Raw genomic sequence first — 115,343 nt, 5'->3', positions numbered from 1 at the left:
AGCAACTGGCGCTGATGGATGAAGGGCCGCTTTGGTCGCAGTGATGGCTATACCATCATGCCGCCCTGGGTTGGCATCATGATGGGATGCCCGCCCGACTGGAAAATAAACAGCCCGATAAAGAAGCTGAAAACTGCAATAAAGATGCTGGCGAAAAACGCGGTCCAGAAGCCGGAGATCTTGAAGCCCGGCACAATGGCCGCGACCAGCATGATGACCAGCGCATTGATGACCAGCAGAAAAAGGCCGAAGGTGATGAGCGTAAGTGGCAGGGTCAGAACGATCAGCACCGGGCGCACGATTGCGTTGGCAAAGCCCAGCAGCAGGGCCGCAATGAACAGGGATTGCTTGTTGGAAAAGCTGATGCCGTTAAAGATTGCACTGGCAACCCACAGGGCGAGCGCGGTGATGGCCCAGTGAACAAGAAATTCGCTTAAATTGTTGAGCATGTCGTCGACGCCGGGTTGGTGTGGTATCCGCCGGTAATTATGAATGTCCCATGCGTTTTCCCCAAGTGATTTTGCCGTTCATGATTCTTTTGTGCAGCCCCGATGCGGCATTTATGCCCGCATGCAGAAACGTCTTGAAAAAAATATATGTTTGTGGTAGAAAGTAGACATTGCTGAGCAGGGAATTTCTGTTCAGGTAGCACCTAAAATTTATGGGCAAACCTATCGAAAGGTGGGGACGCAAAGTTTCCGGTCTAAGGGGCAGATGCTCTAGGATAGCGGGATTGCTGGGTGAGAATTAGTCGTGGCGCGTCGCGCTACGGTTTCAAGTCAATCTCCGCTTTTCCCTGGTTTTATCCCCATGAGGCCGTTTTAGCCTGGCGTCAACGCTGGACAAATTGCAGGCTGTTTCGCAATGATGTTTGCCCGCTCTGTCAGGAGACGGAATCATGAATGACGCCGCGCAAAAAAACATTGTGATGATGAGCCAGTTCGACCGGCCCCGTTCGATACCTGGCACATCCATGCCGGTGTTGAACGATTGCCGGGACATGGCTGTGTCGCGCTTGGCGCAGGCCTTGGCCCAGATGATGGACAAGGCGGTGGACGATCTCTTCGAGCTTTCCGAGCAGGCCACTCATTACGAGATGCGAAACCTGTATATCGAAGCCATGGGTATCGTTCGTGATCAGCGCGGCCTCGTTGAAGCGGGGTTCAAGCAGTCTTTCATTCAGGATTTCAACCAGGAAATTCGTCGCGATAAGCGCTCGCAGCAGGAGTTCGCGCTGAACACCCCGGAGCTGAGCCTGGTGGAGCCTGACGACCTCGAAGAATCGTTGGCGTCGAGCAATATTGCGAACAGTATCCATGGGGATTGCGCCGAGGAGTTGTTCGGCATTGAAAAGCGCATGGGTGTGCTGATGCACGACCCGGACTTGCTGCAATCGAACAATCCGCTAGGTCCGGAAGTGATTGGCAATGCCTTCATGAAATCCCTGAAGGCGCTTGATTGCCCTGTCAAGGTCAAGCTGCTGCTGGTGAATCTGTTCAACAAGCATATGCCGCGTCAGATAAAAGGGATTTACCAGCTTATCAACCAGTTTCTGGTTGATAAGGGTGTTCTGAGCAAGATTCGGGCAGGATTGAAAAAACAGCCTGCTGCAAGCGAACCTGCCGGAGCTGCTTCGGCTAACCATGATGTGCCCGCGCCATCCCCTTCTGGCGAAGGCGGATTGTTTGCCGCGCTGCAGCAGTTGCTTGCGCGCGGGATAGGGGGCGCAGGGTTCGCGGGCGGCTTCGGCAGCAGCGCTAATGCGGGCGTGGGTGATGCCTCGGCGATGCCTATGGCTGGCGGCGCGCAGCAAGCTGTATTGCCGGCGCAAAGTCTGGCCGTGGTGAGTTCGCTGACACAGCTGCAACATGGACAACTTGATGGTCTGGCCGGCGCTGGCGGCGCACTGGATGCAGCAGCATTGGCGAATGGCCGGGTCAATGTGCTGCGCGAAATCAAGGCCAGCCCGGTGGCCAGTACCATGGGGCATGTGGATGCCATGACCCTGGATATCGTGGCCATGCTGTTTGACTACATCCTGGATGACCGGCGTATTCCGGATGCAATGAAAGCGCTCATTGGCCGGTTGCAGATCCCGGTGCTCAAGGTGGCCATGCTGGACAAGGCATTTTTCTCGCAGAAATCCCACCCTGCCCGGAAACTGCTGGACCGGCTGGCGGAAGTCTCGATTGGCTGGGATGAAACCGAAGGGCATGAGGGTGGCTTTTACCAGGCGGTTGACGAGTTGATCCAGCGCATCCTGAACGAGTTTGATGACAAAGTCGGAATTTTTACCGAGGTTCTGGATAATCTGGAAAGCTATCTCGCCGAAGAGAAAAAAAGAACCGATGAACGGACCGGGCTGAGCGCTCAGGTCGTTCATCAGCGGGAGCAGAACGAACTCTCTCGGATCATGGCGCACGATGAAGTGCGGCGTCGTATTCATAAGCCGCATATGCCTGAAGTGATCCGGAATTTTTTGGCGGGTTGCTGGGAGTCCGTCCTTGCCGCTGCCTATACCCAAACCGGAGAAGACGGCGCTTCCTGGAATCAGGCCATTGCCACCATGGATGAACTGGTCTGGAGCGTTGAGCCCAAAATCGTGCCGGACGAACGCAAGAAGCTGATCGGTTTGTTGCCAAGCCTGCTTAAACGCTTGCAGGACGGCATGGTGCAGGCTGGCTTGCCGGATAATGAGCGCGACCAGTTTTTTGCGCGCCTGGTGAATTGCCACGCTGTTGTGGTCAAGGCCGGATTGAATGCCATTGAGCAGGAGGATGTGCATCAGGCGGGATTTGTGGAGCAGGAAATCGCAGCGGAGGAGGCGGCTGAAGCAGCACGCCATGACGCAGAACCGGCTGACTTCGCCGAAATCACCGTGCCGCAGGAGCACGCCGAGCCGACCCCCGCTTTCATGCAGGCACTGATTGCCGATACCGAAATCGAGGCCGGCTGGCAAACCTTCACGATTGGAGAGGCGAACTGGCAGGGTGAAGCAGCCGCATCCGATGACTACTCTGCCATGGTCAAGCGCCTCAAACGTGGCGCCTGGATCGAAATCGAACAGGATAATGGCGCTTCCACCCGCGTCAAGCTGGCCTGGGTCAGCCCTCTCAAGGGGCTTTTCCTGTTTACCAATCGACTGGGTGAAAGAGCAGTTTCCATTACGCCGGAAGGGCTGGCCGATAAATTCCGTAATGGAATGGCCCATGTGATTGATGATATTGCCCTGGTGGACAGCGCGGTGAATAACCTCATGGAGCGCCTCAAACAGACCCCGGTCGAGGCGGGTTAGCTCGTCGTTTACAATCCCTCCTGTTTGCTGCATGCTTTGACTGGAGGCTGTTGCCGCTGCGATGGCCTCCCAAAAGCCGCCAACAGCGAGAGTGCCCATGCTGGAAAAATATCTGAAGTTCTTCAAGACCGGCCGTGATGCCGGTGCCGAAAATCGTGATTCAGGCACGGAGAGCGCTTTGTCTGTCATCCCTGACGCGCCGAACAAACCTCACGGCAGTGATGCCACCGCTGTGCTGGATGCGCTCAGCCAGGGCCGGGACGGCCTGGCGGAGGGGAAGTGGCGTCTTTTCCTCGGCCGTCAGCCCATTCTCGATGCCTCAAGCCAGTTTATCGGTTACGAGCTAAAACTTCAGGATCCGAACTTTCCTCCCGACATCGGCGACGAAGCCGAGCTTCGCCGGGTGCAGGACGAATTGCTGGTGATCAGCGTGATTGATCTGGATTTCCAGAAGGTGCTGGGAAACGGCCTGGTCTTCATCCATGTTTCGCCCGGTATGCTGGATAACCCGATCATCGAATCCCTGCCGAAACAGAAGGTTGTGGTGGGCATACGCCTGGCAGGCGTGGCCAGTGAGCTGTTGTTGCAGCGTTGCCGTGAACTCGCCGCAATGGGTATTCCGCTGGCGCTTGAGGACTTCGAATATCAACCGGAATATGCCCCGTTTCTCGCCATTTGTTCCTGGGTGAAGGTGGATACAACCCGCTTCGATGCCCTGGCCCTCGGCCAGCAGATAAGCACAATCCTGAGCTCCGCCACGCCACGCCTTATTGCCCAGAACGTGGAGTCGGATGATGCATTCGAGGCCTATCGTGCGTTGGCTTTTGAGTATTTCCAGGGCGCTTATTTCTCCCGCCTGCAGCCTAATGCGCCACAGCGGCTCGATAATGACCGGATGCGTGTGATTGAAATGCTGAATCTGGTCATGAACCATGCGGAACTTTCCGAGTTGGAAGAGAAGGTCAAACGTGACCCGGGTCTATCCTACAAACTGCTCAATTTCATCAACTCGCCAGCCAATGGGCTACAGCAAAAAATCCGTTCCATCGGCCATGGGTTGACCCTGTTGGGCTATAACCAGTTGTACCGCTGGCTGACGCTGCTGCTGTTTACCAGCGGCAAGACAGACGGGCGCAGCAGGATATTGCTCAAGAATGCACTGGTCCGGGCGCGCTTTACCGAAACTTTGGGGCAAAACAAGTTTGAACCCGCCGAGCGCGGCGGTTTATTCATCACGGGCATTTTTTCCCTGCTGGATGCGCTGCTCAATGTGCCGATGGCACAGGCCCTGTCCCGCCTCAATCTGCCGGATCTGGTTGTCGGGGCCCTGCTGCACCGTACCGGCAGGTATGCGCCCTACCTGCAACTTGCCATCGCCTGCGAAAATTTTGATCAGGACGCGATTGCCCGCTACGCGGCAACATGCGGACTGACGGCAGACGAAGTCAATGTGACCCACGTCAAGGCCCTTATCTGGGGCGAGGAAGTGGATGCGTGAACTGATATGGAAATAAAAATGCTGCTGACTGACGCCAATCTGCTTGGCATGGCGGCAGGCACCTTGACCACCGTGGCATTTGTTCCGCAGGTACTCAAGACCTGGCGCTCAAAATCGGCCCGTGATGTTTCATACGGAATGTTCCTGATTTTCAGCAGCGGTGTGTTCCTGTGGCTGCTGTATGGGCTGGCCATCGGTGCCACGCCGATTGTGATCACCAATGCGGTGACGCTGGTGCTGGCGCTCGTCATGCTGGTACTCAAGCGCCTTTATCGCTAGGAAATCTGACGCACCTGAAAAGATGAATCCGGGTGACTTTCTGGCAGCGCATCAGGTTTTTCCCCCATGCCCTTTACAATCGCTGGCGGAGTGAAGGCGAGAAACGGGGGGGCAATAATGATAAAATCCGGGAAAATACAGACCGCTACAACGGCAATAGCTGTCCGTACAACTTGAACCGCCATACTTTCGCATCCCCTTGAAAAATCTACAGGAAAACATGATGAGCATCGTTGAAAAGGCGGTGAACAAATTACAAGCTGAGCAACAAAATATAATACGGGCAAATCCTGAAATACTTTCTTCGCCGCCCCGGCCAGAAAAATCAGGGTGGAAAAAACTACTGGCTGTGGGAGGGATAGGTTTTATCCTGGGAGCTGGAAGCAACGCAATTCTGCATAAGCCGGGCGAAAGCCTCTTTTTTTCTCCTCCGGCCCTGCAGGCAAAGGAATTAAAAGAATTAGCAAACTCCGCGCAAGTCCTTGGTGTTTCTCCCTCCCCGGATACTGGGAACATTGCGCGGCAACAGGCGATGAACTTTGTGGATGGGTGGGTCAAGGCCTGGTCAGAGAAAGACCTGGATCGTTATCTGTACGCCTACGCGCCAGAATTCGAGCCGCCAGCAGGTCTTACCCGCGCTGCCTGGGAAAAACAGCGCCGTAACCGGCTGGGCAAGTACCACAAAATCGAAATTAAACTCTCTGCCATGGCGGTCGTTGCGAAGGGGGATACTGCAACCGTCGAGTTCGTTCAGTCCTTCACGGCAGATAACTTTTCGGAAGCCGGCTTGCACAAGCGCCTCGAACTCAGGCGGCAGGGAGATAGGTGGATGATTGTGAAGGAAGTCAGCCAAGGCTAGGGAGCCACTGAACAAGCGGTCATTGCCCCAAGGGGATTCCGATCCACTACGAGCTGAAGCTCGTGTGGAGTCGTATACCCCACAAGGGGATTCCGATCCACTACGAGCTAAAGCTCGTGTGGAGTCGTATACAAGGAACGAAGTGACGAAGCAATCTCGTCTGTATTTGAAAAACAGGATTGCTTCGCTGCGCTCGCAAAGACCGTGCACACTTGTTCAGGCCTTCCATAAGGACATTATTCTCCTTGATCTGTAAGGCAGAGAAGGATTGCAAAGTTAATTTAAGTTAAATGTCATCAATAAACCAATGGGATACAGATGTAATGCAGGAGATAAAAATACTATTTGTTTGCATGGGCAACATCTGCCGGTCTCCCACGGCGGAGGGGGTGTTCCGCGATCTGGTTGCACGTTCTGGTTGGGATGGCTTGATACGCATCGATTCGGCGGGTACGCACGGCTACCATATTGGAAAATCGCCAGATAAGCGGGCAAGTGCCGCCGCTGCAAAGCGGGGTTATGACTTGAGCGCGTTACGAGGCCGTCAGGTGAGCGAGCAGGATTTTCTGGTTTTTGACTATATTCTGGCCATGGATCAGGACAATCTGGCGAATTTGAAACGCATCTGCCCGGCCGGGCATGAGCACAAAGTCACTCTGTTTCTGGAGCACAGCCGGAAATTCAGCGAGCGTGAAGTGCCTGATCCCTACTATGGCGGATCGCAGGGCTTCGAACAGGTGCTGGATATGGTTGAGGATGCCGCGCAAGGCTTGCTTGACACGCTGGTGGAGGCGCATTCGCTGCGCACCTGATTCAGGTTTTCTGGGCGTTCTGCCCGTAGCTTTTGAATTTCTCCAGTACCACGTCCATTTCCGCATCCGAGAGCAGCTTGGGCGTACCGATCTGCAAGGTGCGGCAATACTGCTCGCACAGGCTTTCCACTTCCACTGCCAGCGCCAGCGCGCGTTCCAGGCCGGTTTCCGCCACAAGAAGGCCGTGATTGGCCAGCAGGCAGGCCTTGCGTCCTTCCATGGCCGTGATGGCATGGCCTGACAGTTCCTGGGTGCCGAAGGTGGCGTAGGGCGCACAGCGGATGGTCTTTCCGCCAGCCGCCGCAATCATGTAGTGGAAGGGCGGAATGTCGCGGCCCAGGCAGGCCAGGGTGGTGGCGAAGGTGGAATGGGCGTGCAGCACGGCCCCAAATTCAGACCGCGCGACGTAAAGATCGCGGTGGAAACGCCATTCGCTCGAAGGCTTGCGCTGGCTATTAACGGGAAACTCGCGTCGCGAGCCTTCGTCCCCCTCTCCCTCTTGCGGGGGAGGGCAGGGGTGGGGGAAATGCGCATTGCCGGCGAAATCCATCCATACCATATCGTCCGGGGTTTGCTCCGTGGGCGCCATGCCGGAGGGGGTGATCAGAAATCCGGCGCCGCAGCGGACGCTGAGGTTGCCGGATGCGCCCCGGTTCAATCCCTCGTGTTGTGCCGCGATGGCCGTGTCGACCAGCGCGCGGCGCAGTTCGGCTTCATTCATCGTTTTTGTTCCGGATATAAAGTCAGCAGGCCTTCGCGTGATGCATTGCAGACGCCGCGTTCCGTGATCAGGCCGGTGACCAGCCGCGCAGGAGTGACGTCGAAGGCGTAATTGGCCGCAGGGCTGCCGTGCGGGGTGAGGGTGACGCTGACAATTTCGCCCTCTGCTGTCCTGCCGCGGATTTGGGTGACTTCTTCCGCTTCGCGCTGCTCGATAGGGATGTCGCGCACGCCATCTTCCAGCGTCCAGTCAATAGTGGGGCCGGGCAGGGCAACGTAGAACGGGATCTGGTTGTCGAATGCCGCCAGCGCCTTGAGATAGGTGCCAATCTTGTTGCACACGTCGCCGCAGGCAGTGGTGCGGTCGGTGCCAACGATCACCATGTCCACCATGCCGTGCTGCATCAGGTGGCCGCCGGTATTGTCGGCGATCACGGTATGCGGCACGCCGTGCTGCTTGAGTTCCCAGGCGGTGAGGCTGGCGCCCTGGTTGCGCGGGCGGGTTTCGTCCACCCACACGTGGAGGGGAATGCCAGCATCAAACGCCGTGTAGACGGGCGCCAGGGCAGTGCCCCAGTCCACTGTGGCGAGCCAGCCGGCATTGCAGTGGGTGAGAATATTGACCGGCCCCCCCTTGGCATCCAGCTTGTCGCGGATCAGCTTCAGGCCGTGTGCGCCGATGGCGCGATTGATGGCGACATCCTCGTCGCAGATTGCGGCGGCTTCCTGCCAGGCAGCATGGGCGCGGCTTTCGGGCGGCAAGGACAGGAGCAGGGCCTGCATGCGTCTCAGCGCCCAGCTCAGATTGATGGCGGTGGGACGGGTTGCGGCCAGGGTGGTGCAGGCCTCATCCAGCGCTGTATCGGACGTTCCGGAACTCATTGCCAGCGCCACCCCATAGGCCGCCGTGGCACCGATCAGCGGGGCGCCACGCACCAGCATGTTTCTGATCGCGATGGCGGCATCGTGCAGATTTTCCAGCCGCACCGTGACGAATTCGTGAGGCAGCCGGGTCTGGTCGATGATTTCAACGGCAACGCCGTCTTCAGCAGGCCAGATGGTGCGGTAGTGGGTGCCTTCGATGTTCATTGGTTTGGGTTCGGACTTGAAAGTAAGGCGTAATATTTGCAGGTTCCGGTGGTAAACGCAAAGATACCTGCTACCTCATAATTTTTACAGGGCCGTATTGTTGCGGTGGTTTATTGTAGTAACATATCTACATCAAAAAAAGGGGGGTGCAATATGACCATTACTACACTTTCCAGCAGAGAGTTCAATCAGGATGCCAGCCGTGCAAAGAAGGCGGCCAGGAGCGGTCCGGTCTTCATTACCGATCGTGGTCGGCCCGCTCATGTATTGCTGACCATCGAGGAATATCAGCAGATCACGGGCAATCGGGTGAGCATCGTTGAATTGCTGGCCATGCCGGAGGCAACAGAGATTGAATTTGAACCGCAGCGCTTGAGCGGCGATCTATATCGTCCGGCGGACTTGTCCTGATGTACCTGCTCGACACCAATATTGTTTCCGAATTGCGCAAGGCAAAGTCCGGCAAGGCTGACCAGAATGTCAGGGCATGGGCAGAAAGTGTTTCGGCTACAAGCCTTTTTTTGTCGGCCATTACCATCCTGGAACTGGAAACCGGCATTCTGCTGGTCGAGCGGCGTGACCCATCGCAAGGGGCAGTGCTTCGGGCTTGGCTGGACGGCCATGTACTGCCAGTGTTTTCCGGTCGCATACTTGCCATCGATACCGCAGTGGCGCAGCGCTGCGCGAGGCTGCACGTACCAGATCCGCGCTCTGACCGGGATGCCCTCATTGCAGCAACGGCCCTGGTTCACGGAATGACCGTTGTCACGCGCAACGTGGTCGACTTCGCGCCAACCGGGGTTGAGATATTCAATCCATGGAAAAGTTAGGTTCCGGGTGAATATGTCGGGTTAAAAACCGACCTGCAACTCATTGATTTTCCGATACCCAAACGGCTAATGAACTATCTGGGTTCATAGCACCTTTCTGACATTCTTGATGCCCTCGTCTTCCGGACTGGTTTCGATGCTGAAACCCAGGCGCGTCATGAGCTTGAGCATGCTGGTATTGTTTTTGAGGACTTCACCCTCGATGGTTTTCAGGCCCTTGGAGCGGGCGGCATCCATCAGCGCGGTCATCAGTTTCTGGCCGAGGCCCTTGCCGCGCATGGCATCGGCAACCACCAGCGCGAATTCGCAGCTTTCACCATCCGGGTTGATGGCGAAGCGGCACACGCCGAGTTCCAGCTCGCTGCCGTGTTCCTGTGTGACGGCGATGATCGCCATTTCGCGGCTGTAGTCGATCTGGGTGAATCGTGACAGCATCTCGGGCGACAGTTCCTGCACGCTGCGCATGAAGCGGAAATAGCGCGATTCCTCTGACAGGTCGTGGACGAATTTCTGCTCCAGCTCGGCGTCTTCCGGGCGGATGGGGCGAATGACGATGTTGGTGCCATCGGCCAGTTGCCAGTGGCTGATCAAATGCGTGGGATAGGGGTAAATTGCCATGTGGGCATAGCGGTCGGCGCTGGGCTGGCGGTATTCCACCACCACGCGCGCATCGGCTGCCAGTGCGCCGTGCTCGTCCACGATCAGCGGGTTGATGTCCATTTCCATCAGCAGGGGCAGTTCGCACACCATTTCCGACACGCGCAGCAATACGCTTTCGAGCGCCGCCATGTTGGCCGGGGGCATGTGGCGGAAGGCGCCCAGCATTTTGGCGACATGCGTGCCCTGGATCAGGTCCTTGACCAGGAAGGTATTGAGCGGCGGCAGGGTGACGGAACGGTCTCCCATGATTTCCACCATGGTTCCGCCGGCGCCGAAGGTGATCACCGGGCCGAATACCGGATCGTTGGTCACCCCGACCATGAGCTCGCGGCCATTGGGCTTGACGATCATGGGTTCGATCGAGATGCCGTCCATGTGCGCGTTGGGGCGGTTGTGCTGCACATTTTCCATGATTTCATGATAGGCGGTGCGCACTGCCTGGGCGTTGCCGAGATTGAGCAGCACGCCCCCGGCATCGGTCTTGTGGGTGATGTCGCGCGAATTGACTTTCATCGCCACCGGGAAGCCCAGTTGCTCCGCGATCAGCAGTGCCTCGTTGGGGCTGCGCGCGATCATGGTTTTTGCCACCGGGATGTGGAATGCAGAGAGCAGCGCTTTTGATTCCATCTCGTTGAGCACCTTGCGCCGCTCCAGCAGCGCGCCGTCGATTACCATGCGCGCACCCTCGACGTCCGGCTCCAGGTGGTGAGACAGCGGTCCCGGCATCTGCATCAGCAGTTTCTGGTTGCGATAGTAGTCCGACAGATAGGAGAACACCTCCACCGCCGGTTCCGGAGTGCGGAAACTGGGTTTTCTGGCGGCGGCAAAGGCAGCGCGCGCTTCCGCTACCTGGGAATCGCCCATCCAGCAGGCCAGCAGAGGCTTGCTGTACTGGTTGGCAAGCTCGATCACCGTATTGGCGGCTTCCAGCGGCTTGGTCATGGCCTGCGGGGTAAGAATGGCGAGCACGCCATCCACGTTATTGTCTTCCAGGCAGGCCTTGACGGCATGGTGGTAACGGTCGGCCTGGGCGTCGCCGATAATGTCCACCGGATTGGCATGAGGCCAGTTGGGCGGCAATACCTGGTTGAGTTGCTCGATGGTGGCGTCGGACAGGGTGGCGATGGTCAGCCCCAAGTCCGAGGCGCGGTCGGTTGCCATCACGCCCGGCCCGCCGCCGTTGGTGACGATGGCGAGGCGGTTGCCGATGGGACGGAAGCCAGAAGCCATCGCCTTGGCTGCGGCAAACAACTGGGTGATGGTCTGCACCCGCACCACACCGGCGCGGCTGACCGCGGCATCGAACACATCGTCCGAACCCACCAGCGAGGCGGTATGCGACATGGCGGCCTTGGAGCCTGCGGCGTGGCGCCCGACCTTGACCAGAATCACCGGCTTGATGCGGGCGGCGGCACGGATCGCGCTCATGAAGCTGCGCGCGTTGCGGATGCCCTCGATGTAAAGCAGGATGCTCTGGGTCTGGGCGTCGGAAACCAGATAATCGAGAATCTCGCCAAAATCCACGTCGGCCGAGGAGCCCATCGATACCACGCTGGAGAAGCCCACATCATTGCTCTGCGCCCAGTCCAGAATGGCGGTGCAGAGCGCGCCGGACTGTGACACGAAGGCCAGCTTTCCGCTATTGGCGCCGCCCTTGTTGAAGGTGGCGTTGAGGCCGATGGATGGCCGCATCACGCCAAGACAGTTCGGGCCGATCAGGCGGATGCCGTAGCGGTGAGCGTTATCCAGCACGGCTTTTTCCAGTACCTGCCCCTGAGGGCCGGTTTCGCCGAAGCCAGCGGTGATGATCACCGCTGCCTTGACGCCATGCTTGCCGCAAGCCTCGATAATGTCCGGTACGGTCTGTGGCGGCGTGGCGATGACCGCCAGTTCAACTGCTTGTCCGATGTCGGCAATCGAGGTGTAGGCCTTGCGGCCCTGAATTTCCGGGCTTTTCGGGTTGATCGGGTAAAGTCCGCCCTGGAAGCCGCTTTCGATCATGTTCTGGAACACGATCTGGCCGATCGAATCGACACGTTCGCTGGCGCCGAAGACCGCGACGGACTTTGGCGCGAAAAGGGGATTGAGGTAGTGTTGGCCCATGATTTTGCGATCCAAATAAGAGTGAGGTTATTATAGGAGCGGATTGTGACCATTGTGCCACAAAATATGACCCCAAGTCTTATATAAGACCTATAGACGAAAACCGGATGCACACCGCCTACATAACCCATCCCAGCTGTCTCAAGCACGATATGGGCAAGGATCACCCAGAATGTCCGGCACGTATCCAAGCCATCGAGGATCAGCTGATTGCATCGGGGCTGCTGCCGTTTCTCGATCACCAGGAGGCGCCGCTGGCGACGGATGAAATGCTGTCCCGGGTGCATCGTCCCGGCTACATTGCAAGCATTCGTGCCGCTGCGCCGGGTGCCGGCCTGGCATATCTCGACCCGGACACGGCGATGAACTCACATACGCTGGAAGCCGCGCTGCGAGCAGCCGGCGCGGTTGCTCTGGCGGTTGATATGGTGATGTCCGGGCGGGCGGAAAATGCCTTCTGCAATGTGCGTCCGCCTGGCCACCACGCTGGCGTCGCCAGTTCTGGCGGTTTCTGCATTTTTAACAATGTTGCGGTAGGGGTGGCTCATGCCCTGATGCAACATGGCCTGGAACGGGTGGCGATTGCCGATTTCGATGTGCACCACGGCAACGGAACGGAAGATATTTTTCACGACGACCCGCGCGTGATGCTGTGTTCGACTTTCCGCCATCCTTATTATCCCTATTCCGGATCTGACAGCGGCAACGATCACATCATCAACGTGCCCCTCCCCGCCGGGACAGCGGGAGACGCTTTTCGCGCAGCCGTGGTGGAGCAGTGGCTCCCCGCGCTGGAGCGTTTCAAGCCGCAGATGCTGTTCATTTCTGCCGGCTTCGATGCACACCGCGAAGATGACATGGGCGGTCTTGCCCTGAGGGAAGCGGATTACGTCTGGGTGACCGGGAAACTCAAGGAGGTCGCCGCTCGCCACGCCAACAGCCGCATCGTTTCGGCACTGGAGGGCGGCTATGCCCTGCATGCGCTCGGGCGCAGTGCGGCGGCGCATATCAAAGTACTGAGTGATTTGTAAACAGGGTGTGTCGATAATGAATGAAGCATGGAAAATACGCCAGGAAGCGGAACAACTGGTTTCCGCCGCAGAAGTGGATGAAGTGATGCAGCGTCTGGCCGGGGAGATTTCACATCAGCTGGCCGGCAAGCAACCGCTGCTACTCAGTGTGATGACCGGTGCGACGGTATTTGCAGGCCAGTTGCTGCCTTTGCTGGATTTTCCTCTGGATTTTGATTATGTGCAGGTGTCGCGCTACGGGGATGCCATCCGGGGCGGGCAAATGGTGTGGAAAGTTCCGCCTCCCTCGAATGTCAAGGGACGTGTGGTGCTGGTGCTGGATGATATTCTGGACGAGGGCGTTACGCTGGCGGAAATACGCCGCTGCGTGATGGAACTGGGTGCGGCGGAGTGCTATAGCGCTGTGTTTGTGAACAAGCTGATCGGCCGCCCCAAACCCATCCGGGCCGATTTTGTTGGCCTCGATGTGGCTGATCGCTACGTGTTCGGTTTCGGAATGGATGTTCGTGGCGCGTGGCGCAATCTGCCCGCGATTTATGCTTTGAAAGAGGTTCTATAATGCTGGGAATTATCGGGGGCAGCGGTCTGACGCAGATATCCGGTCTGGAGGAAGTTCGCCGCAAAGTGGTTAGGACGCCCTACGGCGAACCTTCCGGCGCACTGACATTCGGCGAGATCAATGGGCGGGAAGTGGTTTTTCTGGCGCGACACGGCTATGGTCATACCATTCCGCCGCATGAGGTGAATTACCGCGCCAATATGTGGGCGCTGCATGCCGAAGGCGCACAGGATGTGATTTCCATCGCCACCGTCGGCGGCATTCATGCCAACATGAAACCCGGCACCATCGCTGTTCCGGATCAGATCATCGACTATACCTGGGGGCGCAAAAGCACCTACCATGACTGTCAGGAAGCTTGCGGTTCAAAGCCGGTGGTGCATATCGATTTCACCTGGCCCTACTGTGAAGAAATTCGGCAACTGTGCATGCGTGCCTGCCGTCAGGCAGGGGAAGAGTTCGTTGACGGTGGCGTCTATGCCGCAGTTCAGGGGCCGCGTCTGGAAACGGCTGCGGAGATCAATCGCCTGGAGCGCGATGGCGCCACCATGGTGGGCATGACCGGGATGCCGGAAGCAGCATTGGCGAGAGAAATCGGCCTGTGCTACGCGGCGCTGACGGTTTCGGCCAATTACGCCGCCGGGCGCGGCTCAAGCGCGCATGCGATTGCCTATGATGCCGTGGATGTGATCCTCAAGCAGGCGATGCAGCGGGTACTGAAAATTCTCAATCAGGTTGTTTTGCTTCGTGACAGCTAGAGCCGTGCTCAGGATGGGCGATACGCGCCTGCTGGAGATTGCCCGGCCGGTGAAGGTGTTTGATACGCCCGAATTGCACGCGCTCGTTTCTGATATGCGGGATACCATGCAGGCGCTCAACGGTGCCGGTCTGGCTGCGCCGCAAATCGGTATTGGCTTGCAGGTGGTGATATTCGGGGTCGCCCGGAATCCGCGTTACCCGGATGCCGAAACAGTGCCGGATACCGTGCTGCTCAACCCGGAGCTGGAATATCCCGGCGATGAGATGGAGCCAGGCTGGGAAGGGTGCCTGTCGCTGCCAGGGATGCGGGGCAAGGTGCTTCGCCACAAGCACCTGCGCTACCGTGGTTTTGACCTCGCAGGCCAGCCCATAGACCGTACCGTCACCGGTTTTCATGCCCGGGTGGTGCAGCACGAATGCGATCATCTGAACGGCATCCTCTACCCGATGCGGATGAGCGACATGAGCCAGTTCGGTTTTACCGAAGTGCTGTTTCCGGATACGGCGACGATGGAAGAATAAGAAAAACCTGCCCATGCCCTGGGTGACGGCTACACCGAACTCCCTGCGCAAATGGGAGCATTCCCGCTGCCGGGCTGGCTTGATAGTCATGTGGCAATTGCAGGGGGAGGCTGTCAAGCCGTGCCCACACGGTTGCTCAGTATTCGCCGATGACTTTATCCAGGGCGGGTTTGATCAATACTCTGTCGCCGGTGCTCAAGGTGCTGACCGGCAGCTTAAGCCTGGCATTGTCGATAGCGAAAATTTCATCGGCGGAAAGCACGAACTGGCCTCTACCGGGTACCTGCTGCGCCTTTACCTGGCCAATGCAGCCTGCCTGATGGCTTCTGTCGCCCATTGGTTCAGGCTCTGGCCGTGAGCAGCGGCGGCGATGGCGGCGGCTTCGTGGGTGGCAGGGTCAACCCGCAGGGAGAACTTGCCCGAGAAGTGCTTGCGCGGCTCGATGCCGCGACGTTCGCATGCTTCCAGGAACACGCGCAGGGAAATTTCACCTTCATGCTTCAGCCCAGCCACGTCGGCAGCATAGAAGTCGGCCCCGCCATTCAAGCCCAAGAATTCACCCCGGAACATTTGAATATCGGGGTCAAAGGCGATGACCGCCTGATAGCCGTTAATTGTCATGGTATTCATGGTTTTACTCCGTTTTCTTCCAGCCATTTGCGAATTGCCGCGACAGCGCCCTTGTCCGTGTCCGGTGATGGGTGGGGGCGATGAAATACTCTCACCAGACCGAACAGAAACACCTCGACTCGCGAGCCTTCGCGTTCCTCAAATTCCGCACCAAGCTCCCGGAGTAGCGCCTCGATGTCAGCCCATCTTACATTTGCCGAGACAGGCCGGGCGAAGATGAGTTCCAGAGTGCGATGGTGTTTTCGTTTCATTCGATAATGGTATCAGAAAATGGTGCCTAAAAAACAGGGGTTCCGCGTCAACCCGGAAGCTGGTACTCATTTTCCTGCAACCTGGCTTGCGCTGCCGCGAGCCTTGCGATCGGCACGCGCGGGCCGGAACAGGACACATAGCTCAGGCCGATGTGATGGCAGAAGTGGATCGAGCCGGGATGGCCGCCATGCTCGCCGCAGATGCCCACCTTCAGATCCGGCCGGGTTTTGCGCCCGTTGTCCACCGCCATTTTCATCAATTGCCCGACGCCCTTGATGTCCAGTACTTCGAAGGGGTTGTCCTGCAAGATGCCGGTTTCGTTGTAGGCGGGCAGGAACTTGTTCTCGGCGTCTTCGCGGCTGAAGGAGAAGGTGGCCTGGGTCAGGTCGTTGGTGCCGAAGGAGAAGAATTCGGCGGTTTCCGCCATGCGCCCGGCGCGCAGACAGCCGCGCACCACTTCCATCATCGAACCGAACTTGAATTTCACGTTGATGCCGTGGGTCAGTTCGACGATTTTGTGGATGCGCTGTACATAACTGTGAATGCGCGTCAGTTCCTCCACGGTGGCGACCTGCGGCACCATGATTTCAGGATAGATTTCGATGCCTTCCCGCGCGCACAGGGCCGCTGCTTCCAGGATCGCCTGGATCTGCATCGAGTAGATTTCGGGGTAGGTGATGCCGAGGCGCACGCCACGGTGCCCCAGCATGGGGTTGACTTCCGCCAGGGCGCGTACTTTTTTGAGGATTTTTTCCTTCTTGCTGATCACATCCTCTTCCAGATGTGATGCCTTGAAAGTGGTCAGTCCACCCATCAACTGGGTCAGCCCATCGGCGTATTGCTGGTAGAGCTTGGGATTGAGCAGTTTCAGGGTTTCCGGCAGCTCTTCCAGGCCGTTGATGGTATCGCTCAGCTGGTGCAGGTGGGCGATTTCCAGTTCGAGCTGCGCGGCGCTGGGCAGGAATTCATGCATCGGCGGATCGAGCAGGCGGATGGTCACCGGCAAACCCTTCATGGCCTTGAAGATGCCCTTGAAGTCGGAACGCTGGATCGGCAGCAGGCGGTCGAGCGCGACCTGGCGCAGCTCCAGCGTTTCCGCCAGGATCATTTCCTGCACGATGGGCAGGCGGTCGGTGCCGTTGAACATCCGTTCGGTGCGGCACAGGCCGATGCCCATGGCGCCGAATTCACGCGCCTTGGCGGCGGATTCCGGGGTGTCGGCATTGGCCATGACTTTCAATCGCGCCACCTCGTCCGCCCAGCCCAGCAGGACGCCCATTTCCGGCGAGAATTCGGCTTCCACGGTGGGCACTTCGCCGGCATAGACATGGCCGCTGCCGCCGTCGATGGTGATGATGTCGCCCTCGTGCAGGGTGGTTTCGCCGATGATGGCGCTGCGCAGCACATCGTTGATCACGATCTGCTCGCAGCCGGAGACGCAGGGCTTGCCCATGCCGCGTGCCACCACGGCGGCGTGCGAGGTCTTGCCGCCGCGGCTGGTGAGGATGCCCTGGGCCTGAAAGAAGCCGTGGATGTCCTCCGGCTTGGTTTCCTCGCGCACCAGGATGATTTTCTCGCCAGCGCGGCCGCGAATCTCGGCTGTATCGGCGTCGAACACGATCTTGCCCGAAGCCGCGCCGGGAGAGGCGGGCAGGCCTTGCGCCAGCGATTTTCCCTTGAAGTTGGGCGACAATTGCGGCACCAGCAGCTGTTCCAGCACCTGGGGTTCGACGCGCAGCAGGGCGCGCTCCTTGCTGATCAGCCCCTCGTGAAACATTTCCACCGAACTGCGCACCATGGCGCGCGCGTTCATCTTGCCGTTGCGCGTTTGCAGGCAGTAAAGCACGCTTTTTTCGATGGTGAATTCGAAATCCTGCACTTCCTTGTAGTGCGATTCCAGCCGGTCGTGCAGCACGATCAGCTGGCGGTAAATCTCCGGCATCTCCTGTTCCATCTCGGCGATGGCCTTGGGGGTGCGGATGCCCGCCACCACGTCCTCGCCCTGGGCGTTGGTGAGGTATTCGCCGTAGATCAGGTTCTCGCCGGTGCCGGGGTTGCGGGTGAAGCCCACGCCGGTGGCGGAATCGTTGCCCATGTTGCCGAATACCATGGTGCAGATGTTGACGGCGGTGCCATTGGCCAGGTCTTTTGTGATTCTGAACTGCTTGCGGTAATCCACCGCGCGCTTGCCCATCCACGAGCGGAACACTGCGCCTACCGATATTTCCAGTTGTTCGAGGGGGTTTTGCGGAAAAGGCTTGCCGCTGTGGCGTTCAACGATGGCAAGAAACCCGGTTGCGAGTTCCTTCAGATGATCTGCAGCGAGATCGACATCCAGCGGTGCGCCGTATTTGCGCTTGACTGCCGCCATGGCCTGATCGAAATGTTCGTCGCCGATCCCCAGTGCGATCTTGCCGAACAGCTGGATGAAGCGGCGGTAGGCATCCCAGGCAAAGCGTTCGTTGCCGGTCTGCCTGATCAAGCCCGGCAGGGATGTTTCATTCAGACCAAGGTTGAGGATGGTGTCCATCATTCCCGGCATGGACATGGCTGAACCGGAGCGCACGGACACCAGCAGGGGGTTGTCGCTGCTGCCGAAACCTTTGCCGGTTTTTTGTTCCAGCGCCGCCATTTGAGTCTTGATGCCATCCATCAACCCGTCCGGCAACTGATTTTTTTCCAGATAGGCGAGACAGGCCTCGGTGCTGATGACAAAACCCGGCGGCACGTTCAGCCCGATCTGCGTCATTTCGCACAGATTGGCGCCTTTGCCGCCCAGCAGCATCCTGTTTTTACCGTCACCTTCTTCAAAGGCGTAAATAAATTTATTGCTGTCGGTCATGGCGTATTCCCCTAATTATTCTGGTGAATCTGAAAATCAACACTGCATCTGAATTCTGCGGCCAAATCTTGCCCTGTGACAAGCGTCAAGTGTACTGTTTTATGGCTGGAACAGCATGCTTCCCTACCTTGTTCAGAGGCTCCCGGCGGGCAAAACGAGCGCATAAATGGTTTAATCCGAAAGAAGTGATTTTTCGCGTAAAATACACACCTTTCGGGCATCTGCGCCGCGGCCTGCCTGCCTAATCTTTAAATTTGGCTTTCTGGAAATATGGTTCGTACCCGTTTTGCTCCCAGCCCCACTGGCTACCTTCACATCGGCGGTGCGCGCACCGCGCTTTTTTCCTGGGCCTATGCCCGCCTGCATAAAGGCACTTTCGTGCTGCGCATCGAGGACACTGACCTTGAACGCTCCACGCCGGAATCGGTACAGGCCATTCTGGATGGCATGAACTGGCTCGGTCTGGATTACGACGAAGGCCCGTTCTACCAGATGCAGCGCATGGACCGCTACAAAGAGGTGATCCAGCAGTTGCTGGATGAAGGCAATGCTTACTATTGCTATGCCAGCAAGGAAGAACTGGAAGCCATGCGCGAGGAGCAGGAAAAGCGCGGTGAAAAACCGCGTTATGACCGCCGCTGGCGCGATTCGAATGCCATCCCCCCGGCCGGAATTTCTCCCGTGGTGCGCTTCAAGACCCCGCTTGTTGGCGCAGTCGTCATTGAAGACCTGGTCAAGGGCCGGGTGGTGGTCGGCAACAGCGAGCTGGACGATCTCATCATTGCCCGTTCGGACGGCACGCCCACCTACAATTTCTGTGTCGTGGTGGACGACTGGGACATGCAGATCACCCATGTCATCCGCGGTGACGACCATCTCAACAATACGCCGCGCCAGATCAATATCCTCAAGGCGCTGGGCGCGCCCTTGCCGCTGTATGCCCATGTGCCGATGATCCTCGGCGCGGACGGCGAGCGGCTTTCCAAGCGTCACGGTGCGGTGTCGGTGATGCAGTACCAGGAAGACGGCTATCTGCCGGAAGCGCTGCTGAATTATCTCGCGCGCCTGGGCTGGGCCAGGGGCGACGAGGAAGTGTTCAGCATGGATCAGTTCGTCGAGTGGTTCGATCTGGGCAGTATTTCGAAATCGGCGGCCAAGTTCAACCCGGAAAAATTGCTGTGGCTGAATCAGCAGTACCTCAAGCAAACCGATGGGCAGCTACTGGCCGAGCTGGCCAGGCCTTTTGTTCAACGTGATTGCTGCGATCCTTCTACCGGCGGCCCTGATCTCGCCGTGGTAGCGGATCTGCTCAAGGAGCGGGTCAGCACCGTGGAAGAGCTGGCCGATGCCGCCGTGTATTTCTACCGTGCCCTGGATGCCGAGCCCGCCTTGCTGGAGCAGCATGTTCCCCGGGATATTCTGCCGGTCATGGCGGAGATGGCGGAGAAGTTCGCTGCCATTGAGTGGACCCGCGAGGCCATTCACGAGGTGATGAAATCGACGGTTGCCGCGCACGGCCTCAAGCTGCCCAAGGTGGCAATGCCGCTGCGCGTGCTGGTGACGGGCGAATCCCAGACGCCTTCCGTCGATGCGGTGCTGGCCCTGATCGGCAAGGACGAAGTGGTGGCGCGCCTGAAAAAACAGCTGGCCCGGGTGGCCGGTGGTTTCAATAACGAGACCTGAAATGCGAATCCTGCTTAGCAACGACGACGGTTATTTTGCGCCTGGCCTGGCTGTTCTGGCCGAGGTGCTGTCTTCCGTGGCGCAAATCACCGTGGTGGCACCGGAGCGCGACCGCAGCGGTGCGAGCAATTCGCTTACTCTCGACCGGCCCCTGATGCTGCGCCAGGCCAGCAGCGGCTTCCATTACGTCAACGGCACGCCGACCGACTGCGTGCATCTGGCGGTGACCGGAATGCTCGACCACCTGCCGGACATGGTGATTTCCGGCATCAATCACGGTGCCAACATGGGCGACGACACCATCTATTCCGGTACCGTGGCGGCTGCGACCGAAGGCTTTCTGCTCGGCGTCCCGGCCATCGCGGTGTCGCTGGTCAGCAGCCATCAGGGCAATTTTGCAACAGCCGCCAGGGTGGTGAAGGAAATGGTCGAGCGTTACCAGCGCCAGCCTTTGGCGCAACCCACGCTGCTCAACGTCAACGTGCCCGATGTGCCTTACGAGGCGCTGAAAGGGATCGAAATCACCCGCCTGGGCAAGCGCCACAAGGCCGAGCCGGTGGTGAAGGCGGAAAACCCGCGCGGCCAGACTGTTTATTGGGTGGGAGCGGCCGGCCTGGCCCAGGATGCCGGCCCGGGAACCGATTTCGAAGCCGTGTCGCGGCAAGCCGTTTCGGTGACACCGCTACAGATCGATTTGACCCATTACCAGCAGATCGATAGCTTGAAAGGGTGGCTGGCATGAATGTCCGGATCAGCGGCATCGGCATGACCTCGCAGCGCACGCGCCTGCGCATGGTGGACCGCCTGCGCAGCCAGGGCATCAAGGACGAAGTGGTGCTCTCCGTGATGGGCTCGATTCCACGCCACATTTTTATCGAGGAAGCCCTGTCCAGCCGGGCGTATGAAGACACCGCCCTGCCCATCGGCTTCGGCCAGACCATTTCCAATCCCTACACCGTGGCGCGCATGACCGAAATTCTGCGCAATGGCCAGGATCTGGGCAAGGTGCTGGAAATCGGCACCGGCTGCGGTTACCAGTCCGCGGTGCTGGCCAGGCTGGCACGGGAAGTTTTTACCGTTGAGCGGATTTCTCCGCTTTTGACCAAGGCGCGTAAAAATCTCCGGGAAGCGCATTGCAATAACGTGCGCGCGCGCCATGCCGATGGCGGCATCGGCATCGCCGAGGCAGCGCCGTTTGACGCCATAATCATGACCGCGGCATCCACCCATATCCCCTCTGCATTGCTGCAACAACTGGCAGTCGGCGGGCGCCTGGTGATGCCGGTTGGGACGGGCGAGCAGCAGCGCCTGCACCTGATCGAGCGCACGCCGAAAGAATATGCCGAAACCGTGCTTGAGGCGGTGAAGTTCGTGCCGCTGCTGGCTGGGGTGATGTGATGCAACGATTCACGCTGTTGTTGCCAGCGCTGCTGCTGGTATTAAGCGGCTGTGGCTCCACGCCTCACTATGCACCCGTTCAGGATCGTCCACAGGCGGGCAAGAGCAGCAGCGTCAAAACCCCGGCAAGAAGCCGTGAAGGCGACTGGCGGCCGCAAACGCACACGGTGCAGAAGGGCGATACGCTCTACGCCATTGCGCTCGAATATGGCCACGACTACAAGGAACTGGCCGAACTGAACGGCATTTCCTCTCCCTATGTGATCCGGATTGGCCAGCAGCTGCGCCTGAATCCGCAGACCCAGGCGCAAGCCCCGGTTCAGCAGGAGGGCGGGGTGGTGACTACTCCCCTGAAGCCGGTGGTTGCGGCGGTGGATGCCAGGGATGGGGTGCTCAAAACCCAGCCCAAGGCAGTGAAGATTCCCTATTCCGCGGAAGCCGAGGCTGCGCCCATCGTGGCGGTGGCACCCAAGCCGGAGCTTGTGACTGTCAAGTCGCCACCAGCAGAAGAGAAAGCCAGGCCATCTGAAGTCAAACCCGGCGAAGGCAAGCCAGTTCCGCCAGCCAGCGAGCCAGGAAAGTCCGCCGCGCCAGCTGGAGTGGACGATGAAGACCTGGATTGGTCCTGGCCGTCAAAAGGCAAGATTATTGCGTCCTTTAACGAAAGCGCCAGCCTCAAGGGACTGGATATCGCGGGCAAGGCAGGCCAGCCCGTACTGGCCTCGGCGCCTGGAAAGGTGGTGTATAGCGGCAGCGGCCTGCGTGGGTATGGCAAGCTGGTGATCATCAAGCACAACAAGACCTATCTCAGTGCTTACGCGCACAACAGCCAGATTCTGGTGAGGGAAGGGCAGAACGTGTTGAAAGGTCAGCGCATCGCCGAGATGGGTGATAGCGATGCGGATCAGGTAAAGCTGCACTTCGAGATCCGGCGCATGGGCAAGCCGGTGGATCCGCTCAAATATCTGCCAGAGGGAAGTGGTTAGCCTCTTTCCCGGTCAAGATCACCCACCCAGCTGAATGTCTCCAGCTGGGCTTCAGTCAGTGTTGCCAGTGGAATACCGGCCTTGGTCATGATTTCCGCGGCAGCGTCAAAATTCGCCACCTCGAGATGTTCTGTCAGACCGAGCAATTGCCCCAGTGCTCCATCGCGGCTCAGCAAGGCCTCCCTGACCTCACTGTTGAGGCTCAATTGCGACAGGATTTCCGGCATCGGGAGGTCGAGCAGGATATCCAGCAGGGACAGGATGCCAACCATGAAGGCGCGTTCGTGAAAATCCTTGTTTCCCGGGTGTTGTTCCCCGGCGAGTAGCTCCATCAGCCGGCCACGGCTGGCAGCCAGTTGCAGCAAGGGAGTGTTCCTGCTGCTGGCGTTACCCACGGTATAAATCAGAAGCTGTATCCAGCGCTGTAATTGGCGCCGTCCCAGCACCACCAGCGCCTGATTGAGCGAACCGACCGGGTTTCTCAGCCCCATGGCCACGGAGTTGACCAGGCGCAGCAGATTAAAGCTCAGGCCGGGCTGCTGCTTGAAAGTCTGCTCTATCTCGTGATTCTCGCCGTCACCCATAATCTGGCCCAGCAGGCGCAGCAATACCATCCGGGCGGGATCGGCTTTTTTGCCGCTGATGATCTCGGGGCGGGCAAAGTAATAGCCCTGAAAAAGCGTAAACCCAAGGTCGCGGCACAGCTTGAACTGCTCAACGCTTTCCAGCTTTTCCGCGATCAGTTTCAGAGGCCGATGCTTCAGTTGTCTGACGATGGCGGGCAGGTCTGACGATGTGCCGGCGAGCAGGTCAATCTTGACGTAATCCACCAGGCCCAGGAGCGGTTCAAAAGCTGGGTCATAAACAAAGTCATCCAGCGCCAGCCTGAAGCCCATGGCCTTGAGTTGGCGGCAGCGCTGGATCACGTCGCTCGTAGGGGAAATGGTCTCCAGCAACTCCAATACGATCTGGTCATGCGGCAGCAGTTCAAGCATGTCGCTCATGAGCAGTCCGGTGCTGACATTAATGAAGCCACGATGCCGGCCAATGATTCTTTCCGTGCCGAAATGGCCGAAGGTGTTGAGGATGACCGTCGCACTCGCGGCCATGTCATCGGTTACCGTGCATGCTCCGTGGTCTCCCGAGCGGAACAGCAATTCGTATGCGGCGATATTCTGGTGGATATCCAGAATGGGCTGGTGTGCCAGGAAAATATCCTGAGTTTCGCCCATGGCCGTGATGGGGGGGCTTTTACCCATGCAGGCAGACTGGTTTTCAAGGACTGGGTGGGGTAGCGGCAGGTTCATATCTTCATCAACAGTAAGCCATGTCAATGATATGGGTGAGACTGAATATTGAAAATCAGGGTGAAGCATGATTTGAGCTAGTGGTTTCCCTGATATTGCAGTAATGCTTATGGCGGGTTTGATTTTTCCTGTTCGATCCACTGTACCGCGAAGTGGGTCAGCTCGGAGGCGTTTTTGAGGCCCAGCTTGTCCTTGAGATGGGCACGGTGAGTTTCCACGGTTTTAACGCTGCGCTTCAGCTCGCGGCCAATATCGCTGGTGGAATAACCAAGGCCAATGAGGCGGAAAACTTCCAGTTCGCGGTCGCTCAGCAGATCAATTGCGGAAAGTCCGCCTTCCTCGCCGTTAATGACCCGTTGCAGAATTTTGCTTTGCATGCGTTCGCTGAGATAGATTTCACCGCGCAGAACCTGCCGTATCGCTGTCAGGACCTTTTCCGTGGCTTCCTGTTTCATGACATAGCCTTTTGCGCCTGAACGCAAGGCACGCTCGGCGTAAAGCGATTCGTCGTGCATGGAAATAATCAAAACCGGTGACTTGATATTGTGCTGCCTGAGCATCTTGATCAGCTCTATGCCGGAAATGCCGTCCAGGGAAATATCCACCAGCAGGATGTCCGGCACACATCGAGCCGTCATTTCAATCGCTTCCTGCGCGCTGCTGGCCTGACAGCAGGTGACCATATCCTCTTCCTGGTCGATCAGCTGGGAAATTCCCTGGCGCACGATGGGGTGGTCGTCGACAATAGCGACCTTGTGCCTGCTGGTTGTTCGTGGCTGCATGCGTTTTCCCTTTAGAGCGAGTTAGAGCGAGGCCCGGATTTGCGTTCCATTTCCGGGCGTACTTTCGATATCCAGGCTGGCGCCGATCAGGTTGGCCCGGTAGCGCATGATCTGGAGCCCCATGCCGGCATTCACAGAGAGGTGATCAGGCTGGAAGCCGGTGCCATTGTCCTGGATGATGAGTTCTATTCTACCCCGGTGCATGGACAGTTTAATTGAAACCTGTTTCGCGTGCCCATGGGTGATCGCGTTATTCGTCGCTTCCTGCGCGATGCGATAGAGGTGTTTTGCGGCTGTGCCGTCCTGCAAGGAAACGGGAGCGCCTGAACAAAATGTGCATTGTATCGAATACATTTTTTCGATATTGGCCGAGAGTTCTTCCAGTGCAGACATGAGTCCGTGCTCGGCGATTTCTACTGGCTGCAGGCCACGGGCCAGTTGCCTGGTTTCGGAGATGGACTGGTTGATCAGCGTGACGATCTTGGCGCTCTCGGTGGCTTCTTTCAGGTTCTGGGCGGCAAGTTTTTGTGTCAGCGCCTTGCTCATAAAGGCAATCCCGGTCAATTGCTGGCCGAGGCCGTCATGCAGTTCATGGCCTATGTGCTCGCGTTCGCGTTCGCTGATATCCATGATTTGCCGCTCCAGATGGCGTAGCTGATTTTCAGTCTCTTTGTTTTTTGTAATGTCAGTGGCAATTTCAAGCCGCACAATGCGGCCATCCACCCATTTGATCGCACTGTCCTGGATCAGGTACCAGCGCTGGTTGATGGTATTCTGAAATTCCCAGATGACGGGTTCACCCGGCGTGCCGTCGTTATTGAGCAGTTGGTCGTTGGTGCAGAAGGCGCAGGGACCAGTTTGGCCATTTTGCAGGGATTGCCAGCAAGTTTTTCCGGTTATATCGCCGAAGATATTCAATGCATATTTATTGAGAAACAGCAGTTCATGGGTTTCCATGTCGGCGACGTACACCAGGGCGTCCAGGCTGTCCAGGACGGTGGCAAGGATGGCCAGTCTTTCTTCCCGGGTATCCTGGGCTTCCTTGATCGCCATGGCCATGTTGTTGACGCCGCGTTCGAGAATGGCGAGCTCTCCAGTCGCTGGCGTCTGGATGCGGATATTCAGGTCTCCCATGCCGATTTTGGCAACGGCGCCTGCCAGAGCCTTGATCGGGTCTGTAACCTGGCGAGCCATGCGCAGGGCCAGCAGCGCAGCCAGGGTAAGCCCCGCCAGGGTGATCAGCAGACTGTTGAGCATGAGCTGGTTTTTTCTGGCAATGCTGGGCAAGCGCGATATTTCAATGATCACATGTCCCAGTATCTTGGCTTCATTTTTGGCCTCTGGGCCGGGGGGGCTTGCGTCCAGGTAAAGTTCTACTTCTGTCTGGCTCTGAAATATGGGGGCGGAGAATATCAGGGCATCCTCTTTTTGAACGAAGCCGAGACTGGTGAGGGTATCCCCACCCAGGGAGGGCGGGGCAAGATGGTGCCCGCTTGCGGCCAGGATGCGCCAATCCGCGTTGGTGATGGCCACGGCGGTGACATCTGCCTCCAGTAATGTGCTCTGGGTCAGGCGGGTAAGAATTTCGTGATTGCCGGAAAAAACGCCGAATTCACTGGCCGGTGAGAGCTGGCGCGTAATGGTGAGTCCGCGTTCGTGCAGAGCCTGTTCGATGTCGCGGAGACGAGTCGTGATGTCATAAATGGTCAGGCCGGCGGCAATGATCAGCGCTGGTGCCAGGGCCAGAAACAGAACGCGTCCTTTTATGCCCCAGTTTCTCAAGGTTTTCCCGCTACTTTTACCTGGGTGGCAAGATGTTTCATTACCCGGGACGCCATCTCCTGCAAAGGCGCCACTTCATCCACGCCTCCTGCGGCAATCGCTTCCTTGGGCATGCCGAACACCACACAAGAGGCCTCGTCCTGAGCGAAATTGTATGCGCCGGCGCGTTTCATTTCCAGCATGCCAATGGCGCCATCCTTGCCCATGCCGGTAAGAATCACCCCAATGGCATTTTTCCCCGCGCAGTTGGCTGCGGAGCGAAATAGAACGTCCACCGAGGGGCGATGGCGGTTTACCGGCGGCCCTTGATTGAGCTCGCAAACATAATTGGAGCCGCTGCGTTTTAGCAGCAGATGGGAGTGGCCGGGGGCGATGTAGGCGTGACCGGGCAGAATGCGGTCGCCATGCCGCGCTTCCTGGACTGAAATCCTGCACAGGCTGTCGAGGCGATTGGCAAAAGAAAGTGTGAAGGCCTCCGGCATATGCTGGGTAATCAGGATTCCAGGGCAGTCCGGGGGAAGCTTGGTCAGAAATTCCTTGATCGCTTCCGTCCCTCCAGTCGAGGCGCCCAGAATGATCAGTTTCACGGTCGATGCAATCGAATTGGCGAGTGACGGCAGCACTGCATCCGCGCTCAGCCGTGGGGTGGTGCCGGGGAGCGCGGAAGTCGCGCTTGCATGAATTTTCGCCCGTGCGGCTGCGCGGATTTTATCGGTGATGTTTTCCGGATATTCCTGCAGGCTGTGGCTGATCTCCCTCCCGGGCTTGGCCAGAAAATCCACTGCACCCAGTTCCAGTGCCCTGAAAGTGGTATCTGACCCGTGCTCGGTGAGCGATGAAATCATCACCACGGGCATCGGCTGCAAGCGCATCAGTTTTTCCAGGAAGTCGAGCCCGTTCATTTTGGGCGCTTCCACGTCCAGCGTGAGCACGTCCGGATTCAGCTTCCTGATTAATTCGCTGGCTGCCAGAAGGTCTGGCGCGGTACCGACAACTTCCATATCGGACTGGCGGTTGATGATTTCTTTGAGCTGGTTACGAATCGTGATGGAATGGTCCAGCACCAGGACTTTGATCTTTGTCATTTTTGTATCGGGTTTCGGCGTTATTCAAATGGCGGAAAAAATAACGCTTCGTGGCTTGGGGGCTCCTGATAATTGCATTTAACCATGATGTGCCCGCACTTTGTCAGCAACCTGGTACACCGTGTTGCCGGTGAGTTTGAAGTGCGCTGCGGCTTGGTGGAAGCTTTCAGAATGGCCGGCAAACAGGAGCCCATCGGGGCGCAGCAGCGGCACGAATTTCTGCAGAACCCGGAGTTGAGTCGGCTTGTCGAAATAGATCATCACATTGCGGCAGAAAATGGCATCAAAGGGTGGGCGTAGCGGCCAGTTGTCATGAAGCAGGTTTATCTGGCGGAAAGTGATCATGTCGCGCAACTCAGGCCGCACACTGGCGAAACCCTCCTGCGGGCCGACACCCTTGAGGAAAAAGCGTTTCACCGTGTCGGCGGGCAGCTTTTCCAGCCGCTCCATGGGATAGATGCCAGCCTTGCCTTTTTCCAGCACATTGGTGTCCAGGTCAGTGGCGATGATACGTACTGGTGGCGTGTAGGAATTGAACAGATCAACCATGGTCATGGCCATGGAGTAGGGCTCTTCTCCGGTCGAAGCGGCTGAGCACCACAGATTGATGGGGTGGTGGTCCTTGTGCTTGCGCACGTGCTCGGCCAGGATGGGGAAATGGTGGTGCTCACGGAAGAACGAGGTGAGATTGGTGGTCAGGGCGTTGGTGAATGCCTGCCACTCGGCGTGGTCATTGCTTTCCAGCAGGCGCAGGTAGTCGTGGAAAGTATTCAGGCCGGTGGCACGCAGGCGTCGTGCGAGCCTGCTGTAAACCATGTCCTTCTTGCTGGCATTGAGTGCAATACCCGCATGGCTGTAAATCAGCTTGCACACCACCTCGAAATCCTTGTCGGTGAAATGAAATTCTCGCTCTGTGTTTACCATGTGATTCAAGTCGCTTGGTTTAAATTTAATTTGGCGTGGGCAGTGAGCTCAGTGCTTGCGGCAGCCTGTTTATCGAAAGTGAATGGAATTGTTCGGGAATTTGTATTTAAATCAGGCTGCCAACGGCATGAAAGCATAGCAGATTAAAAAAATTCATGTAAATCCTCAGCCAGGATGAAAAAATAACGCAACTTGTAGCGTTGCCATTATGGAAGACCGTGCACACTTGTTCAGGTTTTTCCCAAGGCGCGAGCGTAAATGGAGGCTTCAAAATTCATGATTGACTGGACTCGAATAGACAGCGTGTTTCTGGATATGGACGGCACCTTGCTCGACCTGCATTTCGACAACCATTTCTGGCTGACGCATGTCCCCCGGTGTTACGCCGAGAAACATGGGCTGAGCCATGAAGCGGGGCAGGATGCGCTCACGCCGCGCTACCAGAACGTGGCGGGAACGATGAACTGGTATTGCGTCGATTACTGGAGCCGTGAATTGCAGCTGGATATTGCGCACCTCAAGGAGGAAGTCGCACACCTCATCGCGGTGCATCCGCATGTGGAAAGTTTCCTGCGGGCATTGCGCCAGACGAAAAAAAGAGTGGTGCTGGTGACCAATGCCCACCACAAAAGCCTGGCTCTGAAAATGGAACGAACCAGTCTGCGTGGTTATTTTGATGCAGTGATCTGCGCCCACGATTTGGGCCTTCCCAAGGAGCATCCGGATTTCTGGGAAAAGCTGCAGGCTGTTGAGCCATTCAAGCCCGAGGCGACCTTGCTGGTGGATGACAGCTTGCCGGTGCTGCGTTCGGCGCGGGGTTACGGTATCTCGCACCTGCTGGCGGTGTATCGACCCGATACGCGCCTGCCGGAAAAGGATGTCGGGGACTTTGCCGCGATCAGGGATTTTCGCGATATTCTTCCTTGAGCTGATAGCAGTCAGCAGTCAGCCGTCAGCCGTCAGCAGTCAGCCGTCAGCCGTCAGCCGTCAGCTGATAGCTGATAGCTGATAGCTGATAGCTAAATAACCAGCGCCGCCGCGACTTTCCTGCCTTCTCCCGCGAGAATATTGTAAGTGCGGCAGGCGGCAAAGGTATCCATGGTTTCCAATCCGATTCCCTGCTGCGCCAGCGCATGGATCAGGCGCGGCGATGGGAAGCGCAGCCTGGGTCCGGTGCCGAGCAGTAAAATTTCCAGTTCCAGCCCGGCAAGTACGCTGAAATGCTCTGCTGTCATGGCCTCCGGGGCAAGCGGTTGCCATTCGGTAATAAGTTGTCCGGGCAACACAATCAGGCTTTTTTCATGGCGAACACCGTTGACGGCAACGTAATCCGTGTCGTAAGCAGTAAAAAGATGGATATGGCTGATGGTCTGAAGATGCAGTTTCATTGCGGCTGTTCCAATTGCGGGGAGTGGCGTGGTCTTGTAAGATTATAACCTTTTTGCTGATAGCAGAATCAGCGCGACAAGGACCCGGATACCGTGCAGCCCGTACTCAAATCCAGCAAGCTCAATAATGTCTGCTACGACATCCGTGGCCCGGTGCTGGCTCGCGCGCGGCAGATGGAGGAAGATGGCCATCGCGTGATCAAGCTGAATATTGGCAACCCCGCGCAGTTCGGCTTCGAGACCCCGGAAGAGATTGTCCACGACGTCATCATCAACCTGCCCAATGCCTCCGGCTATACCGATTCCAAGGGTCTGTTCTCCGCGCGCAAGGCGGTGATGCACTACACCCAGCAGAAGAACATCCGCGATGTGCAGATCGAGGATATTTACATCGGCAACGGTGTGTCCGAGCTGATCGTGATGGCGATGCAGGCGCTGCTGAATAATGGCGACGAAGTGCTGCTGCCGATGCCGGATTATCCCCTGTGGACTGCTGCCGTGACCCTGGCCGGTGGCACGCCACGCCATTATGTGTGCGACGAGGCGGCTGGCTGGCTGCCCGATCTGGACGATATTCGTGGCAAGATCACGCCCAAGACCCGGGCCATCGTGCTGATCAACCCCAACAATCCGACTGGCGCCCTGTATCCCGTGGAGTTGTTGCAGGAGGTGGTCGAGATTGCACGCCAGCACCAGCTTATCGTCTATTCGGACGAGATTTACGACAAGGTGCTGTACGACGGGGCGCAGCATACCTCCATTGCTTCACTGGCTGATGACATATTGTTCATCACCTTCAACGGTTTGTCGAAAAATTACCGCGCCGCGGGTTACCGCGCCGGCTGGCTGGTGGTGTCCGGCGAGAAACGCCATGCCAGGGATTACATCGAGGGCCTCACCATGCTGGCCTCGATGCGCCTGTGCTCCAATGCGCCGGCGCAGTATGCCATCCAGACTGCTCTCGGCGGCTATCAGAGCATTGACGATCTGGTGGCGCCTACCGGCCGCCTGTGCCGCCAGCGCGATCTGGCCTGGGAGATGCTGACCGCGATTCCCGGTGTCACCTGCGTCAAGCCGCAGGGGGCGATGTATCTGTTCCCGCGCCTTGACCCGAAAATGTACCCGATCGACAACGATCAGGAATTCATCCTTGAGCTGCTGCTGGAAGAAAAGGTGCTGCTGGTGCAGGGCAGTGGCTTCAACTGGCCGACGCCAGACCATTTCCGCGTGGTGTTCCTGCCCAACGTGGACGATCTGCAGGAAGCCATCGGCCGCATTGCGCGCTTCCTTGGGCATTACCGCAAGCAGCATGGCTCTTAAGAGGTGAGGGGTTAGGGGTGAGGGGTGAGGAGAAAAACCGGGTTTGGTGCGTGCCTTTGATTTTCCTCCTCACCCCTCACTCCTAACCCCTCACAAGATTTATATTTTTGATTTAACCAGAGCTATATATGAAACCCATCAACGTAGGACTGTTAGGCCTTGGCACCGTCGGCGGCGGAACGCTTACCGTATTGCGCCGCAATGCCGGGGAAATTACCCGCCGCGCCGGGCGCGAGATTCGCGTCACCATGGCAGCGGTGCGCGATCTGGATAAAGCGCGCAAGTTCGCCGGCAATGAGCTGGCCATCACTACCAATCCCATGGACGTGGTGGACAACCCCGATATCGACATCGTGGTGGAACTGATCGGCGGCACTACCCTGGCCAGGGAACTGGTCATGAAGGCCATCGCCAATGGCAAGCACGTGGTGACTGCCAACAAGGCCCTGCTGGCGGTGCATGGCAACGAGATTTTCAAGGCGGCGCAGGACAAGGGCGTGATCGTGGCGTTCGAGGCTGCGGTCGCCGGCGGTATTCCAGTCATCAAGGCGCTGCGCGAGGGCCTCTCCGCCAACCGCATCGAATGGATCGCCGGCATCATCAACGGCACCACCAACTTCATCCTCTCGGAAATGCGCGACAAGGGCCTGGCCTTTGACACCGTGCTCAAGCAGGCGCAGGAACTCGGCTATGCCGAGGCCGACCCGACCTTCGATATCGAGGGCATCGACGCAGCCCACAAGCTGATGATCATGTCCGCCATCGGTTTTGGCATTCCGATGCAGTTCGACAAGGCCTACACCGAAGGCATCTCCAAACTCACCAGGGAAGATATTTCCTACGCCGAGCAACTGGGTTACCGCATCAAGTTGCTGGGTATCACCAAGCGTACCGACAAGGGCATTGAACTGCGCGTGCATCCCTGCCTGATCCCCGCCAACCGCCTGATCGCCAATGTCGAAGGCGTGATGAACGCGGTGCTGGTGAAGGGCGATGCCGTGGGCGCGACCATGTATTACGGCCGCGGTGCCGGTGCCGAGCCGACCGCTTCCGCCGTGGTGGCAGATCTGGTGGACGTGACCCGGATGTTGACCTCCGATCCGGAAAACCGCGTGCCGCATCTGGCCTTCCAGCCTGATGCCCTGTCCAACGCGCCGATTCTGCCGATCGAGGAAGTTCATACCTCCTACTACCTGCGCCTCAAGGCCTTTGACAAGCCGGGTGTGCTGGCCGACGTAACGCGTATCCTGGCCGATCTGGGTATCTCCATCGATGCCATGATCCAGAAGGAACCGAGGGAAGGGGAGGAACTGGTTGACGTGATCCTGCTTACCCACCTGACCGTGGAAAAAGCCATCAACCAGGCGATTGCCAAAATCGAGGCGCTGCCGACCATCGCCGACAAGGTGACGCGCATCCGGCTGGAAGAACTGAACGCTTGATTTATGTAGGGTGGGTTAGGCCGCAGGCCGTAACCCACCGTTGATGGCGGGTTACGCTGCGCTAACCCACCCTACGAGGCATGAAGACCATGAAATATTTGAGTACCCGCGGCGGCATGCCGCCCAAAACCTTCACCGAAATCCTGCTTGGCGGCCTCGCCACCGATGGCGGCCTGACCATTCCAGACGCCTACCCACGGCTGAGCAAGGATGAACTGGCAGCCATGCGCGGCATGAATTACCGTGACCTGGCATTCGAGGTGATTCGCCGCTTTGCCGACGATATCCCTGCTGCCGATCTCAGGGCGATTGTCGATAAAACCTACACTGCCGATATATTCCGCAGCGAAGACATTACGCCGGTCAAAACGCTGGAGCCGGGCCTGCACATTCTCGGCCTGTCCAACGGCCCGACGCTGGCCTTCAAGGACGTGGCGATGCAGTTGCTCGGCAACCTGTTCGAGTATGTGCTGGAACAGGAAAATGCCGAGATCAATATTCTCGGCGCGACCTCCGGCGACACCGGCAGTGCGGCGGAATACGCCATGCGCGGCAAGCACAGGGTGAAAGTATTCATGCTCTCGCCGCAGGGCAAGATGAGCCCGTTCCAGACCGCGCAAATGTTTTCGCTGCAGGACCCGAACATATTCAATATTGCCGTTAAAGGCGTGTTCGACGACTGCCAGGACATCGTCAAGGCCGTTTCCAACGATCTGGAATTCAAGGCCAGACACAAGATCGGCGCGGTGAATTCGATCAACTGGGCGCGCGTCACAGCCCAGGTGGTGTACTACTTCAAGGCTTATTTTGCGGTGACGCGGAGTAATGACGAGGAAGTGTCGTTCTCGGTACCCTCGGGCAATTTCGGCAATGTTTGCGCCGGTCACATCGCCAAGGAAATGGGCTTGCCGATCCGCAAGCTGATCGTCGCCACCAACGAAAATGACGTGCTGGACGAGTTTTTTCGCACCGGCGCATACCGCCCCCGCCCGGAAACACGCCACACCAGCAGCCCTTCCATGGACATTTCAAAAGCGTCCAATTTCGAGCGCTTTGTTTACGACCTGGTGGGTCGTGACCCGGCGGTGGTCAAGGAGCTTTGGCAGAAGGTGGATGGCGGCAGCAGTTTCGACCTTTCCGCTACCCCGTATTTTGCCCGGGTAAAGGACTTCGGCTTCACCTCCGGCGAGAGCAGTCATGCCAACCGCCTCGCAACCATTCGCCACATTTACCAGAAATATGGCGTGATGATCGACACCCATACCGCCGATGGCGTCAAGGTGGGCCTGGAACACCGTGAAGCGGGCATCCCGCTGGTGTGCCTGGAAACTGCCTTGCCGGCCAAATTTGAAGAAACCATACGCGAGGCGCTGGGGTGTGATCCCGAGCGTCCCGCCGAACTGGCAGACCTTGAAAAACGGCCACAGCGCTACGAAGTCATGGATTCAAGCGCCGATGCGGTAAAACGTTTTATCGTTGCCCATTGCGGCTAAATCGATCAGTTACTGATTGCCTCCGAGACCAGCGCAGCGCATTTCACCCCGCTGCGCACCGCGCTCTCGATGGTGGCGGGGTAATCACTCGCGGTATAGTCACCCGCAAGGTAGAAATTTTTCAGGCCTGTTTTCTGATCCGGACGCTCCGTCCCGACAGCGCACGCGAAAGTGGCGCGTTTTTCTACAATCACCTTGTGCCAGAGCGGTTCGGTCAACTCGAAAACCTGCTTCAACTCGGCGGCGATCCGGGCTGCCATCTGCTCTGCCGGGACGTGCTGCCAGTCGCCTTCTGTGCTGATGATTACCGCCAGCAAGCCGGGGGTGCCATGCGTCTGACCATGATCAAACACCCATTGTCCCCATCCGCCGCTCAAGCCCAGCATGGGTTGCGGTAGCTGTACCTGTTCCGGATATTGCAGGTAAATCGTGGCAATGGGCTGGTAGGAAAATTTCCGTATCAATCCGGCAGCCGGTGCAAGCCCGGGAAGTGCGGAAATCAGCGGCAGGGCGTGCCGGGGGGCCGTGGCGCAAATGACATGGCTGAACATTTCCGATCCGCCTGCCCAGTGCAGGGTGAAGCCCTGATTGACGGCATCAACCTGCCTGATGCGGAAACCGGTCAGGATTTTTCCACCCCGGTTACGGATATGGCTTGCTGCGGCATCAGGCAGCAATGCGGACAGGTTGACGCGCGGCAGCACCAGGTCGCTATCGCTGCGCGCATGGCTGAAGCTGTCGCGCAGCACATTCAGGAAAACCTGTGCTGACGCCTGATCCATGGGGGTGTTGAGAGCGGCCAGGCATAGCGGCTCCCACAGCAGGCGGCCGATATTGCCGTCCTGGCCGTGCCGGGCCAGCAGGCTGGCCACGCTGGTGTCCCGAGCCAGGCGAAAACCCATGAGCCTGAGTCTGAGCGCAAAGCGGATGGCGGAAGAGCGCTCGCTGAACGGTAGCCCCCGCGCATTCAGCAATCCCAGCAGCAGGTGAAACGGGGCAGGCAGGGCAGGAGCCCTGAGTGCGAACTGGCCGGGTACGGAAAGCGCCAGCGGCAGGCGCAGTACCGCATCTCGCACACCGACGCCGTCCATCAGGCTCAGCGTTTCGTGGTAGGCGCCGAGCAGAATGTGCTGGCCGTTATCCAGCCGGATGCCGTGATAATCGACACCACGTGCGCGTCCACCCAGCACTTTTCCAGCTTCGAACAGCGTTACCGGGATGCCGCATTCTGCAAGTTTTACCGCAGCGGCAATGCCGGCAAAGCCACAGCCGATGACGGCTGCCCGTCCTAACTCTTCAGCCATGTCCGCCAGGCGATCCAGAGCTTGCGTAGTGGAGGCAGGGAGGTTTTCTGCTTCAGGACGTGGCAGCCATCGGCTTCGATTTCATCCAGCAAGGTCTGGTAGATTGCTGCCATGATCAGCCCCGGCATCTGGGTCTTGCGGTCTTCCGCAGGCAGTTCAGCCATGGCCTGGCTATAATATTGCCTGGCGCGCTTGATCTGGAACGCCATCAGCCTGGTAAATTCTTCGGTTTCCCTGCTTTGCAGGATGTCGGCCTCGTTCACGCCAAATTGCTGCAATTCATCGAGTGGCAAATAGATGCGATTGCGGCGCGCATCCTCCCCCACGTCGCGGATGATATTGGTGAGCTGGAAAGCCAGGCCGAGATCGTGCGCATATTTTGTGGTCTGGCGGTTGCTGTAACCGAATATTGCCGCCGCCAGGAGTCCGACCACGCTTGCAACCCGGTAGCAATAGAGCTGCAAGGCCTTGAAGTCGGCATAGCGGTTGCTGTTCAAGTCCATTTCCATGCCGTCGATAATCTCGAAAAACTGCTCCATCGGGAGGTCATAGGCGCGAATGGCTGGCTGTAGCGCCTGGCCGACCAGGTGGTGGGGCTTGCCGGCAAAGGTGTGGGAGATTTCCTCGCGCCACCAGGCGAGCTTGGCGTGAGCAACCTGAGGCTCATGGCATTCGTCGACAACATCGTCAACTTCGCGGCAAAAGGCATATAGCGCGGTGATGGCCTGACGTTTCTGCTGCGGCAGGAAGCGGAAGCTGTTGTAAAAGCTGGAACCGCTGCTGGCAGCCTTTTCCTGGCAATACTGGTCGGGCGTCATGCTTATCTGGCCAGAACCGAGCGGTACAGCATGTAGGCCCAGTCACGGGTCTTGAGGACAGGGCGCTGGCTGAAAACATCGCCACGGGATTTGTGCAGTTTGCGCAGAATGGATTCTCCTCCCATGATGATCATGCGCATTTCAAGTCCGATCCGCCCCGGCAATATTTTTCCCAGCGGCGCGCCGGACTGGAGCAATTTGCGCGTGCGTTCGATCTGGAACAACATGAATGTGCTCCAGGCTCCGCCGCTGTCGGCACGGGCGATCTGATCTTCGCGGATGCGATATTTTTCCATTTCATCTTGCGGCAGGTAAATGCGGTCCTTGCGGTAGTCGATCTCCACATCCTGCAGGAAATTGATCAGTTGCAGGCTGGAACAGATTGCGTCTGAATAAGCCAGGTTACGGCGGTCCGTGGCACCATACAGATGCAGCAGCAGGCGGCCCACCGGATTGGCGGAGCGGCGGCAGTAATCCATGACTTCACCAAAATGCGCGTAGCGTTTTTTGCTCACATCCTGGGAAAAGGCATCGAGCAGGTCATGAAACAGCTGCACGGGCAGATGATATTGCGCAATGATCTCTGCCAGTTGCATGAATAGTTCCGTTTCCGGCTCTGAACCGGCGGCGATTCGCTGCAACTCGGCACGGAAGCCATCCAGCAGTGCCAGGCGCGTCGCGCTGTCCAGATCGCCCTCGTCAGCAAAATCGTCCGCCTGGCGGGAAAAAGTGTAAATAATGCTGACAGGCTGGCGCAGGCGCGGTGGAAGCAGGATCGAGGCGACAGGAAAGTTTTCGTAATGTTGGTCGGTCATTGAGCAAACTGGCAGCCAGAGGCGGGATAGTTTACACTACGCGACTCGCGAAAGTGGCGGAATTGGTAGACGCACTGGATTTAGGTTCCAGCGCCGCAAGGTGTGGGGGTTCGAGTCCCCCCTTTCGCACCAGCATTCTTCTCGTTCAGGTTTTTCAGAACTTTGACAAAATCGTCAAAATCCAATGCCGTGTGGGTATTCTGAGGGATTTCCGCTTCAGTTCGGAGGCCTGCTCATCACCCCTCTTTCATCAGTTGTGTCGAGAATGTTTACACTTGCACTAAAACATTTCAGAATTGCCACGAGCCAGGCTTTGAGTAAACCGAATAGGTGATTGTTTTTAAGGTGTTAAGGCCTTTTGTTGTGGTGCATGGTATATATCTTGCTTTATTAAATACAAACGGATTTTGCGCGCTTGATCATGGCTAGGTAAAGTGTGTTTATTGTGAAAGATCTGCCATGACAAGTGACGATCAAGGAGAATGGCATGAACATCAAGGATAATCAGAGCAGCGAAATGGAAAATACACCATTAGCTCATGGTCTTGCCGATCAAACCAAGCCGGCTGTAGACGAATCGCGCAGGCACTTCACCAAGTCCGGTCTGGCTGTGTCTGGGGTGTTGCTCACACTCGCCAGCCGGCCGGTATTGGGTGCCGTTCAGTGCCAATCACCGTCCGGCTTCATTTCCGGCAATGTCAGTGCCACTGGCACACCCCAGGAATGCAGCGGCTTGTCTCCCGGCTACTGGAAAAACCATCCGGAAGCGTGGCCGTCGCCATACAAGGCAGGAACATGTTCAGCGGGTTGCGGGCAAGCATCAAACTGGACTAATGTCGATGCCACCATGTTTGTGGCTGCATTTAATTGCAGCAACCATGGCTTGATTTACGCTCCATACACCATGTTCGAGGTGATTAGCTCGGGCGGCGGTAGTGTAGACCCTCAGGAGTTGGGCGCTCACATCATTGCGGCCTTGCTTAATGCCAGGAAATTATTGACTCCGGTATTAACCGAACCGCAGGTCATAAACATGTTCAACGAATGGAATCTTAATGGCTATTTTGAACCGACTGCGGGCGTTAAGTGGTACGGTGAGGATATAGTCGAGTACATAATCAGTACCTTTGATGATTAACCAGCTTTGATAATTGACTGATTTCCGGTGGGCAGGCTTCATATTTGTAGAAAATTGGGTTCAATTCGAGAATGATGTGGCAAGCGATTTCCGGTGATGCACTTCATATCCGTTTCTGGAACGATGAGTTCGTTGTCTACAACAGTCTGTCCGGGGATACTCATTTGCTGGGCGCTTCTGCCGCTCATATCCTGTTGAAACTACAACACACGGCATCGGATGTGGCCACCTTGGCCGCATCTCTCGCCTCTCTGATGCAAGCCGAAATGGATGACGAGTTTCTATCTCAAACAGAGCAACTTCTCGCCGGCCTTGGCAAGCTTGCATTGATTGAACATAGCTGATTTTGAATGTTTCTGCGTTAACACACTCAGAACTTGGGTTCCGGCTCGGAAAGGCCGGAATCTTTATCCAGACCGGCTCATTCATTACCCATCTGCAAACCTCGATCCCCGGCGTGGCTGAAGGTATCGGTTTGCTTTATGCCGATTACCCATTGCTGGAACAAGCGGATTTCGCTGATTTCCACGTCAGCCTCGCTCCCCCCCGTAACCTGAGACGCTGGTTCAAGCCCCAGGTCTTGTTTTTCTTTGACGGGCATCCCCCATTTAAGCCCCTGCCGCTTGATCAGGCGTTTCCGATGTTCGAGTGGGGGCTCAATTGGTGCGTGTCGAGCCAGGCCAACCGCTATTTGATCATCCATGCGGCCGTGGTTGAGAAGGGCGGTCATGCGGCCATTTTGCCCGCCCCGCCCGGCTCGGGTAAAAGCACGCTTTGTGCGGCATTGGTGAACCGCGGCTGGCGATTGCTTTCGGATGAGCTTGCCCTGGTGCGCGTCAGTGATGGGAAAATTGTCCCGCTTCCACGCCCTGTCAGTTTAAAAAACGAATCCATTGACATCATCCAGCAATACGAGCCAGATGCGGTTCTTAGCCGCAAGGTCAGCGACACGATGAAGGGCACGGTTGCCCATATGAAAGTGCCCGCGGAGAGTATTGCCCGCGCAGCGGAAACCTGCAGGGCTGCCTGGGTGATCTTCCCGAAATACCAGGCTGGCGCAGCTGCCCGCCTGGAAGCCCTGCCGCAAGCCCGTGCTTTTATGCGGGTCGCCGATAATGCTTTTAATTACAGCCTGCTGGGCGTCAAGGGCTTTGAAGCCATGGCGGGACTGATTGATGCCTCCCTATGCTATGATTTTACCTATAGCGTCCTGGACGAAGCCATTGAAACATTTGCTGTATTAAAGCCGCCAGCCATCTGAAGTGAACTCATCCCCCCTGGTTTTGCAAGCGTTTCGCCAAGCCGATTCGCTGATTTCCCTGAGTCTTGCCGACTGGGATCTGCTATTGCGCCAGTCGCGATCCGCCAATTTGCTGGCGCGCCTTTATGTTTTGCTTGATGAGCGCGGCCTGCTTGAAAAAATGCCGCCGCAAGCGCGAGAGCACCTGGAATGGTCGCACGCGACTGCTGAAAGGCACACTCAAGCGGTTCACTGGGAAGTAGGCCAGATCCAAAAGGCCCTGGTAAAGTCCGGGGTGCCAATCATTCTCCTCAAGGGCGCCGCCTATGTCATGGCAAACCTGCCTTCAGCGCGCGGCCGTCTTTTTACCGACATCGATATCATGGTGCCCAAAGAAAGCCTCAATGCGGCAGAGGCCGCCTTGATGCTGCACGGCTGGGCCGCTACACATCACGACGCCTACGATCAGCGCTACTACCGTACCTGGATGCATGAGTTGCCCCCGATGAGGCATGTCAGGCGATCGACGGTGATTGATGTGCATCATGCAATTCTGCCGGAAACGGCATCCATTCATCCTGATCCGGAGAAGCTACGTGCAGCGGCATGTGCGCTGGAAGGACACGAAGGCCTCAAGGTTCTTGCTCCAGCCGATATGGTTTTACACAGTGCTGCTCACCTCTTCCATGATGGAGAACTGGAGAATGGCCTGCGCGACTTGGTCGATATTGACAGCCTGTTACGCCACTTCGGCAGTATTCCCTCGTTCTGGTCTGAACTCGTCGAACGGGCTGTCGATCTTGAATTGACCCGGCCTCTTTTTTACGCTTTGCGCTATGCCGCGAATATCCTGCATACACCTATCCCATCGGATGCGATGGAAGCGGCCAAAATCGGCTGTCCCAGTCAGCCCACCCGGGCCCTCATGGATAGTCTCTTTACCCGCGCGCTCATGCCGGTTCATCCAAGCTGTTCGGATGCTTTTACCAGTGGCGCGCGCTGGTTACTCTATGTCCGTGCAAACTGGCTGCGCATGCCGCCTTTACTGCTTGCGCGGCATTTGTTTCACAAAGCCTTTATTTCATCCAAGACCGATTAAGCCGCTTCCTGGTGTCGAAATTATTTACACCTGGATGGCGATACGCGGGGTGTCTTCTGTGCTACCGGATTTCTGCCCAATAAATACAATGAGTTGTATCTGTTGGAATGGAAAATGCTGGATAGAAAGCATGGATGGAATGGGTTCCTGAGGGTTTGACACCTCTCTCTGGTTTTATTGTCGATCACAAGGTTAAAACCACCGGCTTTAGCCGGTCAGTTTTAGCTGAATTGATGCTTTATCACAATTCAAATTCGCCATTAAATCCCATGTAGGTTGGGTGAGGCGCGGTTTTTGCGCCGTAACCCAACAGACCTGACCAAAAGTAGGCGCCTCTAGGCGACATCAAGAACAGGTTTTGAAGTTTGGGTTTGTTGGGTTACGCGACAAGGCCGCTAACCCAACCTACATGAGAGGCGTCGTTTAGTTGACGCGTCTCCGGACTTTCAGTCCGTAATTCAAACCCATCAGCTTTAGCTGGTGGTTGTTTTGAGTACATGTCATTGATCTTTATTTCTAAAGACAACTTCGATGATGCAGGAATTCAAGCGTTTTTTAAGTCAGTATTTAGTTGGGGGGGGGGCATGAGCTTTCTTGGAAAATCCTTGTTTGGTCTGGTCTTGTTGGCCTTGTGGAGCGGTGGAGCTGGCGCCGGGGTTGATTTGCCATTGGCCGTGCCGGAAGTGTCTGAAAATTCGGATAACCCGGAAATACTGATGGCTCTTGCTGTCAAATACGAACACGCCGAAGGTGTGCCGCAAGATTTTTCCAAAGCCAAAACCCTTTATTGCCGTGCTGCCCGATCAGGTCATGCTGATGCCCAGTATGCGCTTGGCTGGATGTATGCCAATGGGCGCGGGGTTTCGCGGGACGATGGTGTTGCCGCCCAGTTGTTTGCCATGGCGGCTGAACAGGGGCATGCATATGCAATCAAGATGATGCGCTACACCCGGACTGATGTGACGTCGCAGATGCCTGCCTGTCTGTTGCCTGATAAACAGGTAGTGCAAGACGAAGATACCAGCCAGGAGGTGGCGGTGACTTTTCAGAATGGGCCTATTTCCAGGCTGGTGCATCAACTGGCGCCTCGCTACGAAGTTGACCCCCGGCTGGTTTTGGCGGTCATCTCGGTAGAGTCCGGGTTTAATGCCCGGGCAATATCGCCTAAAAATGCACAAGGCCTGATGCAGCTTATCCCCGAAACGGCTCAGCGTTTCCGCGTCAAGAATGCTTTCGATCCGGCAGAAAATATCAAGGGCGGCACGGCTTACCTGCAATGGTTGCTGGCATTCTTCAAGGGCGATGTGTCGCTGGTGGTTGCAGCCTACAACGCTGGAGAGAGGGCGGTGGAGCGCTATCGCGGAATTCCGCCTTATCCCGAGACCAGGGATTACGTGCGAAGGATCAAGCTGCTCTACAGGAAACCCACACATCCCTATCAGTCCAACCTGGTGGAGTCATCGTTTGTGGCGCCGCCGGTGAACTAAAGCTGGTAGAGCGTAAATTTCTGCTTCTTAATTCTTAAGCCAGTTCCGGGAGAGACGGAATTCGGCTCTCCCCGGTCCTTCATTTGGGTGCAAGATGCGCTACGTACCAGTCCATGGCTTGCCTGAGTCCTTCATCAATTCGATGGGTCGGCTCGAAGCCTAGCAGCCTGGCTGCTTTTGAGATGTCGGCCTGGGAATGGCGCACATCTCCTTCGCGAAAGTCGACGTGCTGAGGGCTATGCGTTTCAAGATGGGGGAATTGTTTCAGGAGCAGTGAACGCATCATTTCATAGAGCTGGTTAAGGCTGGTGCGTTCATTGAGCGCCACGTTGTAAACCTGGTTGGCTGCCTCGGGGTTGTCTGCCAGAGCTGCGAGCAGGTTTGCCTGAACGACGTTGTCAATAAAACAGAAATCCCGGCTGGTTTCGCCATCCCCGTTGATATACAGGGTTTGATTCCTGATGAGAGCGGCCACCCATTGGGGGATTACCGCAGCATAAGCGCCATTCGGATCCTGCCTTGGACCAAAGATGTTGAAGTAGCGCAGCCCGATGGACTCGGTGCCATAGCAGCGGGCAAATACATCAGCGTAGAGTTCGTTGACATATTTGGTGACTGCATAAGGAGAGAGCGGTTTCCCGATCACCGATTCAACCTTGGGGAGATCGGGGTGGTCGCCATAGGTTGAGCTGGAAGCGGCATAAACGAAGCGTTTGACGGGGGCGTCGCGGGATGCCACCAGCATGTTCAGAAAACCAGAAATGTTATTCTCGTTTGCCAGGACAGGGTCTTCGATGGAGCGCGGTACGGACCCCAGGGCCGCCTCATGCAGAACAAAATCCACATTTCTACAGGCATTCGTGCAATCTTCTAGCTTGCGGATGTCGCCTTCAATGAAGGTGAAATTGCGCCACGCTTCCGGTTCGACCAATCCCCGCACCTGTTCGAGGTTGTACCTGTGTCCGGTTGAAAAATTGTCCAGCCCGGTTACCTTCTGGTTCAGCCTGAGCAAGGCCTCCAGAAGATTGGAGCCGATGAAACCGGCTACCCCCGTGATCAGCCAGTGGTGCTGGTGTTCCCTCAGATACTGCTGGGCATCTTGATATTTTGTCATGCGCGGCTATCCCTTTTCTAGAGTCTCCAGACGCTGAGACCTGTCTCACGGAGTGCTACTTGGTCGAATTGGGACTTTACGTCTATGAAGCAGCCGTTCCCGGCTACCTTGGACTGGAAATCACTCAAGGGTCTGGCAAGAAATTCGTGGTGTGAAACTGCGGCGACAATTGCATCCGCCCGGGGGAGGCTCTCCCAGGCCTCAAGCTCCAGACCGTATTCATGACGGGCTTCCTTGGCGTCGGCTACAGGATCGTGGACATGAACTTCAATCCCATAGTCCTGGAGTTCATGAATCAGGTCGGCGACTTTGGAGTTTCGCAGGTCAGGACAGTTTTCCTTGAAGGTCAGGCCAAGCACGTTGACTTTGGCGCCTCTCACATGGAAGCCGGCTTTAATGATCTGCTTTACCGTTTGTTCCGCGATGAATTTTGCCATGCTGTCGTTGATACGGCGGCCCGCCAGAATCACCTGGGGGATGTAACCGATCATTTCTGCCTTATGGGTGAGGTAGTAGGGGTCTACGCCGATACAATGGCCTCCGACCAAGCCGGGACGGAAGGGAAGAAAATTCCACTTGGTGCCCGCTGCCTGCAGGACTTCCAGGGTGTCAATGCCCAGTTTGTCGAAAATGATGGCCAATTCGTTCATCAAGGCGATGTTCAGGTCGCGCTGGGTATTTTCGATGACTTTGGCGGCCTCGGCGACCTTGATGCTGGATGCGCGGTGCACGCCGGCGGTGATGATGGTTTCGTATAGCTTTGCCACTTTCTCCAAAGTATCCGCGTCATCGCCTGACACCACTTTCAGAATGGTGGTGAGCGTATGTTCCTTATCGCCAGGGTTGATGCGTTCGGGTGAAAAGCCAACGTGGAAATCCTTTTTCCACTTCATGCCGGAATGTTTTTCCAGAATCGGGATGCAGACATCTTCCGTTGCTCCTGGATAAACCGTTGATTCATAGGTAATGATGGCTCCGCGCTTCATATGTTTTCCGACTGTTTCACTGGCGCCGATAAGAGGCGTGAAATCGGGTTGATGAGCAATATCAACCGGTGTCGGGACTGCAATGACGATATGGTCAGCTTGGGAAAGTTCGGCCGGGTTGGTGGTGACGGTGAGATGGCTGGCTGCTTTCAGGTCGGTGGACGAGACTTCGCCTGTCGGGTCAATGTGGCGCTTATAGTTTTCGATCTTGTCGGTGGACAGATCATAGCCGATGGTTCGCTGTTTTTTTCCGAACTCAACAGCCAGAGGCAAGCCTACATATCCGAGTCCCACCACGGCAACTGTATTCATCATCAAGTATCCCTTTGTTTTTGGCATAAAATTCAATTTAACTGACATCCCGGCAGGCTTCAATCCTGGGCTCTGGCAATATTTCCACGCTTGCCCGGAGCGCTTTCGCAATTATTTTATGGATTATACTGGTAAAGGTCTAGCAGCCTGTCGGACTTAAAGGAAATCGGCTGCAAATTCGCCTGGCCGGCCCATATTTCGCCGCTTTTTTGGGCAATAGAATGACTATTGCCCGGCAAAACCGACAAAATCTGTCCTCGCCCAGTCAAATTTTCGCTTCGATTCTTCAAGTCCGACAGGCTGCTAGGAAATCGATTGCTCTATCGAGTAAAGATGCCAAAATCGGGGTGGTTGCGACCAGCCTGATTTCTTCTGCTACATGTTATGGAGGTGGCCATGAATATCAAGATGATGTTCATCCGGGTTGGTGTTTTATTGACTTCCCTTGTCTATGCCAAAAGAGTTATTCTGTTGTGCTTGGGGTGTTTTTTTGCCAGCCAGCTTTGGGGGGGGGATCTTTCCAATACCATTGAAGCTGTAAAGCCATCTGTTGTTGGGATCGGCACTTTCCAAAAGACGCGCAGCCCTTCCGTGAGTTTCATGGGCACGGGTTTCGTTGTGGGCAATGGCTCGCTTATTGTAACCAACGCGCACGTTATTCCGAAGGTGATGAATGCCGACAGGATGGAGTCTCTTGTCGTTATCGTGGCAAGAGGCGACAAGGAGCAGGAGCTTAGGGCAGCGGTTCAGATCGCACTTGACACGGAACACGACCTTGCACTGCTCCAGATCAGCGGTTCAGTGCTCCCCGCGATGGAATTGGGGGATTCCGGCACGGTCAGGGAAGGGCAAATGTTTGCGTTTACCGGGTTTCCCATTGGCATGATCCTCGGGTTCCATCCCGTGACCCATCGCGGAATGCTTTCATCAATCACTCCCGTTGTTTTGCCCGCGCTGAATTCCAAACAGTTGGATGTAAAAGTGATCGCCCAGCTTCAAAAATCGGCTTATACCGTGTTTCAGCTTGATGGAACAGCCTACCCCGGCAATAGCGGCAGTCCGCTTTACGATCCGGAAACCGGAATCGTCTACGGGATCATAAACAAGGTTTTAATTAAGGGAATGAAGGAAAGTGCATTGAGCCATCCGAGCGGTATTACCTACGCTATCCCCAGCAACTATGTGCGTACCCTTTTGCAACGCAAATGACCATAAATAATAACAGGCGCCTGGCTTGAACCGCTGGAAGGATGGCTGTTAAAGCCGTTTTGTGTCATTGGCTGGCCCGCAAGCTGTCGAGTGAAACCTGTCCCATAATCAGGAATGATACAGATGCGTGTTGAGCGGCAAGGCTGCCGTCAATATCTCGACATCATTGACAGCGGCTCGGCTTTGATGCGGCCACGGCTACCATTCCTGTCAAAGTAAATCACAAAAAATCAACTTGTTAGTAATATGGCATATTCCTTGCGTACGATTGAGACTGACATCAGATATTAATTGATGGGAAGTAAACTGGCGTGTCCGTGCAGATGCATGAGTTGAGTAATCCGGACCATGGTTTACTGACCAGCTTGAAATACACAAAAAACACGAGGAACAGGAAATGTTTCGTATTTCCAATCATTACGTCTCAATCACAGGAATTATTCTTTTCGCAATTGAAGTGTTCATCCTGCTGGCTTCGGTCTACCTGGGCGCTTCAATCCGCTTCATGAATTCCTCGCAGCTTTTGGCTATTCCGTTTGCAAAGCTATTTCCAGAGGCGGGTGCTTTTGCATTCGTCATGGTATTCAGCATGACTTCTCTTGGGATGTATCAACTGGATTACAGGGAGGATTTCAAGAGTACTTTGCAACGCCTCATGCCGGCATTTGCATTGGGATTCGGACTCATGACCCTGGTTTTTTATTTGGCACCGGATCTTTATTTTGGCCGCGGCATATTGGGGATTGTTATTTTGATTGCCATTTCAGGGGTCTTGCTGACGCGGATTGTTTTTTTTAGGTGGTCCAGTCTCAGCCATCTGGCGCCGAAAATCATGATTCTGGGTGTTGGCGCGGTGGCCAAGGAGTGTGGCGATCTGGTCGGGAGTCACTATGGCCATCATAAACTCAATATCGTTGGTTTTATCCCAATGCCAGATGAAGAATGTCTTGTACCTCCTTCATCTGTGTTGCCGGTGAATGGGTCGCTGACATCCATGGCAAATAAATATAACGTGAATGAGATCGTTGTGGCGGTCCAAAATCGACGCAATGGGAGCTTTCCCATTCAGGACCTTCTGAAATGCAAGCTGCATGGGTATAAGGTGATTGACGCGGCGACTTTTTTCGAACGCGAGATGTGCCAGATTCGGGTGGACTCGCTACAGCCAAGCTGGCTGGTGTTTGGCGGCGGGTTTGACCAGGGGCAATTGCGCGCCGGCATTAAAAGGGGTTTTGACCTGCTTGCAAGTGTGATCCTTTTGATTGCCACGCTTCCCGTGATGATGATTACTGCGCTGTGTATTTATATCGAAGATCGCTCTCCGATTCTTTATCGGCAGAAAAGGGTAGGCAAGGATGGCCATCATTTTATGGTCATGAAGTTCCGCAGCATGCGAAATGATGCCGAGAAAGCAGGTAAGCCGCAGTGGGCGGCTGAAAATGATCCGCGCACGACCAAGGTGGGGCGGTTCATTCGCAAACTGAGAATCGACGAATTGCCACAAATCCTGAATGTTCTGAAGGGTGAAATGAGTTTTGTCGGCCCCCGGCCGGAAAGACCCTATTTTGTGAAACAGCTCTGCGATGAGATACCCTATTACAACGTAAGACACAGCATCAAGCCGGGGATTACCGGATGGGCCCAGGTGCGCTACCAATATGGAGCCTCGGTCGAGGATGCCTTACAAAAGCTCCAATACGACCTGTACTATGTGAAAAACAACAGTTTGTTCCTGGATATAATTATTTTGATTGATACCGTTCAGGTCGTTCTGTTCGGCAAGGGCGGGAGATGATTGCGGGAGTTGGCTTTTCATGCTGACAAGCATTGCGGCGTATAGCTACTTCATCGCGGCTGTCGCGTTTCTTTTCCTGAGCGGGCTTCTGCTGACCAGCTGGCGAGGCCGCCTGCATGGGATGATTTTGACATCCGCCTGCCTGCTTACGGCACTTTGGGCAGCGACGGTTGCCTATCATGTTGCCAAGGGGCATCCCTTGTCACTTCTGACTGATGTCCTGGAAATTTTTCGCAATGCAGGCTGGTCCATTTTTCTGGTCATGCTGCTGGGATCCTTTCAGAAAACAGATGCTTCCACTTCTGTCAGGTTCAGGCCGTTTGTAGCGGGTATCGCAGCTTTTTATCTTTTGATTTTTTTTGCAACCGTGTATATCCATTGGGGGGAGGGGACTCTCCATGGTTCGCTTGCTTTTATGACGGTTGTCACCGGGCGCGTGGCGATGGCTGTCATGGGCATGATCCTGGTGGAACAGTTCTACCGGAATACACCGGCCAAGCAGCGTTGGGGAATAAAGTACCTCTGTTTGGGAATTGGCGGGGTGTTTGCCTATGATTTTTATCTGTATAGCGATGCCATGTTGTTCAGGCATGTAAATTCGGAAATATGGGCCGCACGAGGGATTGTCAATGCCCTGATTGTTCCGCTTGTCGCTGTGTCGGCTGCACGCAATCCTCAGTGGTCATTAGGGATTTCGGTGTCGCGCCGTATCCTGTTCCATTCCGCGGCACTGTTCGGTGCGGCCCTCTACTTGCTGGCCATGGCGGCTGTCGGTTACTACCTGCGTTTTTTTGGCGGGAACTGGGGAACGGTCTTGCAGGCGGTATTCCTGTTTGGTGCCGTAATTTTGCTCATGGGGGTGCTTTTCTCAGGAAGTTTGCGTTCCTGGCTAAAGGTGTACATCAGCAAGCATTTTTTTATTTACAACTATGATTACCGGGAGGAATGGCTGCGCTTCACCCGCACGCTATCCGAGGTCGGGCATGGATTGGAAGAGCGCACCATCCAGGCTGTAGCCGAGTTGGTGGAAAGCCCCGGGGGCGCTTTGTGGCTCAACCGGGAATCCGGCAGTTGCGAACTCGTGACGCACTGGAATATGCCTTTGGCGAGCGGGTCGGAGCCGGCAAAGGGTGACTTTTGCCAGTTTCTGGAAAATAAGCAGTGGGTGATCGATTTACAGGAATATGATTCAAATCCTGAAAAATATGGCGCATTTTCCATGCCCCCATGGCTGCGGACTATCCCCAAGGCCTGGCTGGTGGTTCCTCTGGTCCAGCAGCGCAGATTGTTTGGTATTATGGTGCTGGCACAGCCCAGAAGCAGGGTCAGATTAAACTGGGAAGTGTGCGATCTGCTCAAAATCGCGGGGAGCCAGGCAGCAAGTTACCTTGCTCAACAGGAGGCGGCCAATGCACTCCTGGTGGCGCGGCAGTTCGAATCTTTCAATCGCATGTCCACCTTTGTGGTGCACGACCTCAAAAATCTGGTTTCCCAGTTGTCGCTCATGCTTTCCAATGCGGAAAAACACAAGAATAATCCCGAGTTCCAGAAAGATATGCTCGAAACGGTGGATCTCTCCATTCAAAAAATGAAGCTGCTCCTGCAGCGATTGAGCAGTGGCGCTTCCATTGAGAAGCCGGCCCCGCTTGTTATCGACCAGTTGTTGCAGCAAGCGGTGGCAGTCAAATCCGCAGTAGAGCCAAAGCCGGTGCTGGAGATCGTGGATGCTGGCCTGCCGGTATTGGCCAACTGGGCCCGCCTCGAACGGGTAATCGGGCATCTCATTCAGAATGCGATAGAAGCTACTCCCCGGGACGGGCAGGTAAGGGTGTGCCTGACCAGGGATAATGGGACCGCAATTATCGAGATTCGGGATACAGGGCGTGGCATGAACGAAGCATTTATCCGCGAGCGCCTGTTTAAGCCATTTGAATCAACAAAGTCAGCAGGTATGGGAGTTGGCGTGTTCGAGAGCAGGGAATACGTCCACGAACTTGGCGGGCAGCTTCAGGTCCGCAGCGACCCGTCAAGCGGCACGACCTTCCGCATGACCTTGCCGCTCCATAATCAGAATCATGCTGTCGAGAATGCCGCATAAGGGCAAGAGGAAAGAAGTGAGTCAAAATAAAAAATACCTGTTGATAATCGAAGACGATCCCGGGCTGCAAAAACAACTGCGCTGGAGTTTTGACGCATATGAAGTGCTGGTGGCGGGGGACCGGGAAAGCGCGCTCGCGCAGGTTCGCCGCTACGAACCTGCCGTGGTCACCATGGACCTTGGCCTTCCCCCCGACCCGGATGGCGCTTCGGAGGGCCTGGCCACCCTGAAGCAGATACTTGAACTTGCGCCGGATACCAAAGTGATCGTCCTTACGGGTAACCAGGATCATGGCAACGCGGTGAAAGCCATCGGTATGGGCGCTTACGATTTTCATCAAAAACCTTTTGACCCTGAAATGCTTGGCCTGGTGATTGAAAGGGCTTTCTACCTGCATGCGCTACAGCAGGAAAATCGCAGCCTGCTGCAGACTCAGGCGGATTCACCTCTTTCCGGCATTATCAGCAGGGACCCCGGCTTGCTTAAGGTGTGCCGCAGCGTGGAGAAGGTGGCGCCTTCGGATGCCACGGTCATGTTGCTGGGCGACAGCGGGACGGGAAAGGAATTGCTGGCGAAAGCCCTGCATCAGTTGAGCGCCAGACAGGGGAAGCGCTTCATGGCCATCAACTGCGCGGCGATTCCTGAAAACCTCCTGGAAAGCGAGTTGTTCGGCTACGAGAAGGGAGCCTTTACCGGGGCGGTCAAGCAGACCCTGGGTAAAATCGAACTCGCTAATGGAGGCACTTTTTTCCTGGATGAGGTGGGGGATCTGCCCATGTCCCTGCAGGCGAAACTCCTGCGCTTCCTGCAGGAAAGAGTGATCGAAAGGATCGGGGGAAGAGACGAGATTCCCGTGGATGTTCGTATAGTCTGCGCAACACATCAGAATTTGAAGGAGCTGATTGTGGCCGGGCAATTCCGGGAAGATCTCTTTTACCGGTTGAGCGAGATTGTGGTTACGATCCCGCCGTTGCGGGGCCGGGTGGGCGATGCCGCGCTGCTGGCGCATCACTTCAAAAACAAGTTCAGTGCCCATGAGGGGCGCTCCTTGCTGAATTTCAGCGAGGAGGCACTGGCCGCGATAGAAAACCATGGGTGGCCGGGAAATGTGCGGGAACTGGAAAACTGCATCAAGCGTGCCGTCATAATGGCGGACGGCCCCCAAATTACTGCGGATGACCTTGGATTGCAGGTTTCCTCTGCAACAGATGAGCCTATCAATCTGCGCCAGGTACGTGAGGATGCCGAATACAAGGCCCTGGTAAAAGCGCTGGCGCGAGTGGATGGAAATCTTGTCAAGGCGGCAGAACTGCTCGGTATCAGCCGGCCCACCATCTATGACCTGATGAGCCGTCATGGGGTCAAGTAGCATTGGGTTTAGCCAAATTATCCATGGGGATGCACATGCATGCAGGAGTGCCGTCCCCGGCGCGAATGAGGCCGCAAATCGCGGCGAGGGCGCCGCTCCCACAACGATGTTTTGGCTCTGATAATGGATTATCCGGCTTCAGTGCCCAGCAATAAACGGGCAGCGATGTTTGAAAATATAAGGAAATTATTGTGAGTGGTCTGTGTGGCTGGATCGGCTATGGTGCCGCAGCAGCCGATAACCTGCAGTTAGTCGAAAGAATGGCCGGAGCGCTGGCCCGTTTCGACGCCAGCGGCATACAGGTGCGGGCGGGTGCGGAGAGCGCACTGGCGGTTGTCGCCAATAGCGAGAGCGCGCATGTTTACCAGAGGGAAGGCCTCTTGGCCGCAGTATGGGGCCAGGTCAGATTCAAGGATGCGCGTCTGGCCCATCTGGCGCAGACAGAGGGCTTTGCAAAAACCCTGGCTGATGGCTGGCTGGAAAAGGGAGAGCGGATTTTTGCGGACCTGTCGGGCGCATTTTCTCTTTGCATCCTGAATGAGGATGCCGGCGAGGCCGTTCTGGCGATCGACCGCATGGGTATTCAGCCGCTTTCCTACCAGATTTCCGGCGCAGGCCTGGTATTCGGTTCGTCCGCGGATGCACTGGTTCTACACCCGCTGGCAAGGCCGGAAATCGATCCGCAGGCGCTTTATAACTACGTCTTTTTCCACATGATTCAGGGGCCCGGCACGATCTACAAGGGCCAGCAGCGCCTTCTGCCGGGCGAGTATCTCGTCTTCGGAAAAGGGAAGGCGGAAACCCGGAAATACTGGGAAATGCAGTTCCTGGAGCAGGAAAAACTGCCTTTCGCTGCCCTCAAGCAGGAGTTTCTGCGGCTATTGCACTCAAGCGTACACGAAGCCTGTGGTGATCAGGAGACAGGCGCGTTCCTCAGCGGCGGGACGGATAGCTCCACGATCGCGGGGATTTTGGGGGCGGCGGGTGGGCGGCCTGCGCGGACCTACTCCATCGGCTTCGAAGCCGATGGCTATGATGAGATGGAATATGCCCGCATCGCGTCACGGCATTTCTCTACCCAGCATCACGAGTATTATGTGACCCCGGACGATGTGGTGGCGGCCATTCCGCAGATCGCGGCGGTTTTTGACCAGCCTTTCGGCAATGCTTCTGCCGTGCCAGCATTTTATTGCGCACGCATGGCAAAGGCGGACGGCTTGAGCAGGATACTGGGCGGAGACGGGGGGGACGAACTGTTCGGCGGCAACGAGCGCTATGCAAAGCAAACGATCTTTTCCCTTTACGAACGCATCCCTTCAGCATTGCGCAGAAGTATCCTCGAGCCCATCGTTTTCAACATGCCCGCTGGCCAGAATATTCCACTGTTGCGCAAGGCCCGCAGTTACATCGACCAGGCCTCGGTGCCGATGCCGGCACGGCTTGAAACCTATAACCTGCTGGAGCGCTATGGTCATGAGCAGGTATTCACCCGGGAATTTTTGGCGACTACCGATATCGGACAACCTCTCTCGTGCTTGAATGAAACCTATCGCCAGGCCCATGCGGAAAGTCTGATCAACAAAATGCTTGCGCTTGATCTGAAATTCACTCTTGCCGATAACGATTTGCCCAAGGTCGCAAAAGCATGTGAACTGGCTGGGATGGAGGTGGCTTTCCCATTTCTTAACGACGAAATGGTGGCCTTTTCCGCACGGCTGGCGCCGGAGCTCAAGCTCAAGGGAACGAAGCTGCGCTATTTCTTTAAGGAGGCGCTACGGGGCACTTTGCCGGACGAGATCATTACCAAGCAAAAACACGGTTTCGGCCTGCCTTTCGGTGTCTGGCTTCAGAATCACAAGCCGTTGCAGGCCCTGGCCGCCGACAGTCTGAGCGATCTGAAATCGCGCCACATCATCCGCGCGGATTTTATCGACAAGCTACTCGGGCATCATCTGGACGAGCATGCCGGCTATCACGGCACCATGGTTTGGGTGCTGATGATGCTGGAACAATGGTTCAGGCAGCGGCAGGCGCCCGCCACCGGATCATCGCGCAAATGAACTTACGGCCATAATCGTTATTCTGCCTCAGCATCGCCACCTGGCCGCCGATGACCAGCAACTCCATGTCCTAGCAGTCATCCTCCCCCGCCGAGCAATGCCACAAAATAACAAACCCCGCCTTCGGGGAAAGACGGGGTTTGTCAGCAGCCTGAGCCGGATTTATCCGGCTTTTTTGTTGTTTGCTAAAGCAGATTAACCGTGACGGCGTCCGCTGTGATGGGTGAAGCCACCGCTATTGGGACGCTTTTCACCGCTACGGGCAAAACCGCCTTCGCGGCGTGGCTGGCCTGAGGCGCTGCGGTTGCCGCCTGGTCCTGGTTTGCCAGAGAACTTGCGATCCTGGCCGGAGCGGGGAGCGCTTGGACGCGGCACACGCTTGGGTTCGAGGCCTGCAATGGTATGCGGCGCAATAGCTTGGCCGGTGAAACGTTCAATCCGCTGCAGAAGCTGCATGTCCCGGTAGGATGCGAAGGAAACGGCAATGCCGGAAGCCCCTGCACGGCCAGTACGACCGATACGGTGTACGTAGTCTTCGGCAAACTTGGGCAGATCGAAGTTGATTACATGGCTGATGCCGGCAACGTCAATTCCGCGTGCTGCTACATCCGTGGCCACCAGGACGCGCAAGCCGCCGCGACGCAATTTGGTCAGGGTGCGGTTGCGTGCGCCCTGGTTCATGTCGCCATGCAGAGCGGCAGCAGCATGGCCCTGGGCAAACAGATCCTCGGCCAGCATGTCGGCATCACGCTTGGTGGCGGTAAAAACGATGGCCTGCTTCAGGTCGATGTCGGTGAGCATGTGCTGCAGCAGAAGATTTTTGTGCGCCATATCGTCTACAAAATGCAGGCGTTGCTCGATGTTCTCGTGGCGGTCCTGCTGTGCGGCGACCTGAATGCGTTTCGGATCTTTCAGCAAGCGCGTGGCCAGTTTGCCAATATTGCCGTCGAGCGTGGCGGAAAAGAGCAGGGTCTGGCGGCTGGCTGGAGTGGCGCTGGCAATTTTCTCCACATCCTCAATAAAGCCCATATCCAGCATGCGGTCGGCTTCATCCAGAATCAGCATTTCCAGACGGGAAAAGTCGATGCGGCCGCGGTCGATGTGATCGATCAGGCGGCCTGGAGTCGCAACCAGAATATCCACATAGCCTGACAGCAGCTTGTTTTGCAGCGGGTAAGGCATGCCGCCGAGGATGCTCACGGTGTTAAGGCGAAGGTGCTTGCCATATTTGCGCGCAGCGTCGTTTACCTGGGTTGCCAGTTCACGGGTTGGCGTCAATACCAGGACGCGAGGACCTTTGCTTTTGACGGCAGAGGGGGTGGAGAGACGGTGGATGGCGGGCAGCATGAAAGCTGCGGTCTTGCCGGTGCCGGTTTGTGCCGAGGCCATGATGTCGCGTCCGGCCAGCACTTCAGGAATGGCTTCGGCCTGAATCGGTGTCGGCGTGGTGTAGCCACTGTCAACAATGGCTTGAAGAATGGAGGGATGCAGTTTGAGATTTTCGAAAGACACGGAATTTCCTTAAGTTTAGATTCGCGTGGCAACACTTCCTCTTCCTTGCAGAACAAGCAAGAACCAAGGGGCGCAGACAAAACGCTATATAAAGGGGCGCACAGGCAGGGAACGGCGAGACTTGCCGGAAATTCCGGGGGAACATCTGCATAACACCGCGCGGCGCAAAAACATCGTCGCTAACCGGGGTGCAATCACATTTTCAGAAATGTCTGAAAAAGAAGGGGCCAGAGATCGATGAACTCAATGGACGGAATCTACCCGACCAAGCCGCCGCATTATACGGGGATTTTAGAAAATTACCAGATGGTTATGCTAAAATGCCTCACTTTTTACCGCACCGGAAATTTTTCATGTCACGCGCCCTTCGTAATATCGCTATTATCGCCCACGTTGACCACGGCAAAACCACGCTGGTGGACAAACTCTTGCAGCAGGCAGGCACGTTTGCCGCCCACCAACACGTGGTTGAACGAGTGATGGACAGCAACGATCTGGAAAAAGAGCGTGGCATCACCATTCTGGCCAAAAACACCTCCATCGAGTTTGAAGGACACCACATCAATATCGTGGACACCCCCGGCCATGCCGACTTCGGCGGAGAGGTGGAGCGCGTACTGTCGATGGTGGACGGCGTGCTGCTGCTGGTCGACGCAGTGGAAGGCCCGATGCCGCAAACCCGTTTCGTGACCAAGAAAGCCCTGGCGCTTGGCCTCAAGCCCATCGTGGTGATCAACAAGATTGACCGTCCTGGCTCACGGCCGGACTGGGTGGTAAACCAGACCTTCGACCTGTTTGACAAACTCGGCGCAACCGAAGAGCAACTGGATTTTCCGGTGGTCTACGCCTCGGCCCTGAACGGCTTTGCCTCGCTGGATTACAACACGCCTAGCGACAACATGCGCGTGTTGTTCGAAGCGGTTCTCAAACATGTTCCCGCTCCTGATGGCAATCCCGACCTGCCGCTGCAACTGCAAATTTCCGCCCTTGATTATTCCAGCTACGTGGGTCGTATCGGAATTGGCCGTATCGCCCGTGGCAGGCTGAAGCCCGGTCAGGAAGTCATGGTGCTGCGCGGCCCGGAAGACAAGGGTGTGCGCGCAAAAGTGAATCAGGTACTGGGTTTCAGCGGCCTGGCCCGGGTACAGCTGGATGAGGCTCAGGCGGGTGATATCGTGGTGATCAATGGCGTCGATGAAATCGGCATCGGTGTCACCCTGACTGCGATCGATGCGCCTGAAGCCTTGCCGATGCTGACCGTGGATGAGCCCACTCTGACCATGAATTTCCAGGTCAACAACTCTCCTCTCGCCGGTCAGGAAGGCAAATTCGTGACCAGCCGCCAGATTCGCGAGCGCCTGAACAAGGAGCTGCTCACCAACGTGGCCCTGCGTGTCGACGAGACTGGCGATGCAGACGTGTTCGTGGTCGCCGGACGGGGCGAGTTGCACCTGACCATTCTGCTGGAGACCATGCGGCGCGAAGGTTACGAGCTATCGGTATCGCGTCCGCGCGTGCTGCTCAAGGACATTAATGGCGAGAAATGCGAGCCTTTCGAAATGCTGACCGCCGATGTGGAAGATGCCAACCAGGGTGCGGTGATGGAAGAACTGGGCCGCCGCCGTGGCGACTTGCAGGACATGCTGCCTGACGGCCAGGGCCGGGTGCGCCTGGATTACCGCATCCCGGCACGCGGCCTGATCGGCTTCCAGTCTGAATTCATGACCCTGACGCGCGGTACCGGTGTGATGAGCCACGTTTTTGACGAATACGCGCCGATGAAGGCAGACATTCCTGCGCGCCACAATGGCGTATTGATTTCGCAGGACAACGGCGACGCGGTGGCTTATGCCCTGTGGAAGCTGGAAGATCGCGGCCGCATGTTCGTTTCGCCAGGCGACAAGCTCTATGAAGGCATGATTATCGGCATTCACAGTCGCGACAACGATTTGGTGGTGAACCCGATCAAGGGCAAGCAACTCACCAACGTACGCTCTTCCGGTACTGACGAAGCGGTGCGCCTGACCCCGCCGGTCCAGCTGACGCTGGAATCCGCGGTTGAATTCATCGCCGACGATGAACTGGTTGAGCTGACCCCCAAGTCCATTCGCCTGCGCAAGCGCTTCCTTACTGAAAACGAACGCAAGCGGAACGCGCGCGGCCTGTGAGTTTCAGAGCAGGCTTATGCGCCGCAGGCGCGTTAGCCGGAACTAAAACGAACGCAAGCGGAACGCGCGCGGCCTGTGAGTTTCAGAGCAGGCTTATGCGCCGCAGGCGCGTTAGCCTTGGCTGGAACGAAGCAATGCCCATTTCCCGAAGCTATATTGCATAAGCCGTTTGCATTAAATGGCTTGATGGGAAAGTGTGGATTGTTATAAACTCGGCGGCTGGTGCGGGTTTCGTGCCATTCCCTTGTTTTTAAAGGTTGGGCAGATGAGCGGGCAGGTAGACCATTTGAAAGCGTCGCTGATTCTGGCTGGATTCATTTCCTGCGCCGCTCCACTTTCGTCTTCTGCCATGCTGCTTGGCGAAGCAAGCCTGCATACCTTTCTGGGCCAACCCCTGCGCGTTACCATTCCACTTAAGGCCGGTTCCGATGAAGAGCTGGACAGCCGGTGTTTCTCCCTTGCACGCCCCAAGGGGCAGGGCGAACACGCTTCCTACCTGACCCAGGCAAATCTGGAACTGGTTGACGCGAACGGACGGCTTGAGCTGAAAATCCACTCAACCCAGGTAATCAATGAGCCGGTTCTGCATTTGCTGGTGCAGGGAAGTTGCGGCCAGGGTCACCTGAGCCGGGAATATACCCTGCTGCTCGACCCGGTTGACTATGCGCAGAGCCATTTTCCCGCGGTAAAGCCAGCTACAGCATCACCCGGGACGCGAGTTTCGAATACGCAGGATCAGCAAGTCTGGGCTGTGCGCCACGGTGAAACGCTGCACTCCATTGCCGGCAGCCTGTATCCACGGCAGAAGCGAAAGCAGCGCGATCTGCTGCGGGCCATACGTGAAGCCAATCCCGAGCTGCTTGGGGTGCCTGTTGATGAGCCATTGCCAGAAGGTGGCGTGATTCGGGTTCCGGCACTGCGTCCGCTTGCATCCGCGCCAGCACCTTCAGCAGACGCGGCCAGCAAGCCGCGCCGTGTTCGTGCCCCGGCTAAAAAAACGGCTGAATTTATTGGCGCACAATCGCAAGCGCATCCGCCCGCCATGCAAGAGGGTGGTTTCCGCCTCAAGCTTTCCACCTCTGATCTTGATTTGTCCGCCATTGGGAAAATAACTGAAGAGCAGCGGCAGCAACTGCGCGAAAAACAATTGCTGCTGGATGCCGATGACCTGGTGGCCAATGCGCTGAGCATGAAAAATCGCATCATGCAGCTTGAAGAGCAGCTTCAAAACATGCAGCAAGAACTGGAGAAAACCAACAGCCGCTTGTCTTTGACCGAAAAGCTGGCCACACCTCCAGTGCAGAACGTGGTTTCGACCAGCGCCAGCACGAATGCCAGCCCGGAGAGCTGGTGGGAAAATACCTCTTTGCGCGGAATGGCAGGGGTGGGGCTGATTGTGGCGTTTATTGTTTCCGGCTGGTGGCGCTGGCGCAGACGCCAGGCCGAAGCGTGGCTGGATGCTGAATTGGGGCAGGAGTTTGCCCCCAGCGAGATGCCTCAATATGTAAAGGCAGCACCATCGCGGCCCGATGAGCATCGGGCAGGTAAGATCAAACCATCGGCAACTGAGCTGGAAGAAGATTTTCTCTTAAACCCCACCAGTATTTTCGAAAAGGAAGATGAGTCGGTCACGTTCACCGAAGCCGAGTCGGTGCTGGATGAGGCGGATCTTTACCTGGCCTATGGCTGGGCCAATCGCGCCATTGAGTCGCTGCAGGAATATCTGGACAAACATCCGGACGATGTTCACTTGTGGAAAAAACTTTTTGAGATTTACAGTTCCCAGGGCATGAAGCCGGAATTCGAACAGCTTGCGCTGCGCTGCCAGTCGGCCATGGATGACAGCAGCTTGTGGGTGCTGGTGCAAAAGCTGGGCAGGCAGCTCGATGCGGACAACCCGCTGTATTTTGCAAGTCACGAAGAAAGCGAAATTACTGCGCCAGAAATGGCGGCTGAGGCTCCAGCAGTGCAGGAAGAAGAAGCCAGGCTGGATGCGCCGCTCGATTTCGTTCTGGAGCCGGAACAAGCCAAACAGCCCGAGGATGGCGAAGTGTCAAATCATCTGGAGTTCGACCCGCTGTTTCCCGAACTATCCAAAAGTGGAAACAACGACAAAACAAGCGGCTGAATTGCCAAGCACTCCCGCCCCGTGCGGCGGTAAATCAACCACCTGTGGATGACATGAAGCGCACGATCTTGTGCGGCTCCTCGCGGAATTCGTGGCGCTCGGGCTTGAGGGAGATTGCCAGGCGAATTGCGTCTTCCAGGCCCTGATCGGAAATCCCGCCACGTAGCAGGGGCCTGAATTCAAATTTTTCATCCTGACCCAGGCAGGTATAGAGCGTCCCGTCAACCGACAGCCGAACGCGGTTGCAGGTTTCGCAGAAATGCTGGGAAATCGGGGTGATGAAGCCGACACTGAATTTGCCGTCGGCAGACTTCAGGTAACGTGCGGGGCCGCCGCCGGGTATCACGCCCTCGAGCAAGCCGAATCGTTCCTGCAGGCGCTGTTTGACTGGTTGCAGGTCGAGAAACCGAGCCTCGCGGCCAGTGTTGCCGATCGGCATGGCTTCGATGAAGCGCAGGATGAAGCTGTGTTTGATGCAGAAGGCCACCATGTCATCGATCTCGTCCTCGTTGACCCCCTGTAGCGCCACCATGTTGATTTTGATCGGAGCCAGACCGGCTGCCTTGGCCGCCATCAGGCCGGCCAGGATTTTATCCAGGCAATCGCGGCCGGTAATTTTTTCAATTCGTTCGCGTTTAAGAGAGTCAAGGCTGACGTTGATGCGAGACACGCCGCTGTCGCGTAGCGCGCGGGCATATTTGTCGAGGTGGGTGGCATTGGTGCTGAGCGACAGGTCTTCGATGCCGGGCAGCGCTGAAAGGCGCCCGGCAAGTCCTGTCAGATCGCGCCGCAGCAGGGGCTCGCCGCCGGTGAGGCGCAGACGCTTCACCCCCAGACGGGCAAAGGCTGCGATCAGGCGTTCGATTTCGTCAAACGTCAGCCAGTTTTCCGGCTCCTCATAGCCCTTGAAATCCTCCGGCATGCAATATGCACAGCGCAGATCGCACCGGTCCGTTACGGACAGGCGCAGATATTCAATCGGTCGCTGGAAATTATCAGTGAGAAGCGTGTGGTCGGTCATGGCGCTGCAGCCAGAAATATTAAGGTTGAATCGACTATAACGCAGCGCACCGGCAATTACAATTTGCCGGAATGACTAGCCAAAAAGGCTATTCCCCAGCCAACGCCGAAGCCGGTGACATCCGACCCTATCGCACCCAGCCCGCCCTTGCAGTTGCTGGCGGAGAGGTCCATGTGCAGCCATGGGGTGTCGTTTTCGATAAAGCGCAGCAGGAAGCGCGCCGCCAGGATGTGGTCGGCATCGCCTTCCATGGTGCATTGCTTGATGTCGGCAATCTGGCTGTCGAGATCCGCTTCATAATCGGCATCCAGGGGAAAGGCGTTGACCCGTTCGCCCGAGGTCTGGCCTGCCCTCTGGGCGCTATCGAGCAGCTTCTCCCGGTTGCTGAAAATCCCCGAGTAGCGCGCCCCCAGCGCGGTGGCCATGCTGCCGGTGAGGGTGGCGAAGTCGAGCATGAAATCCGGTTTTTCGCGTGATGCCAGGGTCAGTGTGTCGGCCAGCACCATGCGCCCTTCGGCATCGGTGTGGATAATTTCGATCGTTGTGCCGTTGAGCGCCGTCACCACATCATTCTGTTTGTAGGCCTTGGGACTGATATGGTTCTGCGCGATGGCGAGCCAGACATCCAGGTTGACCGGCAGATTGGCCTTGCTCGCCGCCAGCAGAATGCCCAGCGCCACCGCGGAGCCGTTCATGTCTTCGTGCATGCCGTGCATATAGCGCGCCGGCTTGAGGTTATGGCCGCCGGTATCGAAACAGATGCCTTTTCCAACCAGAGCGACCGTCTGTTTTGCATCGGGGTGGCGGTGGGAAAGATGTACGATGGCGGCGTCTTCTTCCTCGCTGCCCTGAGCGACCGCGACGAAGGCGCCGGCACCCATTTTGCGCAGTTTTTTCAGGTCAAATTCTTCGCATTTCCATTTTTCTTCCCTGGCCAGCTTGCGGATGCGTTCACGGTAAAGGCCCGGAGTGAGCTCGTTGGCTGGCAGCATGGTGAGTTCGCGGCTGAGAATATTCCCGGCGGCCTGCGCCCGTTGCACTTGATAAGCGTTGCCGGAGCGGTGGCCGTAGACAACGATTTTCTGCAGCGGCTTGCGTTCATCCTTCTTTTTGCGCACGGGAAGCTGGGCGCTGTTGGCCAGGGCGCAATAGACTGCGCATTCCGCAGCCAGATGGCGCTGTTTGGCTGTGCCGCTGACGGCGATAGTGATGGACTGGGGTTGCTCGCTCATGAGTGACTGGATGGCCTTGCGCATGGCCGTGTGTCGTTCAAAGGCGGTCTGCTGCGTGTCGAATGTCAGCCATGTGACCAGTGCGCCTTGATCGAGATCGCTGCTGAGCGGGGATTTTTTCAGGTCTTCCAGCTTTACGCCGCGCCTTTCCATGCGCGCCTGCAGGGTGTCGAGCAGGGGCAGGTCCTTGAGCAGGGCAAATTTCTTTACCGCAGGCAGAATTATCAGCACATGATCGTTGCCGCAAATTTCCTCTGCTTTTAGGTCGGATTGTTTTTCAATTATTTTTGCTTGATTCATGGAGTGGTTTCCCGGACAGTGGCGTGTATTCTTGCCTTGACCAAAGAGGGCAAGATAAGGAATCATAACAGGTTTGAAAAAATGTCTACTCAGGAGCGATCATAATGGCAGCAATCCCCGACATGGACCCTCAGGAAACGCAGGAATGGCTGGATGCCCTGGATGCGGTTCTCGAGCTGGAAGGTGTGGAGCGAGCTCATTTTCTGCTGGAGCAGATGATCGACAAGGCGCGCCGGAGCGGCGCGAATCTGCCCTATTCGGCCCGCACGGCTTACCTCAATACCATTCCGGTGCCGCAGGAAGAGCGTTTTCCCGGTGATCTTGCCCTGGAGCGCCGCATCCGCGCCCTGATACGCTGGAACGCCATTGCCACGGTGATGCAGGCGAACAAGAAAAGCCCCGGTGTCGGTGGCCATATCGCCAGTTTCGCCTCCGCGGCGACCCTGTATGACGTGGGCTTCAACCACTTCTTTCACGCCCCGGACGACAAGCACGGCGGCGACCTGCTGTATATCCAGGGCCATTCATCGCCCGGCATCTATGCTCGTGCTTACCTTGAGGGGCGCCTGAGCGATGAGCAGATGAAAAATTTCCGCCAGGAAGTGGATGGCGGTGGCCTGCCTTCCTATCCGCATCCCTGGCTGATGCCGGATTTCTGGCAGTTCCCCACCGTATCCATGGGCCTGGGGCCGCTGACGGCGATTTATCAGGCGCGCTTCATGAAGTATCTCAACGACCGCGGCATGGTCAATACCGAGAACCGCAAGGTGTGGGCTTTCCTCGGCGACGGCGAGACCGATGAACCGGAATCCCTGGGCGCGATTTCCCTTGCCGGGCGCGAGAAGCTCGACAACCTGATTTTTGTGGTGAACTGTAATCTCCAGCGTCTGGATGGCCCGGTGCGCGGCAACGGCAAGATCATCCAGGAACTTGAGGGTGTGTTCCGCGGCGCGGGCTGGAACGTCATCAAGGTAGTGTGGGGACGTCACTGGGATGCCCTGCTGGCGAAGGATACCAAGGGCTTGCTGCTCAAGCGCATGGAAGAATGCGTGGACGGCGATTACCAGAACTACAAGGCCAAGGATGGCGCCTACGTGCGCCAGCACTTCTTTGGCAAATATCCGGAGCTGCTGGAAATGGTTGCCAACATGTCCGATGACGACATCTGGCGCCTCAATCGCGGCGGCCATGATCCGTTCAAGGTCTATTCTGCCTACGCGGCGGCGACCAGGCACACCGGTCAGCCAACGGTGATTCTGGCCAAGACCGTGAAGGGTTATGGGATGGGCACGTCAGGCGAAGGCCAGAACATCACTCATCAGGCGAAGAAGATGTCGGATGCGTCGCTGAAGGAATTCCGTGATCGCTTCAATATCCCTATCGCCGACGATCAGCTTTCCAGCGTGCCATTCTATCGCCCGGCGGAAGACAGCCCGGAAATGCAATATCTCAAGGAACGTCGCAAGTCCCTGGGCGGCTACCTGCCGGCGCGGCGCATGAAAGCCGAGGCTTTGCCTGTGCCTTCGCTCAAGGACTTCGATGCCATCCTCAGCGGCACCGGCGAACGCGAGATTTCCACCACCATGGCTTTCGTGCGCATTCTGGCGACGCTGGTGAAGGACAAGGTGATTGGCAAGCATGTGGTGCCCATCGTGCCAGACGAGGCGCGCACCTTCGGCATGGAAGGGATGTTCCGCCAGCTCGGCATCTATTCCTCGCAAGGCCAGTTGTACGAGCCGCAGGACGCCGACCAGGTGATGTATTACCGCGAAGCCAAGACCGGCCAGATTCTGGAAGAGGGCATCAACGAGGCGGGCGCCTTCGCTTCCTGGGTGGCGGCGGCGACCAGCTACAGCAATCACGGCGTGGCGATGATTCCGTTCTATATCTATTACTCTATGTTCGGCTTCCAGCGCATCGGCGACCTCGCCTGGCTGGCTGGCGATGCGCGTGCGCGCGGCTTCCTGCTGGGCGGCACTGCCGGGCGCACCACGCTCAACGGCGAGGGCCTGCAGCACGAGGATGGCCACAGCCACCTGCAGGCGGCCATGATCCCCAACTGCATCAGCTACGACCCGGCCTACGCCTACGAGCTGGCGGTAATCGTCCAGGACGGCCTGCGCCGCATGTACCAGGAGCAGGAGGATGTGTATTACTACCTCACGGTGATGAACGAAAACTACGTTCACCCGCCCATGCCCAAGGGCGTGGAGGAGGGCATCATCAAGGGCATGTACCTGCTGAAGAAAGCCGGCAAGAAGAAGCTCAAGGTGCGCCTGATGGGCTCGGGCACCATTCTGCGCGAAGTGGAAGCGGCTGCGGAACTGCTGGAAAACGATTTTGGCGTGTCCGCCGAGGTGTGGAGCGTCACCAGCTTCAACGAACTGCGCCGCGAGGGTCTGGATGCCGTGCGCTGGAACAGGATGCACCCGGAAAAACCGCAGCGCGAAAGCTATGTCGCGAAATGCCTCAAGGGTGGACTGGCGCCGGTGATTGCTTCCACCGACTACATGAAGGCCTACGCCGGCCAGATCCGCGAATTCGTGCCGGCAAACTTTGTGACGCTGGGTACGGATGGCTTCGGACGCAGCGACAGCCGCGAGAAACTGCGCGGCTTCTTCGAGGTGGATCGTTATTATGTCGTCATCGCTGCCCTTAAGGCACTGGCTGATGAAGGCACTTTGCCCGCCGCCAGGGTGAGTGAGGCGATAAAAAAATACGGTATCGATCCGGACAAGCCCAACCCGGTGACGGTGTAGCCGGTAAAATTCGTAGGTTGGGTTAGGCGCAACGCGCCGCAACCCAACGATCCCGGTTTGTTGGGTTACGCCCCTTGGGCTAACCCAACCTACGATTCAGGAGAAATAATAGTGTCAAACATCAAGGAAGTGCGCGTCCCGGATATCGGTAATTTTCCCGAAGTGGACGTGATCGAGATTCTGGTCAAGGCCGGCGACGTGGTCAAGGCGGAGGATTCCCTGGTCACGCTGGAGAGCGACAAGGCTACCATGGACATTCCAGCGCCATTTGCCGGCAAGGTGACGGCGATTCGTCTCAAGGCAGGTGAAAAGGCGGCTGAAGGTACGCTGATTCTGACTATGGAGGTGAATGAGGCCGCAGTGAGCCAGCCTGCTGCCCCCGCGCCTGCTGCAGCGGATTCGCAGCCCGTGGCGGAAGCGAAAACGGCCCCAACTCCCCCAGCTACTCAACCTTCCCCGGCCCCCCAACCCCCCCCCGCCCCCCTTGTCAGGGGGGAGGCCGTGGCGGGGAGTAGTGGCAAGGTTCACGCCAGCCCGTCGGTACGCGCATTTGCTCGCGAGCTTGGCGTCGATCTTGCCCATGTCAATGGATCGGGTGCGAAGCGGCGTATTCTCAGGGAAGACGTGCAGGCCTTCGTCAAGGCCGAACTGGCCAGGCCGCGCGGCGCAGCTGCCAGCGGGCTGAGCCTGGGGCTTGCAGCCATGCCTGCGGTGGACTTCACCAGGTTCGGTGCGGTCGAGATCAAGCCTTTATCCAAGATCAAGAAAATTTCCGGTGCCAACCTGCACCGCAACTGGGTAACCGCACCTCACGTCACGCAGTTCGAGGAAGTGGATATCACCGATCTGGAAACCTTTCGCAAGAGCATGCTGGACGAGGCAGGCAAGCAGGGTGTCAAGCTGACCCTGATGCCGTTCCTGATGAAGGCAGTGGCGGCTGGCCTGAAAACCTACCCGGAATTCAACGCCTCCCTTGCGGTAGATGGAGAAAGCCTGGTGCTGAAGCAATATTTCCACATCGGCTTTGCCGCCGACACACCAGATGGTCTGGTGGTCCCGGTGATCCGTGATGTCGATCAGAAGGGGGTGCTGGAGATTGCCCGTGAACTCGGCACGCTGTCTGCCAAGGCGCGCGAGAAAAAGATTTCTCCGGCTGAAATGCAGGGTGGCAGCATGAGTATTTCCAGCCTGGGCGGTATCGGAGGCACTTATTTCACGCCTATCATCAATCTGCCCGAAGTGGCGATTCTGGGCGTTTCCCGTTCAACCATGAAGCCTGTCTGGAACGGCAAGGAATTTGTGCCGCGCCTCATGCTGCCCCTGTCGCTTTCCTACGATCATCGCGTGATTGACGGTGCGCTGGGCGCGCGTTTAACCTCTTATCTGTCAGGCGTGCTGGGCGACGTCCGGCGTTTGCTGCTTTAAATTCAACTCACTACCAGGGAGATATCCGCATTTCAATCGGCAGCTTAATAATAAATTTTTGTAACTTATACAAATAATAATTCAAGGAGATTCATGCATGTTTTCCAGCCTGATGATTAAAACGCGCCTGACGCTTCTCGTCACGCTTCTTTTTGTATTGTTGATAGCTGTTGGAGTACTTGGCCTGAACGGAATGAACGGCTCCAATCAAGGCCTGAAAACAGTCTATGAGGACCGTACGGTTCCCCTGGTGGACCTGGGCAAGATCATTGACAAGATCAACCTTATGCGACTGAATGCCCTGTCTGCGTCCAATGCCGGCAATCAGGATGTGGTGACGGGTGCCATCAGCGAGGTAAAGCAGTTGGACAGGGAAATCGGGGAACTCTGGTCCAAATACATGGCAACCACGCTTACGCCAGAAGAAAAGAAATTGGCGGATGCATTCGGACAGCAGTTGAAGTCCTACCAGGAATCACGTGATGTCACGATGAATGCCGCCGCAGCTGGAAATTTCGAAAACGCCAGGGATAATGCCAAAAAAGATGCGGGTCCCAAATACAAGTCCGCGCATGACACCATGTTCCACCTGATTGAACTCCAGGGGACGGTGGCAAAGGAAGAGTTCGAAAAAGCAGAGTCCAATTACAACTTCATTCGCAATATAGCCATTATTTCCATCATTGGCGGTCTAATCCTGGGCCTGGGTATGGCTATCTGGATAATCCGCTCCATCACTGTGCCTCTAGGCGTGATGCGTGCCACCATTGCCACGATTGAACGCGACAAGGATTTCACGCACCGCGTGGAGGTCGATAGTCAGGATGAAGTGGGGCAAACGGCAAAATCCTTCAATCATCTGATTGCAACGGTTCGTGAAACCTTGCACTCCGTGTTGGAGAATGTGTCGCAGGTCTCCGATTCGGTAGGCGGTCTCGCGGCAAGTTCCAGCCAGGTGGCAACCAGTTCCGCGCATCAAAGCGAAGCTGCCTCGGCCATGGCGGCATCCGTGGAGCAAATGACGGTGAGCATCAATCATGTTGCCGACAGCGCCAAGGATGCCCTGGCAATTTCGCGCAAATCGGGCGAGCTGTCAGCCCAGGGCGGTGAGGTGATTCACCGTACGGTAGACGAGATGAACCAGATTGCGGGTGCCGTGCGCCAGGCTTCTGCCGCCATTGATAGTCTGGACCAGAAATCCAACCAGATTACTTCAGTGGTCCAGGTGATCAAGGAAGTGGCCGACCAGACCAATCTGCTGGCGCTTAACGCGGCCATCGAGGCGGCGCGTGCCGGTGAGCAGGGGCGAGGTTTTGCCGTGGTGGCCGACGAAGTCAGGAAGCTGGCCGAACGTACCACCAAGGCAACCGAGGAAATTGCCGCCATGGTCAACTCCATGCAGGAGGGCGCGCGCTCCGCAGTATCCACCATGGACGATGCAGTGGAGCGGGTTGGCAGCGGGGCGGCTCTGGCACAGCAGGCTGGCGAGGCGATCAACCAGATCAAATCGGGTGCCGACCAGGTGGTCAACGTGGTCAACGATATCTCCGCAGCGCTGGCGGAACAGAGCGTTGCCAGCAATGACATCGCCGGCCATGTCGAACGCGTGGCGCAGATGACCGAAGAGAACAGCGCAGCCGCGGGTGAAACCGCAAACTCGGCAGGACACCTGCAACATCTGTCGGACGAGATGCGGAGCGCGGTACGCAGATTCAAAATTTAATCACTATCGAAAGCGGGCGAACAGGCCGCGGGTGGGACTATGAGCAAGATCATCGAAATAACCGTGCCGGATATTGGCGACTTCAACAACGTGCCGGTAATCGAGGTGCTGGTCAAACCGGGCGACAAGATCGAAAAAGATACCTCGCTGGTCACCCTTGAAAGCGAAAAATCGACGATGGAAATTCCATCCAGCCATGCCGGCACGGTGAAGTCGATCAAGCTGAAAGTGGGCGACAAGGTGGCCATGGGCAGCGAAATCCTGACGCTGGAAGCGGAGGAGACGGCTTTCGTGGCGGCTCCAGCCGAGACGCCAGTGCCGGGCAGTGCGGTGGCTGCGGATGGTGGCCAGCAAATTCATGCCGATGTGGTGGTGCTGGGGGCGGGGCCCGGCGGTTACACCGCGGCTTTCCGCGCCGCAGACCTGGGCAAGAAAGTGATTTTGATCGAGCGCCATGCTTCTCTGGGTGGTGTCTGTCTCAATGTCGGCTGCATCCCGTCCAAGGCGCTGCTGCATGTGGCCAAGGTAATTGCCGATGCCGAGGATGCGGGTGCCCATGGGGTGAAATTCGCCAAGCCCCAGGTCGATATCGACCAGGTGCGCAGCTGGAAGGAAAGCGTGGTGGGCCGTCTGACCGGCGGCCTGTCCCAGCTGGCGAAACAGCGCAATGTTCAGGTTATTCGCGGTCGCGGGCAGTTCATCGCCCCCCACCATTTCAGGGTGGAAACAGCCGAAGGCGAAATAGATGTTTCCTTCGACAACGCCATTATTGCCGCCGGTTCTCAGGTGGTGAACATCCCGCTGTTCCCGGAAGATCCTCGCATCATGGATTCGACCGGCGCCCTTGCCCTGGCTGATGTGCCCAGGCGCATGCTGGTGATCGGCGGTGGCATTATCGGGCTGGAAATGGCGACGGTCTATCACGCCCTTGGGTCAAAAATCACGGTGGTGGAACTGGGTGAGCAGCTCATCCCGGGCTGCGACAAGGATATTGTCAGGCCGCTGCACAAGAAGATCGAAAAACAGTACGAAGCCATTCTCCTCAAGACCAGGGTCGTGGCCCTGGAAGCCAAAAAGGAAGGCATTCTTGCCACTTTCGAGGGCGATGATGCACCCGCACCCCAGTTGTTTGACCGCGTTCTGGTCGCGGTTGGACGCCGCCCGAATGGCAAACTGATCGGTGCCGGACATGCCGGAGTAGCCGTCAACGAACAGGGTTTCATCCCGGTGGACAAGCAGCAGCGCACCAATGTGCCGCACATCTTCGCCATCGGCGATGTTGTCGGCCAGCCCATGCTGGCTCACAAGGCGGTGCATGAAGGCAAGGTGGCGGCAGAGGTCATTGCCGGGCACAAGGCGGCTTTCGATGCGCGCACCATTCCCTCGGTGGCTTACACCGATCCCGAAGTGGCCTGGATGGGCTTGACGGAAACCGAAGCCAAGGCAAAAGGCATCGATTATGAAAAGGCCAGTTTCCCCTGGGCCGCCAGCGGACGCGCGCTGGCGATTGGCGCCGACTATGGCGCCACCAAGCTGCTGCTGGACAGGGAAACCAGACGTATCATCGGCGCCGCCATCGTCGGCCCGAATGCCGGGGAGCTCATCGCCGAGGCGGTGCTGGCGCTGGAAATGGGGGCCGATGCCCAGGATATTGGCCTGACCATTCATCCCCATCCCACCTTGTCGGAAACGCTGTGCTTTGCCGCGGAAATGGCGGAGGGCACGATTACCGACCTTTATATCAAGCGCAAATAATCCCAGATTATCCGTTGAAGATTTGACATGAAGAAAATCAATTTAATGGATTATCTGGGATATATTTAGCTACATGGGTAATCTGGCTGGCCGGGAGCGTCAATGATCAAACCCTTCCACACCCTGAGTTCGAAACTGGTGAGCATCCTGCTCGCCTTTTTTTGCGTCGCGCTCACGGCTATCGGCCTGACTCTCTACGTTTCCTGGCAACTCGAAGGCGGCGCCGCGGCGATCAATGATGCCGGCAGCGAGCGCATGCGTTCCTATCGGCTGGCCTATCTGCTGGCCTACAACATTCATTTCGAGCTGGATCAGCTGAGCATGGAAGGCGAGATGCAGCGGGAAATGCTCTCTTTCGAAAAAACGCTTAATGACCTGGAGCAGGGCGACCCTACCCGCCCCTTGCTGTTGCCCAAGGATGAGGGCGTGAGACGCCTGATGGCGAGGATTAGAATGGAATGGCAGAGCCATATCCGGCCCTTGCTGGAGGGCGTTTTGACCAGCCGCGACACCGGGGAGCGCCGGCGTCTGCTGAGTGAAAGCCGGCCCGCAATGGAGAATTTTGTCGGCCTGGTCAATGGCCTGGTGCTGAGTGTCGAGCGTGATAATGCCTATAAAACCAGCCTGCTGCGCTCCATTCAGCTGGGATTGGTTGCCCTGGCCATGCTGGGCACGGTGATCCTGATTTTCCTCATGTATCTGCTGATTATCCGCCCTTCCACCAAGCTGCAGGAGGGCATACAGCGCATGGCGGGCGGGGATTTCGGCGTACGGGTCCCGGTGGAAAGCCGGGATGAGTTTGGTGCTCTGGCACTGGGCTTCAATCAGATGGCGGACCATCTGGAGGAGCTCTACACCACCCTGGAGCAGCGGGTGGAGGTAAAAACTCACAGCCTGGAGGAAAAAAATCAGGAGCTGGCCCTGCTCTATGAAATCACTGCTTTCCTGAATGAGCCGGCGGCAGTGGAAGAGATTTGCCGCCGTTTCATCCGCCGCCTGATGACCCAGTTTGGCGCGCAGGGCGGCGCGGTAAGGCTGGCGGACACCGAGTCGCAGAAAATCCATTTGGTGGCGGCCGAGGGCTTGAGCGAGGTTTTCATTAAAAAGGAATCCTGCATCAACATGGGCGAATGCCTGTGCGGTGGAGCTGCGAGCACGCAGACCCCCACTTTTTTCGATCTGCATCAGCCGACCGGGTTGAAACTGATGTATAACTGCCGCGACGAGGGGTATCGAACGGTATCGGTTTTCACCATACAGGTAAAAAAACGCCTGATTGGCATTTTTAATCTGTATTTCCACAAGGCCCGCGGTTTTTCACCGATGGAAGTGCATTTGCTGGAAGCTGTCGGCCAGCACCTCGGTGCGGCTATCGAGGGGCAGCGCCTGGTATCGCGCGAAAAGGAAATGGCGATTTCCGAGGAGCGCAACCTGCTGGCGCAGGAACTGCACGATAGTATCGCTCAGGGACTGGCCTTCCTGAATATTCAAGTCCAGATGCTGGAGGACTCCTTCCACAAGGGAAATGACAGTGAAGTGCTGGAAGGCTTGTCAAATATTCGCGAGGGTGTGCAGGAAAGCTATGACGATGTGCGTGAACTGCTGGTGCATTTTCGCACCCGGGTTCATCAGTCCGATCTGGAGGGCGCCATTCGCGGTACGCTGCAAAAATTCGAGGGCCAGACCGGCATCAGGACGACCTTTAATATCAGTGGCACCGGCGCGCCGCTTGACCCCAGCAATGAGACCCAGATGCTGCATATCGTCCAGGAGGCGCTGTCCAATGTCAGAAAGCACGCTGCTGCCAGTGCCGTATCAGTGGAAATCTCGCGCCACGGTGACTGTGTTATCTCGGTGCGGGATAATGGCCGTGGCTTCAACCCCGAGCTCCAGCCCGGTGATTCCCATGTCGGCATCAGCATTATGAAGGAACGGGCTCACCGCATTGGCGGAGGGCTCGAAATTCTGTCCATGCCGGGCGCGGGCACGGAGATCAGATTGACCCTGAGCAAATCGTACAAGGAAGCCGCATGAACCCGATCAGAGTGCTCATCGTTGACGACCATACTCTGTTCCGCAGCGGCATCCGCCTGCTGTTGCAACGGCAGAAGGGATTTGAGGTGGTGGGAGAGGCGGGTGACGGTCTTGAGGGCGTGAAGCGTGCCAAATCGCTCAAGCCGGATGTGGTGCTGCTGGACCTGCACATGCCCGGCATCAGCGGAAGGGAAGCGGTGCGTCTGATTGCCGAGGATACGCCGGAAACACGGGTAGTGATGCTGACCGTGTCGGAAGATGCAGAGGATCTGGTCGATTGCCTGCGTGCTGGCGCGGCGGGCTATCTACTCAAGAATATCGAAACCGACTATCTTGTGAATGCCATCATGGGCGCAGCTCGCGGCGAGTCCATTATTTCTCCGCTGATGACCGGAAAGCTGGTGCAGGGATTGCGCACCCAGCCCAGGGCAGAAGTTTCGCCGCCCGCATCGGATTCGCAAGCGGCAACGCCCCACTTGCAGCCGTCTCCGTCGCTTGCAGTGGAAACCGAGCGAGAAAAACTTACCCCGCGTGAAACGGAAATCATCACCCTGCTCGCCAGGGGCGCCAGCAACAAGGAAATGGCGCGGGTGCTGAGCGTGGCCGAGAGCACGGTGAAAATTCATGTCCAGAGCATTCTCAAGAAGCTTAATCTTACCAGCCGGGTACAGGCTGCGGTATATGCCGTGGAACATGGCCTGGCGCGGCGCGAAGATTCATAACGCTTCATCCCTTCCCGGGGCATAGGCCGAAGTGACTAGTCATTCCGGTGGGTATGGGCTGTTGCGTTGCTTGCTTCTCCTCCTTTTGCACCTTTCAAACTGTTCTTTTGACGAATAGGCCTCACGCCTGCATCGGCCTATTCTTGCAACGTGACAAAGGGCTTTTTTCGTCAATATTGGGGAGGGGAACATGGCTACGCAGGAGTACAAAGCTTGGTCCGTGGTGACTGCCAGCACGATAGCATTTACCGTCTGCTTCATGATCTGGATGATGTTTGCGGTGATCGGCATCCCGATCAAGAAAATGCTGGATCTCAATGAAACCCAGTTTGGTATCCTGATAGCCACCCCGGTGCTGACCGGTTCCCTGATCCGCCTGCCCCTGGGCATGTGGACTGATAGATTCGGCGGGCGCATCGTGTTTTTTATCCTGATGCTTTCCACCGTGATCCCGATTTACATGATTTCCCAGGCCACCGAGTTCTGGCATTTTCTCGTTACCGGCCTGTTCGTGGGTGTGGCGGGCGGTTCGTTTACCGTGGGGATTTCCTACTGCGCACGCTGGTTTCCCAAGAACCGCCAAGGCCTGGCCATGGGTATTTTCGGCGCCGGCAACACCGGCGCGGCAGTGACCAAGCTGGTGGCCCCAAGTATTGTCGTGGCATACGGCTGGGCGATGGTGCCGCAGGTCTACGCGGTCCTGATGCTGGTGACTGCGATCCTGTTCTGGTTCTTCTCCTTCACCGAGCCGTCGCACAAGGTGGGCAAGAGTGTGACGGTGGCGGAGCAGCTGGCGACACTGAAGGACCCCAAGGTGTGGCGCTACAGTCAGTATTACTCCATTGTATTCGGCGGCTATGTGGCCCTCGCGTTGTGGATGACCAAGTACTACGTGTCCGAGTATGGCTTTGATCTCAAGACCGCGGCGCTGATGGCAGCCGCGTTCAGTATTCCCGGCGGCGTGCTGCGCGCCATTGGCGGTCATTTCTCCGACAAGTACGGCGCGCATTCCATCACCTGGTGGGTATTGTGGGTGTCGCTGGCCTGCCTGTTCGTCCTGTCCTACCCGCAGACTGAATTCACCATCCATACCGTGACCGGCCCCTCCACCTATCACCTGGGCCTCGGTCCTATCGGGTTCACCGTCATCATGTTCACCCTTGGCATTGCTTTCGCAATCGGCAAGGCGTCGGTGTTCAAGTACATCTCCGACGACTATCCCAAGAACATCGGCGTGATCTCCGGTGTGGTCGGGCTGGCAGGGGGGCTTGGCGGCTTCCTGATGCCTATCATGTTCGGCGCGCTGGTGGATCTGACTGGTATCCGCTCTTCCGCATTCATGCTGATGTTCGGCGTGGTGTGGGTTTCGTTGATGTGGATGTACTGGACCGAAGTGAAGCCGCTTGATGCCAAGCGTCATCGCAAGATGAAAGAGATGGATACGCTTGAGTGAGTCAGGGTGTGTTTTTGGGTGGATGTATCACTTTTTGATGTAGAACCGTAGAAAAAAGGGAAACTTAATTATGTCAAGATTACCAAGGTGGGAGCCAGAAGATCCGCAGTTCTGGAAAGAGACGGGTAGCGCGATTGCCTGGCGCACATGCGCCTTGACAACGTTTTCACTGTTGTTTTCATTCGCTACATGGTTTGTCATGAGCGCGGTGGTAGTCCGGATGCCTGCCATCGGCTTCAATTTCACCACCATGCAGTACTTCTGGCTCGCGGCGATCCCGGGGCTCGCATCGGGTATCCTGCGCCTGATTCATTCCAACTTCATTCCCTTGTTCGGAACCAGGCCTGTAGTCAGTATCGCGACAATCATCAAGGTCCTTCCGATGATCTGGCTGGGTTTTGCGATTCAGGATCCCACGACATCATGGGAAACCTTCATGATCATCGGCTTCCTCACCGGCATGGGCGGCGGTGACTTTTCCTCCTTCATGCCTTCCACCAGTATCTTTTTCCCGAAACGTCTGCAGGGGCTCGCAATGGGCATCCAGGCCGGCATCGGCAATTTCGGGGTGAGCGTGGTGCAGTTCGTGACGCCCTGGATTATCGGCTTTGCCGCTCTCGGCGCCATGGCTGACGGACCGCAGGTGTTTACCAAGGGCGATGTGGTTAAGGGCGCCATAACGATTGTGCGGGAGAATCCTCAGGATAAGACCAGCGCAGTCAAGGATGTGGTGATCAACAAGGCCAATAAGCCAGAACTGGCTGCTCTGGCCGCTGCGATCGTGGTTACCAGAGGCCCAGACGGTGCTCTCAAGGACGTGACCCTTCAGGAAACCGATACGGTCAAGGCCATCAAGCAGGAAGTCAAAAAGGACGAGGCAGGGAAGATCGTTGAAGTGGTGCCGACCAAGGGCGTTAAAGTGGATGTCACGAGAAACCCCGAGGGCGTCATTACCGACGTGACGGTCAAGAATGTGATCAAAAAAGCCATGTGGGTGCAGAACGGGCCGCTGGTTTATGTTCCTTTCCTCATACTCTCCTTCGTCCTGTGCGCAATTTTCCTGAAAAGCGTCGATCTTCCCACGCGTGGTTTCAAGGGGCAGTTCGAGATCCTGAGCAGCAAGAACCGGGCACGCACGCATACCTGGAATTGCACGATGACCTATATCGCATCGTTCGGATCATTCTCCGGTTTTGCGGCTGCCTTCCCGATCATGATCAAGACCATCTATGGCGGATTTGACGGTGCGCCGGATCCTTTGGCTTACGCCTTCCTCGGCCCGCTGATCGGCGGTGCTGTGCGTGCGCTCTCCGGCGGTATCTTTGACAAGATTGGCGGCAGCAAGGGTATGCACTGGTGCCTGATTGGGCAGATCGCAGGTTGCATGGCGCTGGTATTCGGAGGCTTCCTCACGCCGACTAGCGTCGAGCAGTTCCAGGGCTTCCTCTGGATCATGCTCTTCATCTTCCTGATGACGGGCATCAACAATGCGGCAACTTTCCGTCAGTATCCGATCGTGTTTGCCTACTCGCCGTCTAAAGGTGCGCAGATGCTGGGTTGGACAGGCGCCTGGGCAGCTTTCGGCCCATTCCTCTGGAACATGCTCATTGGCGCATCGACCACGGCGAGCGGCAATGCCAAGCTGTTCTTTATCGGTGTGGCCGTGTTCTATGCCTACGCGCTCGTTGTTAACTGGTGGTATTACACCCGCAAGGGCGCCGAGCGTTTCGACTATGGCAACACCGGCGGCACCTGGTGGGACAAGCTTTCCGATGGCCAGAAGCAGGAAATGAAGCGTATCGACCTGAGTCACGCATGATGAAGTAGGGCAAATGAGGGAGGTCCATGCGGACTTCCCTCCCTGAATTGAGGTGAAAGCTTTTTTGTGAACAACCCTGACATCATTATTAATGTGATTGGCATTGCTTACGGACTGGTGCTGATTCTGACCACCTTTGTCCGCAACAGGATCACGGAGGCAATGCGGGTGGATGCCTTGTTCCTGAAGCAGGCCAGTGAGCAAACCCGGCCACTGAATTTGATCTTCGGGATTCTGGTTGCGGGCTATGGCATCTATTCGTTAATCGGATAAGGGGCGGCTCCTGAAACAGGCCAAAGCACTTTTTGAAAATTGCGGGTGCTGTGGTGTTGCAGAGAGCCCAAATACGTGATGTGCCGGCAAGGATTGAGAACCTGGGGATTGCAGCCAGGAATCCGGGCCGGAAAGTTTAAATTTTACTGAAGGAGTAGAAAAAACCATGAGTCACTTTCTCGATCGTCTTAAGTTTTTCGAAAAAAACAAGGAGAACTTCTCCAACGACCACGGCGTTGTCACCAATGAAGATCGCCAGTGGGAAGATGCCTACCGCCATCGCTGGGCGCACGACAAGGTGGTTCGCTCCACTCATGGCGTGAACTGTACCGGCGGCTGTTCGTGGAAGATTTTTGTCAAAAACGGCCTGGTTGCGTTCGAAATGCAGCAAACCGACTATCCGCGTACCCGTGAAGATCTGCCGGACCATGAGCCGCGCGGTTGCCAGCGTGGCGCATCTTTCTCGTGGTATCTGTACAGCCCGCAGCGGATCAAATATCCGCTGATCCGTGGCCGTCTGCTTGATTTGTACCGCGCCGAGCGCAAGGGCGGCAAGGATCCGGTCGAAGCATGGGCAGCGATTCAGGCTGATGAAAAGAAGCGCAAGCAATACACTGCCGTGCGCGGCCTGGGCGGTTTTGTACGCGCCAACTGGGAAGAAGTGAAAGAAATCATTGCAGCCGCCAACGTCCACACCATCAAGAAATATGGACCTGACCGCATTTTCGGTTTTTCACCGATTCCTGCCATGTCGCAGATTTCCTATGCTTCCGGTGCGCGCTATCTGTCGCTCATCGGTGGTGCCTGCGGTTCCTTCTATGACTGGTATTGCGATCTGCCAGCCGCTTCCCCCCAGACCTGGGGTGAGCAGACCGACGTGCCGGAATCGGCCGACTGGTTCAACTCTACCTACATCATTGTCTGCGGCTCCAGCCTGCCGACCACGCGTACGCCGGATGCCCACTTTGTCTCCGAGGTGCGTTACAAGGGTGCCAAGGTCATTTCGATGGCGCCAGACTACGCTGAATTCTGCAAGGCATCCGACCTGTGGATGCCGGTCAATCCAGGCTCCGATACGGCCGCCTTCCTGGCAATGGGCCACGTGGCACTGAGAGAGTTCTATATCGACAAGCAGGATCCTTATTTCTCGGAATATGCCCGCAAGTACACCGATTTGCCGATTCAGGTGATGTTGCGCAAGCATGGCGATGGATATGTTTCTGATCGCTGCCTGCGTGCTTCCGACCTGGATGGCGCATTGGGCGAGACCAACAATCCGGACTGGAAAACGATCGTTTATGACGAGAAGAGCAAATCCTTCGTTGCGCCGAACGGCTCGATCGGCTTCCGCTGGGGCGAAGAGGGCAAGTGGAATCTGCTGCCCAAGAACGCTGCCAGCCAGCAGGAAATTCTGGCCGAACTGTCTTGCATCGACAGCAAGGATGAGGTGGTTTCGGTCGGCTTCCCGCATTTCGAGCCGGGTGAAGGCGATCTGCTGTACCGCAATGTGCCGGTACGCAAGCTGAAAATGGCGAACGGTGAAGAGGCTCTGGTGACATCCGTGTTCGACATGCAGGTTGCCCAGTACGGTATCGACCGTGGCCTGGGCGGCGGCAACGTCACCAAGGATTACAAGGATGCATCCGTTGCCTACACCCCTGCCTGGGCGGAGAAAGTCACCGGCGTCAAGGCGGCCGACATCGAACGCACCGGACGCGAATTTGCTTACAACGCATCCAAAACCCACGGCAAATCCATGGTGATCATGGGCGCCGCAATCAACCACTGGTACCACAACGACATGATGTACCGCGGCGTGATGAACCTGCTGCACATCTGCGGTTGCGTGGGTCAATCCGGCGGTGGCTGGGCGCACTATGTGGGCCAGGAAAAACTGCGTCCGCAGGCAGGCTGGGCACCGATTGCCTTTGCGCTTGACTGGCAGCGTCCTCCACGTCACATGAACTCCACTTCCTACTGGTATTTCCACACCGACCAGTGGCGTTATGAGACGCTGCGCGGCGACGATCTCACCTCGCCAGCCGGCAAGGGCAAATACAAGGGCTATTCGCTGGCCGACTACAACGTGGCCGCAGTACGCATGGGCTGGTTGCCGTCCGCACCGCACTGGAACACCAACCCGCTCGACCTGGCTTCCGAAGCTGAAAAAGCCGGCGCGACCGACGAGGCCAGCATTGCCAAGCACGTGGTTAACAAGCTCAAGGATGGTTCGCTGGATGTGGCGTTTGCCGATCCGGACAACCCGGTCAACTGGCCGCGCAACCTGTTCGTCTGGCGCGCCAACCTGATCGGTACCTCCGCCAAGGGACACGAGTATTTCCTCAAGCACCTGCTTGGCGCGCAGAATGGCGTGTTGCAGGAATCCGGCGACGGCAAGGAGAACAAGCTGGTCAAGTGGCACGAAGAAGCGCCTATTGGCAAGCTGGATCTGATGGTCGATATCAACTTCCGTCTGAACTCCACCGGCGCCTATTCCGACATCATCCTGCCGACCGCCACCTGGTACGAGAAGAACGATCTCAATACCACCGACATGCACCCCTTCATGCACCCGCTGTCCGAGGCCGTGTCACCGGGCTGGCAGTCCATGTCCGACTGGCAGATCTTCAAGAATATCGCCAAGACCTTCTCGACCCTGGCCGAGAAGCACCTCGGTACGCGCAAGGACATCATCGCCTTGCCGATGCAGCATGATTCGGCATTTGAACTGGCGCAGCCTTTCGGCGAAGTCAAGGACTGGAAGAAGGGCGAATGCGACCCGATTCCGGGCAAGACTATGCCGCTTATTAAGGTGGTCGAGCGCAATTATGGCGATATCTACAAGAAATACATCGCCATCGGTCCTCTGATGGTCAAGCTGGGCAACAACGTCAAGGGTATCGACTGGAACACCGAGATGGAATATGACCAACTGAGGGAGATGAATGGCGCGGTTAAAGTGCCGGGTGTTTCCTTCGGCATGCCTTCTCTCGAAGAAGATATTTTCGTGTGCGATTCAGTGATGCGCATGGCGCCGGAAACCTGCGGCGAAGTGGCCCACAAATCCTGGAGCGCGCTCTCCAAGAAGACCGGTATCGACCATCATCACCTGTATTCCGCACGTCACGAGGACAAGATCACGTTCCGCGATATCCAGGTGCAGCCGCGCAAGATCATTACCGCACCGACCTGGTCCGGGATTGAATCCGAAACAGTTTCTTACACCTCGGGCTATACCAATATCCATGAGCACATCCCGTTCCGCACCTTGACCGGCCGTGCTCACTTCTATCAGGACCACGAGTGGATGCTGGACTTCGGCGAGGGTTTCTGCGTGCATAAACCACCGCAAGACATGAAGTCTTTCGGCAATCTTTCGCCGAAGATCATGGAAGGCAAGCACGTCAAGCTGAAGTGGATTACACCGCACTCCAAGTGGGGCATTCACTCCAGTTACCAGGACAACCTGCGCATGCTGACCCTGTTCCGCGGCGGCCCGTACGTGTGGATTTCCGAGATTGATGCCAAGGCGGCAGGTATCGAGGACAACGACTGGGTGGAAGCGATTAATGCCAACGGCGCAACCATGGCGCGTGCAGTTGTCTCGCAGCGCGTGTCGCGCGGCATGGCGATGATGTATCACGCACAGGAGAAGATCGTGAACGTGCCCGGTTCGAATACCACCGGCAAGCGTGGCGGTATTCTCAATTCGGTGACCCGCGTCGTTATCAAGCCGACCAATATGGTTGGCGGATACGTGCAACTGGCCTACAGCTTCAACTACTACGGCACGGTGGGTTGCAACCGCGATACCGAGGTGATCATGCGTAAAGTTGCCGACAAGGATATCGACTGGCTCGAGCGTCCGCTGACCCCGGAACGTGAAGCACAGTTGAACCCGCCCGGTATCGGCAAGCGCTAAGGCGGTGAGGCGTTAGGGGTGAGGAGTGAGGGGTAAACCCTCGCCTTACCCCTCGAGATGAGAAATAGAAAGGAAACGGGTGAAGTGGTGGATGGGGTGTTACGCCTCACTCCTCACTCCTCACCCCTCACAGGAGAAAAACATGAAAATACGTGCACAATTTGCGTTTGTGTTCAATCTGGACAAATGTATCGGTTGCCACACCTGCTCGGTGACGTGCAAGAACACCTGGACCAACCGCAAGGGCGTGGAATATGTCTGGTTCAATAACGTCGAGTCCAAGCCTGGCATCGGTTACCCCAAGCAGTGGGAAAACCAGGAAAAATGGAAAGGCGGCTGGAAGCTGGCTGACGGAAAGCTGGAACTGAAATCCGGCGGCAGGGCTTCCAAGCTGCTGAACATCTTCGCCAACCCGGATCTGCCGCAGATTGACGAATACTACGAGCCGTTCACCTACAACTATGCCCGTTTGCAAAACGCGCCGTTGTCCGAAGCCGCGCCGACAGCTCGTCCGCTTTCGATGATCACCGGCGACCCCATCGAGAAAATCACCTGGGGACCGAACTGGGAAGACGACCTGGCTGGTGAATTCGCCAAGCGCAGCGTGGACAAGAACCTGGATAACATCCAGAAGGACATGCTGGGCCAGTTCGAGAACACCTTCAACCTGTATCTGCCGCGCATTTGTAACCACTGCCTGAATCCGGCCTGTGTTGCAGCATGCCCATCCGGCTCGCTTTACAAGCGCGAAGAAGATGGCATCGTGCTGGTTGATCAGGACAAGTGCCGTGGATGGCGTTTCTGCATGAGCGCATGCCCGTACAAAAAGGTGTACTACAACTGGGAATCCGGCAAGGCCGAGAAGTGTATCGCCTGCTACCCGCGCGTTGAATCCGGCATGCCGACGGTCTGCTCCGAATCCTGCGTGGGCCGCATCCGCTACAACGGCATCATGCTCTATGACGCTGACCGCATCGAAGAACTGGCAAGCACGCAGAATGAGCAGGATCTGTATGAAGCGCAGTGCAAGATTTTCCTCGATCCAAACGATCCGAAGGTGATTGAAGCAGCCCGTGCCGAAGGTATCAATGAGGACTGGATCATCGCAGCGCAGAAATCGCCAATCTACAAAATGGCCATTGACTGGAAAATCGCGTTCCCGATGCACCCCGAGTTCCGCACTCTGCCGATGGTCTGGTATGTGCCGCCACTCTCTCCCGTACAGTCCCAGATCGATCAGGGCAACCTGCCGGTCGGTCCGGACGGGGCGATTCCACAGGCTGGAACGATGCGCACCCCGGTCAAATATCTTGCCAATCTGCTCACCGCTGGCAAGGAAGCGCCGATTGTCAGCGCTCTGACCCGCCTCATTGCCATGCGCAGCTACCAGCGCTCGGTGCATGTTGAAGGCGTTGCAGATACCCGGTCCCTGGATGCTGCGGGCATTACTGAAGATCAGGCCAAGGAAATGTACCGTTACCTGGCCATTGCCAATTATGAAGATCGCTATGTGATCCCGACCGGCCATGAAGAAGAGCGCCTGGATGACGCGCACGGCTTCCAGGGCCAGAACGGCTTTACCTTTGGAAATAGCTCTTCGACCGGCATCAGCAAGATCTCCATGTTCCCTCGCCGCCGCAAGGAGTCGATGGAACCTTCCGAACTGGCTCCGTCTGCAGATAAGTGAAAATAGGAGAAATCATGCAAATCTACAAAATATTATCGGCTTTGCTGGAATATCCCGATCAGGAGCTTTTCGACAATCTGCCGGCCATCAAGAAATTGCTGGACGAGACGGTCGACACTGACGTGGTTGAATGGGCCGAGGTGAAAAAATTCGTGTCCTGGCTGGAGAAGGGTGATCCCATCCTGATTCAGGAGGACTACGTCAAGACTTTCGACCTCACGCCAGAACACAGTTTGCATCTGACTCATCATTTTTTCGGTGATGATAATGACAAAAACCGCGGCCCGGCACTGATCGATCTGGGTGAATTGTATAAGGATTACGGCGTTAAGCAGATGACAAACGAGTTGCCTGACTATCTGCCGCTGATTCTTGAATTTGTTGCGATGCAGGATGATGAAGAAGCAAGGGCGTTTTTGTCTGACGCCAGCAAGGTTCTGACAGTATTGTCAGATAACCTTACCAAGGCCAATAGTCCCTATGCGCCTCTGGTTGCCATCATCAAGAACCGTGCCACACCGGCCTGTATTGCTGCTTAAGGAGGAATGAAATGAACGAAGATCTTTTTAACCTGAACAATCTGCTTTTTGGCATTTTTCCTTATGTCTGCCTAAGCATATTTTTTATCGGTAGTTGGGTGCGTTTTGACCGTGAACAGTACGGCTGGACAAGTGCGTCCAGTCAACTGCTCTCCACGGGGGGCGTGCGTCTGTCCAGCAATCTGTTCCATATCGGTATTATCGGTATTTTCTGCGGCCATCTGGTCGGGTTGCTGGCGCCTTACGCTATCTGGGGAACTATCGGTTTGTCCTCCCTGGGCAAGCAAAGCATCGCCATGTACGGTGGTGGCTTCCTCGGCATCCTGTGCATGATTGGTGGCGTGATGCTGTTGGTCCGCCGTCTGACCAATCCACGCGTTCGCGCTACCAGCCGCACGTCGGATATCTTCATCCTGTTCTGGATCCTGATCACCCTGACGTTCGGTCTGGCCACCACCTTCACCACAGCCCATCACGCTTCGCTGGGCAGTGCTGATACCATGATGGCCATGGCGCAATGGGCCAAGAGCGTTGTGCTGTTCAGCCCGAAGCCGGAACTGATAGCCAATGTTGAAATGGTGTTCAAACTGCACCTGACATTCGGCATGACGCTGTTCCTGCTGTTCCCGTTCACTCGTTTGGTCCATATCTGGAGCGCGCCGTTTGGTTATCTGACACGTTCTTACCAGATCGTGCGTTCCAAGCGCCGTTTCGCTGCACGGTAAGCGTTTGCCAAACAGAGCTTGCTGCCACCCCCTGGGTGGCAGCACTTTTTTTTCTTATCGCCATGATTGATTCAAGTATTGGATTTGACCGGACCGTGATCTGGAAAAGGTGCCTGCATGTTGCGTAAGTTCAGTTGGCTCGCTTTGGTGGTCGCCGTTATCGTTGGCGTGCACTTTTCGTTGCAGGCGATTATCCAGAGTGGTGACGCAGAAAATCGCAAAGGCCCGGACCTGGCCAAAGTGGCAAGGCTGGAAGCTGCCGACCCTGTTCACGGCGCCAAGGTGCGTGCCGGCATGATCAAATACGAATCCATTTGCCGCTTGTGCCATCACCGTACCGGTCATGGTGGCAAGTTTACGCCGGCCATTGCCGGCCGGGGCGCGGAAAGGATCGAAATGATGCTGAGGCTGTACCGCAGCGGCTATCATGTGGGGCCAATGACCAATCTGATGGCGCCATGGGCGAAGGAATTATCCGACGAAGACATTGTCAACCTGGCGGCATATGTTGATACGTTGTAGGCGGAGTTTTCGACCGTTCTGAAGCGCGTTAAAATGTTGTGTAATTACTAAAAATCAAAGACCTGCTTTATTGTAAGGGGGAAATCACATGGGATTTCATAGCAGATATTTACTTGTAAATGGCAAGGAAATCGAGACTGATTCGGAAGGTTATATCCGGAATCTCGACGAATGGTCCGAGGACTTCGCCGTCGCTCTGGCCAAGCAGGAAGAACTGGTGTTGACCGAGGAACATTGGGATGTGATCCGCTATCTGCGGGAATACTACCAGGAGCATTCGGTTCAGGCCCAGGTGCGTAACATGATCAAGCACTTTACCGAGATGTGGGGCAAGGAACGCGGAAATAACCACTACCTGCACGCGATTTTTCCCAAGGGTGGACCGCAGAAGCAGGGAAACCGCATGGCTGGACTGCTCCGTACCAAGGGCGAACACTAATTTCTGATTCACCTCGAATGTGAACGGTCGTGGCTTTCGTAGCCATTAGAGTGATCAGACTGTAGCCCATTCGGGGGGGTTATGATGCGGGGGTGAATACGGCATAGTGCGCGAGTGACTATTGCCGCCATTTTTTCCCGCCTGTTTCCGCAACAAGCCAATGTTACTCACCGTGAACGCCTGATTTCCGGAGCTGGCGGGGTGCTTGCCATCCTGCTGACTACACTGGTTGCTCACTATGCGATTGGTGGGGTGACACTGCCTTTCATGCTCGCTTCCATGGGTGCTTCCACGGTACTGCTGCTTGGTGCGCCCCATAGCCCGCTTTCCCAGCCCTGGGCCTTTGCCGGAGGCCATTTCTTTTCTGCGCTCATCGGTGTTACCTGTGCCATGTATGTGCCCAATATTTATTGGGCGGCGGGTTTGTCTGTCGGCCTGTCGATCAGTGCGATGTACTATCTGCGCTGCTTGCATCCGCCGGGTGGCGCGACCGCCTTGCTCACCGTGATCGGTGACCAGAAAATTCACGAGCTGGGTTATCACTTTCTGGTCATGCCGGTATTGGTGAATGTAGCCATACTGCTCGGCGTGGCTCTGCTGGTTAACAAGCTGATTCCCGGCCGCCGCTATCCCACTCACCAATCCATGGCAGGCAAGGGCGAGACTTCAGCAGCGAAAGCGGCTGCGCCAGTCAAGTTGGGTTTCAACCGGGATGATCTGGTTTCGGCCCTGGGCGACATGGGGGGCTTTATTGATGTCAGTGGCGAGGATCTGACCCGTATTTATTCACTCGCAACACTCCACGCCCATAAGCGGGGTATGGGAAAAATCACGCTGGGCCGAATCATGACGCGCGGAGTCGTGACCATTCAGCCCGACACAGAATTACAGGAAATATGGAGACTGATGCGCGAACATGCCATTCGCGGTATGCCAGTGGTCAACCAGGAAAACCAACTGGTAGGCATGGTTTCCGTGGTGGATTTTCTCAAAATGGCGGACTGGCGTATGTGTGACAGTATTACGCAGCGGATGCAGTTCTTTTTGCGGCGCAAGAAAACCCTAACCCCCGCGGAACGCATCATGAGTGCGCCGGTCATCACGCTGACAGAGGACAGGACGCTGACGGAGGCTTTCCTGATCTTTGCCGAAAAGGGGATTAATCATCTGCCCATCACGGATGCGGGAGGGCGGCTGACTGGAATCCTGACCCGGCTGGACTTGCTTTCAGCCTTGTACGGAGACCTGGGCGCAGTTGATTTCCGGGCGCAGAAATAGGTCAGGCGATTTCCCGCGTTTCGAGAAATTCAACTTCCGGAAAGCGTTCCCGCGCAAGATTGAGGTTGACCCTGTTGGGCGCCAGGTAGACATACTCGTTGGCACCGTCCAGCGCAACGTTGAAGCCATGCTTGTCCACCAGCTTTTTCAATTCCAGATCGCTGCCGCGCAGCCAGCGCGCCGTGGCGACGTCGAAATGTTCGAACTGGACATCTACACCATACTCATATTGCAGGCGATGGGCGACCACATCGAATTGCAGCATGCCGACGGCGCCCAGGATCAGATCATTGGAGTTGATGGGGCGAAAGAGCTGCGTCGCTCCTTCTTCAGCAAGCTGTTGAAGACCCTTCTGTAACTGCTTCATCTTTAGAGGATTCTTTATCTGTGCCCGGCGGAAAATTTCGGGGGCGAAAGAAGGAATTCCGGTGAACTTGAGGTCCTCACCCTCGGTGAAAGTATCGCCCAGATGGATGGTGCCATGGTTGGGTACGCCGATAATATCGCCGGCAAATGCTTCGTCTGTGGTGTTGCGATCCTGCGCCATGAAGGTGATGGCGTTACCCACCGTAACCAGCTTGCCACTTGATACCTGCTTGATTTTCATGCCACGGTCGAAGCGGCCGGAGCAGATGCGAATGAAAGCGATGCGGTCGCGGTGCTTGGGGTCCATGTTGGCCTGGATCTTGAATACGAAGCCGGAGAATTTTGGTTCGTCAGGTTCGACGCTGCGGGGTTGCGCCGGTCGATGCAATGGAGCAGGGGAGAGTTCGACTATGGCATCGAGCAGGGACTGTACGCCGAAGTTGTTCATGGCCGAGCCGAAAAATACCGGCGATTGCTTGCCGCTCAAATAGGCTTCGCGGTCGAAGGTATGGGACGCGCCGCGCACCAGTTCGATATCGATGCGCAGTTCCTCTGCCTGATCGCCGATCAGTTCGTCGAGGCGCGGGTTGTCCAGGCCCTGGATGATTTCTGCAGTGCCTTTCTCGGCCTTGGAGTCGAACACCGAAACGGTGTCGTTGTAGAGGTGGTAAGTGCCGCGAAAACGCTTGCCCATGCCAATTGGCCAGGTCATCGGGGCGCACTGGATTTGCAGCACTGACTCGATTTCATCCAGCAGTTCGATGGGTTCCTTGCCCTCGCGGTCGAGCTTGTTGATAAAGGTGATGATGGGGGTGTCGCGCAGGCGGCAGACGTTGAGGAGCTTGATGGTCTGGGCTTCCACGCCGTTGACCGAGTCGATCACCATGACCGCGGAATCCACTGCCGTCAGGGTACGGTAGGTATCCTCGGAAAAGTCCTCGTGACCGGGGGTGTCGAGCAGGTTGATGATGCATTCGCGGTAGGGGAACTGCATCACCGAGGAAGTCACCGAGATGCCGCGCTGCTTTTCCAGTTCCATCCAGTCCGAAACCGCGTGGCGGTCGGATTTTCGCGCCCGTACCGCACCCGCCATCAGAATTGCGCCACCAAACCACAGCATTTTTTCAGTCAGTGTGGTTTTACCCGCGTCAGGGTGGGAAATAATGGCGAAGGTGCGGCGGCGCTTGATTTCTTCTTGAAGGGTCATGGTCTGGATGGCGTAAAAAAGTCAGCGATTATAACAGGCCCCAGCAGTCTGTCTCCCGCAGCATTCATGCCGCGATATCATGCAAGCCTGTTTCCAGCCTGACTCGCTGGACTCTATATTTTCGAACCGGCCTCATGCCATTGCCTGAGCAGGGGGACGTCCACATAGCCACGCCCGCGCATGTTGCCGTGGAATACCTGGCAGGCATTACCCGGTTCTCCCAGGTCGCTCAGAACGGCTAGCGCACCTTCGAAGTCATGGTCAGCGGTATAGTCGTTAATGGTCACCAGTGTTTTCAGGCCGGCACCCAAACTGGATTTAAGTCCATTTTCGGAGTCTTCGAAGGCGAGGCACTCGGCGGAGCTCAGTTTGAGCTTTTCCAGCGCCCAGAAATAGATATCCGGTGCAGGTTTCTTGGCCGGAACGATATCTCCGGCCGCGATGACCTCGAACCAGTCTTCGGCGCCTTTTCCCAGGCTGTAATTGAGCAGGGCGGTCACGTTATCGGGCGTGGTGGTTGTGGCGATGGCCAGACGCAACCCGCTTTGCCGCGCTTCTTCCAGCAGGCGCCTGACGCCGGGGCGTACAGGAATGAGTCCTCCGCTGAGCATTTCGGTGTAGTGGCGGGTCTTGGTCTTGTGCAGGCTGGCGACCAACTCATCGAAGCCGGCGGGCTTGACGTAGCCTTCGAGGAAGCTTTCAACGAAATAACGGATGCGCTCCTTGCCGCCGGTGACGGCCAGCAGTTTGCCATACAGCTCTACATCCCAGTCCCAATCCAGTCCGAATTCGCGGAAAGCCAGGTTGAATGCCACGCGATGACCGTCGCGCTCGGTGTCGGCGAGTGTGCCGTCCACGTCAAAAATCAATGCCTGCAAAGCCAATTTGTTGTCTCCTGTCGAATATTGGGTAAACTTGCGGTTAATAAAATTATCTGTTATTAAAGCGGTTTTGCATTAATCGAAAAGAAGAGTAGAGCGCACATGTCCGCAGAAATACACAAGCAGTTCACCCCTTACGAACCAAAAAAAGGGGAAGAGTATATGAACCCCGATCAATTCGCACATTTTCGCAAAATTCTCGAGGACTGGAAAGGCGAGCTGAGCCAGGACATCGACCGCACCGTTCATACCATGCAGGATGAAGCGACTCTGTTTGCAGACCCCAATGACCGCGCCAGCCAGGAATCCGACATGGCGCTGGAGCTGCGTAATCGCGACCGCGAGCGCAAATTGATCAAGAAAATCGATGAAACCATCGGCAAGATCGAAGCCGGCGATTATGGCTACTGCGAGGGCTGCGGTGTGGAAATCGGCCTGAAACGCCTGGAAGCACGCCCCACTGCAACGCTGTGCATCGACTGCAAGACGCTTGATGAGTTGCGAGAGAAACAAGTCGCCAAATAATTTTGGCAGCTTGTCTTCAATGAAGGCTTAAGTGCCTGCTGTGCCGGATAATTCGAGCCGCATCAATAGCCAATTTGGCTGCCGGTTTGAGCGTCGTTGAATTTGGACGCACCCGGCATCATTCGCAGCATCTTTTCAGTTTTTCCGGGGCGGGCCAGTTCATGTCGGATTTCAAGACCGCATTTTTAGGAACTTTTTACAGCCTCATGTCGTGGCAGCAACTGGCCGAATTCTGGGACAGGATTGACCCGGATGCTGGCTGGCACCTCTATGCCATTGGCGAACCGGTGCCGCTTGAGCCAGCTTCCGGTGAAGCGGTGAGCCACTTTATTCAGGAAATCGATGCCCTCCTGCGGCGTGATCACAAGGAAGATTATTGTGCCATCGTGTATGCCGATAATCTGGAGCATCCTGCACTGATCAAGATCTACGATCCCAACAATCTTGGCTCGTCCTGTGGGTCAGGAAAGAACCCGCCACCCTTGCCGGGGTGGGTGATGAGTATCCAGCCTCCGGCAGAAATACAGCCCAAGGGCATCGTTCCCGCGGGCCGCAGGCGTTGGTGGCAGTCCCTGTTCTCCTGACGCATTCCGGCGCTGGCTGCGATGTCCTCGCTGGTGTAGTGGTTGCAACATCCGTTGGTGCGGACGATAATCTCGCCTGTTGCCTCGCCCACTTTGATGTCCCCCCATGGAAAACTATTTTCTGATCCTGATCGGCACGGTGTTCGTGAACAACATCGTGCTCGCCAAAATGCTTGGCCTGTGCCCGTTCATGGGCGTTTCCAAGAAGCTGAGCGCGGCGATCGGGATGGGTATGGCCACCGCTTTTGTGCTCACACTGGCTTCTGGGGCCAGCTACCTGATCAACCAGTACCTGCTCGGACCGGAGCTGATTTATCTGCGTACCTTGTCGTTCATCATCGTGATTGCCAGCATTGTGCAGTTCACGGAAATGTTCATTCACAAGACCAGCCCGGTGTTGTATCAGGTGCTGGGTATTTACCTGCCGCTGATTACCACCAACTGTGCCGTGCTGGGTATTCCTCTGCTGAATGTGCAGGAAAACCACAATTTCATTGAATCCCTGTTCTTCGGTTTTGGCGGTGCAATCGGTTTTGCCCTGGTATTGATCACCTTCGCTGCCATGCGCGAGCGCCTGGAAGGCGCGGATGTGCCCCTGCCGTTCAAGGGCTCCGCCATCGCCATGGTCACGGCGGGGCTGATGAGTATCGCCTCGATGGGGTTCTCCGGACTGGTGAAGTTTTAATGCTCAGTGCGCTTCTGGTAATGCTGGGTCTGGCCGTGGTGTTAGGCGCGGTGCTCGGCTTCGCTTCCCTGAAATTCAAGGTGGAAGGCAATCCGCTGGTGGAAAAGGTGGATGCCATCCTGCCGCAGATCCAGTGTGGCCAGTGCGGTTTTCCCGGCTGCAAGCCGTATGCGGAAGCCATCGGCGCCGGCAATACCCCGATCAATCTGTGCGCGCCTGGTGGCGAGGCCACCATGTTGCGTCTTGCCGATCTGCTTGGCGTGGATCCGCAGCCTCTCGCTGCCGGACACGTCGCGGACAAGCCAAAGCAGGTCGCCTTTATCGACGAGCAGACCTGTATCGGCTGTACCCTGTGCTTCCAGGCCTGCCCGGTGGACGCCATCGTCGGCGCGGCGAAACAGATGCACACCATCGTTGCTGCGGAGTGCACCGGCTGTGAGCTGTGTCTGCCGCCTTGCCCGGTGGACTGCATCGCCATGGTGCCGGTGAACGAGGGGATGAGCGGCTGGAAATGGCAATATCCGGTCTATCCGATCAGTGATGCCAGGAATGTCGTCGAGGCTGGGGCATGAGAACGCTTTACCCTTTCCACGGTGGTATCCATCCGGCCGAGCACAAGAGCGAATCAACGCGCTTGGGCGTTGCCGTCGCGCCTTTGCCCGCGCGTCTGGTCGTTCCGCTGCGGCAGCACAGCGGCAGTCCGGCCAAAGCGGTGGTGTCGGCAGGCGACCAGGTGCTGAAAGGCCAGATGATCGGCGCCGCGGAAGGCTATATTTCATCGTCAATTCATGCGCCCAGCTCAGGCCGCGTGGTGGCCATCGAAATGCTGCCTGCGCCTCATCCTTCCGGCCTGCCTGATCTCGCCATCGTTCTGGAAACCGATGGCGAGGAACGCTGGATCGAGCGCCAGGCCATGGATTATCGCGCCCTCGATCCCGCCCGGCTGCGCCAGCATTTGCAGGACATGGGCGTGGTGGGGCTGGGCGGGGCGGTGTTTCCCAGTCACGTCAAGCTCAACGCCAGCAGCCTGGAAACGCTGGTGATCAATGCCGCCGAATGCGAGCCCTATATCACCTGCGACGACATGCTGATGCGCGAGCGCGCGGCCGAAGTGGTGCAGGGCATCATGATCGCGCAACACGCCATGGGTGCCAGGGAGGTCCTGATCGGCATCGAGGACAACAAGCCCGAGGCCATTGCCGCCATGCAGGCCGCCTGCCAGGGGACCGGCTGCGAAGTGGTGGCGGTGCCGGTGCTCTATCCCAGCGGCAGCGCCAAGCAGCTGATCAAACTCCTGACCGGCAAGGAAGTGCCTAGCGGTGCATTGGCACCCAAGATCGGCGTGCAATGCTTCAATGTCGCCACGGTTTACACCATGCACCGTGTGATCAACCACGGTGAGCCGGTGATTTCCCGCCTGGTGACGCTAACCGGCAACATGGCTGAAGCGCGCAATTACGAAGTGCTGATCGGCACGCCGATTGGCGAGCTGGCGAAACTGGCCGGGCCGAAGGCGGACACGACCGGCTATCTCATGGGCGGGCCGATGATGGGTCTGCCATTGACAGACTTGAGCGTGCCGGTGGTGAAGGGTACCAACTGCATTATCGCTACCTCGAAAGCGCTTTTCCCGCCCTTGCCGCGTGCCATGCCATGCATCCGCTGCACCCGCTGTGCCCAGGCCTGTCCGGCCGATTTGCAGCCGCAGGAGCTGTTCTGGTTTTCCAAGGCAAAGAATTTCGACAAGGCGCAGGAATACAAGCTGTTCGATTGCATCGAGTGCGGCTGCTGCAGCTACGTCTGTCCAAGCCACATTCCGCTGGTACAGTTCTACCGTTTCGCCAAGAGCGAGATTGCCGCGCAGGAAAAGGAAAGAAAAGCCTCCGGCCATGCGCGGGAACGCCATGAATTCCGTGAATTCCGCCAGGAGCGGGAAAAACAGGAGAAGGCCGCCAGGCATGCGGCCAAGGCGGCTGAAGCGGCGGCCAAGGCAGGTAGCGCCGCAGAGGGCGGCGATGATGCCGCAGCCGCCGCCAGGAAGGCGGCGATCCAGGCGGCCATCGAGCGCGCCAAGGCCAAAAAGGCCGCGGTGCAGCCGCAGAATGTGGATGGCCTGCCGCCTGAAGCACAGGCAAAAATTGAAGAGATTGACGAGCTGCGAGCGCACGCCAGGGAAGCCGCGGAACATGATGTGGCGGCTCAGAAAACCGATGCAGGGCAGGGCGCATGATGGGCCGGATTTCAGTGTTTATCCCAATGGTCATTGCGAGCGCAGCGAAGCAATCTGTTTCTGGATATGAGCCGCAAGCGAGATTGCTTCGCTTTGCTCGCAAAGACAACCCTGTATCAGGAATGGCATGAACTCACCGCTAGTGGCTGATAAATCCGCCGTCAACGTCATCATGCTCAAGGTGCTGGCCGCCTTGCTGCCGGCCATCGCCGTTTACGTGTATTTTTTCGGCCCCGCCATCCTGGTGAGCATCACGCTGGCCAGTGTTACCGCGCTGGCCACCGAAGCGGCGGTGCTGCATCTGCGCCGCTACCCGCTGCGCGTTTATCTGCTCGATGGTAGCGCGCTGGTGACGGCCTGGCTGCTGGCGCTCTCGATGCCTCCCCTGGCGCCATGGTGGCTGGTGGTGGTGGGCACGGTGTTCGCCATTCTGATAGCCAAGCACCTTTATGGCGGCCTGGGCAATAATCTTTTCAACCCGGCCATGGTGGGCTTCGCCGCGCTGATGATTTCCTTCCCCGCGCACATGACGCACTGGCCGGCACCGGATGTGCTGGCACAAAGCCACTGGAGTTTTGCCCAGCAGATGGATTTCATGTTTGGCGGCGCGCTGCCGCCGGGTGCCAGGCTCGATGCGATCACCATGGCCACGCCGCTGGATACGCTGAAAACCCAGCTTCACCTCGATCGTCTCGTGGGCGAGATCCAGTCCGCGGAAATTTTCAGCACGCTCAGTGGCAAGGGGACGGAAATCATTGCGCTGTTCTACCTGCTCGGAGGCTTGTTCCTGTGGCAGCAGCGCATCATCAGTTGGCACATTCCGCTGTCCTTCCTGGGCGCGATGTTCGGCACTGCCGGTTTGTTTTATCTTTTTGATTCCAGCCAGTATGCATCGCCGCTGTTCCACCTATTCGCCGGCGGCACCATGCTGGGCGCCTTTTTCATTGCCACCGATTATGTCACCAGCCCCACCACGCTGCTGGGCAAACTGATTTTTGGCGCGGGGATCGGTGTCAGTGCTTATGTCATCCGTGTGTTTGGCGGCTACCCGGATGGCGTGGCGTTTGCCGTGCTGTTCCTCAACTCGGCGGTGCCGCTGATTGATGCCTACACCCAGCCGCGCGTATTCGGCCATGCCGGAAAATGGTTCAAGGGAGGTAAGGAATGAGTTCCTATACCCGCCATTCCGTCAAGCTGGCCATGGTGCTGGCCGGCTTCGCCCTGGTCGGTACGACCCTGCTGGCGCTGACCTATGGCGCCACCAAGGACAACATCGCGGCGAGCGAGAAAAAGGCCAAGCTGGCGCTGATCGCCCAGATCCTGCCGCCCGCACTGTACGATAACGACATCATCAGGGATGCGGCTGAACTGCAAGCCGTGCCCGAACTCGGCACGGCCGAACCGGCCCTGGTTTATCGCGCGCTGAAGGATGGCCAGCCTGCGGCGCTGGTGCTTGAGGCAGTCGCAGCTGACGGCTATGCGGGGAAAATCAAATTGCTCGTTGCCATCAAGTCGAATGGTGAAATTTCCGGCGTGCGCGTGGTAGCGCACAAGGAAACCCCCGGCCTAGGTGATTACATCGAAATTGCCAGGAGCAACTGGATCAAGGGCTTTGATGGCACTTCGCTGGACAAATATCCGTCCAAGGACTGGAAAGTGAAAAAGGACGGCGGCCAGTTCGACTACATGACCGGTGCGACGATCACGCCGCGGGCGGTGGTCAAGGCCGTGCACAAGGCGCTGTTGTGGTATTCCGCCAATCGCGAGAAGGTCTTCTCCCCGCCCGCACAGGAACAAGCAAAATGAGCGACGTGAACTACAAGGAAATCATCTGGAACGGCCTGTGGAAGAACAACGCCGGTATCGTGGCGTTGCTCGGCCTGTGTCCCTTGCTCGCCGTGAGCACCACCGTGGTCAACGGTGTTGGGCTGGGCATTGCCACCGTCATGGTAATGGCTTTCAGCAATGGCATCGTGTCGCTGGTGCGCAACTGGATTCCGCGTGAAATCCGCATCCCGGTGTACATCCTGATCATTGCCGTGCTGGTGACTATCATCGATCTGTCCATGAATGCCTTCATGCAGCCGCTGTACCTGGTGCTGGGCATTTTCGTGCCGCTCATCGTGGTGAACTGCAACGTGCTGGGCCGCGCCGAAGCCTTTGCCTCCAAGAATCCGGTTCTACCCTCCATGGTGGACGGCTTCATGGTCGGTATGGGTCTGACCCTGACGCTAGCCGTGCTGGGCGGGATGCGCGAGATTCTTGGCAAAGGCACGCTACTGTCCGGGATCGACCTGGCTTTTGGCGAATCCGCCAAGGCCTGGGTAATTACCGTGATTCCCGATTACCACGGCTTCCTGCTCGCCATATTGCCGCCCGGCGCCTTTATTGGTCTGGGTCTGCTGATTGCCGGCAAGAACTGGCTTGATCAGCGCAAGGCGGCCAGGGCCGAACCGGTTCAGGCTCCACAGGCAGCAACCGTTGCTGCATGATCCGGCTCGCCCATGAACGCTGCCAGGCGCCGGGAAATATTCACCCGCTTTCGAGCCGGCAATCTGCATCCCACCACCGAACTGGTTTACCGCACGCCGTTTGAACTGCTGGTGGCGGTGCTGCTCTCGGCACAGGCAACCGACAAGGGCGTGAATCTCGCCACCGCCAGGCTGTTCCCCGTGGCCAATACGCCGCAGGCCATGCTCGATCTGGGTCTGGAAGAGTTGAAGGAATACATCAACGCCATCGGACTGTACAACAGCAAGGGAAAGCACCTGATCGAGACCTGCCGCATCCTGCTGGAGCAGCATGGCGGCGAGGTGCCATCCAGCAGGGAATCGCTGGAAAAACTCCCCGGTGTGGGGCGCAAGACCGCCAATGTCATTCTCAACACCGCTTTCGGCCAGCCCACCATCGCCGTGGATACGCACATCTTCCGCGTCGCCAACCGCATCGGCCTGGCGCCGGGCAAGACTGTGCTGGAAGTGGAAAAGAAGCTGCTCAAGGCCATCGAGCCGCAGTTCAAGCATGATGCCCACCACTGGCTGATCCTGCACGGGCGCTACGTGTGCAAAGCGCGCAAGCCCCTGTGCGGCGAATGCCTGATCCGCGACCTGTGCGAATATAAGGGCAAGAGTCCGGTTTGAACCAGGGAAAAGCAGTCATGTAGGTTGGGTTCACCCGGCTAAAGCGCCCGAGTACAAGAGGCGCGGCTTTTCGCGCCGTAACCCAACAGACCCAATCTTCCCTTTTAAAAAACGGTTTTGAATATTTGGGTTTGTTGGGTTATCCCCGGCCAGATCACCCGAGGACAAGCGCGATAAGGCCGCTAACCCAACCTACATGTAGCCTCATTAAGTAAACAGTATTGAGCTTAAAATCATGCAAGTCGCCACCGGCCTCGCCACCCACCCCTCTGCCAGCGAAGATCTGGCCTATCAGGCGGTTTCTGATGCGATGGAAAAAGCGGGCCTCACCATCGCCAGCAGCGTGCTGCTGTTTCTTACTCCGGAATTCGCCCGCGATCCCCGGCCCGCGCTGCGAGCCGCCGCCCGGGCGGCAAGCTGCACCCAGATCGTCGGTTGCAGTGCCGCTGGCATTTTTACCGATCAGGATTGGGTTCTGGATGCTCCAGCCGCCGCTGCCATGGTGTTTGGCGCGGGCATCAGCCTGCTGCCGGCGCACGCTGAGCAAGACCTGCTGCTCACCCTGGCGGCCCCCAACGCCATTCATACCGAATGGCTGGACAAGCCCGGTCAGCGCTTCGGCGGAGTGTCCGGCGATGCCACCGGGCAGGGCCCTTTTTGTGTCTGGCAGGGCGGCAGGGTGGCGCAGGCCGGGCGCTGCGAAGTCCGCATCCAGGGTGCGCGGGGCGTGGTGGGCGTGTCACAGGGCATCCGCCCCCTGAGCCAGCAACCGTTCGAGATTACCCGCTCAAATGATTTCGACGTGCAAACGCTGGCGGGCCAGCCCGCGCTCAACGTGCTGATGCGCGAGCTGCCGCTGGAGTTGCGTGACGGCGAAAAGCTGCCGCTGCATCTCGTCATGGCCGGCATCACTTATGGCGACCCTGCCACGGCGATTGCAGAGGGGCGTTTCCGTTCGGCGCCCATCATCGCTGTCGATCCACAGCAGGGCTCGGTTACCCTGTCGGTTCGCCCGGCGCCCGGCGAACAACTGTTCTGGGCCATGCGCCAGCCACTGGCTGCCGAAAGTGACATGCGGCTCATGGCGGAAACGCTGCAACAGGACTTGCAGGGCATGCCCGATTTCGGCCTATGCTTCCCCTGCATGGGGCGCGGACCCTATTTCTATGGTGGCGTGGACCTGGATTTGCAGATCATGAAAAAGCGTTTTCCCGGCATGCCCCTGATCGGCTTTTACGGCAATGGCGAATTTGCGCCCTTCAACGGCCACAACCAGCTGTTTCAATACGCAGCCGTGTTAGGATTGTTTCGCCATGTTTAACCCTAACCGCGATCAAGCGCGCCAGTTTCTCTTCGACACCTGGCATAAATACCGTCAGCACCAGCCCTTGAGCGCGCTCGAAAGCATGACGCTGGAAATTCTGCTGCAACATCCGGAATATCACACCCTGCTGAATGACCCGGATCGCTACCTGGATCAGGATTACCTGCCCGAGCAGGGTGAGACCAACCCGTTTTTGCATCTCAGCCTGCACCTTGCCATTGGAGAACAACTCTCCATCGATCAGCCGCCAGGCATCAAGGGGCGCTATCAGAAACTGTTGAAGCACAGCGGCGACCCGCATCACGCCCAGCACCAGCTCATGGAATGCCTGGGGGAGATGATCTGGCAGGCGCAGCGCAACCGCACGCAACCCGACCCCGTGGTGTATTTCGCCTGCCTTGACCGTCATGGATGAATGGCAGCCAAATTTCCTCGACTCATCCCCCATGTTCGAGCCGCTGCGCGGCGTGGGAGCCGCCCTGGCGAAACTCGGCCGCTGGCCCACGCTGGCAGAGTACAACGCGCTGCTCGATCCACCCATTTATACCGCCAGCGGCGCCGCGCTGCGCTTCGTTTCCCAGGCAGGCAAGCCGGCCCGCATGGAAGATAGATACGAGACGCGTATTTATCTCAACGGCGAAGTGCAGACCCGCACGGAAAACTGGCACGACCTCTTCAATGCGCTGGTGTGGCTGGCATTTCCGCGCACCAAGGCGGCGATCAATGCGCGCCATTTCGAGGCCATCTCCCAGGGCGGAGAGGGAAACCGTGGAAAAACCCAGGATGCCCTGACCCTGTTCGATGAAAGCGGCATCGTGGTGCTGCATGCGGAGGACGAACTGGCTGGCCTGATCAGGGATTTTCGCTGGAAGGAACTGTTCTGTGAGCGGCGGCAGGAAGTCACAAAGAGAATGAAGTTCGTGATCTTCGGACATTCATTGTATGAAAAGGCGCTCAAGCCATATATCGGGTTCACCGGAAAAGGCTTGCTGATAAAAGTTGAGCAAGCGTTTTTTGACCTGCCCCCTGAAGCGCAAATCCAGACTGTTGATCTATTGCTGGCGGATCATTTCGCCGCGGCCGGACGGCTTTCCAGCCAAGCCCTTACCCCCGTGCCATTACTGGGCGTTCCGGGGTGGTGGAGCGAAAATGAAAGCCCCGTTTTTTACGACAACACTGACTATTTCCGGCCAGCGGGAAAAAAGAAAAAAGAAAATTACTAAAGTTTTATTCTCCCCCACCGCTAATGAACATGACGGCGGAACAAACTAAACACTCGCCGCCGCGAGAATTCCTTAAAACAGCTTGAAGGAGAAACAAAATGGCTCAAGTCATCAACACCAACATCGCCTCGCTGAACGCGCAGCGCAACCTGAATACCTCGCAGAGCTCGCTGAACCAGTCCCTGCAGCGCCTGTCCTCCGGTCTGCGCATCAACAGCGCCAAGGACGATGCGGCAGGTCTGGCAATTTCCGAGCGCATGTCATCGCAGATTCGCGGCCTGAACCAGGCATCACGTAATGCCAACGACGGTGTTTCCCTGGCCCAGACTGCAGAGGGCGCGCTGGTTGAAACCGGCAACGCGCTGCAGCGTATTCGCGAACTGGCCCTTCAGTCCGCCAACGCCACCAACAGCGCCTCCGATCGCGCCGCGCTGCAATCCGAGGTCAACCAGCTGAAGCAGGAAATCGACCGTATCGCCAACACTACTGAATTTAACGGCCTCAAGCTGTTGAATGGCTCGTTCAGCGCGCAACAGTTCCAGGTCGGCGCCAACGCCAACCAGACCATCAGCGTGACGGTGGCCGGTGCAAGCACCACCCACCTGGCGAACAACTATGTAAATGCGGTAAGTATCGATGTGGATCAGGGTACGTCGTCTACGACTCTCGGTGCAACCTCGGGCGCGAATACCATCGCCGCACAAACCCTGACAGTATCCGGCACCCTGGGCACTTCGACGGTTTCGGTGTCTGTTGGTGACAGTGCCTATACCATTGCCAATTCCGTGAATGCCAAGGAAGGCAGTACCGGGGTAACAGCGCGTGCCTATAACAGCGCCCAACTCAGCGCCCTGTCTTCAGACGGCACGGTGACTCTGACCCTGGGTAGCGGCGGCAGCACGGCAACGATCTCCGCAGCGGTAACAACCACCGACTTGAGCGCCCTGTCCACCGAGATCAACAAGGTGACTGGCACAACCGGCGTCAGCGCTTCTGTGAGTGGCGGTACCCTGACCTTGACCCAGGCGGACGGCAAGGACGTCAAGATCCAGGACTTTAACCATTCGACTGCCGGTGAGGACATTACGGTATCGGCCGTCAATGCCGCAGGGGCTGCTGTTGATCCTGAAACGCTTGTTGATGGTGGCGTTGTTGATAGCACAACCGTTTCGGGCTATGTGGAGTTCGATTCCAACAATTCGTTCTCGGTATCTTCCAACATCGCGGATACGGCTGGCAGCATTCTTGAGGGGGCTGCCGACACTTCCGTGGGTTCTTCCCAATCCCTGGTCAGCGCAGTCGACATCAGCACCGTCGCTGGCGCCAACAGCGCCATCGCCGTGATGGATGCCGCGCTCAAGACCGTATCGAGCATTCGTGGCGATCTGGGTGCAGTGCAAAACCGGTTTGCAGCGACAATTTCCAACCTGCAGTCGACGTCGGAAAACATCTCCGCTGCCCGTAGCCGTATCCGTGACGCGGACTTCGCGGCTGAAACCGCCAACATGACTCGTGACCAGATCCTGCAACAGGCTGGTGTGGCGATGCTGGCACAAGCCAATGCGTTGCCCAACAACGTGCTGACCCTGTTGCGTTAAGCGTCAAGTTAGGGAATAGTAATCCTGGTCAGGGGCGGCCTTCTGATCAGGATTTTTTCCGTTAAGAGGAGAATGTGATGCAGATCTCTCAAGTGGGTTCCAATGTTTTCAGCTCATCCACGCAGGGTGAGGCGGGCACGCAACGAGTAGTGGTGCCAGATGTTGTCAAGACTTCCAGTGCTGCGGTTGAGTTGCCATCCAAGGCGGTGCAGGCAGCCAAGGAGACAGTGAATCCATCCTCTCTCAAGCAGGCGACAGAGAAGCTCAATCAGGCCATGAGAATGATGGCGAGCAATCTGCAATTTACCGTGGATGAGGAAACCGGCATCGATGTGGTGAAAGTGGTCGACACCGACACCAAGGAAGTGATCCGTCAGTTTCCTTCAGAGGAAGTTCTGGCTATCGCCAAGGCGTTTGATCAGTTGCAAGGCTTGCTGGTGCAGGATAAGGCTTGAAGAGCATTGTCACTTTCATGTGTTGGCGGGATTAATCAATATCAGATTTCAAGAATGCCTTGTTTAAGCCGATAATATTACTATTAACATCCAGGCAGGATAATCATCATGGCGCTTTCTTCCCCCGGCATCGGTTCCAATCTCGACGTCAACAGCATCGTCAGCCAGTTGATGCAGATCGAGCAGCGTCCACTGACCCTGCTGGCCCAGAAAGAGGCCGTATTTCAGGAAAAAATTTCCGCTCTTGGCTCTCTCAAGGGCGCCATTTCCGCGTTGCAAACTGCTGGCGCCGGCCTGGTGCCCGCTACTGGCGTCACGGCGACGGAAAAATTCACCTCTTACAAAACCACGGTGACCGACACGGCCATCGCTTCGGCCTCGGCTTCGTCCAGCGCAGTGGGTGGCACCTACTCGCTTGAGGTGACCTCCCTGGCCAAGGCGCAGCGACTGACTTCAGGCGTCAACCCAAGTGTTGGCAGCGGTATCCGTACCATGACCATCGAGACCGGCAGCGTTGCTGGCGGAGTGGGTTCGAGCGGCGTGTTTACCTCCACAAGTTCCATTGCCATTGCCCTGGACAGCAGCGTCACCACCCTGGCGGGTGTGCGCGATGCGATCAATGCGGCTAACACCGGCATCACGGCCACTGTAGTGACTAGTGGCAGCGACAGCTACCTGTCGCTGACCAGCAATCAAACAGGAACTGCAAGCGTCATGCGCGTGACCGGGGATATTGCGGCGCTCAATTATGAACCCTCGACCAATACCGGCGCTCTGGTCCAGAATGCGGGTGACGAGGCGGCCGATGCCGCATTGAAAATAAACGGTATCAGCATCACGGGTAGTGGCAACACGATCAGCGACGCGGTTGAGGGTCTGACCATCTCGCTCAAGGCGACCGGCACAACCTCCGTGACCGTGGCACGCGATACCTCCGGCCTGTCGGCAGGGGTGAACGCCCTGGTCAAGGCATATAACGATTTTGCCAAGGTTGCCTCGGACCTGGGGCGATATGACGCCACAACCAAACAGGGTGGTCCGCTGATTGGAGATAGCACCCTCCGTTCAGCGCAAAACGTTTTCCGGAATCTGCTTGGACACGTGCCTTCCGAACTTTCTGGCACTTCGCTGCAGCGGCTTTCGGATATTGGTGTGGCCATGCAGAAAGATGGTACGCTGAAAGTTGATTCTGCCAAGCTGGATGCGGCAATCTCGGGAAACTTTGGCGGTGTCGCCAATCTGGTGGCGGCTTATGGTGGCGCGATCGATACGGCGGCCGGGAGCATGGTGGAGACGGATGGTCTGATCGAAAACCGCACAGATGGCCTGAACGCTTCAATCAAAAGCATCACGCAGCAGAGCGAGTCGATCCAGCAGCGCCTGATTCTGACCGAAGAGCGTTATCGCAAGCAATTCACCGCACTGGATACGCTGATCGCCAGCATGACCCAGACCAGCAATTACCTGACGCAACAATTGGCCAACTTGCCAGGGGCAAGTAGCTGATTGATTCCGGAGAAAAAATAAAATGAATGCCATGTCCCATAGCGCACTGAATGCCTACTCCAGGGCGGGAGTCGAGACCAGCATTGCCAACGCCAGTCCGCACAAGCTGGTCATGATGTTGTTTGATGCGGCGATTCTGGCTGTTCTGCGTGGCAAGGCATATATGCAGCAGGGTAACGTTGCCGCCAAGGGTGAGTCCATTTCCAAGGCCATCGCCATTATCGACGAGGGCCTCAAGGTTAGCCTGGACGAAGAGGCGGGTGGTGAGCTGGCAAGAAACCTGAAAGCATTGTACGAATACATGGGCGGCCGGCTGTTGATGGCGAATATCAGCAATGATGTGGATGGGCTGGATGAGGTGTCGCGATTGCTCGGCGAACTCAAGGGTGCGTGGGAGAAGATCGGACAGCAAGTCCAGGCGGTTGCGCCGCCCGTGGAGCAGCCCGCAATATCCGCCCGCCCCTCGATGAGCTACGGCAAGGCCTGAGATGACTCGCTCAGCCTGGATAGTGCAGCGCTACGAAGCCGTGGCGCTACTCGCCGGGAAGATGCTGGAAACTGCCCGGCAAGGGCAGTGGGATGAGTTGGTCGAACTGGAGCAGCAACGTGCTGCGGTGCTGTCCGAACTGATGGCGGATGCCGCGCAAGGCGCGATTCCAGATGAAGTGGCGGATCAGGTGGCCGGTCTGATCGGGGCCATTCTGGAGAAGGATGCCGAATGCACTGCTCTTGCCCTGGCCTGGCAGGATGAACTGAAGGCGCTGCTCGGCAGCATGGGCGCCGAACGCAAGATTTCCCAGGCCTACGGCCCATAATTGGGGCGTAAGACATGCTGGACAGCAACCCCTTTTTTACTCACGCGCAAGATCGCCTGTATTTCGCCGCCGATGATCCGGTCGGTGGCCTGGAGCACTCTTTCCCCCTTCACCCCGATCATGGCAGCTCCAAACCCATGGAATACTGGGAAGACCAGCTGCACAAGAAGCGCCCGCGCAAGCCCATTCCAAACCCCTCTCCGGAAAACTCACGCCAGGATGATCATCAGATCGATGATTACGCCTGAGTAAGCTGTCTTTGCGAGTGTAGCGAAGTAATCAGTAGTCTGTTGATTTGCCAGATAGAGATTGCTTCGCTGCGCTCGCAATGACGGGGTGGCGGAATAAATCGGCGCTTCTCTGCGCTATACTCCCGCGCAGGGAGAAAAACATGCTCGAAATTCTGATTGCCGTACTGATAATTTTTATTCTGCTGGCCTCGCTGTGGGTTGGCATCAAGCTCGGCGGGCTGACCCGTTCGCAGCACGAACTGCCGGATTATCTTGCGCAGGTCATGGAAGAGAAACACCGCGCCATGCTGACGGATCTTCACGATGGTCTGGCGAAACAGGGCGATCGAATGAATCATGCCTTGCTGGAAAGCTCCGAGCGCCTGCGCGAAATTGTTGCACAGGAACTGAAACTGACGCGCGATGCCATGCAGTCGCTGCAGCTGGCTCAGAACGACAGCCTGGCGCAGACGCGCGAGGCCTTGCTGAAGCAACTGGCTGAGCTGAGCGTGCAACTGCAAAGCAAGCAGGACGCCATGCGCGCCGAGGTGATCGCCAAGACCATGCAGACCCTGGCGGAGCAGGGCAGGGCGGACCAGGAGCTGATCCAGACCACGATGAAGAACAGCACCCAGCAGCTGGTGACGACCATCGAGGGCCTGAGCAAGACCGTGGATGGCCGTCTGGAGCAGATCAGCGGCAAGGTGACGGAGCGTCTGGACGAGGGCTTCAAGAAGACCAACGAGACTTTCGCCAACGTGATGGCGCGCCTGGCGACCATCGACGAGGCGCAGAAGAAGATCGACGGTCTCACCACCAATGTCGTCAGCCTGCAGGAGCTGCTGGGCGACAAGCGTTCGCGCGGCGCCTTCGGTGAAGTGCAGCTGGAGAACCTGATCCGCAACATCCTGCCGCCCACCATGTATGCCATGCAGTACACGCTGTCCAATGGCAGCCGGGTGGATTGCGCCCTGTTCCTGCCCGAGCCGACCGGCACGGTGGGGGTGGATTCCAAGTTTCCTCTTGAGAACTATCACAGGATGTTCACGCAGGGCGTCAGCGAGGCCGACCACACTGTAGCGCAGAGGCAGTTCAAGGCGGACGTGCGCAAGCATGTGGACGACATTGCGAGCAAATACATCATCGCCAATGAGACCTCCGACGGCGCGGTGATGTTCATTCCGGCCGAGGCGGTGTTCGCCGAAATCCACGCCTATCACCCGGAAGTGGTGGATTACGCCATGAGCAAGCGGGTGTGGATCGTCTCGCCCACCACCATGATGGCGGTGCTGAACACCGCCCGCGCGGTGATGAAGGACGTGGAAACGCGCAAGCAGGTGCACATCATCAAGGACGCCCTGAACAAGCTGGGCAAGGAATTCGAGCGCTTCGACACACGCATGAAGAAGCTCGCCGACCATATCCGCCTGGCGCACGATGACGCGCTGGACGTGCATACCACCAGCAAGAAGATCAGCGACCGCTTCCGCAAGATCGAGGCGGTGGAACTGGAGCATCCCCAGCAGGACGTGCTGGAGGTACTGGAGGGGGAGTAAGTCTAAGGCTGGTAGGGTTGGTACTCATAACCCAGGTCTGCCGCCACGTTGGGATGGGTCACCTGCCCGAGATGCAGATTGAGCCCGTTCATCAATCCCTTATCTTCCCTCATGGCTACCTGGTAACCGAGGCTGGCGATCTTCAGCGCGTAGGGCAGGGTGGCATGGGTGAGTGCCTGGGTCGAGGTGCGGGCGCAGGCGGCGGGCATGTTGGTGACGCAGTAGTGCACCACGCCTGCTTCGACATAAGTGGGCTCGGAGTGAGTTGTCGGGCGCGAGGTTTCCGCGCAGCCGCCCTGATCGATGCAGACATCCACCAGCACCGATCCGGGACGCATTTTGCAGACCATGTCACGGCTGATCAGCTTGGGCGCGCGTTTGCCGGGGATCAGCACCGAACCGACCACCAGGTCGGCGTCCGCGACCAATTTCTCGATGGCGCCAGTCTGCGAATAACAGGTCTTGAGGCGCCCGCCAAAAATATCGTCCAGAAAGCGCAGGCGATTCAGATCGATATCCACAATCGTGGTATCCGCGCCCAGCCCCAGCGCCATTTTGGCTGCCTCTGTACCGACCGAGCCGGCGCCGAGAATCGTGACTTTCCCCGGCATGACGCCCGCTACCCCGCCCAGCAGCACGCCACTGCCGCCATGGTTCATCTGCAGGCTGACCGCGCCAGCCTGAATCGCGATCCGGCCCGCGACTTCGGACATCGGGATGAGCAGGGGCAGGCGGCCCTGGTTATCGGTAACGGTTTCGTAGGCGATGCCGACGATCTTGTGTTCCACCAGTTGGCGCGTCAGTCCGGCATCGGCGGCAAGGTGCAGGTAGGTGAAGAGTATCAGGCCTTCATGCAGCAGCGCGATCTCGGCAGGCTGGGGTTCCTTGACCTTGATCACCATGGGACAGGTCCAGGCTTCCGCAGCCGTGGCCACGATTTGCGCTCCGGCGGCGGCATAGCGTTCATCGCCATAGCCGATTGCAGCACCCGCGCGGGTTTCCACCCGCACCTCGTGGCCGGCAGCGGCCAGGGCGCGAACGCCTGTCGGGGTAAGGCCAACACGGAATTCGTGATCCTTGATTTCTTTCGGGACACCGATCAGCATGGCTGGCTCCATTTTTCCATATTCACGGCTGGCGCCCCTCTCCCCCGGCCCCTCTCCCGCAAGGGGCGAGGGGAGACATAGCCCCTCCCCCCTCGCGGGGGAGGGGTTGGGGAGAGGGGAATCAAATTTCCTCGCACGCTTCCCGGATCAGTTCCGGGCCGCGATAGATGAAGCCGCTGTAGAACTGCACCAGGCTGGCGCCGGCAAGGATTTTCTCTTTCGCATCCAGGCCATTCATGATGCCGCCCACGCCGATGATGGGGATCTTGCCGCCCAGCGCCAGGCTGAGCTGCTTCACCACGCTGGTGGACTTGAGGCGCACCGGCGCGCCGGAGAGACCGCCGGCTTCGTCGCCGTGCGACAGCCCGGCCACGCCTTCGCGCGACAGCGTGGTGTTGGTGGCGATTACGCCTTCGATCTGGTATTTCAGCAGCAGGTCTGCGATTTCGATGATCTGTTCCGTTTCCAGATCGGGGGCGATTTTCAGCGCCAGGGGGACATGTTTGCCGTGGGTCTGGGCCAGTTTCGCCTGTTCGTTCTTGAGCGCGTCGAGCAGGGCCTCGAGTTCGCTCGATTGCTGCAACTGGCGCAGGTTCTTGGTATTGGGCGAGGAAATGTTGACCGTGACGTAGCTGGCGTGGGGATAAACCTTGCGCAGGCAGATGAGGTAGTCGTCGGCCGCATTTTCGATTGGCGTATCGAAGTTCTTGCCGATGTTGATGCCGAGGATGCCGCGGTACTTTGCTTTTCTGACATTCTCGATCAGCTTGTCCACCCCGTCGTTGTTGAACCCCATCCGGTTGATGATGGCATTCGCCTCCGGGATGCGGAACAGGCGCGGCTTGGGATTGCCGGGCTGGGGGCGGGGCGTGATGGTGCCGATTTCGATGAAGCCGAAGCCCAGCGCTGCCAGCGCGTCGATGTAGTCGCCGTTCTTGTCCAGCCCCGCCGCGAGGCCGACGGGGTTGGGGAAGTCAATACCCATCACAGTGCGGGGTTTGCCGGGAACCGGGTAGGCCAGCAACTTGATTAACCCCAGCCGCTGGGCGGTTTTCATGCCCTCCATGCCAAGGTGATGGGCGGATTCGGCGTCCATGCTGAAGAACATGGAACGGATCAGTGAATAAAGCATGCGGTTGAGGCTCTTAGAGTTTGAGTTTGCCGAGCCATTCGGCAACGGCCTTGACCAGCTCGCCATTGTGCTCGTGGAAATAATGATCGGCGCCGGGAATCACGACTTGCCGTGATTGCGGATTGCCGGCCTTGCGGATGGCTGCCAGTCGCCCGGGCGCCATATTCAGCACCTGCGGATATTCGGCGCTGCCGTAGATGTCCAGTACCGGCACATGCATTTTTTCCAGGGGAAAGGGTTCCACCATCGCTTGTCCGAAGTCGGTGGCGCCCATGCCGATGCCGATATAGGCATTGATATCCTTGTCGCCCTGTCGCGCCACCCAGTGCATGGCCATGTGGGCGCCGCAGCTGTGGGCGGCAAGCACGATATGCTTGACTCCGGTATCGCGCAAATAGGCGATGGCGGCATTGATGCGCGGGCCGGCTTCTGCAAACAGCGGAACATAATCGTTGTACTTTGCATCCTTTTCGAGCACCGGCAACTGTAGCGATAGTGTGTGCCATCCGCTGGCTGGCAGAGCGGTGCGCAGGGGGGCGGCCACATCGGCCCAGTCCGGGTGCATGCCGCGACCGTGCAGGATAATAACCGCGCCGCGCGGATGGCGCAGGGTGGTCGGCGTGTAGATGGAGAGGAAAGGACGATTGTCCGCCTTGAGCCAGACGGGTTCCCCATCGACAATCATGTCCACGATTTCATCCGCTAGACGTTTTTCGCGTGCCAGGTCGGCGGCAGGGGAGGAGAGGGCAAAAAGGGTCAAACAGATAGCGGCGAGATATTTAATCATGCGCCAAGTATGGGGAATGGGCGCGGAATTGACAAGATTTGCCATGGCAGGAAAGGCAGTTCCTTTGCGGGGAGAGAAGCGGCGAAGCAATCTGCAACTTCCTGATTTTATGGAAATGAGATTACTTCGCTTGAGGTTCCGGTTCGCAATGGCCTGGTTCCCTAAGCCAGGGCTTGCTGAATCCTGTTCAGTGCATTTTCCAGGTTGCTCATCGAGGTGGCAAAGGAAATGCGGAAGTAGCCTTCTGCTCCAAACGCTGAGCCGGGAACCACGGCAACACCCTTTTCCAGCAGGTATTCGGACAGTGCCATGTCGTTGGCTTCCTTGAGCAGGCCGCGCTGGTGCAGGTCGGCGATGGCCTCGCGGGCGTCGGGAAAGGCATAGAAAGCACCGCCGGCCTTGATGCATTTGAGGCCTTTCATTTCATTGAAGCGGCGCACCACGAATTCATGCCGTTCGCGGAAGGCCTTGACCATCGGCGTGATGCAGCCCTGGTCGCCATCCAGCGCTTCCTGGGCAGCCACCTGGGAGATGGAGGTCGCATTCGAGGTGGATTGGGATTGCAGGATTTCCATCGCCTTGATGATTTTTTCCGGGCCGGCGGCGTAGCCGATGCGCCAGCCGGTCATGGAGTAGGCCTTGGATACGCCGTTCAGCACGATGCAGCGGTCCTTCAGCTCCGGGGTGGCGTTGAGGATGTTGAAGAATTTCTCGCCCGAGAGGTTGACGTGCTCGTACATGTCGTCGCTGGCGACCAGCACCTGGGGATGCTTTTTCAGCACCTCGCCCAGGGCTTGCAGTTCGGCCAGGGTGTAGACCGCGCCGGTCGGGTTGGATGGGCTGTTGATCATGAACAGCTTGGTTTTCGGGGTGATGGCGGCGGCCAGTTGCGCGGGGGTGATCTTGAAGCCCTGCTCGATGCCGCAGTTGACGATCACCGGCTTGCCTTCGGCAACCAGGGTGATGTCGGCATAGGAAACCCAGTAGGGGGCCGGGACGATGACTTCGTCGCCGGGGTTGATGACGGCCAGCACCAGGTTGAAGATGGTCTGCTTGCCGCCGACGCCGACGATGACTTCGCGGTTGTTGTAGTCGAAGCCGTTGTCGCGCTTGAACTTGGCGATGATGGCGTTTTTCAGGCCGGGGATACCCCCCACCGGAGTGTACTTGGTGAAGCCGTCGTCGATGGCTTTCTTGGCCGCATTCTTGATGTGCTGCGGGGTGTCGAAATCGGGTTCGCCCGCACCCAGGCCGATGATGTCTTTTCCCTCTGATTTCAGCTTGGCTGCGCGGGCCGTGACGGCGAGGGTGGGGGATTCCTTGATGGCTTGAACGCGCTGTGACAGTTCCAAAGTTCTATCCTTGAGTGGGGCAGGCCGGTATGGCCCGCATGGTACAATTCTTGGGTTTAAATAAGCGTTCAAATTCTACCTGTGATCGTCACTTTTCCCAATAGCCCATACAAACTTCACCAGCCATTCGAGCCGTCCGGCGATCAGCCCGAGGCTATTCGTTCGCTGGTGGAGGGGCTGGATGACGGGCTGTCTTTCCAGACCCTGCTCGGGGTAACCGGTTCCGGCAAGACTTTCACCATGGCCAACGTAATCGCACGCCTGGGCCGGCCGGCCATTATCCTGGCGCACAACAAGACGCTGGCGGCGCAGCTTTACTCCGAGATGCGCGAGTTTTTCCCCGAGAACGCGGTGGAGTATTTCGTTTCCTACTACGATTACTACCAGCCCGAGGCCTATGTCCCCTCGCGCGATATGTTCATCGAGAAGGATTCGGCGATCAACGAGCATATCGAGCAGATGCGCCTGTCCGCCACCAAATCCCTGCTGGAGCGGGAAGACAGCATCATCGTCGCCTCGGTGTCGTGCATCTACGGTATCGGCGACCCGGTGGACTACCACGGCATGATCCTGCACCTGCGCCAGGGCGAGAAGATCGGCCAGCGCGAGGCCATCAAGCGCCTCTCCGAGATGCAGTACGACCGCAACGACGTCGAATTCAGCCGTGGCACGTTCCGGGTGCGCGGCGATGTGTTGGACATCTTCCCGGCGGAGAGTGCCGAGCTGGCGATCCGCGTTTCGCTGTTCGACGATGAAGTCGAAAGCCTGTCGCTGTTCGACCCGCTGACCGGGCATATACAGAAGAAAGTGCCGCGCTTTACCGTTTATCCTTCCAGCCACTACGTCACGCCGCGCTCCACGGTGTTGCGGGCGGTCGACACAATCCGCCTGGAACTGCGCGAGCGCATCGAATTCTTCCACAAGAACAACAAGCTGGTGGAGGCGCAGCGCATCGAGCAGCGCACCCGTTTCGACCTCGAAATGCTCAACGAAATCGGCTTCTGCAAGGGCATCGAGAACTACTCGCGCCACCTCTCCGGGCGCAATCCGGGCGATCCGCCGCCGACCCTGATCGACTACCTGCCGCCCAACGCGCTGATGTTCATTGACGAGAGTCACGTCACCATCACCCAGGTGGGCGGGATGTACAAGGGCGACCGGGCGCGCAAGGAAAACCTGGTGGATTACGGTTTCCGCCTGCCTTCCGCGCTGGACAACCGCCCGCTGCGCTTCGACGAATTCGAAAAAGTCATGCGCCAGACCATTTTCGTTTCCGCCACGCCCGCCGATTACGAAGCCACGCATGCTTCCCAGATCGTCGAGCAGGTGGTGCGCCCCACCGGCCTGCTCGACCCTGTTCTTGAGGTGCGCCCCGCGTCCACCCAGGTGGACGACCTGCTGCCGACCATCAGGCAAAAAGTGGTGCTGGGCGAGCGCGTGCTGGTCACGACGCTAACCAAGCGCATGTCGGAGGACCTGACCGATTACCTCTCCGATCATGGCGTCAAGGTGCGTTACCTGCACTCCGGCATCGACACCGTGGAACGCGTGGAAATCATCCGCGACCTGCGCCTGGGGCTGTTCGACGTGCTGGTCGGCATCAACCTGCTGCGCGAGGGGCTGGATATCCCGGAAGTCTCGCTGGTGGCGATACTCGATGCCGACAAGGAAGGCTTCCTGCGTTCCGAGCGCGCGCTGATCCAGACCATCGGCCGGGCGGCGCGCCACATCAACGGCACGGCGATTCTGTATGCCGACAGGATCACCAAATCCATGCAGAAAGCCATCGACGAGACCGAACGGCGCCGCGCCAAGCAGATCGCCTGGAATGAGGAGCACGGCATTACGCCCAAGGGCGTGTCCAAGCGCATCAAGGACATCATCGACGGCGTGTTCGACCTCGAGACCGCGCAGAAGGAACTCAAGGTGGCGCAGGAACTGGCGCACTACCAGCATCTGGACGAGAAGGTGCTGACCAGGGAAATCAAGCAGCTGGAAAAGGAAATGCTGGCCTGCGCCCGGAACCTCGAATTCGAGCGCGCGGCCGAGATGCGCGACAAGCTGAACCAACTCAAGGCGCTGCTGTTCAAGAGCTAGTGGCGTTTAGCATGCAACCACTACACCAGAAGCCTGGCCGCTGCCTAACCCCCCTCAGGGGGGAGGCGGGCTTTCTCCTCCCCTGACAAGGGGAGGCCGGGAGGGGTTGGTGCCGGTTTCTTGATCCGTTATTCGAACAGCATGGTGACCTCATGGGTGTCCCCGTGCCGGGCGATGGTGATGTTGTCACAGGCCTGTTTGGCAAGATTGATCATGTTGGCATTGTAGGTCTGGATTTCCGCACTGAATCCGCGCAAGCCCCTGGCTTTTGCATGCTCCAGCAGTCTCAACTGCAAGGCCTTGCCTATTCCCACGCCCTGCCATTCGGGCGACACCATGTAGGCGACTTCGGCCATATTGGTCGAGGCGTTGACGAAATAGCAGGCGCTGGCAATCAGCGTCTCGTTTCCAGCTGAACCCGAGACCACCAGGAATGCGACGTCGCTGTCCTGGTTTACATTGCACAGGCGCTGCGCTTCACTATCAGAGAGTTGATTCAGGCGCCAGAAGGTACGCGTGTAGCGATCCTCCTTGATCATGCGCTGGAAATACTGTTGCAGTGCTGGCGCATCTTCCTTCCGGGTGGGGCGAATCAGGACAGCCTTCTGGTTTCTCAGGGTAATGCGCCGTTCTTCTTCAGCGGGATATTCATCCTGGTTCCTCAGGGACTGCTCCGGCCCCATATAGTGCAGTTTTTTCGCTTCATCCAGCAGCCACGGGCGGAAATCCGGATGAGCGATCTGGATCAGCGCGAGCGCGCGTTCCCGTATGGATTTGCCGAACAGGTAGGCGACGCCATATTCGGTGATCACATAATGGACATCCGAACGTGCAATGGTGGCGCCTTCGCCTCCTTGCAGGAGCGGGCGGATGCGCGAGGTTTTTCCGCTATCGTCGGTGGATTGCAGGCAGATGATGGGTTTGCCTCCCGGCGACTGGGCGGCGCCACGGATAAATTCGGGCTGGGTCGTTACCCCGCCGCAGAAATGGCCCTCGAACTGATCGCTGCAAATCTGCCCGGTCAAATCCACCGAGCAGGCCTGGCTCACCGAAACCATCTTGTGTTGCTGCGAAATCGAATGAATATCGCTCACCCTTTCGATGGCCTGAATGGAAAAGAACGGGTTGCGGTCGATCAGGTCGTAAAGTTTTCGTGTCCCCATGCAGTAGCTGGCAACGACCATGCCCTTGTACTGGCTTTTTTTCCGCCCATTGATGACCCCTTTCTCCACCAGCGGCACGATGGCATCCGTGATGAGGTCCGAGTGGATGCCCAGATCGCGGCGGTCCATCAGGTATTTCAGCGCTTCCTGGGGCAGGCGCCCGAGGCCGATCTGAAGGGTGGAGCGGTCCTCGATGATGCTGGCGATATTGCGCGCAATCTGCTCGACCACTTCATCGGCCGGCGTGAGCGGGGGTTCGATGATAGCGGTATCGTTCCACACCATGGCGTCAAAGCGGCTGATGTGAATCAGGCTGTCGCCCATGGTGCGTGGCATATTGGGGTTGATCTCGGCGATGACATGCCTGGCGTGTTGCACCATGGACACGGTGATGTCCACGGAAACACCCAGGCTGGCATAGCCGAATTCATCCGGTGGCGAGACTTGCACCAGCGCGACATCAACCGGGATGCGGCCATTTTCGACCAGCCCGGGTACCTGGGATAAGGAGACGGGTATGTATTCGGCCTGCAAGCTTGCCACGGCGGCACGTTCATCCGCGCCGGCAAAAAAGCATTTGTGCCGGTAGCGGGTGTTGGGTTTGTTGTTCTGATGCGGAATCGCATCGTAATTGAAGAAGTGCAACAGCGTGACATCAGGGGGCGGGCTGGCCAGATTTTCCAGTGCTTCCACCAGCAGGCGAGGCGTGGCGCAGGCGCTGCCGAGATAAACCTGATGGCCGGGCTGAACCGGAGTAACGGCTTCCGCCGCAGTTACGAGGCGGGACTGGTGTTCAGCCAGCGAAGGATGGCGCGCGATGGTTTCCGCATTGGTCATGATGGATACTCCCTGTCTGTTGGTAATTCACCCCGGTTCAAGTGCCACAGAAATTTTTCCAGCGGAAGCCGGAAGGCTATAATTCAGATATCGCGGTCCGGATTCAAATTCACAGCACTAAACAATAATCGAAAGGACTTGAAATGCCAAACGATCCTGTAACTTCCATACGAACCCTGGCGCTTGCCGGCCATGGCGCCAGCGGCAAAACGACGCTGGCCGAATCCCTGCTTTTCAAGGCTGGCGCGATCGCCAGCCAGGGCAGTGTGGAAAAGGGCAGCACCGTCTGCGATTTCGATGCGCTGGAAAAAGACTGCGGCCACTCTCTCAATTCCGCGGTAGTGAATTTTTTCCATCAGGGGCAGCATATTTACCTCATCGATACCCCGGGTTATCCGGATTACTCAGGCCAGGCGATCGGCGCCCTGGCAGCAGTAGATACCGCCGTGGTGGTGATCAATGCCCAGGCGGGGATCGAGCTGGCCACGCGGCGCATGATGAAAGCGGCCGCAGCGCGCGGGCTGTGCCGCATGATCGTGGTCAACAAGATCGATGCCGAGAACCTCGATTTGCCGGGCTTGCTGGCAGACATTCAGGCAAGCTTCGGCAAGGAGTGCCTGCCCATCAACCTCCCGGCGCATGGCCGGCAGGATGTGGTGGATTGTTTCTTCAACCCCGACGGCGACGCCGATTTTTCCTCGGTCAGGGAAGCGCATACGGCGCTGATCGACCAGGTGGTGGAGGTGGACGAGGACTTGATGGCCATCTACCTGGAGCAGGGCGAGGAATTAAGCCCGGAGCAATTGCATGCGCCGTTCGAAAAGGCGTTGCGTGAAGGACATCTGGTGCCGGTGTGCTTCACCGCCGCGAAAAGCGGCACAGGCGTGGGCGCGTTGCTGGATGTGATTGCCAGGCTCGCGCCCAATCCGTCTGAAGGCAATGCGCCGCCCTTCCTCAAGGGCGAAGGCGCTTCCGCGCTGGAATTTCATGCCGAGCCGGATGCCGGCAAACATGTCCTGGCCCATGTATTCAAAGTCATCATCGACCCCTATGTGGGCAAGATGGGCGTGTTCCGGGTCCATCAGGGGACGCTCAGGCGCGACGCGCAACTGTTCATCGGCAATGGCAAGCGCCCCTTCAAGGCCGGGCACCTGTACCTGCTGCAGGGCAAGGATTACGTCGAGACCGATATTCTGCTGCCGGGCGACATCGGCGCCGTTGCCAAGGCGGAGGAAATCGAGTTCGACGCGGTGCTGCACGATTCGCACGACGAGGACCACATTCATTTGCGCCCCCTGGATTTCCCCAAACCGATGCACGGTCTGGCGGTTGAAACCCGGCGCAAGGGCGATGAACAACGCCTGTTCGAGATCCTGCACAAGCTGGAAATGGAAGATCCCACCTTCATGGTTGAACGTCATCCGGCCACCAATGAAACGGTGATTCGCGGCCTGGGCGAATTGCACCTGCGCGCCAAGCTGGACAAGATGGCGCAAGCCTACAAGCTGGAAGTGGACACCCGTCCGCCGCGCATTCCCTACCGTGAAACCATCGCCAGTAACGCCGAAGGCCACTACCGCCACAAGAAACAGAGCGGTGGAGCAGGGCAGTTCGGCGAAGTGTTCCTGCGCATCGAGGCGCTCCCGCGCGGGACCGGCTATGAATTCGTGGACGCGGTCAAGGGCGGCACCATTCCAGGCGTATTCATGCCAGCCGTGGAAAAAGGCGTGAAACAGGCGCTGGAGGCGGGCGTGATTGCCGGCTACCCGGTGCAGGACATCCGCGTCGTGGTCTACGACGGCAAGCACCACCCGGTGGATTCCAAGGAAGTGGCCTTCGTCGTTGCCGGGCGCAAGGCGGTCATCGCGGCGGTCAAGGCGGCCAGCCCCATCCTGCTGGAGCCGATCGTCAACATCGAGATATTGGGCCCGGAATCGGCCATCGGCGACCTTGCCGCCGATATCGCCGGCAAGCGCGGCCATGTCACCGGCACCCAGCCGCGCGGTAGCAACACTTCAGCCATATCCGCCGAAGTCCCCCTGGCCGAGCTCAACGACTACCAGTCAAGGCTGCGCTCGCTGACCAGCGGGCAAGGCGCCTATGCGCTGGAATTCAGCCGCTACGCCGCAGTGCCGCCCGCGGTGCAGCAGGCGCTGATGTCCCAGTTCAAGGCTCAGGAAGAGGACGATTAAAGTTCTGTTTAAGCATGAGGGGGGGGCAAGATCGCAGCAACGACAGCGCCGAAATTCTCTGCGGGCGCCGCCTTCAACCCGGATTATCCATTGGGGCCAAAAACACCGCTGTAGGAGCGGCGCCCTCGCCGCGATTCGCGCCGGGGGCGGCGCTCCTACATGACCGTGTATTCCAATGGATAATCCCGGTTCAAACAGGAAGCCGCCGCCCAAGCCAAGAAGAAGCAGGCCATCTGGGGTCTGCCATCATCAGGCAATGCCCGGCATAAATAATCAACGATCGTTGAGTTTTTGTTGTATTAAGGGCTAATACAAGGCAAAATTCAACGATCGTTTATCTTTATTGGAGGGGCTATGACAAACAGGGAAGTTGGTATTTCCTCTGTCGTCGAGCTTGGGGATATTCTTCGGGCCGTTCGCAAGGAATCTGGACTGACTCAACGCGATGCCGCCGCGCTATGCAACGTCAGTTTGCCATTTCTTAACGGCCTGGAGCAAGGGAAAGCGACAGCCCAGATCGGAAAAGTTCTGTCCGTCTGCAAGCGGTTCGGTATTGACGTCAGGCTGAGATTGCCGGGTGAAACGGCATGAGCGCCTTGATTGTCTCGGCCAATGGGGTCCCGGCCTGTCACGGATCACCCCAATAGCGCCACCTGGAAGCACCTGAATCGGGGTCTCGAACGGGATCAAGAATGCGTGTTTTTCCTCCTTTCGCAAGCGAAGCGCATTTCACCGGGTGTTTTTGCGAGTTGGGCGAATAGATTTTAGCAGGGGTGCGAAGCAACTTGAGCAATTCGGCGCCTCAATGCGAACCTCATTTCATTCGGTGCAATATCGATTGCGCTCTTCATGGGCTGATTCTTGCTGACGTCGCGGTAGCGACACGAACAAACGGATGGCCTTTATGGTCATCCGTTAGGGGTGTAAGAATTTTTGTGTAAACGGTCATTTGGCAGGAAACTGCCGTCCTGGAGAAAGGAGCTGTAATGACCGTAAGCAACGAACTGCTGGACAGCCTACTGGCTGATTACAAGAAACCCGAAGACCTGATTGGGGAAGACGGGCTGCTTAAGCAGCTCACCAAGAAGTTGGTGGAGCGGGCACTTGAGGCCGAGATGGCCGAACATCTGGGCCACGCCAAACACGAGCCGGTCGTCAACCCTGCCGGCAACACCCGCAACGGCAAGAGCAAGAAGACCCTCAAGGGCGAATTCGGCGAACTGCCCATCGACATTCCCCGCGACCGCCACGGCAGTTTCGAGCCGCAACTGATCCCCAAGCACCAGACCCGCTGGACGGGCTTCGACGAGAAGATTCTGTCACTCTACGCGCGCGGCATGACGGTGCGGGAGATTCAAGGCCACCTGGAAGAAATGTATGGCGCCGAAGTTTCGCCGTCGCTGATTTCCTCGGTTACGGATGCGGTGATTGACGATGCCAAGGCCTGGCAGTCCAGAGCGCTGGACGCCCTGTATCCCATCGTCTATCTCGACTGCATCCACGTCAAGGCGCGCGATAGCGGCGCGGTGCGGGTCAAGGCCGTGTATCTGGCATTGGGTATCAATCTGGCGGGTGAGAAGGAACTGCTGGGCATCTGGATCGCCCAGACCGAGGGCGCCAAATTCTGGCTGCAAGTCGTGACCGAACTCAAGAACCGTGGTGTGCAGGATATCTTCATCGCCTGCGTCGATGGACTGAAAGGCTTCCCGGAAGCTATCGAGGCGGTATTCCCGAAGACTGCC

Annotated in this window: 101 protein-coding genes, 1 tRNA gene and 1 riboswitch (1 of these 103 running past the window's edge); of the genes, 72 read left to right on the top strand and 30 right to left on the bottom strand. The window is 57.3% G+C overall.

Going from position 1 to position 115,343, the window contains the following annotated elements; translation table 11 throughout:
- A protein-coding gene (locus WC392_09145) for a serine/threonine protein kinase (GenBank protein MFA5242522.1) crosses the window boundary here: on the top strand, nucleotides 1-44 show its 3' portion. The gene continues 940 nt to the left of window position 1, outside the view; only the last 44 of its 984 coding nucleotides appear in the window; the start codon falls outside the window, past its left edge; its stop codon occupies nucleotides 42-44.
- Nucleotides 45-47: 3 nt separating this feature from the next.
- Here WC392_09145 and WC392_09140 read toward each other — a convergent pair whose 3' ends face one another.
- On the bottom strand, nucleotides 48-449 hold the full coding sequence (locus tag WC392_09140; GenBank protein MFA5242521.1) for a phage holin family protein: 402 nt from the start codon (nucleotides 447-449) through the stop codon (nucleotides 48-50).
- A gap of 205 nt (nucleotides 450-654) precedes the next feature.
- A riboswitch (cyclic di-GMP riboswitch) is annotated at nucleotides 655-741 on the top strand.
- Between the two features lie 157 nt (nucleotides 742-898).
- On the opposite strand from WC392_09140, the gene WC392_09135 reads away from it, so the two are divergent.
- From WC392_09135 to WC392_09125, 3 genes are all read left to right on the top strand, one after another.
- Nucleotides 899-3,295, top strand: coding sequence for a DUF1631 domain-containing protein (locus WC392_09135; GenBank protein MFA5242520.1), 2,397 nt, complete (start codon nucleotides 899-901; stop codon nucleotides 3,293-3,295).
- 97 nt (nucleotides 3,296-3,392) lie between these two features.
- Complete coding sequence (locus WC392_09130) at nucleotides 3,393-4,793, top strand: HDOD domain-containing protein (protein ID MFA5242519.1); 1,401 nt, start codon at nucleotides 3,393-3,395, stop codon at nucleotides 4,791-4,793.
- Nucleotides 4,794-4,811: 18 nt separating this feature from the next.
- Nucleotides 4,812-5,072, top strand: coding sequence for a SemiSWEET transporter (locus WC392_09125; GenBank protein ID MFA5242518.1), 261 nt, complete (start codon nucleotides 4,812-4,814; stop codon nucleotides 5,070-5,072).
- Here WC392_09125 and WC392_09120 read toward each other — a convergent pair.
- Complete coding sequence (locus tag WC392_09120) at nucleotides 5,069-5,257, bottom strand: hypothetical protein (GenBank protein MFA5242517.1); 189 nt, start codon at nucleotides 5,255-5,257, stop codon at nucleotides 5,069-5,071. The genes WC392_09125 and WC392_09120 overlap by 4 nt on opposite strands.
- Nucleotides 5,258-5,292: 35 nt before the next feature.
- Here WC392_09120 and WC392_09115 point away from each other — a divergent pair, with 35 nt between their 5' ends.
- Both WC392_09115 and WC392_09110 read left to right on the top strand, forming a co-directional pair.
- A complete protein-coding gene (locus tag WC392_09115; protein MFA5242516.1) occupies nucleotides 5,293-5,931 on the top strand; it encodes a nuclear transport factor 2 family protein in 639 nt (212 codons plus the stop codon).
- 323 nt (nucleotides 5,932-6,254) lie between these two features.
- Nucleotides 6,255-6,743 (top strand): low molecular weight protein-tyrosine-phosphatase, encoded by a 489-nt coding sequence (locus WC392_09110; protein ID MFA5242515.1) that lies wholly within the window; start codon nucleotides 6,255-6,257, stop codon nucleotides 6,741-6,743.
- A gap of 1 nt (nucleotide 6,744) precedes the next feature.
- On the opposite strand, the gene WC392_09105 is transcribed toward WC392_09110, so the two are convergent.
- Complete coding sequence (locus WC392_09105; GenBank protein ID MFA5242514.1) at nucleotides 6,745-7,464, bottom strand: class II aldolase/adducin family protein; 720 nt, start codon at nucleotides 7,462-7,464, stop codon at nucleotides 6,745-6,747.
- Entirely contained in the window at nucleotides 7,461-8,552 is a 1,092-nt protein-coding gene (gene mtnA / locus WC392_09100; GenBank protein ID MFA5242513.1) for an S-methyl-5-thioribose-1-phosphate isomerase, read from the bottom strand. Before mtnA ends, WC392_09105 begins: the two co-directional genes overlap by 4 nt.
- 153 nt (nucleotides 8,553-8,705) lie before the next feature.
- On the opposite strand from mtnA, the gene WC392_09095 reads away from it, so the two are divergent.
- Nucleotides 8,706-8,963 carry a type II toxin-antitoxin system Phd/YefM family antitoxin gene (locus tag WC392_09095; GenBank protein MFA5242512.1) on the top strand — a complete coding sequence of 86 codons (258 nt, stop codon included), beginning with the start codon at nucleotides 8,706-8,708 and terminating at the stop codon, nucleotides 8,961-8,963.
- Nucleotides 8,963-9,382, top strand: coding sequence for a type II toxin-antitoxin system VapC family toxin (locus WC392_09090; protein MFA5242511.1), 420 nt, complete (start codon nucleotides 8,963-8,965; stop codon nucleotides 9,380-9,382). The genes WC392_09095 and WC392_09090 overlap by 1 nt, the downstream gene beginning before the upstream one ends.
- 84 nt (nucleotides 9,383-9,466) lie before the next feature.
- Here WC392_09090 and WC392_09085 read toward each other — a convergent pair whose 3' ends face one another.
- Complete coding sequence (locus WC392_09085) at nucleotides 9,467-12,145, bottom strand: bifunctional acetate--CoA ligase family protein/GNAT family N-acetyltransferase (GenBank protein ID MFA5242510.1); 2,679 nt, start codon at nucleotides 12,143-12,145, stop codon at nucleotides 9,467-9,469.
- A 107-nt stretch (nucleotides 12,146-12,252) separates the two neighbouring features.
- Between WC392_09085 and WC392_09080 the strand changes: the two genes are divergently transcribed.
- The 4 genes from WC392_09080 to def are packed head-to-tail and all read left to right on the top strand — an operon-like array spanning nucleotide 12,253 to nucleotide 15,016.
- Entirely contained in the window at nucleotides 12,253-13,176 is a 924-nt protein-coding gene (locus tag WC392_09080) for a histone deacetylase family protein (protein ID MFA5242509.1), read from the top strand.
- Between the two features lie 16 nt (nucleotides 13,177-13,192).
- Nucleotides 13,193-13,735 (top strand): hypoxanthine-guanine phosphoribosyltransferase, encoded by a 543-nt coding sequence (locus tag WC392_09075; protein MFA5242508.1) that lies wholly within the window; start codon nucleotides 13,193-13,195, stop codon nucleotides 13,733-13,735.
- On the top strand, nucleotides 13,735-14,493 hold the full coding sequence (locus tag WC392_09070) for an S-methyl-5'-thioinosine phosphorylase (GenBank protein ID MFA5242507.1): 759 nt from the start codon (nucleotides 13,735-13,737) through the stop codon (nucleotides 14,491-14,493). Before WC392_09075 ends, WC392_09070 begins: the two co-directional genes overlap by 1 nt.
- Nucleotides 14,483-15,016 carry a peptide deformylase gene (gene def / locus WC392_09065; GenBank protein MFA5242506.1) on the top strand — a complete coding sequence of 178 codons (534 nt, stop codon included), beginning with the start codon at nucleotides 14,483-14,485 and terminating at the stop codon, nucleotides 15,014-15,016. Before WC392_09070 ends, def begins: the two co-directional genes overlap by 11 nt.
- A gap of 136 nt (nucleotides 15,017-15,152) precedes the next feature.
- On the opposite strand, the gene WC392_09060 is transcribed toward def, so the two are convergent.
- From WC392_09060 to ppdK, 4 genes are read right to left on the bottom strand one after another with little or no spacing between them, the layout of a single operon-like run.
- Entirely contained in the window at nucleotides 15,153-15,278 is a 126-nt protein-coding gene (locus WC392_09060; protein ID MFA5242505.1) for a hypothetical protein, read from the bottom strand.
- A gap of 32 nt (nucleotides 15,279-15,310) precedes the next feature.
- Nucleotides 15,311-15,646 carry a type II toxin-antitoxin system HicB family antitoxin gene (locus WC392_09055; GenBank protein MFA5242504.1) on the bottom strand — a complete coding sequence of 112 codons (336 nt, stop codon included), beginning with the start codon at nucleotides 15,644-15,646 and terminating at the stop codon, nucleotides 15,311-15,313.
- The gene (locus WC392_09050; protein MFA5242503.1) at nucleotides 15,643-15,897 is read right to left on the bottom strand and encodes a type II toxin-antitoxin system HicA family toxin; all 255 of its coding nucleotides are present in this window, start codon (nucleotides 15,895-15,897) and stop codon (nucleotides 15,643-15,645) included. Before WC392_09050 ends, WC392_09055 begins: the two co-directional genes overlap by 4 nt.
- 47 nt (nucleotides 15,898-15,944) lie before the next feature.
- Nucleotides 15,945-18,740, bottom strand: a complete 2,796-nt coding sequence (ppdK, locus tag WC392_09045; protein ID MFA5242502.1) for a pyruvate, phosphate dikinase — start codon at nucleotides 18,738-18,740, stop codon at nucleotides 15,945-15,947.
- 270 nt (nucleotides 18,741-19,010) lie between these two features.
- On the opposite strand from ppdK, the gene gltX reads away from it, so the two are divergent.
- From gltX to WC392_09025, 4 genes are read left to right on the top strand one after another with little or no spacing between them, the layout of a single operon-like run.
- The gene (gltX, locus tag WC392_09040) at nucleotides 19,011-20,423 is read left to right on the top strand and encodes a glutamate--tRNA ligase (protein ID MFA5242501.1); all 1,413 of its coding nucleotides are present in this window, start codon (nucleotides 19,011-19,013) and stop codon (nucleotides 20,421-20,423) included.
- A 1-nt stretch (nucleotide 20,424) separates the two neighbouring features.
- Entirely contained in the window at nucleotides 20,425-21,165 is a 741-nt protein-coding gene (surE, locus tag WC392_09035; protein MFA5242500.1) for a 5'/3'-nucleotidase SurE, read from the top strand.
- Complete coding sequence (locus WC392_09030) at nucleotides 21,162-21,821, top strand: protein-L-isoaspartate(D-aspartate) O-methyltransferase (protein MFA5242499.1); 660 nt, start codon at nucleotides 21,162-21,164, stop codon at nucleotides 21,819-21,821. The genes surE and WC392_09030 overlap by 4 nt, the downstream gene beginning before the upstream one ends.
- A complete protein-coding gene (locus WC392_09025; protein ID MFA5242498.1) occupies nucleotides 21,821-22,807 on the top strand; it encodes a peptidoglycan DD-metalloendopeptidase family protein in 987 nt (328 codons plus the stop codon). Before WC392_09030 ends, WC392_09025 begins: the two co-directional genes overlap by 1 nt.
- Here the strand turns inward: WC392_09025 and WC392_09020 are convergent.
- From WC392_09020 to WC392_09000, 5 genes are all read right to left on the bottom strand, one after another.
- Complete coding sequence (locus tag WC392_09020) at nucleotides 22,804-24,114, bottom strand: EAL domain-containing protein (GenBank protein MFA5242497.1); 1,311 nt, start codon at nucleotides 24,112-24,114, stop codon at nucleotides 22,804-22,806. The genes WC392_09025 and WC392_09020 overlap by 4 nt on opposite strands.
- Nucleotides 24,115-24,221: 107 nt before the next feature.
- Nucleotides 24,222-24,896, bottom strand: a complete 675-nt coding sequence (locus tag WC392_09015; GenBank protein ID MFA5242496.1) for a response regulator transcription factor — start codon at nucleotides 24,894-24,896, stop codon at nucleotides 24,222-24,224.
- A gap of 21 nt (nucleotides 24,897-24,917) precedes the next feature.
- A complete protein-coding gene (locus WC392_09010) occupies nucleotides 24,918-26,678 on the bottom strand; it encodes an ATP-binding protein (GenBank protein MFA5242495.1) in 1,761 nt (586 codons plus the stop codon).
- Nucleotides 26,675-27,763: a chemotaxis response regulator protein-glutamate methylesterase gene (locus WC392_09005; protein ID MFA5242494.1), complete on the bottom strand. Its 1,089-nt coding sequence runs from the start codon at nucleotides 27,761-27,763 to the stop codon at nucleotides 26,675-26,677. Before WC392_09005 ends, WC392_09010 begins: the two co-directional genes overlap by 4 nt.
- Before the next feature lie 78 nt (nucleotides 27,764-27,841).
- Nucleotides 27,842-28,687 carry a CheR family methyltransferase gene (locus WC392_09000; GenBank protein ID MFA5242493.1) on the bottom strand — a complete coding sequence of 282 codons (846 nt, stop codon included), beginning with the start codon at nucleotides 28,685-28,687 and terminating at the stop codon, nucleotides 27,842-27,844.
- A gap of 276 nt (nucleotides 28,688-28,963) precedes the next feature.
- On the opposite strand from WC392_09000, the gene yrfG reads away from it, so the two are divergent.
- A complete protein-coding gene (yrfG, locus tag WC392_08995; GenBank protein MFA5242492.1) occupies nucleotides 28,964-29,614 on the top strand; it encodes a GMP/IMP nucleotidase in 651 nt (216 codons plus the stop codon).
- A gap of 92 nt (nucleotides 29,615-29,706) precedes the next feature.
- Here yrfG and WC392_08990 read toward each other — a convergent pair whose 3' ends face one another.
- Entirely contained in the window at nucleotides 29,707-30,075 is a 369-nt protein-coding gene (locus WC392_08990) for an Mth938-like domain-containing protein (protein MFA5242491.1), read from the bottom strand.
- Nucleotides 30,076-30,168: 93 nt separating this feature from the next.
- Here WC392_08990 and WC392_08985 point away from each other — a divergent pair, with 93 nt between their 5' ends.
- From WC392_08985 to thrC, 3 genes are all read left to right on the top strand, one after another.
- Nucleotides 30,169-31,395 (top strand): pyridoxal phosphate-dependent aminotransferase, encoded by a 1,227-nt coding sequence (locus WC392_08985; GenBank protein ID MFA5242490.1) that lies wholly within the window; start codon nucleotides 30,169-30,171, stop codon nucleotides 31,393-31,395.
- Between the two features lie 128 nt (nucleotides 31,396-31,523).
- Nucleotides 31,524-32,837: a homoserine dehydrogenase gene (locus WC392_08980; protein ID MFA5242489.1), complete on the top strand. Its 1,314-nt coding sequence runs from the start codon at nucleotides 31,524-31,526 to the stop codon at nucleotides 32,835-32,837.
- Between the two features lie 89 nt (nucleotides 32,838-32,926).
- Nucleotides 32,927-34,330 carry a threonine synthase gene (gene thrC, locus WC392_08975; protein MFA5242488.1) on the top strand — a complete coding sequence of 468 codons (1,404 nt, stop codon included), beginning with the start codon at nucleotides 32,927-32,929 and terminating at the stop codon, nucleotides 34,328-34,330.
- 5 nt (nucleotides 34,331-34,335) lie between these two features.
- Here thrC and hpnE read toward each other — a convergent pair whose 3' ends face one another.
- Genes hpnE through hpnC form a run of 3 tightly spaced genes read right to left on the bottom strand, consistent with a single transcriptional unit; the run spans nucleotide 34,336 to nucleotide 37,267 of the window.
- Nucleotides 34,336-35,634 carry a hydroxysqualene dehydroxylase HpnE gene (gene hpnE / locus WC392_08970; GenBank protein ID MFA5242487.1) on the bottom strand — a complete coding sequence of 433 codons (1,299 nt, stop codon included), beginning with the start codon at nucleotides 35,632-35,634 and terminating at the stop codon, nucleotides 34,336-34,338.
- A complete protein-coding gene (gene hpnD, locus WC392_08965; protein MFA5242486.1) occupies nucleotides 35,619-36,452 on the bottom strand; it encodes a presqualene diphosphate synthase HpnD in 834 nt (277 codons plus the stop codon). Before hpnD ends, hpnE begins: the two co-directional genes overlap by 16 nt.
- A 2-nt stretch (nucleotides 36,453-36,454) precedes the next feature.
- Nucleotides 36,455-37,267, bottom strand: coding sequence for a squalene synthase HpnC (hpnC, locus tag WC392_08960; protein MFA5242485.1), 813 nt, complete (start codon nucleotides 37,265-37,267; stop codon nucleotides 36,455-36,457).
- A 47-nt stretch (nucleotides 37,268-37,314) separates the two neighbouring features.
- Between hpnC and WC392_08955 the strand changes: the two genes are divergently transcribed.
- From WC392_08955 to WC392_08930, 6 genes are all read left to right on the top strand, one after another.
- A tRNA-Leu gene (locus tag WC392_08955) sits at nucleotides 37,315-37,399 on the top strand.
- Nucleotides 37,400-37,754: 355 nt separating this feature from the next.
- Nucleotides 37,755-38,405, top strand: coding sequence for a hypothetical protein (locus WC392_08950; GenBank protein ID MFA5242484.1), 651 nt, complete (start codon nucleotides 37,755-37,757; stop codon nucleotides 38,403-38,405).
- Between the two features lie 71 nt (nucleotides 38,406-38,476).
- Nucleotides 38,477-38,749 (top strand): HPr-rel-A system PqqD family peptide chaperone, encoded by a 273-nt coding sequence (locus tag WC392_08945; GenBank protein MFA5242483.1) that lies wholly within the window; start codon nucleotides 38,477-38,479, stop codon nucleotides 38,747-38,749.
- A gap of 2 nt (nucleotides 38,750-38,751) precedes the next feature.
- Nucleotides 38,752-39,666, top strand: coding sequence for an HprK-related kinase A (locus tag WC392_08940; GenBank protein ID MFA5242482.1), 915 nt, complete (start codon nucleotides 38,752-38,754; stop codon nucleotides 39,664-39,666).
- 22 nt (nucleotides 39,667-39,688) lie between these two features.
- Nucleotides 39,689-40,744 carry a nucleotidyltransferase family protein gene (locus tag WC392_08935; GenBank protein MFA5242481.1) on the top strand — a complete coding sequence of 352 codons (1,056 nt, stop codon included), beginning with the start codon at nucleotides 39,689-39,691 and terminating at the stop codon, nucleotides 40,742-40,744.
- 497 nt (nucleotides 40,745-41,241) lie between these two features.
- The gene (locus tag WC392_08930) at nucleotides 41,242-42,231 is read left to right on the top strand and encodes a transglycosylase SLT domain-containing protein (protein ID MFA5242480.1); all 990 of its coding nucleotides are present in this window, start codon (nucleotides 41,242-41,244) and stop codon (nucleotides 42,229-42,231) included.
- Nucleotides 42,232-42,310: 79 nt separating this feature from the next.
- Here the strand turns inward: WC392_08930 and WC392_08925 are convergent, their stop codons facing one another.
- Nucleotides 42,311-43,345 carry an SDR family oxidoreductase gene (locus WC392_08925; GenBank protein MFA5242479.1) on the bottom strand — a complete coding sequence of 345 codons (1,035 nt, stop codon included), beginning with the start codon at nucleotides 43,343-43,345 and terminating at the stop codon, nucleotides 42,311-42,313.
- A 17-nt stretch (nucleotides 43,346-43,362) separates the two neighbouring features.
- Nucleotides 43,363-44,643 carry a nucleotide sugar dehydrogenase gene (locus WC392_08920; GenBank protein MFA5242478.1) on the bottom strand — a complete coding sequence of 427 codons (1,281 nt, stop codon included), beginning with the start codon at nucleotides 44,641-44,643 and terminating at the stop codon, nucleotides 43,363-43,365.
- Between the two features lie 396 nt (nucleotides 44,644-45,039).
- On the opposite strand from WC392_08920, the gene WC392_08915 reads away from it, so the two are divergent.
- From WC392_08915 to WC392_08895, 5 genes are all read left to right on the top strand, one after another.
- On the top strand, nucleotides 45,040-45,852 hold the full coding sequence (locus WC392_08915) for a serine protease (protein ID MFA5242477.1): 813 nt from the start codon (nucleotides 45,040-45,042) through the stop codon (nucleotides 45,850-45,852).
- Nucleotides 45,853-46,249: 397 nt separating this feature from the next.
- Nucleotides 46,250-47,647 (top strand): TIGR03013 family XrtA/PEP-CTERM system glycosyltransferase, encoded by a 1,398-nt coding sequence (locus WC392_08910; protein ID MFA5242476.1) that lies wholly within the window; start codon nucleotides 46,250-46,252, stop codon nucleotides 47,645-47,647.
- A 19-nt stretch (nucleotides 47,648-47,666) separates the two neighbouring features.
- On the top strand, nucleotides 47,667-49,745 hold the full coding sequence (gene prsK / locus WC392_08905) for an XrtA/PEP-CTERM system histidine kinase PrsK (GenBank protein MFA5242475.1): 2,079 nt from the start codon (nucleotides 47,667-47,669) through the stop codon (nucleotides 49,743-49,745).
- Between the two features lie 16 nt (nucleotides 49,746-49,761).
- Entirely contained in the window at nucleotides 49,762-51,114 is a 1,353-nt protein-coding gene (prsR, locus tag WC392_08900) for a PEP-CTERM-box response regulator transcription factor (GenBank protein ID MFA5242474.1), read from the top strand.
- A gap of 191 nt (nucleotides 51,115-51,305) precedes the next feature.
- A complete protein-coding gene (locus tag WC392_08895; GenBank protein MFA5242473.1) occupies nucleotides 51,306-53,174 on the top strand; it encodes an asparagine synthase-related protein in 1,869 nt (622 codons plus the stop codon).
- Between the two features lie 195 nt (nucleotides 53,175-53,369).
- On the opposite strand, the gene WC392_08890 is transcribed toward WC392_08895, so the two are convergent.
- Entirely contained in the window at nucleotides 53,370-54,686 is a 1,317-nt protein-coding gene (locus WC392_08890) for a DEAD/DEAH box helicase (GenBank protein ID MFA5242472.1), read from the bottom strand.
- A 353-nt stretch (nucleotides 54,687-55,039) separates the two neighbouring features.
- Here WC392_08890 and typA point away from each other — a divergent pair, with 353 nt between their 5' ends.
- A complete protein-coding gene (gene typA, locus WC392_08885; protein ID MFA5242471.1) occupies nucleotides 55,040-56,854 on the top strand; it encodes a translational GTPase TypA in 1,815 nt (604 codons plus the stop codon).
- Nucleotides 56,855-57,119: 265 nt separating this feature from the next.
- Entirely contained in the window at nucleotides 57,120-58,982 is a 1,863-nt protein-coding gene (locus tag WC392_08880; protein ID MFA5242470.1) for a hypothetical protein, read from the top strand.
- A 34-nt stretch (nucleotides 58,983-59,016) separates the two neighbouring features.
- Here WC392_08880 and moaA read toward each other — a convergent pair whose 3' ends face one another.
- A complete protein-coding gene (gene moaA / locus WC392_08875; protein MFA5242469.1) occupies nucleotides 59,017-60,003 on the bottom strand; it encodes a GTP 3',8-cyclase MoaA in 987 nt (328 codons plus the stop codon).
- Nucleotides 60,004-60,059: 56 nt separating this feature from the next.
- Nucleotides 60,060-61,535 (bottom strand): leucyl aminopeptidase family protein, encoded by a 1,476-nt coding sequence (locus tag WC392_08870; GenBank protein MFA5242468.1) that lies wholly within the window; start codon nucleotides 61,533-61,535, stop codon nucleotides 60,060-60,062.
- 104 nt (nucleotides 61,536-61,639) lie between these two features.
- Between WC392_08870 and aceE the strand changes: the two genes are divergently transcribed.
- The 16 genes from aceE to WC392_08790 all read left to right on the top strand — a co-directional run bounded on the left by aceE (nucleotide 61,640) and on the right by WC392_08790 (nucleotide 84,610).
- Entirely contained in the window at nucleotides 61,640-64,294 is a 2,655-nt protein-coding gene (aceE, locus tag WC392_08865; protein ID MFA5242467.1) for a pyruvate dehydrogenase (acetyl-transferring), homodimeric type, read from the top strand.
- A 111-nt stretch (nucleotides 64,295-64,405) separates the two neighbouring features.
- Complete coding sequence (aceF, locus tag WC392_08860; protein MFA5242466.1) at nucleotides 64,406-65,719, top strand: dihydrolipoyllysine-residue acetyltransferase; 1,314 nt, start codon at nucleotides 64,406-64,408, stop codon at nucleotides 65,717-65,719.
- A 97-nt stretch (nucleotides 65,720-65,816) separates the two neighbouring features.
- Nucleotides 65,817-67,442 (top strand): methyl-accepting chemotaxis protein, encoded by a 1,626-nt coding sequence (locus tag WC392_08855; protein MFA5242465.1) that lies wholly within the window; start codon nucleotides 65,817-65,819, stop codon nucleotides 67,440-67,442.
- Between the two features lie 39 nt (nucleotides 67,443-67,481).
- Nucleotides 67,482-69,197 (top strand): dihydrolipoyl dehydrogenase, encoded by a 1,716-nt coding sequence (gene lpdA / locus WC392_08850; GenBank protein MFA5242464.1) that lies wholly within the window; start codon nucleotides 67,482-67,484, stop codon nucleotides 69,195-69,197.
- Nucleotides 69,198-69,299: 102 nt separating this feature from the next.
- A complete protein-coding gene (locus WC392_08845) occupies nucleotides 69,300-71,231 on the top strand; it encodes a type IV pili methyl-accepting chemotaxis transducer N-terminal domain-containing protein (protein MFA5242463.1) in 1,932 nt (643 codons plus the stop codon).
- On the top strand, nucleotides 71,228-71,953 hold the full coding sequence (locus tag WC392_08840; GenBank protein ID MFA5242462.1) for a response regulator transcription factor: 726 nt from the start codon (nucleotides 71,228-71,230) through the stop codon (nucleotides 71,951-71,953). The genes WC392_08845 and WC392_08840 overlap by 4 nt, the downstream gene beginning before the upstream one ends.
- Nucleotides 71,954-72,143: 190 nt before the next feature.
- Complete coding sequence (locus tag WC392_08835) at nucleotides 72,144-73,406, top strand: nitrate/nitrite transporter (GenBank protein MFA5242461.1); 1,263 nt, start codon at nucleotides 72,144-72,146, stop codon at nucleotides 73,404-73,406.
- A gap of 199 nt (nucleotides 73,407-73,605) precedes the next feature.
- Entirely contained in the window at nucleotides 73,606-75,225 is a 1,620-nt protein-coding gene (locus WC392_08830; GenBank protein ID MFA5242460.1) for a hypothetical protein, read from the top strand.
- Between the two features lie 66 nt (nucleotides 75,226-75,291).
- Nucleotides 75,292-75,498 (top strand): hypothetical protein, encoded by a 207-nt coding sequence (locus WC392_08825; GenBank protein ID MFA5242459.1) that lies wholly within the window; start codon nucleotides 75,292-75,294, stop codon nucleotides 75,496-75,498.
- Nucleotides 75,499-75,664: 166 nt separating this feature from the next.
- Complete coding sequence (locus tag WC392_08820; protein ID MFA5242458.1) at nucleotides 75,665-79,420, top strand: nitrate reductase subunit alpha; 3,756 nt, start codon at nucleotides 75,665-75,667, stop codon at nucleotides 79,418-79,420.
- Nucleotides 79,421-79,562: 142 nt separating this feature from the next.
- Nucleotides 79,563-81,107 carry a nitrate reductase subunit beta gene (narH, locus tag WC392_08815; GenBank protein ID MFA5242457.1) on the top strand — a complete coding sequence of 515 codons (1,545 nt, stop codon included), beginning with the start codon at nucleotides 79,563-79,565 and terminating at the stop codon, nucleotides 81,105-81,107.
- 14 nt (nucleotides 81,108-81,121) lie between these two features.
- Nucleotides 81,122-81,646 carry a nitrate reductase molybdenum cofactor assembly chaperone gene (narJ, locus tag WC392_08810; protein ID MFA5242456.1) on the top strand — a complete coding sequence of 175 codons (525 nt, stop codon included), beginning with the start codon at nucleotides 81,122-81,124 and terminating at the stop codon, nucleotides 81,644-81,646.
- A gap of 11 nt (nucleotides 81,647-81,657) precedes the next feature.
- Entirely contained in the window at nucleotides 81,658-82,371 is a 714-nt protein-coding gene (gene narI / locus WC392_08805) for a respiratory nitrate reductase subunit gamma (protein ID MFA5242455.1), read from the top strand.
- 117 nt (nucleotides 82,372-82,488) lie between these two features.
- The gene (locus WC392_08800) at nucleotides 82,489-82,893 is read left to right on the top strand and encodes a c-type cytochrome (GenBank protein MFA5242454.1); all 405 of its coding nucleotides are present in this window, start codon (nucleotides 82,489-82,491) and stop codon (nucleotides 82,891-82,893) included.
- Nucleotides 82,894-82,981: 88 nt separating this feature from the next.
- Nucleotides 82,982-83,332 (top strand): TusE/DsrC/DsvC family sulfur relay protein, encoded by a 351-nt coding sequence (locus WC392_08795; protein MFA5242453.1) that lies wholly within the window; start codon nucleotides 82,982-82,984, stop codon nucleotides 83,330-83,332.
- 114 nt (nucleotides 83,333-83,446) lie between these two features.
- The gene (locus tag WC392_08790) at nucleotides 83,447-84,610 is read left to right on the top strand and encodes an HPP family protein (GenBank protein MFA5242452.1); all 1,164 of its coding nucleotides are present in this window, start codon (nucleotides 83,447-83,449) and stop codon (nucleotides 84,608-84,610) included.
- A gap of 1 nt (nucleotide 84,611) precedes the next feature.
- Here WC392_08790 and WC392_08785 read toward each other — a convergent pair whose 3' ends face one another.
- Together WC392_08785 and WC392_08780 are read right to left on the bottom strand one after the other, a co-directional pair.
- Nucleotides 84,612-86,183 carry a peptide chain release factor 3 gene (locus WC392_08785; protein ID MFA5242451.1) on the bottom strand — a complete coding sequence of 524 codons (1,572 nt, stop codon included), beginning with the start codon at nucleotides 86,181-86,183 and terminating at the stop codon, nucleotides 84,612-84,614.
- Between the two features lie 113 nt (nucleotides 86,184-86,296).
- On the bottom strand, nucleotides 86,297-87,067 hold the full coding sequence (locus WC392_08780) for an HAD family hydrolase (GenBank protein ID MFA5242450.1): 771 nt from the start codon (nucleotides 87,065-87,067) through the stop codon (nucleotides 86,297-86,299).
- Between the two features lie 99 nt (nucleotides 87,068-87,166).
- Between WC392_08780 and dksA the strand changes: the two genes are divergently transcribed.
- The 19 genes from dksA (at nucleotide 87,167) to rmuC (ending at nucleotide 102,935) form a co-directional block, all read left to right on the top strand.
- Nucleotides 87,167-87,589 (top strand): RNA polymerase-binding protein DksA, encoded by a 423-nt coding sequence (dksA, locus tag WC392_08775; protein MFA5242449.1) that lies wholly within the window; start codon nucleotides 87,167-87,169, stop codon nucleotides 87,587-87,589.
- Nucleotides 87,590-87,795: 206 nt separating this feature from the next.
- A complete protein-coding gene (locus tag WC392_08770; protein MFA5242448.1) occupies nucleotides 87,796-88,173 on the top strand; it encodes a hypothetical protein in 378 nt (125 codons plus the stop codon).
- A 106-nt stretch (nucleotides 88,174-88,279) separates the two neighbouring features.
- On the top strand, nucleotides 88,280-88,858 hold the full coding sequence (gene rsxA / locus WC392_08765) for an electron transport complex subunit RsxA (GenBank protein MFA5242447.1): 579 nt from the start codon (nucleotides 88,280-88,282) through the stop codon (nucleotides 88,856-88,858).
- Complete coding sequence (gene rsxB, locus WC392_08760) at nucleotides 88,858-89,430, top strand: electron transport complex subunit RsxB (GenBank protein ID MFA5242446.1); 573 nt, start codon at nucleotides 88,858-88,860, stop codon at nucleotides 89,428-89,430. Before rsxA ends, rsxB begins: the two co-directional genes overlap by 1 nt.
- On the top strand, nucleotides 89,427-91,088 hold the full coding sequence (gene rsxC, locus WC392_08755; protein ID MFA5242445.1) for an electron transport complex subunit RsxC: 1,662 nt from the start codon (nucleotides 89,427-89,429) through the stop codon (nucleotides 91,086-91,088). The genes rsxB and rsxC overlap by 4 nt, the downstream gene beginning before the upstream one ends.
- Before the next feature lie 127 nt (nucleotides 91,089-91,215).
- The gene (locus tag WC392_08750) at nucleotides 91,216-92,256 is read left to right on the top strand and encodes an RnfABCDGE type electron transport complex subunit D (GenBank protein ID MFA5242444.1); all 1,041 of its coding nucleotides are present in this window, start codon (nucleotides 91,216-91,218) and stop codon (nucleotides 92,254-92,256) included.
- Nucleotides 92,253-92,894, top strand: coding sequence for an electron transport complex subunit RsxG (gene rsxG, locus WC392_08745; GenBank protein ID MFA5242443.1), 642 nt, complete (start codon nucleotides 92,253-92,255; stop codon nucleotides 92,892-92,894). The genes WC392_08750 and rsxG overlap by 4 nt, the downstream gene beginning before the upstream one ends.
- Entirely contained in the window at nucleotides 92,891-93,580 is a 690-nt protein-coding gene (locus tag WC392_08740; protein MFA5242442.1) for an electron transport complex subunit E, read from the top strand. The genes rsxG and WC392_08740 overlap by 4 nt, the downstream gene beginning before the upstream one ends.
- Nucleotides 93,581-93,592: 12 nt before the next feature.
- Nucleotides 93,593-94,228 carry an endonuclease III gene (gene nth, locus WC392_08735; protein ID MFA5242441.1) on the top strand — a complete coding sequence of 212 codons (636 nt, stop codon included), beginning with the start codon at nucleotides 93,593-93,595 and terminating at the stop codon, nucleotides 94,226-94,228.
- 235 nt (nucleotides 94,229-94,463) lie between these two features.
- A complete protein-coding gene (locus tag WC392_08730; GenBank protein ID MFA5242440.1) occupies nucleotides 94,464-95,549 on the top strand; it encodes an FIST C-terminal domain-containing protein in 1,086 nt (361 codons plus the stop codon).
- Complete coding sequence (locus WC392_08725; GenBank protein MFA5242439.1) at nucleotides 95,542-95,967, top strand: DUF1841 family protein; 426 nt, start codon at nucleotides 95,542-95,544, stop codon at nucleotides 95,965-95,967. The genes WC392_08730 and WC392_08725 overlap by 8 nt, the downstream gene beginning before the upstream one ends.
- Nucleotides 95,960-96,775: a DUF3025 domain-containing protein gene (locus WC392_08720; GenBank protein ID MFA5242438.1), complete on the top strand. Its 816-nt coding sequence runs from the start codon at nucleotides 95,960-95,962 to the stop codon at nucleotides 96,773-96,775. The genes WC392_08725 and WC392_08720 overlap by 8 nt, the downstream gene beginning before the upstream one ends.
- Before the next feature lie 98 nt (nucleotides 96,776-96,873).
- Nucleotides 96,874-98,373, top strand: coding sequence for a flagellin (locus WC392_08715; protein ID MFA5242437.1), 1,500 nt, complete (start codon nucleotides 96,874-96,876; stop codon nucleotides 98,371-98,373).
- A 77-nt stretch (nucleotides 98,374-98,450) separates the two neighbouring features.
- Nucleotides 98,451-98,828 (top strand): flagellar protein FlaG, encoded by a 378-nt coding sequence (locus tag WC392_08710; GenBank protein MFA5242436.1) that lies wholly within the window; start codon nucleotides 98,451-98,453, stop codon nucleotides 98,826-98,828.
- A 108-nt stretch (nucleotides 98,829-98,936) separates the two neighbouring features.
- The gene (fliD, locus tag WC392_08705) at nucleotides 98,937-100,334 is read left to right on the top strand and encodes a flagellar filament capping protein FliD (protein MFA5242435.1); all 1,398 of its coding nucleotides are present in this window, start codon (nucleotides 98,937-98,939) and stop codon (nucleotides 100,332-100,334) included.
- A gap of 22 nt (nucleotides 100,335-100,356) precedes the next feature.
- The gene (gene fliS, locus WC392_08700; GenBank protein ID MFA5242434.1) at nucleotides 100,357-100,821 is read left to right on the top strand and encodes a flagellar export chaperone FliS; all 465 of its coding nucleotides are present in this window, start codon (nucleotides 100,357-100,359) and stop codon (nucleotides 100,819-100,821) included.
- Between the two features lies 1 nt (nucleotide 100,822).
- Complete coding sequence (locus WC392_08695) at nucleotides 100,823-101,149, top strand: flagellar protein FliT (GenBank protein ID MFA5242433.1); 327 nt, start codon at nucleotides 100,823-100,825, stop codon at nucleotides 101,147-101,149.
- A gap of 14 nt (nucleotides 101,150-101,163) precedes the next feature.
- Nucleotides 101,164-101,397, top strand: a complete 234-nt coding sequence (locus WC392_08690) for a hypothetical protein (GenBank protein ID MFA5242432.1) — start codon at nucleotides 101,164-101,166, stop codon at nucleotides 101,395-101,397.
- Between the two features lie 143 nt (nucleotides 101,398-101,540).
- Nucleotides 101,541-102,935, top strand: a complete 1,395-nt coding sequence (rmuC, locus tag WC392_08685) for a DNA recombination protein RmuC (GenBank protein ID MFA5242431.1) — start codon at nucleotides 101,541-101,543, stop codon at nucleotides 102,933-102,935.
- 2 nt (nucleotides 102,936-102,937) lie between these two features.
- On the opposite strand, the gene ald is transcribed toward rmuC, so the two are convergent.
- The 4 genes from ald to WC392_08665 all read right to left on the bottom strand — a co-directional run bounded on the left by ald (nucleotide 102,938) and on the right by WC392_08665 (nucleotide 107,312).
- Nucleotides 102,938-104,041, bottom strand: coding sequence for an alanine dehydrogenase (gene ald / locus WC392_08680; protein ID MFA5242430.1), 1,104 nt, complete (start codon nucleotides 104,039-104,041; stop codon nucleotides 102,938-102,940).
- A 121-nt stretch (nucleotides 104,042-104,162) separates the two neighbouring features.
- The gene (locus WC392_08675) at nucleotides 104,163-105,173 is read right to left on the bottom strand and encodes a quinone-dependent dihydroorotate dehydrogenase (protein MFA5242429.1); all 1,011 of its coding nucleotides are present in this window, start codon (nucleotides 105,171-105,173) and stop codon (nucleotides 104,163-104,165) included.
- Nucleotides 105,174-105,186: 13 nt separating this feature from the next.
- The gene (locus tag WC392_08670; protein MFA5242428.1) at nucleotides 105,187-106,005 is read right to left on the bottom strand and encodes a DUF3530 family protein; all 819 of its coding nucleotides are present in this window, start codon (nucleotides 106,003-106,005) and stop codon (nucleotides 105,187-105,189) included.
- Between the two features lie 116 nt (nucleotides 106,006-106,121).
- Nucleotides 106,122-107,312 carry a pyridoxal phosphate-dependent aminotransferase gene (locus WC392_08665; protein MFA5242427.1) on the bottom strand — a complete coding sequence of 397 codons (1,191 nt, stop codon included), beginning with the start codon at nucleotides 107,310-107,312 and terminating at the stop codon, nucleotides 106,122-106,124.
- A gap of 81 nt (nucleotides 107,313-107,393) precedes the next feature.
- On the opposite strand from WC392_08665, the gene uvrB reads away from it, so the two are divergent.
- Nucleotides 107,394-109,409, top strand: a complete 2,016-nt coding sequence (gene uvrB, locus WC392_08660) for an excinuclease ABC subunit UvrB (protein ID MFA5242426.1) — start codon at nucleotides 107,394-107,396, stop codon at nucleotides 109,407-109,409.
- A gap of 128 nt (nucleotides 109,410-109,537) precedes the next feature.
- On the opposite strand, the gene WC392_08655 is transcribed toward uvrB, so the two are convergent.
- The gene (locus WC392_08655; GenBank protein ID MFA5242425.1) at nucleotides 109,538-111,409 is read right to left on the bottom strand and encodes a GNAT family N-acetyltransferase; all 1,872 of its coding nucleotides are present in this window, start codon (nucleotides 111,407-111,409) and stop codon (nucleotides 109,538-109,540) included.
- Between the two features lie 143 nt (nucleotides 111,410-111,552).
- On the opposite strand from WC392_08655, the gene fusA reads away from it, so the two are divergent.
- From fusA to WC392_08640, 3 genes are all read left to right on the top strand, one after another.
- Complete coding sequence (gene fusA / locus WC392_08650) at nucleotides 111,553-113,601, top strand: elongation factor G (protein MFA5242424.1); 2,049 nt, start codon at nucleotides 111,553-111,555, stop codon at nucleotides 113,599-113,601.
- Nucleotides 113,602-113,955: 354 nt separating this feature from the next.
- Nucleotides 113,956-114,192 carry a helix-turn-helix domain-containing protein gene (locus WC392_08645; GenBank protein MFA5242423.1) on the top strand — a complete coding sequence of 79 codons (237 nt, stop codon included), beginning with the start codon at nucleotides 113,956-113,958 and terminating at the stop codon, nucleotides 114,190-114,192.
- A gap of 395 nt (nucleotides 114,193-114,587) precedes the next feature.
- A partial coding sequence (locus tag WC392_08640; GenBank protein MFA5242422.1) for an IS256 family transposase occupies nucleotides 114,588-115,343 on the top strand: 756 nt, incomplete at its 3' end.

It is taken from the genome of Sulfuricella sp. (assembly GCA_041651995.1).
Lineage (GTDB): Bacteria > Pseudomonadota > Gammaproteobacteria > Burkholderiales > Sulfuricellaceae > Sulfurimicrobium.
This window is presented reverse-complemented; position numbering and strand designations above follow the sequence as displayed.

Bases quoted from the DNA above. Each gene is read 5' to 3' on its own strand.
- WC392_09055 (MFA5242504.1), bottom strand. From the start codon at position 15,646: ATGAATACCATGACAATTAACGGCTATCAGGCGGTCATCGCCTTTGAC.
- moaA (MFA5242469.1), bottom strand. From the start codon at position 60,003: ATGACCGACCACACGCTTCTCACTGATAATTTCCAGCGACCGATTGAA.
- WC392_08730 (MFA5242440.1), top strand. From the start codon at position 94,464: ATGCAAGTCGCCACCGGCCTCGCCACCCACCCCTCTGCCAGCGAAGAT.
- WC392_09080 (MFA5242509.1), top strand. From the start codon at position 12,253: ATGCACACCGCCTACATAACCCATCCCAGCTGTCTCAAGCACGATATG.
- WC392_08930 (MFA5242480.1), top strand. From the start codon at position 41,242: ATGTCATTGATCTTTATTTCTAAAGACAACTTCGATGATGCAGGAATT.
- WC392_08740 (MFA5242442.1), top strand. From the start codon at position 92,891: ATGAGCGACGTGAACTACAAGGAAATCATCTGGAACGGCCTGTGGAAG.
- narH (MFA5242457.1), top strand. From the start codon at position 79,563: ATGAAAATACGTGCACAATTTGCGTTTGTGTTCAATCTGGACAAATGT.
- WC392_08870 (MFA5242468.1), bottom strand. From the start codon at position 61,535: ATGAATCAAGCAAAAATAATTGAAAAACAATCCGACCTAAAAGCAGAG.
- WC392_09125 (MFA5242518.1), top strand. From the start codon at position 4,812: ATGCTGCTGACTGACGCCAATCTGCTTGGCATGGCGGCAGGCACCTTG.
- WC392_08655 (MFA5242425.1), bottom strand. From the start codon at position 111,409: ATGACCAATGCGGAAACCATCGCGCGCCATCCTTCGCTGGCTGAACAC.
- WC392_08645 (MFA5242423.1), top strand. From the start codon at position 113,956: ATGACAAACAGGGAAGTTGGTATTTCCTCTGTCGTCGAGCTTGGGGAT.
- lpdA (MFA5242464.1), top strand. From the start codon at position 67,482: ATGAGCAAGATCATCGAAATAACCGTGCCGGATATTGGCGACTTCAAC.
- gltX (MFA5242501.1), top strand. From the start codon at position 19,011: ATGGTTCGTACCCGTTTTGCTCCCAGCCCCACTGGCTACCTTCACATC.
- yrfG (MFA5242492.1), top strand. From the start codon at position 28,964: ATGATTGACTGGACTCGAATAGACAGCGTGTTTCTGGATATGGACGGC.
- typA (MFA5242471.1), top strand. From the start codon at position 55,040: ATGTCACGCGCCCTTCGTAATATCGCTATTATCGCCCACGTTGACCAC.
- dksA (MFA5242449.1), top strand. From the start codon at position 87,167: ATGTCCGCAGAAATACACAAGCAGTTCACCCCTTACGAACCAAAAAAA.
- WC392_08695 (MFA5242433.1), top strand. From the start codon at position 100,823: ATGACTCGCTCAGCCTGGATAGTGCAGCGCTACGAAGCCGTGGCGCTA.
- hpnC (MFA5242485.1), bottom strand. From the start codon at position 37,267: ATGACCGACCAACATTACGAAAACTTTCCTGTCGCCTCGATCCTGCTT.
- rsxA (MFA5242447.1), top strand. From the start codon at position 88,280: ATGGAAAACTATTTTCTGATCCTGATCGGCACGGTGTTCGTGAACAAC.
- rsxG (MFA5242443.1), top strand. From the start codon at position 92,253: ATGAGTTCCTATACCCGCCATTCCGTCAAGCTGGCCATGGTGCTGGCC.
- nth (MFA5242441.1), top strand. From the start codon at position 93,593: ATGAACGCTGCCAGGCGCCGGGAAATATTCACCCGCTTTCGAGCCGGC.
- WC392_08950 (MFA5242484.1), top strand. From the start codon at position 37,755: ATGAACATCAAGGATAATCAGAGCAGCGAAATGGAAAATACACCATTA.
- WC392_08915 (MFA5242477.1), top strand. From the start codon at position 45,040: ATGAATATCAAGATGATGTTCATCCGGGTTGGTGTTTTATTGACTTCC.
- rmuC (MFA5242431.1), top strand. From the start codon at position 101,541: ATGCTCGAAATTCTGATTGCCGTACTGATAATTTTTATTCTGCTGGCC.
- WC392_09070 (MFA5242507.1), top strand. From the start codon at position 13,735: ATGCTGGGAATTATCGGGGGCAGCGGTCTGACGCAGATATCCGGTCTG.
- WC392_08835 (MFA5242461.1), top strand. From the start codon at position 72,144: ATGGCTACGCAGGAGTACAAAGCTTGGTCCGTGGTGACTGCCAGCACG.
- fliD (MFA5242435.1), top strand. From the start codon at position 98,937: ATGGCGCTTTCTTCCCCCGGCATCGGTTCCAATCTCGACGTCAACAGC.
- hpnE (MFA5242487.1), bottom strand. From the start codon at position 35,634: ATGGCTGAAGAGTTAGGACGGGCAGCCGTCATCGGCTGTGGCTTTGCC.
- hpnD (MFA5242486.1), bottom strand. From the start codon at position 36,452: ATGACGCCCGACCAGTATTGCCAGGAAAAGGCTGCCAGCAGCGGTTCC.
- WC392_08675 (MFA5242429.1), bottom strand. From the start codon at position 105,173: ATGCTTTATTCACTGATCCGTTCCATGTTCTTCAGCATGGACGCCGAA.
- WC392_08945 (MFA5242483.1), top strand. From the start codon at position 38,477: ATGATGTGGCAAGCGATTTCCGGTGATGCACTTCATATCCGTTTCTGG.
- WC392_09090 (MFA5242511.1), top strand. From the start codon at position 8,963: ATGTACCTGCTCGACACCAATATTGTTTCCGAATTGCGCAAGGCAAAG.
- ppdK (MFA5242502.1), bottom strand. From the start codon at position 18,740: ATGACCGACAGCAATAAATTTATTTACGCCTTTGAAGAAGGTGACGGT.
- mtnA (MFA5242513.1), bottom strand. From the start codon at position 8,552: ATGAACATCGAAGGCACCCACTACCGCACCATCTGGCCTGCTGAAGAC.
- WC392_09050 (MFA5242503.1), bottom strand. From the start codon at position 15,897: ATGAAACGAAAACACCATCGCACTCTGGAACTCATCTTCGCCCGGCCT.
- WC392_09005 (MFA5242494.1), bottom strand. From the start codon at position 27,763: ATGACAAAGATCAAAGTCCTGGTGCTGGACCATTCCATCACGATTCGT.
- WC392_09025 (MFA5242498.1), top strand. From the start codon at position 21,821: ATGCAACGATTCACGCTGTTGTTGCCAGCGCTGCTGCTGGTATTAAGC.
- WC392_09110 (MFA5242515.1), top strand. From the start codon at position 6,255: ATGCAGGAGATAAAAATACTATTTGTTTGCATGGGCAACATCTGCCGG.
- thrC (MFA5242488.1), top strand. From the start codon at position 32,927: ATGAAATATTTGAGTACCCGCGGCGGCATGCCGCCCAAAACCTTCACC.
- WC392_08980 (MFA5242489.1), top strand. From the start codon at position 31,524: ATGAAACCCATCAACGTAGGACTGTTAGGCCTTGGCACCGTCGGCGGC.
- WC392_08785 (MFA5242451.1), bottom strand. From the start codon at position 86,183: ATGACCCTTCAAGAAGAAATCAAGCGCCGCCGCACCTTCGCCATTATT.
- ald (MFA5242430.1), bottom strand. From the start codon at position 104,041: ATGCTGATCGGTGTCCCGAAAGAAATCAAGGATCACGAATTCCGTGTT.
- WC392_09095 (MFA5242512.1), top strand. From the start codon at position 8,706: ATGACCATTACTACACTTTCCAGCAGAGAGTTCAATCAGGATGCCAGC.
- WC392_09075 (MFA5242508.1), top strand. From the start codon at position 13,193: ATGAATGAAGCATGGAAAATACGCCAGGAAGCGGAACAACTGGTTTCC.
- WC392_09140 (MFA5242521.1), bottom strand. From the start codon at position 449: ATGCTCAACAATTTAAGCGAATTTCTTGTTCACTGGGCCATCACCGCG.
- WC392_08880 (MFA5242470.1), top strand. From the start codon at position 57,120: ATGAGCGGGCAGGTAGACCATTTGAAAGCGTCGCTGATTCTGGCTGGA.
- WC392_08840 (MFA5242462.1), top strand. From the start codon at position 71,228: ATGAACCCGATCAGAGTGCTCATCGTTGACGACCATACTCTGTTCCGC.
- WC392_08720 (MFA5242438.1), top strand. From the start codon at position 95,960: ATGGATGAATGGCAGCCAAATTTCCTCGACTCATCCCCCATGTTCGAG.
- WC392_08795 (MFA5242453.1), top strand. From the start codon at position 82,982: ATGGGATTTCATAGCAGATATTTACTTGTAAATGGCAAGGAAATCGAG.
- WC392_08670 (MFA5242428.1), bottom strand. From the start codon at position 106,005: ATGGCAAATCTTGTCAATTCCGCGCCCATTCCCCATACTTGGCGCATG.
- WC392_08920 (MFA5242478.1), bottom strand. From the start codon at position 44,643: ATGAATACAGTTGCCGTGGTGGGACTCGGATATGTAGGCTTGCCTCTG.
- WC392_08750 (MFA5242444.1), top strand. From the start codon at position 91,216: ATGAACTCACCGCTAGTGGCTGATAAATCCGCCGTCAACGTCATCATG.
- narJ (MFA5242456.1), top strand. From the start codon at position 81,122: ATGCAAATCTACAAAATATTATCGGCTTTGCTGGAATATCCCGATCAG.
- WC392_09000 (MFA5242493.1), bottom strand. From the start codon at position 28,687: ATGGTAAACACAGAGCGAGAATTTCATTTCACCGACAAGGATTTCGAG.
- WC392_08770 (MFA5242448.1), top strand. From the start codon at position 87,796: ATGTCGTGGCAGCAACTGGCCGAATTCTGGGACAGGATTGACCCGGAT.
- WC392_08710 (MFA5242436.1), top strand. From the start codon at position 98,451: ATGCAGATCTCTCAAGTGGGTTCCAATGTTTTCAGCTCATCCACGCAG.
- WC392_08845 (MFA5242463.1), top strand. From the start codon at position 69,300: ATGATCAAACCCTTCCACACCCTGAGTTCGAAACTGGTGAGCATCCTG.
- fliS (MFA5242434.1), top strand. From the start codon at position 100,357: ATGAATGCCATGTCCCATAGCGCACTGAATGCCTACTCCAGGGCGGGA.
- WC392_09135 (MFA5242520.1), top strand. From the start codon at position 899: ATGAATGACGCCGCGCAAAAAAACATTGTGATGATGAGCCAGTTCGAC.
- WC392_08800 (MFA5242454.1), top strand. From the start codon at position 82,489: ATGTTGCGTAAGTTCAGTTGGCTCGCTTTGGTGGTCGCCGTTATCGTT.
- WC392_08990 (MFA5242491.1), bottom strand. From the start codon at position 30,075: ATGAAACTGCATCTTCAGACCATCAGCCATATCCATCTTTTTACTGCT.
- WC392_09105 (MFA5242514.1), bottom strand. From the start codon at position 7,464: ATGAATGAAGCCGAACTGCGCCGCGCGCTGGTCGACACGGCCATCGCG.
- rsxB (MFA5242446.1), top strand. From the start codon at position 88,858: ATGCTCAGTGCGCTTCTGGTAATGCTGGGTCTGGCCGTGGTGTTAGGC.
- aceE (MFA5242467.1), top strand. From the start codon at position 61,640: ATGGCAGCAATCCCCGACATGGACCCTCAGGAAACGCAGGAATGGCTG.
- surE (MFA5242500.1), top strand. From the start codon at position 20,425: ATGCGAATCCTGCTTAGCAACGACGACGGTTATTTTGCGCCTGGCCTG.
- WC392_09085 (MFA5242510.1), bottom strand. From the start codon at position 12,145: ATGGGCCAACACTACCTCAATCCCCTTTTCGCGCCAAAGTCCGTCGCG.
- WC392_08925 (MFA5242479.1), bottom strand. From the start codon at position 43,345: ATGACAAAATATCAAGATGCCCAGCAGTATCTGAGGGAACACCAGCAC.
- WC392_09130 (MFA5242519.1), top strand. From the start codon at position 3,393: ATGCTGGAAAAATATCTGAAGTTCTTCAAGACCGGCCGTGATGCCGGT.
- WC392_09120 (MFA5242517.1), bottom strand. From the start codon at position 5,257: ATGGCGGTTCAAGTTGTACGGACAGCTATTGCCGTTGTAGCGGTCTGT.
- WC392_09020 (MFA5242497.1), bottom strand. From the start codon at position 24,114: ATGAACCTGCCGCTACCCCACCCAGTCCTTGAAAACCAGTCTGCCTGC.
- WC392_08910 (MFA5242476.1), top strand. From the start codon at position 46,250: ATGTTTCGTATTTCCAATCATTACGTCTCAATCACAGGAATTATTCTT.
- WC392_09015 (MFA5242496.1), bottom strand. From the start codon at position 24,896: ATGCAGCCACGAACAACCAGCAGGCACAAGGTCGCTATTGTCGACGAC.
- prsK (MFA5242475.1), top strand. From the start codon at position 47,667: ATGCTGACAAGCATTGCGGCGTATAGCTACTTCATCGCGGCTGTCGCG.
- WC392_09115 (MFA5242516.1), top strand. From the start codon at position 5,293: ATGATGAGCATCGTTGAAAAGGCGGTGAACAAATTACAAGCTGAGCAA.
- rsxC (MFA5242445.1), top strand. From the start codon at position 89,427: ATGAGAACGCTTTACCCTTTCCACGGTGGTATCCATCCGGCCGAGCAC.
- fusA (MFA5242424.1), top strand. From the start codon at position 111,553: ATGCCAAACGATCCTGTAACTTCCATACGAACCCTGGCGCTTGCCGGC.
- WC392_08725 (MFA5242439.1), top strand. From the start codon at position 95,542: ATGTTTAACCCTAACCGCGATCAAGCGCGCCAGTTTCTCTTCGACACC.
- WC392_08715 (MFA5242437.1), top strand. From the start codon at position 96,874: ATGGCTCAAGTCATCAACACCAACATCGCCTCGCTGAACGCGCAGCGC.
- WC392_08855 (MFA5242465.1), top strand. From the start codon at position 65,817: ATGTTTTCCAGCCTGATGATTAAAACGCGCCTGACGCTTCTCGTCACG.
- narI (MFA5242455.1), top strand. From the start codon at position 81,658: ATGAACGAAGATCTTTTTAACCTGAACAATCTGCTTTTTGGCATTTTT.
- WC392_08690 (MFA5242432.1), top strand. From the start codon at position 101,164: ATGCTGGACAGCAACCCCTTTTTTACTCACGCGCAAGATCGCCTGTAT.
- WC392_08820 (MFA5242458.1), top strand. From the start codon at position 75,665: ATGAGTCACTTTCTCGATCGTCTTAAGTTTTTCGAAAAAAACAAGGAG.
- WC392_08830 (MFA5242460.1), top strand. From the start codon at position 73,606: ATGAGCGCGGTGGTAGTCCGGATGCCTGCCATCGGCTTCAATTTCACC.
- WC392_09030 (MFA5242499.1), top strand. From the start codon at position 21,162: ATGAATGTCCGGATCAGCGGCATCGGCATGACCTCGCAGCGCACGCGC.